Annotated in this window: 96 protein-coding genes, 2 pseudogenes and 1 CRISPR repeat array (2 of these 99 running past the window's edge); of the genes and pseudogenes, 54 read left to right on the top strand and 44 right to left on the bottom strand. The window is 71.5% G+C overall.

Annotated features, from left to right (window positions below; all coding sequences use genetic code 11):
• Window positions 1-297, top strand: partial view of an enoyl-CoA hydratase/isomerase family protein gene (locus tag ACYVOO_RS23565; RefSeq protein WP_461018103.1) — the 3' end only. Its footprint begins 432 nt before the window's first position; the window shows 297 of its 729 coding nt (coding positions 433-729); its start codon lies off the left edge, out of view; its stop codon occupies window positions 295-297.
• A 16-nt stretch (window positions 298-313) separates the two neighbouring features.
• A complete protein-coding gene (locus tag ACYVOO_RS23560; RefSeq protein WP_461017675.1) occupies window positions 314-1,171 on the top strand; it encodes an alpha/beta fold hydrolase in 858 nt (285 codons plus the stop codon).
• An 83-nt stretch (window positions 1,172-1,254) separates the two neighbouring features.
• On the opposite strand, the gene ACYVOO_RS23555 is transcribed toward ACYVOO_RS23560, so the two are convergent.
• Window positions 1,255-1,839 carry a MarR family winged helix-turn-helix transcriptional regulator gene (locus tag ACYVOO_RS23555; RefSeq protein ID WP_461017674.1) on the bottom strand — a complete coding sequence of 195 codons (585 nt, stop codon included), beginning with the start codon at window positions 1,837-1,839 and terminating at the stop codon, window positions 1,255-1,257.
• A gap of 158 nt (window positions 1,840-1,997) precedes the next feature.
• Here ACYVOO_RS23555 and ACYVOO_RS23550 point away from each other — a divergent pair, with 158 nt between their 5' ends.
• Window positions 1,998-3,197 (top strand): FAD-dependent monooxygenase, encoded by a 1,200-nt coding sequence (locus ACYVOO_RS23550; RefSeq protein WP_461017673.1) that lies wholly within the window; start codon window positions 1,998-2,000, stop codon window positions 3,195-3,197.
• A gap of 61 nt (window positions 3,198-3,258) precedes the next feature.
• On the opposite strand, the gene ACYVOO_RS23545 is transcribed toward ACYVOO_RS23550, so the two are convergent.
• Window positions 3,259-4,014, bottom strand: coding sequence for a helix-turn-helix domain-containing protein (locus tag ACYVOO_RS23545; protein WP_461017672.1), 756 nt, complete (start codon window positions 4,012-4,014; stop codon window positions 3,259-3,261).
• 154 nt (window positions 4,015-4,168) lie between these two features.
• On the opposite strand from ACYVOO_RS23545, the gene ACYVOO_RS23540 reads away from it, so the two are divergent.
• Together ACYVOO_RS23540 and ACYVOO_RS23535 are read left to right on the top strand one after the other, a co-directional pair.
• Complete coding sequence (locus ACYVOO_RS23540; protein ID WP_461017671.1) at window positions 4,169-4,747, top strand: TetR/AcrR family transcriptional regulator; 579 nt, start codon at window positions 4,169-4,171, stop codon at window positions 4,745-4,747.
• Window positions 4,748-4,829: 82 nt separating this feature from the next.
• A complete protein-coding gene (locus ACYVOO_RS23535) occupies window positions 4,830-5,711 on the top strand; it encodes an alpha/beta fold hydrolase (RefSeq protein WP_461017670.1) in 882 nt (293 codons plus the stop codon).
• 96 nt (window positions 5,712-5,807) lie between these two features.
• On the opposite strand, the gene ACYVOO_RS23530 is transcribed toward ACYVOO_RS23535, so the two are convergent.
• Complete coding sequence (locus ACYVOO_RS23530; protein WP_461017669.1) at window positions 5,808-7,061, bottom strand: SLC13 family permease; 1,254 nt, start codon at window positions 7,059-7,061, stop codon at window positions 5,808-5,810.
• A gap of 164 nt (window positions 7,062-7,225) precedes the next feature.
• Window positions 7,226-8,407, bottom strand: coding sequence for a PrpF domain-containing protein (locus ACYVOO_RS23525; protein WP_461017668.1), 1,182 nt, complete (start codon window positions 8,405-8,407; stop codon window positions 7,226-7,228).
• Window positions 8,408-8,563: 156 nt separating this feature from the next.
• Here ACYVOO_RS23525 and ACYVOO_RS23520 point away from each other — a divergent pair, with 156 nt between their 5' ends.
• Window positions 8,564-9,532, top strand: a complete 969-nt coding sequence (locus tag ACYVOO_RS23520; protein ID WP_461017667.1) for a LysR family transcriptional regulator — start codon at window positions 8,564-8,566, stop codon at window positions 9,530-9,532.
• Window positions 9,533-9,694: 162 nt separating this feature from the next.
• Window positions 9,695-10,279 (top strand): hypothetical protein, encoded by a 585-nt coding sequence (locus ACYVOO_RS23515; RefSeq protein ID WP_461017666.1) that lies wholly within the window; start codon window positions 9,695-9,697, stop codon window positions 10,277-10,279.
• A 105-nt stretch (window positions 10,280-10,384) separates the two neighbouring features.
• Here ACYVOO_RS23515 and ACYVOO_RS23510 read toward each other — a convergent pair whose 3' ends face one another.
• Both ACYVOO_RS23510 and ACYVOO_RS23505 read right to left on the bottom strand, forming a co-directional pair.
• On the bottom strand, window positions 10,385-11,221 hold the full coding sequence (locus ACYVOO_RS23510) for an SDR family oxidoreductase (protein ID WP_461017665.1): 837 nt from the start codon (window positions 11,219-11,221) through the stop codon (window positions 10,385-10,387).
• A 74-nt stretch (window positions 11,222-11,295) separates the two neighbouring features.
• On the bottom strand, window positions 11,296-11,754 hold the full coding sequence (locus ACYVOO_RS23505; RefSeq protein WP_453348028.1) for a MarR family winged helix-turn-helix transcriptional regulator: 459 nt from the start codon (window positions 11,752-11,754) through the stop codon (window positions 11,296-11,298).
• Between the two features lie 118 nt (window positions 11,755-11,872).
• On the opposite strand from ACYVOO_RS23505, the gene ACYVOO_RS23500 reads away from it, so the two are divergent.
• The 3 genes from ACYVOO_RS23500 to ACYVOO_RS23490 all read left to right on the top strand — a co-directional run bounded on the left by ACYVOO_RS23500 (window position 11,873) and on the right by ACYVOO_RS23490 (window position 15,061).
• Window positions 11,873-13,345 carry an MFS transporter gene (locus ACYVOO_RS23500; RefSeq protein ID WP_461017664.1) on the top strand — a complete coding sequence of 491 codons (1,473 nt, stop codon included), beginning with the start codon at window positions 11,873-11,875 and terminating at the stop codon, window positions 13,343-13,345.
• A 161-nt stretch (window positions 13,346-13,506) separates the two neighbouring features.
• Window positions 13,507-14,721: a cytochrome P450 gene (locus ACYVOO_RS23495; protein ID WP_461017663.1), complete on the top strand. Its 1,215-nt coding sequence runs from the start codon at window positions 13,507-13,509 to the stop codon at window positions 14,719-14,721.
• A gap of 139 nt (window positions 14,722-14,860) precedes the next feature.
• The gene (locus ACYVOO_RS23490) at window positions 14,861-15,061 is read left to right on the top strand and encodes a ferredoxin (RefSeq protein WP_453348025.1); all 201 of its coding nucleotides are present in this window, start codon (window positions 14,861-14,863) and stop codon (window positions 15,059-15,061) included.
• Between the two features lie 109 nt (window positions 15,062-15,170).
• Here ACYVOO_RS23490 and bla read toward each other — a convergent pair whose 3' ends face one another.
• Entirely contained in the window at window positions 15,171-16,130 is a 960-nt protein-coding gene (gene bla, locus ACYVOO_RS23485; protein ID WP_461018102.1) for a class A beta-lactamase, read from the bottom strand.
• A 189-nt stretch (window positions 16,131-16,319) separates the two neighbouring features.
• On the opposite strand from bla, the gene ACYVOO_RS23480 reads away from it, so the two are divergent.
• Complete coding sequence (locus tag ACYVOO_RS23480) at window positions 16,320-17,258, top strand: LysR family transcriptional regulator (RefSeq protein ID WP_461017662.1); 939 nt, start codon at window positions 16,320-16,322, stop codon at window positions 17,256-17,258.
• A complete protein-coding gene (locus tag ACYVOO_RS23475) occupies window positions 17,255-18,157 on the top strand; it encodes a serine hydrolase (protein ID WP_461017661.1) in 903 nt (300 codons plus the stop codon). The genes ACYVOO_RS23480 and ACYVOO_RS23475 overlap by 4 nt, the downstream gene beginning before the upstream one ends.
• Here ACYVOO_RS23475 and ACYVOO_RS23470 read toward each other — a convergent pair.
• Together ACYVOO_RS23470 and ACYVOO_RS23465 are read right to left on the bottom strand one after the other, a co-directional pair.
• Entirely contained in the window at window positions 18,154-18,717 is a 564-nt protein-coding gene (locus ACYVOO_RS23470; RefSeq protein ID WP_461017660.1) for a hypothetical protein, read from the bottom strand. The two genes, ACYVOO_RS23475 and ACYVOO_RS23470, sit on opposite strands and share 4 nt — an antisense overlap.
• Window positions 18,718-18,811: 94 nt before the next feature.
• Window positions 18,812-19,180 (bottom strand): DoxX family protein, encoded by a 369-nt coding sequence (locus ACYVOO_RS23465; RefSeq protein ID WP_461017659.1) that lies wholly within the window; start codon window positions 19,178-19,180, stop codon window positions 18,812-18,814.
• 140 nt (window positions 19,181-19,320) lie between these two features.
• Here ACYVOO_RS23465 and ACYVOO_RS23460 point away from each other — a divergent pair, with 140 nt between their 5' ends.
• Window positions 19,321-20,196: an LLM class flavin-dependent oxidoreductase gene (locus ACYVOO_RS23460; protein ID WP_461017658.1), complete on the top strand. Its 876-nt coding sequence runs from the start codon at window positions 19,321-19,323 to the stop codon at window positions 20,194-20,196.
• 56 nt (window positions 20,197-20,252) lie between these two features.
• Here the strand turns inward: ACYVOO_RS23460 and ACYVOO_RS23455 are convergent, their stop codons facing one another.
• The gene (locus ACYVOO_RS23455; protein WP_461017657.1) at window positions 20,253-20,732 is read right to left on the bottom strand and encodes a MarR family winged helix-turn-helix transcriptional regulator; all 480 of its coding nucleotides are present in this window, start codon (window positions 20,730-20,732) and stop codon (window positions 20,253-20,255) included.
• 175 nt (window positions 20,733-20,907) lie between these two features.
• Between ACYVOO_RS23455 and ACYVOO_RS23450 the strand changes: the two genes are divergently transcribed.
• The 5 genes from ACYVOO_RS23450 to ACYVOO_RS23430 all read left to right on the top strand — a co-directional run bounded on the left by ACYVOO_RS23450 (window position 20,908) and on the right by ACYVOO_RS23430 (window position 26,042).
• Window positions 20,908-21,819 (top strand): SDR family oxidoreductase, encoded by a 912-nt coding sequence (locus ACYVOO_RS23450; RefSeq protein ID WP_461017656.1) that lies wholly within the window; start codon window positions 20,908-20,910, stop codon window positions 21,817-21,819.
• Between the two features lies 1 nt (window position 21,820).
• A complete protein-coding gene (locus ACYVOO_RS23445; protein ID WP_461017655.1) occupies window positions 21,821-22,756 on the top strand; it encodes an amidohydrolase family protein in 936 nt (311 codons plus the stop codon).
• 10 nt (window positions 22,757-22,766) lie between these two features.
• A complete protein-coding gene (locus ACYVOO_RS23440; RefSeq protein ID WP_461017654.1) occupies window positions 22,767-24,353 on the top strand; it encodes an acyl-CoA synthetase in 1,587 nt (528 codons plus the stop codon).
• A 40-nt stretch (window positions 24,354-24,393) separates the two neighbouring features.
• Window positions 24,394-24,852, top strand: coding sequence for a MaoC family dehydratase (locus ACYVOO_RS23435; protein WP_461017653.1), 459 nt, complete (start codon window positions 24,394-24,396; stop codon window positions 24,850-24,852).
• Window positions 24,853-25,046: 194 nt separating this feature from the next.
• Entirely contained in the window at window positions 25,047-26,042 is a 996-nt protein-coding gene (locus ACYVOO_RS23430; RefSeq protein WP_461017652.1) for an SDR family NAD(P)-dependent oxidoreductase, read from the top strand.
• 28 nt (window positions 26,043-26,070) lie between these two features.
• Here the strand turns inward: ACYVOO_RS23430 and ACYVOO_RS23425 are convergent, their stop codons facing one another.
• Window positions 26,071-26,559 carry a MarR family winged helix-turn-helix transcriptional regulator gene (locus ACYVOO_RS23425; protein ID WP_461017651.1) on the bottom strand — a complete coding sequence of 163 codons (489 nt, stop codon included), beginning with the start codon at window positions 26,557-26,559 and terminating at the stop codon, window positions 26,071-26,073.
• A gap of 257 nt (window positions 26,560-26,816) precedes the next feature.
• Here ACYVOO_RS23425 and ACYVOO_RS23420 point away from each other — a divergent pair, with 257 nt between their 5' ends.
• The 4 genes from ACYVOO_RS23420 to ACYVOO_RS23405 all read left to right on the top strand — a co-directional run bounded on the left by ACYVOO_RS23420 (window position 26,817) and on the right by ACYVOO_RS23405 (window position 30,631).
• Window positions 26,817-27,071, top strand: coding sequence for a cytochrome P450 (locus tag ACYVOO_RS23420; RefSeq protein WP_461017650.1), 255 nt, complete (start codon window positions 26,817-26,819; stop codon window positions 27,069-27,071).
• A gap of 141 nt (window positions 27,072-27,212) precedes the next feature.
• Entirely contained in the window at window positions 27,213-28,691 is a 1,479-nt protein-coding gene (locus tag ACYVOO_RS23415) for a lipase family protein (protein ID WP_461017649.1), read from the top strand.
• A gap of 219 nt (window positions 28,692-28,910) precedes the next feature.
• The gene (locus ACYVOO_RS23410; protein WP_461017648.1) at window positions 28,911-29,807 is read left to right on the top strand and encodes a helix-turn-helix domain-containing protein; all 897 of its coding nucleotides are present in this window, start codon (window positions 28,911-28,913) and stop codon (window positions 29,805-29,807) included.
• A gap of 572 nt (window positions 29,808-30,379) precedes the next feature.
• Complete coding sequence (locus tag ACYVOO_RS23405) at window positions 30,380-30,631, top strand: hypothetical protein (protein WP_461017647.1); 252 nt, start codon at window positions 30,380-30,382, stop codon at window positions 30,629-30,631.
• A 76-nt stretch (window positions 30,632-30,707) separates the two neighbouring features.
• Here the strand turns inward: ACYVOO_RS23405 and ACYVOO_RS23400 are convergent, their stop codons facing one another.
• On the bottom strand, window positions 30,708-30,914 hold the full coding sequence (locus ACYVOO_RS23400) for a DUF397 domain-containing protein (protein WP_461017646.1): 207 nt from the start codon (window positions 30,912-30,914) through the stop codon (window positions 30,708-30,710).
• 235 nt (window positions 30,915-31,149) lie between these two features.
• Here ACYVOO_RS23400 and ACYVOO_RS23395 point away from each other — a divergent pair, with 235 nt between their 5' ends.
• Together ACYVOO_RS23395 and ACYVOO_RS23390 are read left to right on the top strand one after the other, a co-directional pair.
• Window positions 31,150-31,800 (top strand): DUF2461 family protein, encoded by a 651-nt coding sequence (locus ACYVOO_RS23395; protein WP_461017645.1) that lies wholly within the window; start codon window positions 31,150-31,152, stop codon window positions 31,798-31,800.
• A gap of 121 nt (window positions 31,801-31,921) precedes the next feature.
• On the top strand, window positions 31,922-33,286 hold the full coding sequence (locus tag ACYVOO_RS23390) for an FAD-dependent oxidoreductase (RefSeq protein ID WP_461017644.1): 1,365 nt from the start codon (window positions 31,922-31,924) through the stop codon (window positions 33,284-33,286).
• 78 nt (window positions 33,287-33,364) lie between these two features.
• On the opposite strand, the gene ACYVOO_RS23385 is transcribed toward ACYVOO_RS23390, so the two are convergent.
• The 5 genes from ACYVOO_RS23385 to ACYVOO_RS23365 form a co-directional block, all read right to left on the bottom strand.
• Window positions 33,365-36,889 (bottom strand): SAV_2336 N-terminal domain-related protein, encoded by a 3,525-nt coding sequence (locus ACYVOO_RS23385; RefSeq protein WP_461017643.1) that lies wholly within the window; start codon window positions 36,887-36,889, stop codon window positions 33,365-33,367.
• A gap of 4 nt (window positions 36,890-36,893) precedes the next feature.
• Complete coding sequence (locus ACYVOO_RS23380) at window positions 36,894-37,853, bottom strand: AAA family ATPase (protein ID WP_461017642.1); 960 nt, start codon at window positions 37,851-37,853, stop codon at window positions 36,894-36,896.
• Window positions 37,850-40,069, bottom strand: coding sequence for a VMAP-C domain-containing protein (locus ACYVOO_RS23375; RefSeq protein ID WP_461017641.1), 2,220 nt, complete (start codon window positions 40,067-40,069; stop codon window positions 37,850-37,852). The genes ACYVOO_RS23380 and ACYVOO_RS23375 overlap by 4 nt, the downstream gene beginning before the upstream one ends.
• A 2-nt stretch (window positions 40,070-40,071) precedes the next feature.
• Complete coding sequence (locus ACYVOO_RS23370) at window positions 40,072-40,485, bottom strand: CU044_2847 family protein (RefSeq protein WP_461017640.1); 414 nt, start codon at window positions 40,483-40,485, stop codon at window positions 40,072-40,074.
• Between the two features lie 153 nt (window positions 40,486-40,638).
• A complete protein-coding gene (locus ACYVOO_RS23365; RefSeq protein WP_461017639.1) occupies window positions 40,639-41,487 on the bottom strand; it encodes an alpha/beta fold hydrolase in 849 nt (282 codons plus the stop codon).
• A 37-nt stretch (window positions 41,488-41,524) separates the two neighbouring features.
• On the opposite strand from ACYVOO_RS23365, the gene ACYVOO_RS23360 reads away from it, so the two are divergent.
• Both ACYVOO_RS23360 and ACYVOO_RS23355 read left to right on the top strand, forming a co-directional pair.
• On the top strand, window positions 41,525-42,145 hold the full coding sequence (locus ACYVOO_RS23360; RefSeq protein ID WP_461017638.1) for a TetR/AcrR family transcriptional regulator: 621 nt from the start codon (window positions 41,525-41,527) through the stop codon (window positions 42,143-42,145).
• Between the two features lie 61 nt (window positions 42,146-42,206).
• The gene (locus ACYVOO_RS23355; RefSeq protein ID WP_461017637.1) at window positions 42,207-42,548 is read left to right on the top strand and encodes a hypothetical protein; all 342 of its coding nucleotides are present in this window, start codon (window positions 42,207-42,209) and stop codon (window positions 42,546-42,548) included.
• A gap of 19 nt (window positions 42,549-42,567) precedes the next feature.
• On the opposite strand, the gene ACYVOO_RS23350 is transcribed toward ACYVOO_RS23355, so the two are convergent.
• Complete coding sequence (locus ACYVOO_RS23350) at window positions 42,568-43,707, bottom strand: terpene synthase family protein (RefSeq protein WP_461017636.1); 1,140 nt, start codon at window positions 43,705-43,707, stop codon at window positions 42,568-42,570.
• A 596-nt stretch (window positions 43,708-44,303) separates the two neighbouring features.
• Here ACYVOO_RS23350 and ACYVOO_RS23345 point away from each other — a divergent pair.
• Window positions 44,304-45,893 carry an MFS transporter gene (locus ACYVOO_RS23345; protein WP_461017635.1) on the top strand — a complete coding sequence of 530 codons (1,590 nt, stop codon included), beginning with the start codon at window positions 44,304-44,306 and terminating at the stop codon, window positions 45,891-45,893.
• Between the two features lie 264 nt (window positions 45,894-46,157).
• Window positions 46,158-46,552: a CRISPR direct-repeat array (repeat unit 29 nt; unit sequence CTGCTCCCCGCGCCCGCGGGGATGGACCC).
• A gap of 279 nt (window positions 46,553-46,831) precedes the next feature.
• Here ACYVOO_RS23345 and ACYVOO_RS23340 read toward each other — a convergent pair.
• The 4 genes from ACYVOO_RS23340 to ACYVOO_RS23325 form a co-directional block, all read right to left on the bottom strand.
• Window positions 46,832-47,056 (bottom strand): helix-turn-helix domain-containing protein, encoded by a 225-nt coding sequence (locus ACYVOO_RS23340; protein WP_461017634.1) that lies wholly within the window; start codon window positions 47,054-47,056, stop codon window positions 46,832-46,834.
• Window positions 47,056-47,553, bottom strand: a complete 498-nt coding sequence (locus tag ACYVOO_RS23335; protein WP_461017633.1) for a DUF2975 domain-containing protein — start codon at window positions 47,551-47,553, stop codon at window positions 47,056-47,058. Before ACYVOO_RS23335 ends, ACYVOO_RS23340 begins: the two co-directional genes overlap by 1 nt.
• A 46-nt stretch (window positions 47,554-47,599) precedes the next feature.
• Window positions 47,600-48,514, bottom strand: coding sequence for a sulfotransferase domain-containing protein (locus ACYVOO_RS23330; protein ID WP_461017632.1), 915 nt, complete (start codon window positions 48,512-48,514; stop codon window positions 47,600-47,602).
• An 80-nt stretch (window positions 48,515-48,594) separates the two neighbouring features.
• Window positions 48,595-49,314, bottom strand: a complete 720-nt coding sequence (locus tag ACYVOO_RS23325) for a TetR/AcrR family transcriptional regulator (protein WP_461017631.1) — start codon at window positions 49,312-49,314, stop codon at window positions 48,595-48,597.
• Window positions 49,315-49,562: 248 nt separating this feature from the next.
• Here ACYVOO_RS23325 and ACYVOO_RS23320 point away from each other — a divergent pair, with 248 nt between their 5' ends.
• The 4 genes from ACYVOO_RS23320 to ACYVOO_RS23305 all read left to right on the top strand — a co-directional run bounded on the left by ACYVOO_RS23320 (window position 49,563) and on the right by ACYVOO_RS23305 (window position 55,015).
• Complete coding sequence (locus tag ACYVOO_RS23320) at window positions 49,563-50,786, top strand: oxygenase MpaB family protein (protein ID WP_461017630.1); 1,224 nt, start codon at window positions 49,563-49,565, stop codon at window positions 50,784-50,786.
• Window positions 50,787-50,925: 139 nt separating this feature from the next.
• The gene (locus ACYVOO_RS23315) at window positions 50,926-52,158 is read left to right on the top strand and encodes an oxygenase MpaB family protein (RefSeq protein ID WP_461017629.1); all 1,233 of its coding nucleotides are present in this window, start codon (window positions 50,926-50,928) and stop codon (window positions 52,156-52,158) included.
• A complete protein-coding gene (locus ACYVOO_RS23310; protein ID WP_461017628.1) occupies window positions 52,155-54,506 on the top strand; it encodes a molybdopterin cofactor-binding domain-containing protein in 2,352 nt (783 codons plus the stop codon). Before ACYVOO_RS23315 ends, ACYVOO_RS23310 begins: the two co-directional genes overlap by 4 nt.
• A 32-nt stretch (window positions 54,507-54,538) precedes the next feature.
• A complete protein-coding gene (locus ACYVOO_RS23305; protein ID WP_461017627.1) occupies window positions 54,539-55,015 on the top strand; it encodes a (2Fe-2S)-binding protein in 477 nt (158 codons plus the stop codon).
• A 140-nt stretch (window positions 55,016-55,155) separates the two neighbouring features.
• On the opposite strand, the gene ACYVOO_RS23300 is transcribed toward ACYVOO_RS23305, so the two are convergent.
• From ACYVOO_RS23300 to ACYVOO_RS23275, 6 genes are all read right to left on the bottom strand, one after another.
• The gene (locus tag ACYVOO_RS23300) at window positions 55,156-57,423 is read right to left on the bottom strand and encodes a M20/M25/M40 family metallo-hydrolase (RefSeq protein ID WP_461017626.1); all 2,268 of its coding nucleotides are present in this window, start codon (window positions 57,421-57,423) and stop codon (window positions 55,156-55,158) included.
• A 177-nt stretch (window positions 57,424-57,600) separates the two neighbouring features.
• On the bottom strand, window positions 57,601-58,452 hold the full coding sequence (locus ACYVOO_RS23295; protein ID WP_461017625.1) for an SDR family NAD(P)-dependent oxidoreductase: 852 nt from the start codon (window positions 58,450-58,452) through the stop codon (window positions 57,601-57,603).
• A complete protein-coding gene (locus tag ACYVOO_RS23290; RefSeq protein WP_453347290.1) occupies window positions 58,452-59,786 on the bottom strand; it encodes an MFS transporter in 1,335 nt (444 codons plus the stop codon). Before ACYVOO_RS23290 ends, ACYVOO_RS23295 begins: the two co-directional genes overlap by 1 nt.
• On the bottom strand, window positions 59,783-60,775 hold the full coding sequence (locus ACYVOO_RS23285; protein WP_461017624.1) for a polysaccharide deacetylase family protein: 993 nt from the start codon (window positions 60,773-60,775) through the stop codon (window positions 59,783-59,785). The genes ACYVOO_RS23290 and ACYVOO_RS23285 overlap by 4 nt, the downstream gene beginning before the upstream one ends.
• Before the next feature lie 94 nt (window positions 60,776-60,869).
• On the bottom strand, window positions 60,870-61,850 hold the full coding sequence (locus ACYVOO_RS23280) for an Lrp/AsnC family transcriptional regulator (protein ID WP_461018101.1): 981 nt from the start codon (window positions 61,848-61,850) through the stop codon (window positions 60,870-60,872).
• 190 nt (window positions 61,851-62,040) lie between these two features.
• Window positions 62,041-64,422 (bottom strand): ATP-binding cassette domain-containing protein, encoded by a 2,382-nt coding sequence (locus ACYVOO_RS23275; protein ID WP_461017623.1) that lies wholly within the window; start codon window positions 64,420-64,422, stop codon window positions 62,041-62,043.
• A 62-nt stretch (window positions 64,423-64,484) separates the two neighbouring features.
• On the opposite strand from ACYVOO_RS23275, the gene ACYVOO_RS23270 reads away from it, so the two are divergent.
• On the top strand, window positions 64,485-65,507 hold the full coding sequence (locus ACYVOO_RS23270; protein ID WP_461017622.1) for a helix-turn-helix transcriptional regulator: 1,023 nt from the start codon (window positions 64,485-64,487) through the stop codon (window positions 65,505-65,507).
• Window positions 65,507-67,573 (top strand): prolyl oligopeptidase family serine peptidase, encoded by a 2,067-nt coding sequence (locus tag ACYVOO_RS23265; protein WP_461017621.1) that lies wholly within the window; start codon window positions 65,507-65,509, stop codon window positions 67,571-67,573. Before ACYVOO_RS23270 ends, ACYVOO_RS23265 begins: the two co-directional genes overlap by 1 nt.
• Before the next feature lie 103 nt (window positions 67,574-67,676).
• On the opposite strand, the gene ACYVOO_RS23260 is transcribed toward ACYVOO_RS23265, so the two are convergent.
• The gene (locus ACYVOO_RS23260; protein WP_461017620.1) at window positions 67,677-68,411 is read right to left on the bottom strand and encodes an SDR family oxidoreductase; all 735 of its coding nucleotides are present in this window, start codon (window positions 68,409-68,411) and stop codon (window positions 67,677-67,679) included.
• 90 nt (window positions 68,412-68,501) lie between these two features.
• Here ACYVOO_RS23260 and ACYVOO_RS23255 point away from each other — a divergent pair, with 90 nt between their 5' ends.
• Window positions 68,502-69,410 carry a LysR family transcriptional regulator gene (locus ACYVOO_RS23255; protein ID WP_461017619.1) on the top strand — a complete coding sequence of 303 codons (909 nt, stop codon included), beginning with the start codon at window positions 68,502-68,504 and terminating at the stop codon, window positions 69,408-69,410.
• 12 nt (window positions 69,411-69,422) lie between these two features.
• Here the strand turns inward: ACYVOO_RS23255 and ACYVOO_RS23250 are convergent, their stop codons facing one another.
• A complete protein-coding gene (locus ACYVOO_RS23250) occupies window positions 69,423-70,376 on the bottom strand; it encodes a helix-turn-helix transcriptional regulator (protein ID WP_461017618.1) in 954 nt (317 codons plus the stop codon).
• 267 nt (window positions 70,377-70,643) lie between these two features.
• On the opposite strand from ACYVOO_RS23250, the gene ACYVOO_RS23245 reads away from it, so the two are divergent.
• The gene (locus ACYVOO_RS23245) at window positions 70,644-71,660 is read left to right on the top strand and encodes a zinc-dependent alcohol dehydrogenase family protein (protein WP_461017617.1); all 1,017 of its coding nucleotides are present in this window, start codon (window positions 70,644-70,646) and stop codon (window positions 71,658-71,660) included.
• A gap of 85 nt (window positions 71,661-71,745) precedes the next feature.
• Window positions 71,746-72,156, top strand: coding sequence for a (R)-mandelonitrile lyase (locus tag ACYVOO_RS23240; protein ID WP_461017616.1), 411 nt, complete (start codon window positions 71,746-71,748; stop codon window positions 72,154-72,156).
• 32 nt (window positions 72,157-72,188) lie between these two features.
• Here the strand turns inward: ACYVOO_RS23240 and ACYVOO_RS23235 are convergent, their stop codons facing one another.
• Complete coding sequence (locus ACYVOO_RS23235; protein ID WP_461017615.1) at window positions 72,189-72,632, bottom strand: nuclear transport factor 2 family protein; 444 nt, start codon at window positions 72,630-72,632, stop codon at window positions 72,189-72,191.
• Window positions 72,633-72,700: 68 nt separating this feature from the next.
• Window positions 72,701-74,527 (bottom strand): acyl-CoA dehydrogenase, encoded by a 1,827-nt coding sequence (locus tag ACYVOO_RS23230; protein WP_461017614.1) that lies wholly within the window; start codon window positions 74,525-74,527, stop codon window positions 72,701-72,703.
• 264 nt (window positions 74,528-74,791) lie between these two features.
• Between ACYVOO_RS23230 and ACYVOO_RS23225 the strand changes: the two genes are divergently transcribed.
• Genes ACYVOO_RS23225 through ACYVOO_RS23195 form a run of 7 tightly spaced genes read left to right on the top strand, consistent with a single transcriptional unit; the run spans window position 74,792 to window position 83,111 of the window.
• Window positions 74,792-77,218, top strand: coding sequence for a beta-ketoacyl synthase N-terminal-like domain-containing protein (locus tag ACYVOO_RS23225; RefSeq protein ID WP_461017613.1), 2,427 nt, complete (start codon window positions 74,792-74,794; stop codon window positions 77,216-77,218).
• Window positions 77,219-77,254: 36 nt separating this feature from the next.
• On the top strand, window positions 77,255-77,518 hold the full coding sequence (locus ACYVOO_RS23220; RefSeq protein WP_453347303.1) for an acyl carrier protein: 264 nt from the start codon (window positions 77,255-77,257) through the stop codon (window positions 77,516-77,518).
• Window positions 77,515-78,357: a hypothetical protein gene (locus tag ACYVOO_RS23215; protein WP_461017612.1), complete on the top strand. Its 843-nt coding sequence runs from the start codon at window positions 77,515-77,517 to the stop codon at window positions 78,355-78,357. Before ACYVOO_RS23220 ends, ACYVOO_RS23215 begins: the two co-directional genes overlap by 4 nt.
• 22 nt (window positions 78,358-78,379) lie before the next feature.
• Window positions 78,380-78,874, top strand: coding sequence for a MaoC family dehydratase (locus ACYVOO_RS23210; protein ID WP_461017611.1), 495 nt, complete (start codon window positions 78,380-78,382; stop codon window positions 78,872-78,874).
• A complete protein-coding gene (locus ACYVOO_RS23205; RefSeq protein ID WP_461017610.1) occupies window positions 78,871-80,016 on the top strand; it encodes a zinc-binding alcohol dehydrogenase family protein in 1,146 nt (381 codons plus the stop codon). The genes ACYVOO_RS23210 and ACYVOO_RS23205 overlap by 4 nt, the downstream gene beginning before the upstream one ends.
• A 37-nt stretch (window positions 80,017-80,053) precedes the next feature.
• The gene (locus ACYVOO_RS23200) at window positions 80,054-82,348 is read left to right on the top strand and encodes a beta-ketoacyl [acyl carrier protein] synthase domain-containing protein (RefSeq protein ID WP_461017609.1); all 2,295 of its coding nucleotides are present in this window, start codon (window positions 80,054-80,056) and stop codon (window positions 82,346-82,348) included.
• A gap of 13 nt (window positions 82,349-82,361) precedes the next feature.
• A complete protein-coding gene (locus ACYVOO_RS23195) occupies window positions 82,362-83,111 on the top strand; it encodes an SDR family oxidoreductase (RefSeq protein ID WP_461017608.1) in 750 nt (249 codons plus the stop codon).
• A 64-nt stretch (window positions 83,112-83,175) separates the two neighbouring features.
• On the opposite strand, the gene ACYVOO_RS23190 is transcribed toward ACYVOO_RS23195, so the two are convergent.
• The gene (locus ACYVOO_RS23190; RefSeq protein ID WP_461017607.1) at window positions 83,176-83,880 is read right to left on the bottom strand and encodes an AfsR/SARP family transcriptional regulator; all 705 of its coding nucleotides are present in this window, start codon (window positions 83,878-83,880) and stop codon (window positions 83,176-83,178) included.
• Window positions 83,881-84,377: 497 nt separating this feature from the next.
• Here ACYVOO_RS23190 and ACYVOO_RS23185 point away from each other — a divergent pair, with 497 nt between their 5' ends.
• Window positions 84,378-85,805 carry a hypothetical protein gene (locus ACYVOO_RS23185; RefSeq protein ID WP_461017606.1) on the top strand — a complete coding sequence of 476 codons (1,428 nt, stop codon included), beginning with the start codon at window positions 84,378-84,380 and terminating at the stop codon, window positions 85,803-85,805.
• Window positions 85,806-85,810: 5 nt separating this feature from the next.
• Here ACYVOO_RS23185 and ACYVOO_RS23180 read toward each other — a convergent pair whose 3' ends face one another.
• Window positions 85,811-86,710, bottom strand: coding sequence for a LysR family transcriptional regulator (locus ACYVOO_RS23180; protein ID WP_461017605.1), 900 nt, complete (start codon window positions 86,708-86,710; stop codon window positions 85,811-85,813).
• Window positions 86,711-86,884: 174 nt separating this feature from the next.
• Here ACYVOO_RS23180 and ACYVOO_RS23175 point away from each other — a divergent pair, with 174 nt between their 5' ends.
• From ACYVOO_RS23175 to ACYVOO_RS23160, 4 genes are all read left to right on the top strand, one after another.
• Complete coding sequence (locus tag ACYVOO_RS23175; protein WP_461017604.1) at window positions 86,885-87,799, top strand: NAD-dependent epimerase/dehydratase family protein; 915 nt, start codon at window positions 86,885-86,887, stop codon at window positions 87,797-87,799.
• 183 nt (window positions 87,800-87,982) lie between these two features.
• Entirely contained in the window at window positions 87,983-88,945 is a 963-nt protein-coding gene (locus tag ACYVOO_RS23170) for a DMT family transporter (protein ID WP_461017603.1), read from the top strand.
• 45 nt (window positions 88,946-88,990) lie between these two features.
• Window positions 88,991-90,361, top strand: coding sequence for an amidohydrolase family protein (locus tag ACYVOO_RS23165; protein WP_461017602.1), 1,371 nt, complete (start codon window positions 88,991-88,993; stop codon window positions 90,359-90,361).
• A gap of 213 nt (window positions 90,362-90,574) precedes the next feature.
• Window positions 90,575-91,228, top strand: coding sequence for a hypothetical protein (locus ACYVOO_RS23160; protein ID WP_461017601.1), 654 nt, complete (start codon window positions 90,575-90,577; stop codon window positions 91,226-91,228).
• Between the two features lie 90 nt (window positions 91,229-91,318).
• Here the strand turns inward: ACYVOO_RS23160 and ACYVOO_RS23155 are convergent, their stop codons facing one another.
• The gene (locus ACYVOO_RS23155; protein WP_461017600.1) at window positions 91,319-91,891 is read right to left on the bottom strand and encodes a TetR/AcrR family transcriptional regulator; all 573 of its coding nucleotides are present in this window, start codon (window positions 91,889-91,891) and stop codon (window positions 91,319-91,321) included.
• A 23-nt stretch (window positions 91,892-91,914) separates the two neighbouring features.
• On the opposite strand from ACYVOO_RS23155, the gene ACYVOO_RS23150 reads away from it, so the two are divergent.
• Both ACYVOO_RS23150 and ACYVOO_RS23145 read left to right on the top strand, forming a co-directional pair.
• A complete protein-coding gene (locus tag ACYVOO_RS23150) occupies window positions 91,915-93,204 on the top strand; it encodes a metal-dependent hydrolase family protein (RefSeq protein WP_461017599.1) in 1,290 nt (429 codons plus the stop codon).
• On the top strand, window positions 93,201-94,055 hold the full coding sequence (locus ACYVOO_RS23145) for an alpha/beta hydrolase (RefSeq protein WP_461017598.1): 855 nt from the start codon (window positions 93,201-93,203) through the stop codon (window positions 94,053-94,055). Before ACYVOO_RS23150 ends, ACYVOO_RS23145 begins: the two co-directional genes overlap by 4 nt.
• 201 nt (window positions 94,056-94,256) lie before the next feature.
• Here ACYVOO_RS23145 and ACYVOO_RS23140 read toward each other — a convergent pair whose 3' ends face one another.
• Window positions 94,257-94,937, bottom strand: a complete 681-nt coding sequence (locus tag ACYVOO_RS23140; RefSeq protein ID WP_461017597.1) for a universal stress protein — start codon at window positions 94,935-94,937, stop codon at window positions 94,257-94,259.
• A gap of 212 nt (window positions 94,938-95,149) precedes the next feature.
• A pseudogene (locus ACYVOO_RS23135) lies at window positions 95,150-96,028 on the bottom strand (phosphoketolase family protein); the annotation flags it as partial.
• 433 nt (window positions 96,029-96,461) lie between these two features.
• On the opposite strand from ACYVOO_RS23135, the gene ACYVOO_RS23130 reads away from it, so the two are divergent.
• Together ACYVOO_RS23130 and ACYVOO_RS23125 are read left to right on the top strand one after the other, a co-directional pair.
• The gene (locus tag ACYVOO_RS23130) at window positions 96,462-97,097 is read left to right on the top strand and encodes a hypothetical protein (protein ID WP_461017596.1); all 636 of its coding nucleotides are present in this window, start codon (window positions 96,462-96,464) and stop codon (window positions 97,095-97,097) included.
• A gap of 188 nt (window positions 97,098-97,285) precedes the next feature.
• Window positions 97,286-98,203 carry a universal stress protein gene (locus ACYVOO_RS23125; RefSeq protein ID WP_461017595.1) on the top strand — a complete coding sequence of 306 codons (918 nt, stop codon included), beginning with the start codon at window positions 97,286-97,288 and terminating at the stop codon, window positions 98,201-98,203.
• A gap of 94 nt (window positions 98,204-98,297) precedes the next feature.
• On the opposite strand, the gene ACYVOO_RS23120 is transcribed toward ACYVOO_RS23125, so the two are convergent.
• Window positions 98,298-99,293: an Acg family FMN-binding oxidoreductase gene (locus ACYVOO_RS23120; protein WP_461017594.1), complete on the bottom strand. Its 996-nt coding sequence runs from the start codon at window positions 99,291-99,293 to the stop codon at window positions 98,298-98,300.
• Between the two features lie 159 nt (window positions 99,294-99,452).
• Window positions 99,453-99,962 (bottom strand): flavodoxin domain-containing protein, encoded by a 510-nt coding sequence (locus ACYVOO_RS23115; RefSeq protein WP_461017593.1) that lies wholly within the window; start codon window positions 99,960-99,962, stop codon window positions 99,453-99,455.
• Between the two features lie 291 nt (window positions 99,963-100,253).
• Here ACYVOO_RS23115 and ACYVOO_RS23110 point away from each other — a divergent pair.
• Window positions 100,254-101,309, top strand: a pseudogene (locus ACYVOO_RS23110) (GAF domain-containing protein); the annotation flags it as partial.
• Here the strand turns inward: ACYVOO_RS23110 and ACYVOO_RS23105 are convergent.
• From ACYVOO_RS23105 to ACYVOO_RS23085, 5 genes are all read right to left on the bottom strand, one after another.
• The gene (locus ACYVOO_RS23105) at window positions 101,298-101,639 is read right to left on the bottom strand and encodes a universal stress protein (RefSeq protein ID WP_461018100.1); all 342 of its coding nucleotides are present in this window, start codon (window positions 101,637-101,639) and stop codon (window positions 101,298-101,300) included. The pseudogene ACYVOO_RS23110 and the gene ACYVOO_RS23105 overlap by 12 nt on opposite strands.
• Window positions 101,640-102,314: 675 nt before the next feature.
• Window positions 102,315-102,440 carry a hypothetical protein gene (locus ACYVOO_RS23100; protein ID WP_461017592.1) on the bottom strand — a complete coding sequence of 42 codons (126 nt, stop codon included), beginning with the start codon at window positions 102,438-102,440 and terminating at the stop codon, window positions 102,315-102,317.
• Window positions 102,437-103,804 (bottom strand): MBL fold metallo-hydrolase, encoded by a 1,368-nt coding sequence (locus ACYVOO_RS23095; protein WP_461017591.1) that lies wholly within the window; start codon window positions 103,802-103,804, stop codon window positions 102,437-102,439. The genes ACYVOO_RS23100 and ACYVOO_RS23095 overlap by 4 nt, the downstream gene beginning before the upstream one ends.
• Before the next feature lie 188 nt (window positions 103,805-103,992).
• Entirely contained in the window at window positions 103,993-104,685 is a 693-nt protein-coding gene (locus ACYVOO_RS23090; protein ID WP_461017590.1) for an antibiotic biosynthesis monooxygenase family protein, read from the bottom strand.
• Between the two features lie 257 nt (window positions 104,686-104,942).
• Window positions 104,943-105,167 (bottom strand): MbtH family protein, encoded by a 225-nt coding sequence (locus ACYVOO_RS23085; protein WP_461017589.1) that lies wholly within the window; start codon window positions 105,165-105,167, stop codon window positions 104,943-104,945.
• Between the two features lie 397 nt (window positions 105,168-105,564).
• Between ACYVOO_RS23085 and ACYVOO_RS23080 the strand changes: the two genes are divergently transcribed.
• Window positions 105,565-114,558 carry the 5' portion of an amino acid adenylation domain-containing protein gene (locus tag ACYVOO_RS23080; protein WP_461017588.1) on the top strand. It continues 2,613 nt past the right edge of the window, so only the first 8,994 of its 11,607 coding nucleotides appear in the window; it begins with the start codon at window positions 105,565-105,567; its stop codon lies beyond the right edge, outside the window.

Here is a 114,558-nt window from a genome sequence, read left to right as displayed (position 1 = left end):
GCACTGGACACGATGGTGCTCGGCGCCGGCCGGCTGGCGCCCCGCCCGGCCGCCGCGATCGGCCTGGTACACGAGGTCGTCGGGCCCGGCGAACTGCTCGCGACGGCACTGCGCCGCGCCGACGGGCTGTGCGCCGTCCCGCCCGAGGTGTACGCCTTCTCCAAGCGGCAGCTCCACCGGCCGGCCCGCGAACGCATCGACGCCGCCCGGCCGTCGGAAGACCCCCGCGTGCTGGAGATCTGGAGTTCCGAACAAACCCACCGCGCCCTTCGCGACTACCTGACATCCTTGCGCTGAGGGAAAGGGTGGTGCCATGCCGGAGGTCGAGCTCTCCGCAGGACCGATCAGCTATCAGGACACCGGCGGTGACGGGCCGGTGCTGGTGTTCGGCCACGGTATGCCGATGAACGAGACACAGTGGCGCAAGGTGGTCCCCCTGCTGGACGGGTACCGCTGCGTGCTGCCCACATTGCCCCTGGGCGGCCACCGTCGGCCGATGCACCCGGACGCCGACCTCTCCCAGCGCGGTGTCGCGCTGCTCCTGGGCGAGTTCATCGAGCACCTGGGCCTGCGGGACGTGACCCTCGTCCTCAACGACTGGGGCGGCGGCCAGTTCCTGGTGTCGGAAGGGAAGGCCCAGCGGGTCGCCCGGCTGGTGCTGGTGGCCTGCGAGGCGTTCGACAATTTCCCCCCGGGACCGGCGAAGGCGATGGCCCTGATATGCAGGGTTCCCGGCGCCGTCCGGCTGCTGACGGGGCTCATGCGTGTCCCGTGGTTCCGGAACAACCGCAACGGATACGGCGGGATGAGCCTGCGCGGGATCCCCGACGAGATCATGGACGACTGGTTCGCTCCCGCGAGCCGCAGCAAGGCCATTCGCCGGGACTTCGCCAAGTTCGCCGTCTCCGCGCCCGACCGCCGCACCCTGCTGGCCTGGAGCGAGCGGCTGCGCGAGTTCGACCGTCCGGTGCTCGTCGTCTGGGCCACCGAGGACAGGCTGATGCCCCGGGAGCACGGGCCCCGGCTGGCCGAGCTGTACCCACAGGGCCGGCTGGTCGAGATCAGCGACTCGTCCACCCTCGTCCCCGAGGACCAGCCCGAACGCCTCGCGGAAGTGCTCACCGAGTTCCTGACCCGGACCGGAGCGGAGCCGGTCCGGCGCGTCGGCTGACGGGCAGGGGCCAGGCTCGGCCGTAGGGACGGCAGGGACCGCAGGGGCCGGAAGGACGGCAGGGGCCGGAGCTGGCCGGGCTCTCAGCCGGAGGCCGACTGCTCGTCGAGGGCCGCGAGGTGTGCCGTGAGGTCGTCGGCGAAGCGGCCGAGGAGGCGGCCGAAGTCCTGGCGGTCCTGCTGGGGCCAGTCCGCGAGGGCGTCGGTGAACCATCCGATGACGGTGCTCATGTAGCGGCCGGCCGCCGCCGCGCCCTCCGGGGTCGCCTCGATGAGACGGGCCCGCTGGTCGTGCGGATCGGTGACCCGTACGACCAGGCCACGCCGCTCCAGCTCGTTGACCTGGCGGGTGATGTGCGGGCCCACGACATTCATCCGCTCGGCGATCTCGCCGACCCGCAGCGGCCCGTCCGCCATGTGCAGCGAGAGGAGCACCGACATCGCCGGACGGTCCACGTGGATCGCGGCGGTCTCCATGGCGCGTTCGAGCAGCCGGCCGCGGTTGAGCACGTTGCTGACCTGCGTCAGCCGGGGGAGCACGGCCATGACATCCGCCTTGCCCCCTCCCTCGTCCCCGCTCTCGCGCTCTTCGCGCGCGGCGTCCCGTGCGTGGTCCCCTGCGTGGTCCTGTGCGGCGGCGGCCGTGTCGTCCGGCTGCTGCGAATCCATCTCGCTCCTCGTTGGATACCTAAGTTAGGTATATAGTTGTTCTCGTCGCGTGCGGGCGTCCATGCTCCATAACGCCTGGGTCCGTCACGCCCGCAACAAAGATACCTAAATTACGTATCTGGTTGGGGCTCACCGCCCTGACCAGGGGAGGAGCGGTCATGAGTATCAAGCGAGGACGCACCGTCCTGATCTCCGGCGCCAGCATCGCCGGACCCGCGCTCGCCTACTGGCTCCACCGGTACGGCTTCGAGGTCACCGTCGTGGAGAAGGCCGACGCGGTACGCGCGGGCGGCTATCCTATCGACATCCGCGGCACCGCGCTGGACGTGGTCACGCGCATGGGCCTGCTGCCCCGGCTCCAGGACGCGCACGTCGACAGCCGCAAGATCACCTTCCTCGGGCCTGACGGCGGCCCGGTGGCCTCCGTCAAGCCCGAGGACATCACCGGTGGCGTCGAGGGGCGGGACATCGAAGTGCGCCGCGGGGATCTCGCCGACGCGCTCTACGGAGCCGTACGCCATGACGTCGAGTTCCTCTTCGGCGATTCCATCGACACTCTCCAGGACCACGAGGCCGGTGTGGACGTGACGTTCCAGGGCGGTGACCGCCGCACCTTCGACCTGGTCATCGGTGCCGACGGGCTGCACTCCCGCACCAGGGGCCTGGTCTTCGGCCCCGAGGAGCGGTACCACCGCTACCTCGGCAGCTGCTTCGCCGGGTTCACCATGCCCAATCACTTCGGGCTCGCGCACGAGGCCCTGGTGTGGAACGTCCCCGGCAGGGCCGCGATCCTCTACGCCGTCGGCGAGAGCGACGAGGTGCACGCCTTTCTCGACTTCGCCCGCACTGAGGCGCCTCTCGACGCCTTCCGCGACCCCGCGGCGCAGCGGGACCTCGTCGCGTCGGTCTTCGCCGAGGACGCGTGGGAGATCCCGCGCATGGTGGCCGCCATGCGTGCTGCCGATGACCTGTTCTTCGACGTCGTCAGCCAGATACGCATGCCCGGCTGGTCCGCTGGGCGCGTCGCGCTCGTCGGTGACGCGGCGCACGCCCCGTCGTTCCTCTCGGGGCAGGGGTCGAGCCTCGCGCTGGTCGGTGCCTATGTCCTCGCCGGTGAACTGGCCTCCCATGACGGTCACCCGGCGGCCTTCGCGGCCTACGAGGAGCGGACGCGGGGGTTCGTGGAGCTGAACCAGGCGCTCGCCACCGACGGGGGCGCCCACCTCCTGCCCTCCACCGCCGAGGAACTGGCTCTGCGCGACGAGACCCTGCGGAATCCCTCCGGCCTGTTGGACGACGACCACCGGCGGGCGGCCACCACCGCACTCGGCCTCCCCGAGTACGCGGGCGCCCGCTGATCCGGCGGTACGGGGGCGTGGGGGGACGGCCGCCTGTTCGGGCTCCGGACGTTGCGTGTGGCTATTCGCGCTCCGGGCGTGGCGTAGCCGTGTCGTCCGAGGCCGGTTCGGGCCGCGTGGAGAAGATCTCGCGGGCCTCCTCGGCGGCGCGGGCGATGCTCTCGCCTATGAAGTCGACGAAGCGGGCGATGTTCTCCAGGCGGAGGCCGGCGGGAGTGTCGGGGCCGAGGACGACGACACCCTGCCGGGCGGTCTCGGAGATCTTGGCGTTGTCCCGGACGGTGGCGACCATCGACTGGTACCAGATGTCGTCGTCCACGAGATAGCGCTCGCGGCGGCGTTCGTCGCGTTCCCTGCGGATGAGGCCCTGGCCTTCGAGGAACGCCACCGCTTTGGAGATGGACGCCGGGCTGACCTGGAGGCGCTGGACGAGTTCGGACGCGGTGAGGCTGCCGGCGTCGGTGGTGGACAGGCAGGTCAGCACCCGGGCCGTCATCCTGGGCAGGCCCTGTTGCACCAGGACGGAGGTGAACATCTCCTCGTACTCGCGCACGGCCTCGATGTCGCGCCCGTGGGCCTGCTCGGGTGCTTGCGGGCTGCGGGGAGTGGCCTGCCTGCGCCGGTGGGCGCGGCGTTCGGTGGCGCGGTGGGCGAGGTCGGCGCGGTAGGCGGTCGGGCCGCCGTTGCGCATCACCTCGCGCGTGACCGTCGAAGTGGGGCGGTTCAGGCGCCTGGCGATCTCCGCGTAGGCGAGTCCGTCGGCCACCCCCAGTGCGATCTGCTGACGTTCGTGCTGGGTGAGTCTGCCTCCGGGCACCGCGGTCTCCTCTCGCGCCTCCTTGGTGCCCGCAGCGTAGCGTTCGCGATTTCGGAAACAGCAAGTTCGGAAACACCAAGCGTGGACATGAGGAGGGCGCGCACAAGGGCACCTCTTTCTTGATCGTACGTTCCAGATAGTCTACGGTGAGCGCATGGCGAGGACGCGTGAGTTTGACACCGAGGCGGCGGTGAGCCGCGCCATGGAGCTGTTCTGGACGCGTGGCTACGAGGCGACCTCGGTGCGCGATCTGACCCAGTGTCTGGGGATCGGGCAGGGCTCCCTGTATGCCGCGTTCGGCGGCAAGGACGGCCTGTACCGGGCCGCGCTGGAGCGCTACCGCACCACTCTCGCGGCATCAGCGCTGCGCGGTCTGGAGGAGGGGGCGGACGCCCGCTCGGCGATCCGTACGCTGCTGACGGAGCGGATCCGCATCGCCGTCGAGCGCGGCGGTCAGGGCTGCCTGGCGGTCAACGCCGTCTGCGAGCGGCTGCCCGAGGATGCGGCGACCCTGCGTACCGTGCGCGACATGCAGGACGCCACCAGGGAGGCGTTGACCGAGGTGCTGTGGGCCGCGATGGACCGGGGCGAGATCGCGGCGCGGCACGACCCGCACACGGTCGCCGCGTTCCTGGTCACCTTCCTCAACGGGCTGCTGGTCTCCGCCAAGGTCACACCGGACCTGCCGGCTCTCGAACCCCTCGTGGAGGTCGCGTTGGCCGCTCTCGACTGAGGGGTCCTCGCGGTCCTGAGTCGACCGGTGTTTCTCATGCCCCGAATCTGTAACGTTCGATAAAGAAATGGAGTGCCCCGTCATGATGTACGACCACACCGCAACGCCCCTGCGCACGGGCCGTGTCGCTGTCAACGGAACGAGCCTGCACTACCGGACGGGCGGGTCAGGGCCCGCGGTGGTGCTGCTGCACGGCGTGCCCAAGACCGGCTACCACTGGCGCCACCTCGTCCCGAAGCTGACGCCCCACTACACCGTCGTCGTGCCGGACCTGCGCGGTCTCGGCGACTCCGCCCGTCCCGCGGACGGCTACGACTCCGCGACGATGAGCGACGACATCGCCGAGCTGATGACCCGCCTCGGGCACGAGACCTACGCCGTGATCGGCGAGGACTGGGGCGCGGTGATCGGCTACCAGCTCGCCGCCCGCCACCGCGACCACGCCACCTCCCTGGTCTTCACCGAAGCCCTGTTCCCCGGCTTCGGCTTCGAGGACCACACCGCCCTCACCCCCGAGAACGTCTCCAGCGGAATGCACCTGTGGCACCTGGGCTTCTACTTCCAGCCCGACGTCCCGGAGATGCTGATCGCCGGGCACGAACGCGAACTGATCACCTACATGATCAAGAACGAGCGCAGCCGCCCCGACACCGCCACCCCCGACGCCATCGAGGAGTACGTGCGCTGCTACTCCATGCCCGGCGGCATCCGCGCGATGCTCGCCGTCTACCGGGCGATGCTCACCGACGCCGAACAGAACCGGCAGGCCGCCCGCAAGAAGCTGGACATCCCCGTCTTGGCGCTCGGCGGTTCGGCCTTCATCGGTGAACGCAACGCGGAGCAGGCGCGGCTCGTGGCCCACGACGTCACAGGACACGTCTTCGACGCGGGCCACGACCTCGCGGAGGAGGTGCCCGACGAGATGGCCGACGTGGTCCTGCCGTTCCTGGCCGCGCACCGGTAGCCGATGGTCCGCCTGCCCGAAGCGCCCTCGCGGCAGGCGGACGCGAGCAAGATTGATCTCAGCGGCACTTTCTGTGCCTCGACCACTCGGGCCCGGTCATGACCAGGGGAGCACCAGCGCGCCCCAGGCCACGATCGGGCCGAGGGTGACGATGCCGCCCGTATAGCTGATGACCTGCCGGTAGAAGCGGCGGCTGTCGACACCGCGGGCGTTGCTCAGGACGAGGGCTCCGTTGGTGGAGAACGGGGAGGTGTCCACGATCGTCGCGCACACCGCCAGCGCGGCGACGAGTCCAGCGGCGCTGAGGTTGCTGGAGATGAGCAGGGGCACCGCGATCGGGATGATGGCGGTGAGGATCGCGGTGGACGAGGCGAACGCCGAGGTGACCGCCACGGTGAAGCAGAGCAGCAGGGCCACCACTACGGGGACCCCGATCCTGGCCGCGTGCTCCGAGATCTCCTCGATCACCCCGGCCTTCTCCAGCATCGCGATGTACGTCATCATGCCCGCGACCAGCAGCATCGTGGACCAGCTGATGCCCTCGACGGCCTTCTCCTGGCGCTTCATGTCGACGAGGGTGAGCAGCGCACCGGCGCCGAGCGCGAGGAACCCGATCTCCAACTGGAACACGAGCGCGCCGACGACGAGGGCCACGAGGCAGGCGAGGGTGAGCCACTGGCGCCAGTCGGGGGCGCCGGTGGGCTCGGGGGCACTCGCTTCGGACTGCTCGTCGGACGCCTCGGCGAGGGGCGCGGGCCGGTTGCGCAGCAGCAGGAACGTCAGCAGCGACAGCGCGAAGTTGATCACGAAGCTGGCGGCGAAGAGGGTCACGGGTGCCACGTGGAGCTGGGAGTCGTCGACCATGCCGAGGACGAGCGCGCCCGAGACGGCGATGGGGGAGAACGCGCCCGCGTGGGCCCCGCTGATCACCATCATCCCGGTCACGAGCGGGTTGATGCCGTAGCGGTGGGCGAAGTTCATGCCGATCGGCACGAGGATCGCCACGGCGGCCGGGGTGAAGGTGCCGAAGGCCGTCAGCAGGGCCGCGACGAGGAACAGCACCCAGGGGAGCAGCGCGATCCTGCCGCCCACCAGCCGGACCCCCGCCGCGACGAGCAGATCGATGGTGCCGTTGCGCCGCGCGATGGAGAACAGATACGTGACGCCGACGATGGTGACGAAGAGGTCGGCGGGGAAACCCTCGAAGATCTCGTCCTCGGTGAGGCCCAGGGAGGCGGTACCGACGGCGAAGGTGGCGACGAACGCGAGGATGCCGAGGTTGATCGGCAACACGGTGCCGACGACGAACATCACGAGCAGTGCGCCTATGGAGATCACTTCAGCAGACATCATTGTCCTCGGAGCGGAAGGGGGCGGGCGGGGGTGCCTCGTCGGCACAGGGTCGGGACGGGGTCAGGACGGGGTCAGTAGTCCGGAGGCCGAGCCCCACCCTGTTGGCCTGTAAATCGAAGGCGGATCGGGCTTCTCGACCTTGGACGCGATCTATTTACGAATCAGGCGGCGGTGACCGCTCCGTGCTCGGGTACGTAGATGCGGGCGTCGGCGAGGATGCGTGCCGCGCGCTGGACGGTGACCCGCTCGGGGTGGTGCGGGGTGCCGCCCGTGCAGCGGACCGCGACGACACCTGCGGGGGTGCCGATGCGCAGCCATTCGCCACCGTGCTCGTCGTCGTGCTCGCCACCGTGTGCGGTGGCGGCGTCGGCGACCACGGAACCGTCGATACGGGCCGCGGCGGCCACGGCGACGGCGGAGGTGAGACCGATGACAGGATGCGGGGAGTTCATCGAGAGCATGCGCACCGAGAGGTCGTAGTCCCGCGCGCTTACGTGTTCCCCGAGCGTGGTGACGTAGGGGGCTGGAGGGCCCACCAGGCCGACCTTCGGGACCGCGTCACCCGGCTCCCCGCCCGGCGCGACGAGACCCATCAGGGGTGCGGCGGTGTGCCGCACGGCGCGCAGCCACGGCACGTCATCGCGCACCTGCTCAAGGGTCTCGGCCCCGGTGCGCCCGGCCCGTTCGGCGTCGACGAGGACGACGGGTGCGCCCGCGTCGACCATGCTGACCCGTGGGGCGGTGGTGGCGCCCATGGTGGCACTCGTGGTGGCGCCCGCGATGCCGTCCACCGTCAGGTACTGGGCCGCCGAGCCGGTGGGCAGGAGGGCGCCCGTCGAGCGTCCGGCAGGGCGCAGGAAGGTGAGGCCGACCGCGACGCCACCGGCCCGGGTGCCGGGCACCGTCTGTTCGCCGAACTCCCTGACCCGGCCGCCGGTGGTGTCCACGATGCCTTCGAGCACGGCGCCGGTGTTGGTGTTGCGCATGACGACACGTGTCCGGTCGCCGGCGAGGGGCACCAGCCCCTTGGCGACCGCGTACAGGGCGACACCCGTCGCGCAGTTGCCGCAGTTGCTGCCCCACTCCACGGTGCCGGTGCCGATGCCGACCTGCGCGAAGAGGTAGTCGACGTCGATCCCGTCAGCGGGGGACACGGAGACGACCGCCGCCTTGGAGGTGGTCGGGGTGGCTCCGCCCACACCGTCCAGTTCGACCGGGTCGGCGGAACCGTAGGCGCCCACCAGGATCTGTTCCAGGGCGGTGCGGTCGGTGGGGACGTGAACCTGGCTGAACAGCCAGCACTTGCTGGTGCCGCCACGTACCAGAGTCGCGGGAGTGTGCACGTGTGCAGAGTTCTTCCTGTGCTGCGCGGTGAGCGCGGGTTACGCGGGTGTGTCGCCCGGGTGAAGTGCCGGACGGTGCGACGACCCTCGCAGAGGCACGGGTTGGGCACAATGGCTGCTTTCTTCAGGTGGGTTTAGGTCAGCTAAACTCGCGGTGTGCTGAACGTGCGTCGACTGCTGCTGCTGACGGAGGCCGCCGAGCGCGGCTCGCTGACCGCTGCCGCCGAGGCGATGGGCATGACGACGTCCGCCGCCTCGCAGCAGATGTCCCTCTTCGAGCGCGAGTCGGGGCAGCCGCTGATCGAACGGTTGCCGCGCGGTGTGCGGACGACGGCGGCGGGTGAGGCACTGGCCGAGCGCGGCCGGGTCATCCGGCGCGAACTGCGCGCCGCCGAGGGCGACTTGGACGCCTTCGCACACGTCGAACGGGGCACACTGCGGCTGGGTTCCTTCCCCACGGCGAGTGCTTCGCTGCTGCCTCCGGCGCTGACCCGGTTCCGGCGGCGCCACCCCGGTGTGCGGACCGTCGTACGGGCCGGGGTCCTGGCCAGGTTGCAGGAGATGCTGCACACGGGCGAGGTGGAGACGGCCCTGCTGTGGCAGTACGAGTGGAACCGGATCGACGACGACGCGCTCGCCCTCACCCACCTTCTCGACGACCCCACCGTGCTCGTCGTGCCCGCCGACTCACCCCTGCTCGGACACCCGCGGGTCGCTCTCGAAGAGCTGGCCGAGGCGGAGTGGATCATCAGGGCCGACAACCACCCCGTCGCCGACGTCCTGCGCCGCAGTTGCCACCAGGCCGGGTTCGAGCCGCGCATCGCCTACGAGTCGCACGACTACCAGGAGGCACAGGCCATGGTCGCCGCCGGGCTCGGCATCGCCCTGGCCCCGCGCCTTGCGCTCACCAGCCGCCGCAGCGACGTGCGGCTGCTGCCACTGGGCGGCGACACACCGGCTCCCGTACGCCGCGTGCTGCTGGCCCGCGCCAGGTCACGTGCCGTGACTCCCACGGCGCAGGCCATGGGAGGTGTCCTGCGCGCCGTGGCCCGGAAGTTCGCGGACAGCGGGCTCGACGGACCGCGCATCGGGTCGGTACGCCGCGCCGGGGGCAACCGGTCCTGAACGCCGTGTCACGGCAGGGCCGCGGCACCCGTGCCCGGCCGTGCGATCGGCGTACCGCCATACCGCGTGCCCCGTACCGGGACAGGAGTGGAAGAGGGGGACGGGGGAATGCTCGCCACCGGACAGTGCACGGACAGAGGCACGCCGGACCCGGGGAGCAGCATGGCCGCGACGACATCGGCACGCGGAGGGTGTGAGACGCGCGGAGCGCGTACGCGTCGGCTGGGAGCGGGCGCGGTGCTGGTGGTGCTGACCGCCGTGACGGCGCTCGGCTGTGGTGGCTCCGGGCAGTCAGACGGGGCACCCTCGGACGAGGGGCGTGGATCGGAGTCCGGTCCGGCCCGCTCCTCGGAGAGCCCGTCGGCGGAGCGCACCGCCTCGCCGAAGCCCTCGGTCTCGGCGGCGGACGGACGGGACACCGGCGCCTGCGCGGACGGCGACTGCGAGGTGGCGGTGTCCGATCCGGTGAAGATCCCCTTCAAGGGGCCTGACGGCCCGGCGACGCTGAACGTGACCGAGGTCGGCCCGAACAAGGTCGAGTACACGGTGAAGTCGGGCAGCGGCCGTTCCGAGGGCGGGGCCAGCGGCAAGGGACAGGGCTGCATCACCGTCCTCCGCGAGAACGGCTCCGGCAACTCGTGCGGCGGAGTGGGGGACGACCCGCCGAGCGCGCAGCCCGACGCCGTGGTGCTCCAGATGGCAGGCGGCGAGGACGGCACGGCGCTCCTCCACATGGTGTCGGACTGAGCGGCGCCGGGCTGGGCGCGTCGATCCGGGGTGCGTCGATCCGACGTGCGTCGGCCCGGCTCCGTCGCGTCCCCTCAGCGTGCGACGAAGCCGGACGTGCCGTGGTCAGGTGAAGGCGATGTGGCCCGCCTGGGTGGCGGCGGTGACTCCTCCGTCGACGAGGAGATCGGTGCCGGAGATGAACCCGGCGGCGGGGCCGAGGAGGAAGTCGACGGCGTGGGCGATGTCCTCGGGAGTGCCGAGGCGGCCCGCGTTGGACCCTTCCAGCGCTGCCCGCATGTACCGGCCCGAGCTGCTGTTGTCGAGTTCCGCCTGTCCCATGGGAGTCGCGATGATGCCCGGGCTGACGGAGTTGATACGGGCACCCCTGGCACCCCAGGTGACGCTGGCGTGCCGCATGCGCAGCTGGTTGGCGCGCTTGGCGAAGGAGTAGGCGGCGCCGCTGTGCGCGAAAGTGTCCTCGGCGGCGAAGGGCAGCCCCAGCAGCTCGTCGGCCGGGGTGGTGGCGAGTGCGGTCTCCTGCTCGGGGGAGAGCGCGGCGGTGTAGTTGTACCCGGCCATGCTGGCGATCACGACACCGGCCCCGCCGGGCTGGACGACCTCCGTGAACTCCTCCACCACCAGGGCCACCCCGAGCAGATCGACGGCGAGCACGGCCCTGACGTCGGCCTGGACGGGGGAGAGGCCCGCGGTGTGCACGAGGCGGGTGACGGGGCCCAGCGCGGCGGCCCGCTCGGCGAGGGCGTGTACCGCCTCGCGCGAGGAGACGTCGACGGGCTGGGTGGCCACCTCGTACCCCTCAGCGCGCAGCCGCTCGGCCGCAGCGTCGAGCGCGACGGTGTCGTGGTCGGCCAGCAGGAGCCGGTGCCTCGAGCCGATGCGCCGCGCCACCGCCTGTCCCATGCCTCCGGCACCGATGACGACGAGGGTGCTCCGTGACATTGCGGGGCCTTTCACCGACGGGTGCGGAGTAAAGGGGGCTGGACGTGGCCGTACATCTATGTGTGCCGGAGGGCTCAGCGCGGCCAGGGGCGGCCGGTGAGGCGTTCGATGTCGGTGTTGAACTGCTGGAGGTCGGCGATGAAGTTGGCCAGGCGCTCGGGCGGCCACTCGCTGATCACCTTGGTCATCCCGGTCACGATCTCGTCGCGCTCCGAGGCGAGGCGCTCCATGCCCTTGCGTGTGACGCGGAACTTGCGGGCCACCCCGCCCTCCGGGTCGAGCATCCGCTCCACGAGCCCGGCGCGCAGCAGCGCGTTGGTCTGCCGGGTGAAGGTGGAGGCGGCCAGCCCGAAGGCGTCGACGAAGTCCGCGATCGACATGGGCCCCTGGACCTCCAGCCTGCTGAGCAGCACATAGGCGCTGCGGTCCAGGGCATCGCCCCCGCGGGTGCGGCGCGGTGAGGTCATCTCGCGATGCCGCATCAGGATCAGCATCTCCCGCTCGATGTGCTCACTCGCCTGCTTCGCATCCATGCCGATCGCCTCCGGTCACGCGGCTGTACCCCTGCACAGTACGTCAAAGTGCAGAATGCTCAAGGAGAGCATCCTGCACTCTTTGTGCATGGTGCACTTTCTCTGTAGCGTGCACTTCATGACAGCTTCCGCGCCCCCGGCGCGTTCCGGAGCGATAGTGGCCGTGCTGGCCGGAGCCGGCATCGTGGCCTCTCTGATGCAGACCCTCGTGGTCCCGCTGATCGGCGAACTGCCCCGACTGCTGCACACGTCGAGCGCCAACGCCTCCTGGGTGATCACCGCGACCCTCCTCACCGGAGCCGTCGCCACCCCCGTCATCGGACGCCTGGGCGATCTGCACGGCAAACGGCGCCTGCTGCTGATCTGCGTCGGCCTGCTCGTCGCCGGTTCCCTGGTGTGTGCCGTGTCCGACACGCTGGTCCCGATGGTGATCGGCCGGGCCCTCCAGGGGATCGGCATGGGCATCGTCCCGCTCGGCATCAGCACCATGCGGGACGTCGTCGCGCCCGAACGCATGGGCACGTCCGTGGCGTTGATGAGTTCGTCGCTGGGGATCGGCGGCGCCCTCGGGCTGCCGCTCTCGGCCGCCATCGCGCAGAACACCGACTGGCACGTGCTCTTCTGGGGCTCGGCCGGTGTCAGCGCGCTGGCCGGCCTCGCCGTCGCCCTCCGCGTCCCGCATGTGCCCCCGGTCGCACGGGGCCGCTTCGACGTGCCGGGTGCCGTGGGCCTCGCCGCCGGTCTGGTCTGCCTGCTGCTGGCGGTCTCCAAGGGGGCCGAATGGGGCTGGGGCAGCGGCACCACCCTCGGTCTCTTCGGCGCCTCGGCCGTCGTGCTCCTCGGCTGGGGCTGGTTCGAGCTGCGCACCGACGACCCGCTGGTCGACCTGCGCACCACAGCGCGCCGTCCGGTCCTGCTCACCAACACCGCCTCCGTCGTCGTCGGATTCGCGATGTACGCGCAGTCCCTGATCGCCCCTCAGCTCCTCCAGCTTCCCGAGGCACTCGGTTACGGGCTGGGCCAGTCCATGCTCGCGGCGGGGCTGTGGATGGCGCCCGCCGGACTCGTGATGATGGCCTTCTCGCCGCTCGGCGCGAAGCTCTCGGCACACTCCGGGCCCCGTGCCTCGCTGCTGACCGGAGCCCTGATCATCGCCCTCGGCTACGCGCTGGCGCTGCCCCTGATGGACAGTGCCCCCGGCATCCTGGTCTTCTGCTGCGTCATCAGCGTCGGTGTCGCCTTCGCCTACGGAGCGATGCCCGCGATCATCATGGCGGCCGTGCCACGCTCCGAGACCGCGGCGGCCAACGGCTTCAACTCCCTCACGCGGTCCGTGGGGATCTCGGTCTCCAGCGCCATCGTCGGCGTCGTCCTCGCCCAGATGAGCACGACCGTCGGCGGCTACACCGTGCCCACTCAGGACGGTTTCCGGGTCGCCTTCGTCATCAGCGCGGCCGTCGCCGTGCTGGCGGCCCTCCTCACGCTGGCGATCCCGCGCCGCACAGCGCTACTCCCGGCCGCGCCGAGCGACGCCGACACCGGCACCGGTACCGGCACCGCGGCCGAGACCGCCCCCTCACCGGCCGGATGAGGGGCACCCGGCGGCACGGGCCGCACCTTCGTCCACAGACCACACCTTCGTCCACGGGCTGCACCCTGGCCGACGGGCCCGGGCCGCCGCATCCGCACCAGTCAGGCGTCTACGGGGGGCGCCTTCCGTCCAGCGAAAACACCACCCCAGGGAGATGTCACATGAGTCAGAACCAGCAGACCGTGCGCTACCCGCTGCCCTACGAAGGCCCGTTGGACCCCCCGGCCGAATGGGAACGGCTGCGGCAGCAGTGCCCCGTGGCCACCGTCGAACTGCCCAGCGGTGACCATGCCACGCTGCTGACCCGGCACGAGCACGTCAGGAGCATGCTGGCCGACCCCCGCTTCTCCCGCCCCGCCGTCAACGACGACGCGGCACGTGTCGCCCCCGAGGGCGCCGGTTCCGTCGCCGCCAATGGCTCGTCGCTGACCGTGCCCGACAAGGGCGAGCCCCACCAGCGGTGGCGCCGCGCGGTGGGGAAGTGGTTCACCGCCAAGCGCATGGCCGCGCTGCGCCCCTCGATGACCGCGATCGCCGAACAGCTCATCGACGACATGGTCGAGCAGGGCGCGCCCGGAGACCTCAAGGCCAGTGTGGGCTTCCCGCTGCCCGTGTACGTCATCTGCGACATGCTGGGTGTGCCCGCCGCCGACCGTGACCGCTTCTCGCACTGGTCCGACGCGTTCCTCAACCTCACCCGCTTCACCAAGGAGGAGACGGACGCGGCGCAGATCGAGTTCATCCAGTACATGTCCGGGCACATCGCCGACAAGCGTGCCGACCCCGCAGAGGACGTCCTCAGCACCCTGATCAAGGAGAGCGAGGGCGAGGGCCAGGGACTGTCCGACGAGGAACTGCTGGCCACCGGGATGGCGCTGCTCGTCGCCGGGCACGAGACCACCGCCAACATGATCGGCAAGATGGTCTCCATGCTGCTGGCCGACCGCACCCGGTGGGAGCGGCTGCTGGCCGACCCGTCGCTGGTGCGCAACGCGGTGGAGGAGTCCCTGCGGTTTGACGCCAACCTCGGGTTCGGGCTGCGGCGCTATCTGACGGAGGACGTCGAGGTCGGCGGGGAAGTGCTGCCGCAGGGCACCACCGTGATCTGTAGCATGCCCGCCGCAAACCGTGACGAGGACGTGTTCGACGGCGCCGACGAGATGGACCTGGGTCGCACCCCCAACCCCCACCTCACCTTCGGGGCCGGACCGCACTCGTGTCTGGGGCAGGCGCTCGCCCGCACCGAGCTCCAGGTCGTCCTGGAGACGCTGCTGCGCAGGCTCCCCACGCTCGAACTGGCCGCGCCCATCGAGGAGTTGGAGCGCGTGGAGGGGCTGCTCGTCGGCGGCCTGCGCAAGGTGCCCGTGCGGTGGTGACGGTGTGGTGACCGGTGTCCATGCGGTGGTCGTCTCCCCGCTGCGGAGCCGGTTGCGCGCCGGACGTTTTCTCTCCCACTTCCATCCCCATCCCCACCCCGAGACCCCGAGACCCCGAGACCCCGAGAAAGGAGACCGTATGAAGGTCACCGTGGACGAGGGCAAGTGCTGCGGCGCCGGCCAGTGTGTGCTGATCGCCCCCGAGGTGTTCGACCAGCGTGACGACGACGGCATCGTCGTCCTGCTGGAGCCCGAACCCGCCTCGGACCAGCACGACACGGTCCGTGAGGCCGCGGCCGTCTGCCCCGCGGCCGCCATCGAGGTCAGCGACGAGACGTGAGAGAGGTGTGCCCGTCCCCCTTCGCCGAGTGGCAGGGGGCGGGCACACCGCCCGTAGCGGGTCCTGATCCCGCGTGGTGACCTCGCGCGCCGACCGCGCGTGTGCCACGTCACGAGAGCGAGTCGGTGACCACGGTCGCCGCTTCCGCGATGAGCTTGTTGTCGAACCCGTCGCTCTCCTTGTCGCGGTTCGACATCACCGCCATGACGATCGGCGCCGAGTCCTCGGGCCACACCACGGCGATGTCGTTGCGGGCCCCGTAGCCGCTGCCGCTGCCGGTCTTGTCGCCGACCACCCAGCCCTTCGGCACCCCGGCCCTGATGAGTTCGTCCCCGGTGGTGTTGGTGCGCAGCCACTTCGTGAGCTGCGCGCGGTCGCCCTTGTCCAGGACGTCGCCGAGGACGAACGTGCGCAGGTTCTCGGCCATCGCGCGCGGCGTGCTCGTGTCCTTCGTCGAGCCCGGCGTCCAGCGGCTCAGGTCGGGCTCGGGGCGCTCCATGCGCGTGACGTCGTCGCCGAGTTCCTCGAGGACGGCGTCCAGGCCCTTGGGCCCGCCGAGCGCGTCGAAGAGCAGATTGGCGGCGGCGTTGTCGCTGTAGCGGACGGCGGCGTCGCACAGCTCGCGCAGGGTCATCCCGCTCTCGACGTGCTTCTCGGTGATGGGGGAGTTGGCGATCAGGTCGTCCTTGGAGTACGTGACGACCTTCTCCATCTCCTCGTCCGAGTGCTCGCGCAGCACGGCGCCCGCGGCCAGCGCCTTGAACGTGGAGGCGAAGGGGAACCGCTCACCGTCGTTGTAGGCCACCTCGCGCCCGGTGCCCGTGTCGACGGCGTAGACGCCGAGCCGCGCGTCGAAGGTGCCCTCCAGCTTCTTGAACTTGCCTCTGAACGGCTTCACGGCCGAGTCCGACCCCTTCGACGCGAAAGCGGACGAGGACGCGGACGACGAGGCGGATTCCGAGCCCGGACCCGATTCCGAGGTGTCGCCCTGGCCGCAGGCCACGAGCGGGACGAGGGCGAGCGTGGCCAGCGCGCCGAGAACGGAGCGCCGGAAACGGGCGTGCCGCACGGTCCTGTACTGCATGGTCCAAACCTCCAGGGCGGTCCCGCACACGGGCAGGACGCATCGGGGACGGAGCGGCACCGCACCGTCCCGGGCGGGTGGTCGTGAGTGCCGGGATCACTCTCGCCCCCGCCCGTCATGCGGTCCAATACGCTCATGCGCGGTTCCATGCGGATTCGTCATAGGCTTCCGGTCATGGATCTGGTGGGAGCGAGTCGCGCGTTCGTCAGCGTGAGCGAGCGGGGCAGTTTCACCGTCGGCGCCGCCGCTGTGCGGATGTCGCAGCCGGTGGCCAGCCGTCGCGTCGCCGCGCTGGAGGAGCACTTCGGTGAGCAGCTGTTCGAGCGCACCTCGCGACGGGCCGTCCTCACCCCCTTCGGCCGGGACATGCTGCCCGCCGCGAGGCAGCTCGTGCAGGCGGCCGATGTGCTGCTGCACGAGGCGGACGCGGCCAAGCGCAAACCGTGGCGGCTCGCGGTCCCCGGCATCTGCTCGACGGCCGGCCGCGCCCGCCTCGTCGCCGAGGCGCGGGGCCACGGGGTCACGCTCGACCTCCGCGCCGCGTCCCCGGCGCAGCGCATGGAGCTGGTCCACACGCAGCAGGTGCGTGCCGCGCTGCTCGCGGTGCCCGCGGACGACGCGACGTGGTCCGTGCCGCTGGGGCTCGCCGGTTCCCGGGAGCCGGGCGTGCGGCGGGTCTATCTGGAGACGCTGCGGGTGGGCCGCGCATCCAGCGGTCCCGCCCGCCGCATCTGGATCCAGCCGGAGGACGATGTGCCGCACATCCGGGACCCGCTGACGCGGCTGCGCGACGCGTTGGGCCTCCGGCCCGCGCAACTGGGTGCCGCGGCCGATCTGACGACCGCCGCTGCCGAGGTCCTGTGCGGCGGCGACCTGCTGCTGTGCTCGCCCGCGCAGGCCGGTGAACTCGGCCTGCACTGGCGGCCCGTCGGCGAACTCGCACTCAGCCGCGGGTTCGCCCTCGCCACCGCGGCGGAGGGCAACCCGCAGCACATCGAAGGGCGCCTGGGCGACGCCATCGCGCGCTGCCTCGGCGCGGACGACGACACGACGGCAGCCGCGGGCACCGGCACCGGCACCGGCATCGGCACCGGGGGAGGGGCCGCGGTATGAACACCGGGACACTGCTGCACGACATACGCGGACAACTGCGCGACGGCGGTCTGCGCGGCTGCCTGCTCGTGCGGGATCTGCACACGGGGGAGGAACTGGGCATCGAGCCGGACACCCAGCTACCGTCCGCCTCCCTGGTCAAGGTCCCGCTCGCGCTGGCGACGGTGGAGCGCATCCGGCGGGGTGAGCTGGACGGAGCCACCGCGCTCGACGTGCGGCCCGGCCGGATCACCACACCGGGGCCCACCGGGCTGAGCAGGTTCCGCCACCCCGCCCGGATCGCGATCGACGACCTGCTCTACCTGAGCACCTGCGTGAGCGACGGAACGGCCTCCGACGCGCTCTTCGGCCTCACCCCGCCCTCGCAGGTCGCCGGCATCATGGCCGAGCTGGGGCTGCGCGGCATCACCGTACGGCACAGCATGCGCGAGCTGTCCGACACCCCGGTGGAACGCTTCGACGCGGGACAGGCACATCTCGCCCACTCGCTCGCCATCGACGCGGGCACCAGCGGGCGCGGTCACCGGGTGCCGCAGCTCGACACCACCCGGGCCAACACCGGCAGCGCACGGGCCTTCGTCGAACTGCTTCAGGCGCTGTGGACACCGTCGAAGATCCCCGCGGAGGTGGCCGAGCGCGTACGCGACCTCATGCGCAACAACATGGTGCGGCACCGGCTCGCCCCGGACTTCAGCTCCGACGCCACCACCTGGTCGTCCAAGACTGGCACCCTTCTGAACCTCCGCCACGAGATCGGCACCGTCGAGCACTCCGACGGCCAGACCTTCGGCATCGCCGTGCTCACCGAGTCACTGGTCCCGGCCGGCGTCCAGCCCGGCGCTGACGCCCTCATGTCACATGTGGCCCGCACGCTGCGGGACCATCTGCGCCAGCTCTAGCGGGTGGGCGGTTCGCCGATTTCCGGGTGCGGGCCGGGGCCTGCCGTGTGCAGACGCAGGTGCCAGTGTTCGAGGCCCGTGGGCGGTTCGGAGTCGGCGTCGTCGTCCTCCGCGGCGAGCCAGGTGTGGAAGGCTTCCCGGGCGGCGGCGCGACCGCGACAGCGGGCTTCGAGGGTGTAGGCGCCGGCCGGGACGGGGAGCACGCACTCCGTTCCGAGTGCGGACACCCCGGAGACCAGGGCGACGTCAGGACCCGTCACCTCGACGACGTGCGAGACCCGTACCTCCCACGGGCCCTCCGGCTCCGGTGCCGGACCAGCCCACAGTTCGAGGACGGCCCACACGTCCGCATCCTCAAGAGCACTGAGGAAGAGGGCGAGGTCGGGGCCCGAGCCGGTGGTGACGGGGGTGTCCTCGGTGGGGTCGGGCGCAGGCCGCAGAGGACCTGCCTGCGGGTCGCTGAGCCGGAAGAGACCTTTCTCGACGAGGACGAGTCCCGAGGCGGCGGCCACAGGGGTGTGTGCTCCGGGCGCGGACGCGTCGTCGCGGGAAGTCGTCATAGGAGGGCTCCTGAAGGTGGGGACGTGTGGCGGCGGGACAGCCACGGTCGCCGTTATGCCGTGACGTGGTCAAGGCCCCTGCCGGGCCCCGCGTTCACAATGCCAGGCCGCCGGGGCCGTACGTGGCCAGGTTCAGGGTCAGGGCGGCCAGCGCCAGCGCCGCGCACACACCCCATCCGCCCAACTGCCGGTCACCGACCCGCAGATGGGCACCGAGCGCACCGGCGAAGTAGAGGACGAGACCGACGGCGGCGAGCGTGCCGAGCACCGGCACCACGAGCCCGGCCAGCAGCCCCACCGCACCGGCCCCCAGCAGCGCACCCAGCGGCGCCACCCACGACCGGGGCACGCGCATCGTGTCCGCCTGGCGCAGGGGATAGGCGTGACCGGTGAGGTTGGCGACGGCGGCCGAGCCGTAGACGGCCGACGCGAGCAGGGTGACGGCGAGGTGGACGGCGTACATGCGACTCTCCCTACGGAAACAGTGGCGGGTGTTCACTGTTACGACGAGTCGGCGCCGCCGAATGTGACACGCCCCGACGGCGCGCGGCCGGGGCGCGACGACCGGTTGCCGGTCCCGTCGGCGTGCAGCAGGATGCGGAGATGCGCTACTCCGTCAACATTCCGAACTTCGGCGACTTCGCCGACCCCAGGACCGTGGCGAAGGTGGCCGTCGCGGCGGAGCAAGCGGGGTGGGACGGGCTGTTCGTCTGGGACCACGTGCTGCACCGCAAGTACGCGGGCAAGCCGTTCGGCGACCCCTGGATGCTGCTGACCGCCGCCGCGCTGGCCACCTCCCGGATCAGGCTGGGCACCCTGGTCACCCCGGTCGCCCGCCGCCGCCCGCAGCAGCTCGCCCGCCAGGTGGCGACACTCGACGTCCTGAGCGGCGGCCGGGTCACCTTCGGCGCCGGGCTGGGCGGGCCCGTCGAGGACGAGTACGCGAGTTTTGGCGACACCACCGACCCGAAGGCGCTGGCCGGGCGGCTGGACGAGGGCCTGGACCTGCTGGCGCGCTACTGGTCGGGCGAGCCGGTGAACCACGAGGGACCGCACTACCAGGCGCGCGACGTGACACTGCTGCCCGCCACGGCGCAGCGCCCCCGGCCGCCGGTGTGGGTCGCGGGCTTCTGGCCGAACCGTCCGCCGATGCGCCGGGCCGCCCGCTGGGACGGCGCCGTCCCCCTCTTCGCCGACGCCAAGCACGGCCATGTGCCGCCCGTCGGGCAGGTCCGCGAGCTGGTCGCCTATGTGCGGGAGCAGGGCGAGCGGCGCGCGGACGGGTCCGGCACCCCCTTCGACATCGTCCTCGGCGGCGCCACGCCCGGCGACGACCCCGCCAGGACCCGCGATCTCGTCGGCCCGCTGGCGGAGGCGGGAGCCACCTGGTGGGACGAGCGGCAGTTCCAGACCGGGGAAGCCCTCGACCGGCTCACCCCCGTGCTGCGCCGCGTCGAGCAGGGCCCGCCGAACCTGTAGCGCGTCGGGACAGCGTCCGCGTCAGGACGGTTGCCGGTGCCAGGACGGCAGCCGCGTCAGGACAGCGCGCGCCATGTGCGGTGCAGCGTGTCGCGGAACCGGGTGACCTCCTCGGGGCTGAGGTCCCGGACCATGTCCTCTTCGAGCTGCCGGGCGGGTCCGGCGTACTCGGCCAGCAACCGCCGCCCGGTGTCGGTGAGCAGGATGAGCCGCTCCCGGCGGTTGCGGGGGTTGGGTTCGCGGCGGATCAGCTCGCGGTTCTCCAGCGTGTGCACCATGTCGCCCATGGACTGGGCCGTGACGAACGAGTCCCTGGCGAGCTGCGCCGCCGACACCCCGTCGTGGCGTTCCAGCACGGTGAGCGCCGTGTACTGGAGCGCCGTGATGCCCGCGGGCTTGAGCAGCTCCTCCAAGCGTGCCCGTACGACCAGTTCGGTCCGCTTGACCAGATACAGCAGTGAGGTGCTCACACCCGCCCCCTCGTCGTCCTCGCCGCCGCCACGGACCGCGCGGATGCCGCCATGGCACGTCTCCATTCCCTGGGATGCCGGCCGGGAGCCGACGGTGCTCAGCCTAGGGCATTGACAGGATTCCTTAGTGTTGGCCACACTCGCCATTATCAGGATTCCTGTTAATCGTCGTGTGGTGCCCGCCTGCCCTTCGGCAATCCGGGCGGCATCCCGGGCCCAACGGAACACGAGAGGCGCGGACATGGATCTGCACGGGAAAGCCGCCGTCGTCACCGGCAGCGGACGCGGTCTCGGCCTGGGATACGCCCGGGCACTCGCCGCCGCCGGAGCCGCGGTCGTGGTGAACGACGTCGACCAGGAAGCGGTCGACGCGGCGGTCGCGGCCGTCACCTCCGCCGGAGGCAAGGCCACCGGCGTGGTGGCCGCCGTCGGCGACAGCGAGACGGCGGAGCGGCTGGTCGGCACGGCGGTCCGGGAGTTCGGGCGCCTGGACGTGCTCGTCACCAACGCGGGCATCCTGCGCGACCGCGTGCTGTGGAAGATGACCGACGAGGACTTCGACGACGTCGTCCGCGTCCACCTGCGCGGCACCTTCACCTGCGCCCGCGCCGCCGCCGTACGGATGCGGCAGCAGGGGACGGGCGGAAGGCTCGTGCTGATCTCCTCACCTGCCGGGCAGCGGGGCAACTTCGGGCAGACCAACTACGCCGCGGCGAAGGCGGGCATCGTCGCCATGGCCCGCACCTGGGCCCTGGAGCTGGCCAGGGCGGACATCACCGTCAACGCCGTCGTGCCCGTCGCGGCCACCGAGATGACCCGCACCATCCCGGCCTTCGCACCCCTCATCGAGGAGTCCGAGCGCACGGGTGAGCCCCTGCCGGACTGGCTGCGCAGGGACGAGGGCCTGGGCACGGTCGAGGACGTCGCCGGACTGATCACCTTCCTCGCCTCCGACGCGGCCCAGGACATCACCGGACAGGCCATCGGCGTCGGCGGCGACCGGCTCGCCCTGTGGGCACACCCCCAGGAGAAGGCGGTCGCCTTCGCCGACGGCGGCTGGAGCGCCGACGCGCTCGCCGCGCGGTGGCGCAGCGGCGTGGGCGCCGAACCCGAGTCCTACGGCATCCCGGCACCCACGGCACCGGAGGCATGAGATGAGCGACCCCGCGAAGCAGGAACGCGACCCCTCCTCACCCGCACTCGCACCCGCACCCGCCCTCGATGTCGACGCGCTGACCGCCATCGACGTCCACACCCACGCGGAGATCTCCAAGGACGGCCACGGCGCCCTCAGCCCCGAACTGTTCGGCGCCTCCGCCGCGTACTTCAAGACCGAGGGGCACCGGCAGCCGACCATCGAGGAGATGGCCCGCTACTACCGCGAACGCCGCATGGCCGCCGTGGTGTTCACCGTGGACGCGGAGCACGCGACCGGCCACCCCCGCATCGCCAACGAGGAGATCGCCGAGAGCTGCGCTGCCCACCCCGACGTGCTCATCCCGTTCGCCAGCATCGACCCCCACAAGGGCCGGGCCGGGGTGCGCGAGGCTCGTCGGCTGGTGAGGGAACACGGGGTGCGCGGCTTCAAGTTCCACCCCAGCATCCAGGCTTTCGCGCCCGACGACACCCTCGCCTACCCCCTCTACGAGGCCATCGAGGAACTCGGCGTACCCGCGCTGTTCCACACCGGGCAGACCGGCATCGGCGCGGGTGTGCCCGGGGGAGGGGGCATCCGGCTGAAGTATTCCAATCCGATGCTGGTCGACGATGTCGCCGTCGACTTCCCGCACCTGCGCATCATCCTGGCCCACCCGTCCTTCCCCTGGCAGGACGAGGCACTGGCCGTGGCCACCCACAAGCCCTACGTCCACATCGATCTTTCCGGCTGGTCCCCGAAGTACTTCCCGCCACAACTGGTGCGCTACGCCAACAGCCTGCTCAAGGACAAGGTCCTCTTCGGCTCCGACTACCCCGTCATCACCCCCGACAGGTGGCTCGCCGACTTCGAGCGGCTCGACATCAAACCGGAGGTCCGTCCCAAGATCCTCAAGGAGAACGCAGCCCGTCTGCTGGGCCTGCTCAAGGACTGAAGGAGGCACGGTGTTGAACCAGGGCATCGGCTCCTGGCCGAAGCGCAGGGCACGCAGGACCCCGGACCGCATCGCCGTCGTCCACGAGGAACGGACCTGGACCTACCGGGAACTCCACGAGCGCGTGCTGCGCCTGGCCCACGCCCTGCGCGCGCTGGGCACGGGGCACGGCGACCGTGTCGCGTATCTGGGCCCCAACCATCCCGCCTTCCTCGAAACACTCTTCGCCACGGGTGCCATCGGCGCCGTCTTCGTCCCGCTCAACGCCCGGCTCGCGGCGCCCGAACTCGCCTACAACCTCTCCGACTCCGGCAGCACGGTGCTCGTCCACGCGCCGGAGCAGGCCGAGGCCGCCCGCACGGCGGCGGAGCGGTCGGGGGTACGGGAGCGTGTCGTCCTCGAAGGCGACGGGCCACCGGATGCCGTGGGGCAGGCACGGGACGGGGCTCTCCGCTACGAGGACCTGCTCGCCCGAGGCGGCACCGGGCCGCTGGACGAGGCCGTCCGCCCGGACGACCCGTGCATGATCATGTATACCTCCGGGACCACGGGCCGCCCCAAGGGCGCCGTCCTCTCCCACGCCAACATCATCTGGAACAGCGTCAACGTCCTCGTCGACACGGACCTCTCCGGCGACGAGGTCACACTCATCAGCGCCCCGCTGTTCCACACCGCCGGTCTCAACATGACCTGTCTGCCCACCCTCCTCAAGGGAGGACGTGTGGTGCTGCTGGGCGCCTTCGACCCGGACCACGTGCTCCGGGTCATCGAGAGCCGACGGGTGACCTACATGTTCGCGGTGCCCACCATGTACGACGCCATGGCCGCCGCGCCGCGCTGGGCGGACACCGACCTGTCCAGCCTGCGGTCACTCGTCTGCGGCGGCGCCCCGGTGCCCGCACGCACCATCGACACCTACCTCGCCCGCGGCCTGGCCTTCAGCCAGGGATACGGCATGACCGAGGCATCACCCGGTGTGCTCTACCTGGACCGCGAACAGGCCGCGGCCAAGGCCGGTTCCGCAGGGGTGCCGCACTTCTTCACCGACGCGCGCGTGGTGCTGCCCGACGGCGGCGACGCGACACCGGGCCAGAGCGGCGAGGTCCTCGTCCACGGCCCGAACGTGATGACGGGCTACTGGGGACGGCCACGGGACACCGAGGCGGCCTTCACCGGGGACAACTGGCTGCGCACGGGCGATGTGGCCCGGACGGACACCGACGGATTCGCCTACATCGTCGACCGCGTGAAGGACATGTTCGTCTCGGGCGGGGAGAACGTCTACCCGGCCGAGGTGGAGAACGCGCTCCTCGGCCATCCGGCCGTCGCCGAGTGCGCGGTCGTCGGTGTGGCCGACGCGGTGTGGGGCGAGGTCGGCCACGCGGTCGTCGTCCTGAAACCCGGTGCCGCCGCCGACGAGGCGGGGATCCTCGCCCATGTGCGGGGCGCGCTCGCCAAGTACAAGGTCCCGAAGTCGGTCGCCTTCGCGGAGTCCCTTCCCCGTACGGCATCCGGCAAGGTCGCCAAGCCGTCGCTGCGCGCCGCCTACGCCCACTCGGGCGCCCGCCCAGGCGCCCGCCCCGCCACCCACTCGTGACCGCGCCCCTCGGGGCACCCCCTCATCGAAAGGTACGCGCATGCCCACCACCGCCCACGGCCTCGACGCGCTCACAGCCCTCAGCGGAGCCGATCTCGGCCGCACGGAGTGGCGCGAGATCACCCAGGAACGGGTGAACACCTTCGCCGACGCCACCGACGACCACCAGTGGATCCACACCGACCCGGAACGGGCGGCGCAGGGCCCCTTCGGCGGACCCATAGCGCACGGATATCTGACCCTCTCCCTGGTCATCCCGCTCTTCACCGAGCTGCTGGAGATCACGGGCACCTCCCTGAGCGTCAACTACGGCCTGGACAAGGTCCGTTTCCCCCGCCCCGTACCCGTCGGCGCGAAGATCCGCCTGCACGGCACCGTCGGCCCGGTGGAGGAGGTGAAGGGTGACGGAGTGCAGATGAGGATGACGTTCACGGTGGAGGTCGAGGGCAGCGACAAGCCCGCATGTGTGGCCGAGGCGCTCTACCGCCACTACGCCTGACCCGGGACACATGTGCTGAACCGTGGCGGGCCGGGCGCTGTCGGTGTGTTGTCGGTGAGGTGTCGGCGGGCGCGGGGACATTGGGGGAGTGGAGGCGGGGCGGGAGTACGGTGACCGGCCAAGGTGTGAGCGCCGTGCGCCGTCGCCGCCCTCCCACCCCGTCGCCGTCCCCCTCTCGACGTCAAGGAGTCCTCGTGCCTTCCGCACCCCCGGCCCGTCCCGTGTCCCGGCACCAGCGGTGGAACGTCCACCGGCTGCCGCGCGCCGATGGCAGAACCTTCCTGGTCACCGGCGGCAACGCGGGCATCGGCTACTTCGTCGCCGAGCAGCTCGCGGGGACGGGGGCCACGGTTGTCCTGGGCAGCCGGGACCCCGCGAAGGGCGAGGCGGCCATGGCCACCCTCCGCTCCCGGGTGCCCGGCGCGCGGGTGCGGCACCTCCGACTGGACCTGGCCGACCTGGCGTCGCTGAAGACGGCCGTGGACACCGCCGTGGACACACTGGGGCTGGACCGCCTCGACGCGGTGGTCCACAACGCGGGTGTCGCACTCGACGACCCGCCCCGGCGTGAGACGGCGGACGGCAACGAGGTCATGTTCGGCACCAACCACCTGGGCCACTTCGCGCTGACCGGGTGGCTGGCGCCGCTGCTTCGCGCCGCGGAGGCGGGCAGGGTCGTGACGGTCGGCAGCTTCGCCGCGAAGTCCGAGCGGCTGGACCTGAACGACCTCCAGTCCCGCCACGACTACCGTCCCAAGCGCACCTACGGGAGGTCGAAGCTGGCGCAGATGTACTTCGCCGCCGAACTCGACCGCCGCCTGCGTGCCGCCGACAGCACGGTGCGCAGTGTGATGGCACACCCCGGTGGCGCACTGGACTCGCTCACCCCCTCGCGTCCGCCCGTCCATGTGCGGAGCCTCGGCACACGGCTGCGCGGCCTGCCCGCGGGGCTCGTCGTCCAGGGCAAGGACGCGGGCGCGTGGCCCGTGGTGCGGGCCGTCCTGGACCCGGAGGCGGCGGGCGGGCAACTGTGGGGACCACGGGTCTTCGGCCTGCGCGGCAGGCCACGGCCCGAGCCGGTCGCGGCCTATCTGACGGATCCGGAAGCGGACGCCGGTACCGTCGCCGCGCACCTGTGGGACGCGAGCTGCGAACGGACCGGAGCCGACCCGGGCCTCGGGCTCACCTGACGAGGACGCCGGCGGCCAGGACCGCTCCTCATCCCTCCCCGTCCGGTGGCGGGGGATGCTCGTCCAGGGCAGCGGACAGCTCGGCGATCAGGGTTTTGAACCGCGAGAGCAATTCGGGGGAGTAGCGGGACAGGACAGCGTCCTGACGTGCGTTGGCGGGGCGGAAGAACTCCTCGGCGAGTTCCCTGACGTGTGGGCTGCTGTGCAGGGTCACGGTCCGACGGTCCGAGTGACCCCGGATACGGGTGACATACCCGGCCTCTTCGAGCCGGTTCAGCAGCGCGGCCATGGCGCCCGAGGACAACTGGATGCGCCTGCTCAGCACGGCCGGGGACAGCGGGACCTCGTTGCTCTCGGCCGAAGTGATCTCCAGGAGAGCGAAAGCGTCGGTGGAGTGCACGCCCAGTCGTGCGGCGAAGCGCCTGCCCAGCTCCGTGAAGCCCGCGCCGTAGCCCCGCAGTTCCGCGGCCAGTTGTTCGCGCTGGGCCGCTACGCCCTCGGACGCCGCTTCCTCCATGGGCCCCGTCCCCCTCTCGTGCCGCCAGGGCCCGTGCCGCTGGGAGGCGTTGACAACGTGTCACCGGACAATATAGCTTCCCGGCGAAGTCACTTCATGGTGGAGTTACCTCCTGGTGGAGTTACCTTGCGTGGAAGAGCGCCGACGAGCTGGCCCGTAGGACGCTTCGACGGCACCCTCCCGCGCCCTTCACCCTCTGGCGTTTCACCACCACCCGTCTCGGACTGGCCGGTCAGTGGCTCCCCGCCCGGGTACCCGTGCTCGTCGACATCCAGGGGATCAACACCGACCCGGCCCGCCCGCCCGGGCCCGGCCTGGCCTTCGGCGCCGGTCCGCACTTCTGCGTCGGTGCTCAGCTCGCTCAGCTCGAACTGCGCGCGGTGGCCGAGGTGTTGCGCGCCGACTTCCCCCACGCCCGCCTCACCGTTCCCTTCGACCGGCTTCAGCAGGCCACCATCGGCGGTCTGCAAGGAAGCCGCCTGACCAGCCTCCGCTTGACGCTGCGCGGCTGACGGTTCCACGGTCCCGTGCGGTGGCAACGTGGTTGCCCGAAGCAATAGTTACCGCAACGTAACTTACCGACGAGTTACCCTCGGTAAGCTCTCGCTGCTAGCTTGCGCTCACCTGCACCGGAGCAGAGCGAGGAGTGAGCCGTGAGCCGCACGAGTACCCGTTCGCGTTCCAGCTTCAGCGAGCCCGACGAGCAGTCGGCGTCGCCGGGATCCGTGCCGGGGGCCACGCCCGGCCGTCGGCGCAGACCGCGTGCCATGCGGGCGCTGGCCACCACCGTGGCCGCCGCGGCCTGCGTCGGCGTGTCCGTCGCACCGGCCTCCGCCACCGCACCCGCGTCCGCGCCCACCGCGCCCACCGCGGCCTCGGCCGCCGACGGATCCGAGCCGGTGGTCTCGCGCGGGGTGCCCATCCCCGCCTTCTACAACCCGCCCGCCGCACTGCCCTCCGACGACGGCACCCTGATCCGCGAGGAACCGCTGCCCCTCGGGCTGAGCCTGCCAGGGCTGGACGGACGCCCGATGCCGGGCACCGCGACCCGGCTGATGTACAAGTCCACGGACTCCAATGGCAAGCCCGTCGCCGTCACGGGCGCCTACATAGAACCGTCGGCCGAGTGGAAGGGCGACGGGCCCCGCCCGCTCGTGGCGGTGGCCTCCGGCACCATGGGCCAGGGAGACCAGTGCGCGCCCTCGCTGGCGCTCCAGAACCCGCTGACCCTGGGCCGCGAGACCGTCTCCGTCGCCTACGAGGACCTGGCGATCTACCGTCTGCTGTCGACCGGAGCGGCCGTGGTCGTCACCGACTACGTCGGCCTCGGTGCCACCGACCGGTTGCACACCTACGTCAACCGTCTCGACCAGGGCCACGCCCTGCTGGACGCGGCACGCGCGGCGCGCTCCGTCCCGGGTGCCTCCGTCACCGCCGAATCCCGGGTGGGTGTGTACGGCTACAGCCAGGGCGGCGGCGCCAGCGCTTCCGCCGCCGAGCTGCAACCCTCCTACGCGCCCGACGTCAAGCTCGTCGGCGCCTACTCGGGCGCGCCTCCCGCTGATCTGACGGCGGTCATGAAGGGCATCGACGGGAGCGCGCTGGCCGGTGCGCTGGGCTGGTCCATCAACGGCTTCGCGCAGTCCGACCCCGACCTGAAGGCGATCGTCGACGCACATGTCAACGAGACCGGCAGGGAGGCGCTGAAGGACACGTCCACCATGTGTGTCGGCGACGCCATCTTCGGCTACGGCTTCACCAAGAGCACCAAGTGGACCAACAGCGGTGACTCCCTCGGCGACATCATCGCCGCCGACCCCCGCGCACAGGCCGCGCTCGACAAGCAGCGCATCGGCACCCTCAAGCCCGCGGTGCCGGTACGTGTGGCCACCGGCGTCGAGGACGACATCGTGCCCCACGAGCAGGCGCGTCAACTGGCCGTCGACTGGTGCGGCAAGGGCGGCAACGTCACCTACGAAGGGCTCAAGCTGCCCAACCTCGGGGACAAGATTCTCACCAACCACCTGGTCCCTCTCATCACCGACCAGGGCGACGCGATCTCCTGGCTGACCGACCGCCTCTCGGGCAGGACCGCCACGTCCAACTGCGGGACGCTGCCCCTCAAGCGCTGATCCGCCCACCACGCCGACCCCTGATCCGAGGGCCCGCTGATCCGACGGCCCGTCGCGCCACCGCACCGGTGGGGCGACGGGCCGTCGTGGTGCTCCGCGCGGTTTCGAGGCCGCGCGCGAGAACTGTCGCAGGGCAGTGGAGTTTGTGCGTGATTGTGGTCTGCTGCTCTGCAGTTGGTGGTGCCACAATCGGCTGTGTAGCAGATTGGGGGATGCCGCATGGTGGTGCCGTTGAAGGGGAGTGCGGCGGTGCAGCGCCTGCGGCTGCGCACCGAACTCCGTGAGGCGAGGCTGACCGCCGGGCTCACACAGAAGAGTGTCGCCCAGCACATGGAGTGGTCGCCGAGCAAACTGTTGCGCATCGAGGCGGGCGAGGTGGGCGTTTCCACCAACGACCTGCGGCAGTTGCTCGCTCTGTACCGGATAACGGAGAGCGAGCGGGTGGAGCTGCTTCTGGAAATGGCGCGGGCGAGCCGGAAGATGCCCTTCACCGAGTACCGGGACATTTTCGACAAGGAATTCCTCGAGTTCCTGGCCATGGAATCCTCTGCCACGGTGTCCCGGAGCTTCCAGCCGCTCGCGGTACCCGGTCTGCTGCAAACGGAGGAGTACGCCGCGTCCATCATGCGCACGTACACGCCGGAGCGCCTGGCCTCCGACATGCAGCGCATGGTCGAGGCCCGCATGATCCGTCAGGAAGTGCTCGAACAGGAGGACGCGGAGTTTTTCTTCATCCTGGACGAGTCCGTCGTCAGACGGCGTGTGGGCGGCGACGGCGTGATGCGTGCCCAACTCCGCCGCCTCGCCGAGCTGGCGGCGAGACCGCAGATCAGCGTGATGGTCTACCCGTTCAGGGAGGGCGCCCACCCGGCGTCGGCACACTCCTTCACTCTCTTCGAGTTCACCGAGGAGATGCCCTCGCTGGTCTACATCGAGAACCTGAGCGAGGCCGCCATCAGCACGACTCCCGGGGACGCCGCGCGCTATCTCGATTACTTCTGGGACCTTGAGGCGAGATCCGTCAAGGACGAGGCGGCGCTGGACATGTTCCTGCGTCTCGCCGACGGGACGGGGCACGACGAGCCGCCGGTCCCGCCGGGCGAACCGACGTCATGATCCGTTCGCCGGGAGTTCCGCCGCGCGCCGCCGGGCCGTACGGCGGCTCACCGGGGAGCGCACGGAAGCACAGGCAGGGCGTAGGGGCAGGGCTGGAAGGTGCACAGGACTGTGGCTCCGCGCGAGCGAAGCCACAGAGGGCGCACTCGCTGCAACGAGTTCGCCCTGATGCCGAACCGCCCGGGCCACCGGAGGTCGGCGTCCAAGGAGAGGGCCTCCGTCTGCCGGGCGGCGGAAAATCCTCCCTGTTCAGGGCGGCCTTTCCGGGGCAGACTCCGTTGCCGTCTCGTGCACTGTTCTTTTCCCTGCGCGAGGATGTTAAACGCCAATCTGCTAGGTAGCGTGTCGCCGGATCGCAAATGGGCGATCTCCTTAATGAGAGTGCCGACACTGCGACCTGCTCCCGTCGGAGAGCGGACGACGCGCATGATCACGTATCAGAGCGTGTTTCATTCCCCAAGACTGACGGGTGATCACATAGGTGCTTGGGCACGTCCTTGTTGGGGTCGGTCGTCTGCAAGCGGCCGGTCCCTGAATGGCACCACAAAAGTCCCGGGCCATCAGGAGTACGCATGTCCTCATCCAGTGAAGAATCAGTGCCGCAAGCAGGAGTGCCACAAGAACCAGCGCCGCACGGAAAGCCGCAGCAGATTCCCCGGCTTCCGCGGGTCAACGCGCTCACCGCCGTCACCATCGCCGTCGCCTCGCTCGCGGCGGCGGTCGCCGTCCTCGTTCTCGTACCGGACGACATCGGCCGGGCGGCTGCGGGAGCCATCGCCACGGCGGGACTGACGCTGGCGGGGCGGATGGGAACCCCACGATAAGCCGGTCGCACACGGACCGGTCACGAACGGGCCGGTCGCAGTGACGGTGCGGTCCGCTCACCCGAGGCGGACCGCATCACCTCTCAGCGGAGAAGGTGTCGTCCTGTTGCGAGGGGGCGGCGAGGAAACGCTGCCAGGAGGCCGGGGCGAAGCTGAGCGGAGCGCGATCGGGCTCCTTGGAATCGCGTACGAGTACGGCTCGACCCGTCCACGCCACTTCTACGCACTGATTGCCGGAGGTGTCACTGGCAGACGCCTTCCGCCACGTCCAGGAGCCGTTCACGCCGATCCTTCCAAGCACGGAAGCCCCATCGCCGACCGGTCACGGACAAGGCTCCCGCGATCCGATTCGGAGCCGAGAATGGCTGCACCTTAGCAGCGTCCACGCAGCCCGAAGGACCGCACTGCCACCCCGTCGGGTGACGCTGCTTTCCTGGCACCTCGCCCGGCGCGGGGCCCTTCCGCGACCGTCGTCCCGAAGGCCTCCGCAGGGCGCGCGGCTCGGCTAGTGTGCGCGTATGTGCGCACTGTTCACCGGCTGGCCGGAACGGGCCGTGGAGGTGCTGCTCCACCTGGAGGGCGAGCCGTCGCACGCGGTGCGCGAGCGGTACCGGGGTGAGCGGGAGCAGCTCGTCAGGCAGCCCATGATCGCGCTGCTGAGCGATGTGGCGGACGCCGATCCCCGCTACGAGGACTTCTCCGTCTGGCACTACCGCACCAACTCCTGGTGGTGGCAGCACCAGGTCGGGGTGATCAGGCTCGGCCGCAAGGTCGAGATCGGCCTGCGCTTCGATCTCGACGGGCTGCGGGTCCAGGGTGCCTGGTGGTATCCCGATCCGGGTCAGGTCGACAGCTTCCGCGCGGCCGTCGCCGCCGAGGGGAGCGGCCGTGAGCTGGCCGCCGTCGTCGGGGAGCTGGCGGCGAAGGGGTACGAGATCTCCGGGGACGTGATGAAGCGGGCCCCGCGTGGCTATGTGTGCGACCCGTCACGCGCGGTCCTGCTGCGCCACCGGTCGCTGATCGCGGCGCGTCACCTCGGGAGCGACGGCTCGCTGCACACCTCCGGGGCCGTCGACGAGGTCCTCGCGACGGCGCACGGGCTGGACGCGCTCATGGCGTGGCTGGTCCGCCATGTGAACGGTTCCGCGTCCGGCCGTGCGGGGAGGTAGGCTCCCCGAATCTCGGCATAAGCTCGCCTTATGGGGTCATAAAGAGGACCCGGCTACCGACTTAGGTTTGCCTAAGTTTAGGATTTGATCAAGCCTGTCCTCGCTCGAAGGGAACCTGACCATGCCCCGCCCCCTGCGGGTAGCCATCGTCGGATCCGGCCCCGCCGGGATCTACGCCGCCGACGCGTTGCTCAAGTCCGACGTGGCCGCCGAGCCCGGTGTGTCCATCGACATCTTCGAGCGCATGCCCGCACCGTTCGGCCTGATCCGCTACGGGGTCGCCCCCGACCACCCCCGGATCAAGGGCATCGTCAAGGCCCTCCATCAGGTGCTCGACAAGCCGCAGATCCGGCTCTTCGGCAACGTCGACTACCCGACCGACATCAGCGTCGACGACCTGCGCGCCTTCTACGACGCCGTGATCTTCGCCACCGGCGCGACGGCCGACCGCGAGCTGCCCCTCCCCGGCATCGAGCTGGACGGCTCCTACGGCGCCGCGGACTTCGTCTCCTGGTACGACGGGCACCCGGACGTGCCCAGGACCTGGCCGCTCACGGCGGAGAAGGTCGCCGTCCTCGGCGTCGGCAATGTCGCCCTGGACGTGGCCCGCGTGCTGGCCAAGACCGCCGACGAGCTGCTGCCGACCGAGATACCGCCGAACGTCCACGAGGGCCTCCAGGCCAACAGGGCCAAGGAGATCCACGTCTTCGGCCGCCGCGGCCCGGCGCAGGCCAAGTTCAGCCCGATGGAGCTGCGGGAGCTGGACCACTCCCCGAACATCGAGGTCATCGTCGACCCCGAGGACATCGACTACGACGAGGGCTCGATCGCGACCCGGCGCGCCAACAAGCAGGCCGACATGGTCGCCAAGACGCTGGAGAACTGGGCGATCCGCGACGTCGGCGACCGGCCGCACAAGCTGTTCCTGCACTTCTTCGAGTCACCGGCCGAGATCCTCGGCGAGGACGGCAAGGTCGTCGGCCTGCGCACCGAGCGCACGGCGCTCGACGGCACCGGCAACGTCAAGGGCACCGGCACCTTCAAGGAGTGGGACGTCACCGGCGTCTACCGCGCCGTGGGCTACCTCTCCGACAAGCTGCCGAAGCTGCCCTGGGACATCGAGTCGGGCACGGTGCCGGACGAGGGCGGCCGGGTCATCCAGGAGTCCGGCGAGCACCTCCAGTCCACGTACGTCACCGGCTGGATCCGGCGCGGCCCCGTGGGCCTGATCGGCCACACCAAGGGCGACGCCAATGAAACGGTCGCCAACCTGCTGGACGACCACGCCAACGGCCGCCTCCACACGCCCGCCTCGCCGGCGCCCGAGGCCGTGGAGGCGTTCCTCACCGAGCGGAACGTCCGCTTCACCACGTGGGACGGCTGGTACCGCCTGGACGCGGCGGAGCGGGCCCTGGGCGAACCGCAGGGCCGCGAGCGTGTGAAGATCGTCGAGCGCGCTGACATGATCGAGGCGAGTGGCGAGTAGGACGGTTCCGCGCCGCCCGGACCCCGGGTTCCGGGCGGCGCGGCCTGCCGCCGGTCAGGCCGGTCAGGCCGGGCCATGTCAGCTCAGCAGCAGCGCGCCGAGCTGGAGGAAGGCGTCGTAGGTGGCGGGTTCGAGCCAGTCGAGTTCGACGACGCTGCCCACGGACAGATGCCGGTCGTAGGGGATGGTGACCGTGCCACGGCAGCGGCCCGCCAGCGGCCGGGCGTGCTCGGTGTCGCCGTCGTCGCTGGCCGCCCGGTTCAGCACGACGACGGTCCGCTCCGCGAGCGACCCGCGGCCCAGCTCCCGCAGCCGGTCCAGGGCCCGCGCCGCGTCCCGCAGGCCGATCCAGTCGGCCTTCACCACGATGACCGCCGCGTCCGCGATGTCCACCGTGTCCGTCAGCAGATGCTGGGGGTCGGTGTCGGTGAGGACGATGCGGTAGTGGGCAGCGGCGAGTTCGACGATGCGGCGGTAGTCGTCGCCCCGCACCGGCGCCGGCCGCCTGGCGAGGTGCTCGTCGTCGTTGGCCAGCACCGCGAGACCCGAGCGCTGCTCGGAGACGAACAGCCGCAGGTCCTCGTATTCGCGCACGCTGTCCAGCGAGGTCACGAGGTCCCCGAACACCGCCGAGGTGTTGCGGTATACCCTCCGGCTCAGATGGATCTGCGCGCCAGAGTAGGCGGCGGTGTCGATGGCGAGCACCCGGTCCCGGCGCTCCTGCGCGAGCACGGCACCGAGCGTGGCGGCCACCGTCGTCGAGCCCATCTGGTCCTTGGGGCTCAGCACCGTGATCCGTTTCGCCGACGGGAGCGGGGCACGCACGGCCGCCAGCAGGCGCTGACGCCGCTCTCCGTGGCCGTTCGTCCCGGGCTCCTCGGGCCCTGGCGGTGGCGGCACATGGCCGTCGCGGTGCTCACGCGCGGGCCCGTACTCGTCGGGCAGCGGTTCGGGCAGGTGCGCCTCGAAGACCTCGGCCACCTCGTGCGCCGAGGGCCGCGCGGCAGGGTCCGTCCTGATGCAGTCCGCCAGCGTTTCGCGCAGCGCGGCGGGCAGCCGGCGGAACTGGGCCGAGAGCAGGAGGCTGTCGCGCTGGAAGTGCCGCCAGGTGCGGCCCGTCGTCGCGGCCACGAGGATCGTGCCCAGGGCGTACACGTCGCCGGCGGGCGTCTTGGAATCGGGCCAGTACGAGACCTCCGGCGCCCGGTACGGGGTGTCGAGCGGAACGGCCTGGGGCAGGGCGCTGGAGACCCCGTCGACGCACGCCGAGCTCCAGTTGACGATGGTCACCCCGTCCTCGGTGACCAGCACGTCCTGCGGCGTCAGCGAACCGTGCACGAGTCCGCGCGCGTGGCACGTCCTGACCGCGCGGGCCAGGAAGAGGCCGAGCCGCAGGAACAGCACCGAGTCGAGGAGCGGCCCCGCCGCCTGGGTCACCGCGCGGAGCGTGGCCGCCGGGTCCTCGGCCGCCGTCGTCGGGAGGGCGAGCGCGAGCCAGGGCGGGCTGGCCCGCAGATCGCTGTCGAGGAGCGCGGGCGCGTAGCTGCCGTCCATCCGCTGGAGCGCCTCGCGCTCCACGGAGAGCAGTTCCCGCGCCGTGGGCCAGTCCGAACTGCGCGAGACCCGGATCAGCGCCCGCGAGGCCGTGTCGTCCTCGCCGATGTAGGCCACGGCCTTGCCCGCAGCGTCGCTGCGCATGCGCAGCGTGTACGGACCGGCCGACTGGAAGTCCTGCGGGCGCAGCGCGGGCCAGGAGGCGAGCGGGTCGAGTTCCGGGGGCAGCGGCAGCGCGTACGGGGAGCGCGCCGGCGCTGGAGCAGGGGCGGGGGCCACGGGCCCGGCGCCCAGGTGAGCCAGCAGCCGGTCGTCGAGCCAGGCGAAGGGCCGCGCGCCCGGCTGGATCGCGCTCGTGCCGCCCGGGTGCGCGAGCCAGGCGGGGAAGTCGGGCGAGGCGCCCACCAGGTGCCGCAGCCGCTCGGCGACCGTGCGGCTGGTGCGCAGCAGCTCGATCGGCGGCGCCGTGTCCAGCAGGATCTCCGGGGCTCCCTCGATGAAGTCGAAGGTCTGGTGGGGCAGCGGCAGCGCGCTGTCGGCCGTGCCCGTGTGCCGCATCAGCCCGCCGAGGAACACCTCGGCCAGGTGCGCCGTGCCGACCCTCCCCGGCACGGCGGACCGCACCAGACGCATCACCGGGACGGACAGGGGAGCGACGGCCGCCAGATGTGCCGCCAGCCGGTACGCCTCGGGGGAGGCCGCGTCGCGGAACCTGAGCACGGCCTCCGCGGCCCGCACGGACCCGTCGGCCCGCGCACCCCGGCCGGGGGCGGAGCCGGCACCGGCACCGTGCCCCAGGTGTGAACCGGTGTCCGTTCCGGCTCCCGTCCCTGGGACGACGGGGCCGCCGCGAGCCCCAGGCGCCTCCTCCGGGGTCCACAGCGGCAGCGGTCTGCTCGCCCCCGGTGAGGAGAGCTGCCTCGCCCAGGCGCTCAGTGCCTCGGGCTCCGGTTCGAGCACGGGCACGGGAACCCCGTCGAACGCGGCCAGCTCAGCGGGCAGATAGAGGTCCGACACCTGCCACGTGGTGTTCGCCGCGCCCCGCCGTGGTGTGGCCACCTGCCAGACGCCCGTGCGGATGCCGGAGCTGTCCCACATGTGCGGCGGCAGCGCGTGCAGGATCGCGGTGGGGCAGTGCTGCGCCCACCTCGCGAGTACCCCGTACATCCGCCCGTCGCGCCACGCGCCCCCGATGCCGTCGCTGACGACCAGCACGAGGGTGCGGCCCGACGGGTCGGCGACCGACGCGGTGGACAGCGTGGCGGGCGCGGGGGAGAAGGGGCGGGACCGCAGCCGGGGCGGACCCTCGCGGCGGCTGTCGAGGCCGTACACCCTGATGTCGCGGAAGGCGCCCAGCTGTTGCAGGAGCACCCGCAGTTCGGTGGCGAGCCGTCGCCACAGCAGCATCGAGACCCCGTCGTCGACGAGGAGCGCGAGGTCGAGCCAGCGTTCGCGTGCGGGGCGCTCCACCGTGTCTGGGATGCCGGTCTCGGCCATGACGGCGGCCGTGGCGTCCTCGTCGAGTTCCAGTTCCCCGCGATGGCCCGTGGGGTGACGCTGTTTCAGGGAGCGCAGCGCACGGCTGATGATGAGACCGTCCCCGCCCAGCGCCTTGTCCTCCGGCACCCGTACGGGAAGCGCCGGTCTGGCGGGTGCGGGGGCCGGGCGGCTCGGCCGCCCCTCGCGCCGGCCTGGGCCCGCCGTCGCGTGCAGGGCACCGGCCTGCCGCGGGGCGCCGCCAACGGCACGGTGCGGGCCCGCGCTGCCCAGGGGCGGCGCGGAGGGGGCGGGCTTGCGCGCTGGCGCCTCGTCGGCGTGCGTCTCGCGGGGCGTGGCTTCGGCCGGGTCTGTACCCCCGGCGGTCCCGGTGTCCGCGCCGTCCCCGTCGCCCTCCTGGCCGTCCCCCGGTACCGGAATGCCCAGGGAGCGCGCCAGCGGCGCCCGCGCGCCGGAGGGCAGCCGGGACGCCAGCCACAGCACGTCGAGCAGTTCCTCGGCGGACAGCGGAACACCGGCCTCCGCGAACACCCGCAGCGCGCGCCCCGGCACCGCGCTACACCGTTCCGCCGAGCCGGTGCAGTACGGCCTCCAGCAGTCCTTCCGCGTCCAGGTCCACTCCGCCCATGCGGAGGAAGACCGCGTTGAGGAGCTGATCGGTTGCCAGCTCGCCCGGCGCGCGGCGGTTGAGGAAGGTCTGGAGCAGGTCCTCCACCCCGTCCAGCGCCTCCTCGCCCAGATGCGCCGCGAGGATGCCGCGCAGCCGCTCCTCGTCAGGATCGGGCAGGTCAAGACGTACGCACCGGCGCAGGAAGGCCGGGGGGAAGTCCCGTTCCGCGTTGCTCGTGATGACGACCACGGGGAACTCACCGCAGCGGATCCGCCCCCGCACCACCGGCACCTGGGCGTCGTCCGGATCGTGCGTCATCACCCGCACCTCGGACTGCTCCTCGGGCAGCCTGGCCAGTTCCGGGATCTCGAACTCGCCCTCCTCGAAGACGGTCAGCAGGTCGTTGGGCAGGTCCACGTCGCCCTTGTCCAGCTCGTCGACGAGCAGCACCCGGGGCCGCTCCCGTGGCACCAGCGCTGTGCCCAGCGGGCCCAGGCGCACGAAGGTGCCGATGTCGGGCTCGGGCCCGCCGCGCTCCCGGCGCAGATGGGTCTCGCGCAGCCGCCCGATCGCGTCGTAGCCGTAGAGCGCGTCCTTGAGCACCGACCTGCTGTTGACCGGCCACTTCAGCACCGAGCCCAGCATGAGTTCGTGCGCGATGGCGTGCGCGAGGGACGACTTGCCGGTGCCCGGGTGGCCCGTCACCAGCAGGGGCCGCCGCAGATGCAGCGCCGCGTTGACGACATCGGACTCCGCGCGGCCGATCAGATAGGCGCGCTCGCGCGGATGGCCCGCCTCCGCTCCGGCGCCCGGCGGGAAGCGCCGCCACGGAGGCGCCTGCGGGAAGTCGACCCGGCGCGCCGTGCGGTCGCCGCGGAAGAGCCGCCAGTCCCCGTTCTCGCTCATCCCGTCTCCGTCCTCTCCCAGGGGTCGGTCAGCCGCAGTTCCTCGGGCAACGGCACCTCCGCGTCCTCCCACACCAGCGCGGGGCGGCCCGACAGCGCCTCGTCCGGAGCGCCGAACGCCTCCACGCGGAAACAGCGGACCCGTTCCGGCAGCTCCTCCAGCGCGTCCTCTGGCCCCGTCGCGTCGAGGCGGCGCCGGTCCCCGAACCCCTCGGCCCTGCGGTCCCACAGCACCACCGGCACGCCCATCGCCAGACACAGGTCCAGCATCCGGGCACGCAGCCGGGGCGGGCCGTGCACCACGACACGGGCGCAGTCGCGGTGGCTGGTCTTGAGCAGCCGGATCACCTCCCGCTCCGTGCCGAACCTGTCGTCGACGGTGAGGTGCTGCCCGCACATCCGGCTCGCCCAGCGGCGCCGCCACTCGCTGGTGCCCGCGCGGGAGCGGCGGCGCGGCTCAGGACAGCGGAGCACGACGTGGAAATCCTCACCGAGCGCCGCGGGCACGATCTCCGCCGGACCGGCGCCGTCCCACTCGTCCACGGGCAGGTGCAACTGCTCCCGGCCGACGACGACCTCCACCATCGGCACGGCCTGGCCCGGCTGTTCGCCGCTGGCCACCTCCCGCACGAGGCGGGCGATCTCCTCGCCGGTCCGCGGCCGGTCGTCGCCCGTCGAGGCGCGGGCCGTCGTGCCGTCGGGCCGCGTCCGCCACAGCACACAGCGCCACCGGTCGACGGGGTCCTCCCGGTGCCGCGTCAGCGCCACCAGCACGCGCGCCCGCCGCCGCTCCTGGCCGCCCGCCCATACGGCGGCGTCCCGGCGGCGTTCGGCGAGGGCCGCCTCGTGGATGCCCAGCCGTCCCGCCACCCACATGCCCCACCCCTGCAACGCGTCCGTCTCCCGGCCGCCGCAGCCCGCCGCCACGTACTCGACGACGCGCAGCAGCGCGGGCACCCCCGGCGTGCCGTCGGGCACCGGCTCGCTGTCGCCGAACCCCTCCAGCGCCCGCACGGCGGCGTCCAGCCCGGTGTCCGGGATACGGGCGGCGCGCAGCGGTTCAGGGAGGTCCACGTACGGCACCGCGGCGCGCGCGGCGCGGGGCAGCAGCGCTGGATCGCGGGCGGCGACGGGGCGGAGCTTGCCCAGCAGATGACGGTGTTCGGAGAGGGACAGCAGACGGCTGGAGGGCGCGAGGCGCCCGTAGGAGAGGAGGCGTTCCAGTTCCTTGCGCTGCTGCGGCGAGGAGATCCCGGCGGCCACCGACTCGGCGAGCGTCGGCAGGGCGCGCTCCCGTGAGACGAGCAGCGCCGCGAGTTCCTCGACGGACGGTGCCGAGCCGTCGGCGGGGTGCCCGAGCCCGAACTGCGCGGCCAGCGCCCTGCTGTGCGAGGCGCGTGCCTGGGGGTCGCCGAGCAGCGTCAGCAGGGGGACCAGCAGCAGGTCGCGGACGGTGTCCCCGTCGTCCGTCAGGGGGTCAGCCAGAATGTCCGCGCCGGGCTCCTCCGCCGGCCCGGCGGCCCCGGCCCGCTCCAGCTCGACGGCGATGGTCTGCCGGGTGAAGCCCCAGCTACGGCGCACCACGTGCCGCGCGGTGAGCGCCCCTGGCGGCGGGGTGACCTGTCCGGCGACCAGTCCGACGACGGCGTTGTCCTGGACCGACCACAGGGGTCCGCCGCTGTAGCCGGGGCCGATGGCCGCGCCCGACAACTGTCCGTCGAGATAGCCGATGCGCCCGTCGCAGGCGCCGACGCGGACATCGGCGTAGCTGAACTCCTGCCCGCCGCCGTACCAGCTCCGCACCTCCTGTCCCGCCGTCATCTCCTGCCAGCGCACGGGCGGCAGGGCGAGCGGCGGCTCTTCGGCCAGTTCCAGCACGGCCAGGTCACCGGCCCACTCGTGCGCGCCGGGTGCGACGGGTCCGCCCGCGCCGCCCGTCGCGCGGGGCGGGATCCAGGTGGTCAGCCGCGCCTCGTAGGAGTGGTCGGGGCCGAACGCGGGGAAGACGGCCTCCAGGGTGACCTGGCCCGGGTGGCGGTGCTCGAAGAAGTCCAGGCCCAGCGCGTCGTTCACCACGTGCGCGCAGGTCAGCAGGCGCCGTCCTGGCAGGCAGACACCGGCCCCCGAGGTCTTGCGGGTGCCGTCGGCGAGCAGCCCCACCAGCGCCCGGCGTGCGCCGTCGGCCGCCTCGGCAGCGGGAATCCGGAACCAGCCCAAGGTCAGGTCCGCCCCGCACGGTGCCAGGAGGCGCTGACGTTCATGCTGGCCTGCCCGTTCACGCCGACGACGCCGAGGCGCAGATCGTGGCCCAGTTGCAGGCCGAACGACACGCTGACCTCGTCGGGCGGGTCCGGGGCCGCCATCAGACTGTCGTGGACGCGTTGGAGGAGGGGGCCGAGCGGCCGCAGCGCGGTCTCCAGCGTGTCGGGGGAGAGGAGGGGAGGCGTACGGCCGCGTCCGACGGGGGTGACGCCGCCGAATCCGTCGGGCATGTCGTCGTCCGCGTGCGCCGCGGCGTCGCTGTCCTGATCCCCCCTCTCGCCCGTGCCCTCTCCGGCCGAGCCGTTCACAGGGGCGACCTCCAGCCGGAGGAAGAGCCCGTCGTCCAACGCCAGTTCCACGAAGTCCGGCACAGCATCATTGTGCCGACCTTGGTGCGGGAAGGGCAGGTGATTGCCGTGTTTTCCTCTCCGCGCGGTGCTCGGGCCGCCGGAGATCACCCGTAGAACCGGTTTGTCGGGCGGGCGGGCGGGCGCGGGGCGGATGCGGGGCGTGCGCCTCGGACCTTACGGGGCGTCCCTCCGGGGCGCGCCGTCGCCCGGCGGGGAGGACGGTTGACCGGAGACGGCGAGGCTGTTGATCAGGTGGCCCAGCTCCGTCGGCGCCTGGAGGTGCGCCATGTGGCCCTGCCCGTGAAGTTCGTGGACCCCGGCGCGCGGGACGCGCTCCCTGACGTCGTCGAACGACGTTCCGTAGGGGGCCGTTCCGTGGTTGAGGCGGCCGACGATCAGATCGACGCGGTCGGCGCGTCGCGCCATCGCGTCCGGTGGCGGCGTCGCGTTCAGCGCGGCGAGTTCGGCGTGCGCCGGCCTGCTCAGGGCGCACAGGGCGGCCCAGGTCTGGGGGTCGGCACGCAGGGCGTCGACATGTGCCGCGTCGAGTCCGGATATCCGCTGGATCACGATGCTGACGACGCTGTCCCAGTCCGCCGTCTCCTCGGCGCTCTTCAGATCCGGCAGCGCGTGGGAGCCGAACGGGGCCATCACCGGTTCGTAGGCGATCACCTGGCGCAGCGGGCGCTCGTCGGCCGCGAGCAGGGCGATCAGGCCGCCGTAGCTCCAGCCGAAGAGCGCCTTCGCGCGGTGGAACTCGTCGAGGACCACGCCGAGGTCCTCGACCTCGGTCCGCAGTGAATATGTGCTGGTCAGCGGCCCTGAGGGGGCGCGGCCCCGGCGGTTGACGACCGCCACCGAGGGCCAGGCGTCGATGGCCGTCGCGACACGGCGCCACGCGTGCGCGTCGCTCATCGCGCCAGGGACGACGACGAGGCCCGGCGCCTCCGGTTCCCCGTACACGTCGACCGTGACCCAACTGTCCTCGCCGACCGGCAGCTTTTTCTGAATCGTCTGCTCCATAAAGCCATTATGGAGCAGACGCTCTACAATGCAAACCGTGCCCCAGCGAACCCGTGGACGACCACGCGCCTTCGACCGCGACCGCGCGGTCCTCGACGCAGCGCGCCTCTTCTGGCGACGCGGCTACTCCGGCACGTCGACCCGCGCGCTCACCGCGGCACTCGGACTCTCCACCTCCAGCCTCTACGCCACCTTCGGCAGCAAGGCCGGGCTGTTCGAGGAGGCGGTGCGCACCTACGCCGGGCGGTACGGGGAGATCTACGAGCGGGCCGTCGCCGAGAAGGGCATCGAGGCCGTCATCGTCCGCGTCCTCACCGACTCGGTCCACGAGTTCACCCAGCCACGTGACACACACCCCGGGTGCCTCAGCAGCAGCGCCGTGATGACCGACAGCACGAGCACGCTCGACGCCGGTGCGTACTTCGCGGAACTCCAGGACGCGAACGAGGGGATACTCCTCGCACGCGTCGAGCGGGCGGTCCGGGACGGCGAACTCGCCGCCGGGACCGACGCGACGGCCCTGACCGGGCTCGTGCAGTCCCTCTGGCACGGGCTGTCGGTGCGCTCCAGTCTCGGCGCGCGGCGCGAGGACCTGCTCGCGACGGTGGGGCTCACCCAGGAGCTGATCCGCCGTCAACTCGCGTCGGCGGCGGACTGATCCGCACTCTCGGCGGACTGACGCGCACTACCCTGGCCCGGGGACGGAGGTGTGGACACGGATGAGCGAGGGCGATCCGCACATTCACGTGGAGCGGAAGGTGGTGCGGGCGGGCCCCGATGTGCGCAACCTGATCGGCTCGACGCTGGGCCGCGTGCCTGACGCACCGAGCGTCGTCACCACGGGGTGCGGGCGCCAGGTGCCCTACGCGATGACCTCGGCGCTGCCGGAGAGCGTCACGTGTCTCGCCTGCCGGGAACACGCACACCGGGAGTACCTGCGCTTCGCCGACCAGGTCGAGCGCCTGAGCCGGCTGCCCGGCACCCCCCTCACCGGCACCGACGCGGCCACGGCCGTGACCCGCCTGCGCGACCTCGCGCACAGGTTCTCCGCCTCCGGGTGAGGGGCCGATGGCCGTGTGCCTACCGGACGCACACACCGCGCGTGAGCGTCCGGGGACGGTCGGGCCGCAACTGGTGCCACCACCATGCGATCGCCGGAAGGGGGAGCGGTTCACCGGAGAAGTCCGGTGCGTCGTCCGTCCACTCGTGGCGGATCGAAACGGCGTCGGGGGAACGTCCGTCGGGGTTGCGGTACCGGCCGGCGCTCGTGCCCCAGTCGGCGTTTGCGCGGATGTAGTGGCCGAGGTCGGTGACGTAGCGCGTGAGCGCCGGCCCGGCGTGGCGGAGTGCCCGGTCGCGCAGGGCCAGGAACAGGCACATGAGCTGGTTCCGCATGGCGGCGACTTCGAGGAGGGCCTTCTCGTGGGTGCAGCCCAGTTCATGGGCTGTGACGCCGACGAAGTTGAGCAACGGCGTGCCGTCATGCCGTTGGTGCCACAGGTCTTTGCCGTAGGAGTAGAGGTCCTCGTCCATTCCGACGATCAGCCCTGCGGACTCGGCCAGCGCGCGGACCAGGGGGGAGTCCATTTCGTGGTCGGGGGCCTCGGTGCCGTTGAGGATCTCGATCCAGGACGAGGTCGCGGTTCCGCCGACGGTGCCCATCCGCAGGACGATGTAGTCGTTGAGGCCGAGGAGGTGGGCCCGGGGCTTGCAGGCGATTTCCCAGGCGACGCACGAGAGCCACAGGCGTTGGGCCTCGACCATGCGGCGCAGCTGTACCGGGGTGGCGATCCGGTGGGTGCGTCGTGCGAGATCGCGCAGTGGGGCGGTGAAGGGGCTGTCGTCGGGCATCAGCGACGCTTCGGGTGCCTCGAAGGTGCGCATCACCTTGACCGCGGTCCCGGTGAAGTCGCACAGTGCCGTGCTCGCTGACGCGTCGGGCAGCGCATCGTAGAGATCGTCGAAGAGGAGCGACAGATGCGCCCAGTCGGCGAACACCTGCATGCGCTCCCGGTCCCCTGCCGGTGTCATGCGGGCGACGAACTCGGCGCCGTTGATCGAGGCTGTGCGCACTCGGCAGGGTTCGTCGGAGCAAAAACCGTACCGCGTCATCCATTCCATGGACCGGTGCTGCATGTCGGCGTGCTGGGGATGGATTGCCGGAGGGATGGGGCAGTACAGCGGCGGGATGCGCACCTGGATGGGTTCGCCGGTGCTCATGTCGTCCTCACAGAGGCTCGGTGGGCGAGTTGGCGCAGGACGGCGGTCACGGGCGCGGGGGCCGGAGCGTTCCCGAGGGCCTGCCGGGCCCGCTCCAGCCGTCCCTGGACGAGTTGCTCGACCTGTTGCCAGGCGCCGGTGGAGGTCAGCACACCCCGACCGCCCGAAGGGCGGTCCGCCGCAGGGGTGCGCGTCCAGCACACCGTGACGGGGAGGACGGCGACAACCCGCACCGGCAGCCCACCGCGTGAACGTGGTGAACGTCGGCATCTACGGCCTGAACGCGGCCCAACCGGCCGTCTGTCCATGGCGGTTCGTCGTTGCCCCAGCCCGCACGACCCGTACCGGGCCTCGCCCCGGACCCGCCTCGTGCCCTTTCACTCCGTGCACGCTGCCCGCGCCCCGGCGTCCCTTGCGACCCCGCCCGCCGGGCGGGACGTTGCCCGGAGCGAGGCGATGTGTGTGGGGAGGAGGAGCTCCCGCGGCGTCGCTCGTCGCACATCCAGGTGCCATCAGGGGAACATCTGCTGCGAGGAGGCGGCGTGGGACGAACCGGCCCCGCGATCACGGGAGGCCCCGCCGTCCCGGGACGACCCGTGAGAGGGCACGCGCACCCGCGCGCACCGGCGCCGGAGCAGGACGACGGCCCCGGGCACGGGCGGCTCGTCGCGGCGGCCTCCGTGCTGTGCGCCACCTTGGCGCTGATCATGGCGTCCGTTTCGGCGCTGTACGCGGCGCTGCCCGCCCTCGCCGGGGCCATCGGCGCGGGACAGGCGCAGCAGACGTGGATCGTGGACGCCTACACGCTGGTCCTGGCCGCCCTGGTCCTGCCCGGCGGAGCCCTGGGCGACCGGTTCGGCCGCAGGCGCGTCCTGCTGGCGGGCCTGGCGCTGCTGGCCGCGGGCGCGGGCGCGGCGCCCTGGTCGCCGGGCCCCGAGGCGCTGATCGCGGCGCGCGCCGTGATGGGGCTGGGGGCGGCGCTCGCGATGCCGCCGACGCTGTCGATCCTGACGGTGCTCTTCTCCGGCCGCTCCCGGGAGACGGCGGTCGGGGTATGGGTGGGGACCTGCTCGGCAGGCGGGGCGGCCGGTCTGATGCTGGCGGGACCGCTCGTGCAGGGCTACGGGTGGGAAGCCGTGTTCGGACTCACCGCGGCCCTCTCCGTCGCGCTGTTACTGCTGGCCGCCGCCGTGGTACCCCCGGGCGGGCAACCCGCAAGGGCCGCCCTGGACCTCATCGGCGCCGCGCTGGGAGCGGTGGCGGTGGGCGGAGTCGTCTACGGCATCATCGAGGGCTCGGAGCGGGGCTGGACGGACGCGCTCGTCCTCTCGTCCTTCGCGTGCGGCGCGCTGGCCACGGCCGCCTTCGCCCTCCGGGAGACACGCCACCCGCGGCCCCTGCTGGACGTGCGGGTCTTCGCCCGGCCCGCCTTCGCCTTCGCCGCGCTGTCCTTGACCGTCCAGTTCTCCACCGCGTTCGCCTTCCTGTTCCTGGGCACGCAGTACCTCCAGTACGTCCTGGGCTGGAGCGCCGCCGGCGCGGGTGCCGGGTTGCTTCCGCTGGCGGCGGGCGTGCTGCTCACGGCACCGGCAGCCGCCAAGGCCGCCGCGCGCTGGGGGCCCCACCTGACCACGGGCGCGGGTACGGCGGCCATGGCGGTCGGCTGCCTGGGCCTGGCGGCTCTCCGTACGGACTCTCCCTTCGGCGAGTTCGGCTGCTGGGCCGCGCTCTACGGAGCCGGTATCGGCCTCGCCGCCGTTCCCGCCACGGCGCAGGTACTGGAGGGCCTGCCCGCGGCCGAACGGAACGTCGCCTCTGCCGTCAACGACACCACACGGGAACTGGGCGCCGCGCTGGGCATAGCCTTGTCCGGCACCCAACTCGCCGAGGGCTACCGCGACCACATGGCCCCGGCCACCACGCATCTGCCACCCGGGGCGGCCACCGTCGCCGAGGACTCGATCAGCGGGGCCCTCAAGATCGCCGGACGTCTCGGGCCTCAGGGACGGGCGTTGTCCGACGCCGCGCGGGAGTCCTTCCTCCACGGCATGGCGTGGGCCATGACCACCGCCGCCGTCCTCCTCACCCTCGGCGCCTTCGCGGCCGTGGCCGCTCACGTCCGCGCGCACCGGCGGGCACCGCGCCGATCCTCTCCCGGCCGACGGCGACCCGCTCGCCGACCTTGACGCGCTGAAGGCCGTCCAGGCCGGGTGATGAAGAGGCCCCGAGGCAAGTCAACAGGGGGCACGAGTTGGCATCCTGAACCGGTGCACTGCGGGCTTCTGCGCGGGGTCGTGTTGTGGGGCATCACGCTGACGGATTCCCTGTACGTATCCTGCGTCTAGCGGGATGCACGAGGGTGTTCGTTCAGTGGGGTGGTGGAAATGTCCGAATCTCTGCTTGTTGCTGAGAAGGGCTTCGTCTCCAGCTAAACGCCCAGGTCAACGAGCCTGCTCCCCGCGCCCGCGGGGATGGACCCGGAGAAAGCCAGTGACCGAGTCCTACTCGTTCCTGCTCCCCGCGCCCGCGGGGATGGACCCATACCAGCGCGAGACGGGTCAGTGGGTATCGGCTGCTCCCCGCGCCCGCGGGGATGGACCCTTCGACAGGGGGTCGGGTATCGGGCTGTAGTGCTGCTCCCCGCGCCCGCGGGGATGGACCCTCCCCGTCGACGGCGCCGACCCCACCGCCCCCCTGCTCCCCGCGCCCGCGGGGATGGACCCGACGGGCCGCGATGGTCGCTGACGGACGTGTTCTGCTCCCCGCGCCCGCGGGGATGGACCCCGCTGGGGCGGCTTCCCGGTGTGGATGTTCGCCTGCTCCCCGCGCCCGCGGGGATGGACCCGAGGGCAACCCGATCACACTCGCCCAGTTCGACTGCTCCCCGCGCCCGCGGCGGGGATGGACCCCACGTCCTCACCGAGTTGCCGAACTGTGCCACAAGAACGACACCGTGATCGACCGCTGCACCCACGGCAGCGCCGCGCCCGGTGGTACGCGCTGGCTCGGTGCTCGCCAGTCGCGAGCATCTCTGTACCGGGTGCCCCAGATGCTCCGATGTGTCCGGGAGACCCACGCACCCGCGCGGCGTCGTCGCACCGAGAAGACGCCGCCTCGGAACGCCTCAGCCGACCTCCGGCTCCTCGTCAGGCACCCAGCGCAGCACGTCACCCGGCTGGCAGTCGAGGACGCGGCAGATCGCGTCGAGCGTCGTGAACCGGACCGCCTTCGCGCGGCCGTTCTTGAGGACCGCGATGTTGGCCGGGGTGATGCCGACGGCGGTGGCGAACTCGCCGACCGACATGTGGTGCTTGGCGAGCTGGAGGTCGAGGTCGACGATGATCGCCATCACACGACCTCGGCCATCTCCGTTTGCAGGTCCGTCGCCTTGCGCAGCAGGCCGCGCATGATGACGACGAGCATCGCGAACGCCGCCCCCACGGCCACGCACGCCGTCGCGGCCGCCAGTGCGCTCATGACGTCCATGCCGTCGTCGGGGGAGGGGATGGTGGCCACGGCCAGATGCCCTGTGACCCCGAGTGCCAGCAGTGTGGCCACCGTCGAGGAGCCGATGATGACGTCGACCCAGCGGAAGGCCGTCGGGGTGAAGATGGCCTCGCGTTCGACCATGGAGAGCAGCATCCACACCGCGACCAGCGCGACCTGCACGCAGGCGACGCCGAGGATCGCCACCGTCACATAGGGTGCGGCGAACGGGGCGTAGGGCGGGAAACGGTCCACCTCGTCGGCCGCCACCGTCGGTATGACGACGATCTGGCCGAAGAAGCCGACGAGGACCGATGCGGCGATACCGGCCCGGAGCACGGCGATGAAGAGTCGATGCATGCATCGACTATCGATGGGTATCGATCGAAAGTCAATCGATTCCGTGTCAGGGGCTGCGCGTCAGCCAGGCGCGCAGGTCGTCGGGCAGACGTGCCTCCGCCGCGCGGAACAGCGTCAGTTCCTCCGGTGCGAACACCTCGTGCCACTGGCCGTTCCTGCCCTCGTGGAAGAAGTCGAACTTCGAGAGCATCTGGTTCATCTCAGCGCCGAAGAGCCCTACCTTCTGCGACTTCATGTCGGAGAACAGGCACGCCTTCACCAGCCCCGGCCAGATGCTCTCGTCGACGGGAATGCCCAGGAAGTCGCTGACGCGCCGCATCTCGCGGTCCAGGTCGGCGAGCATGTCCTCGTAGTGGAGGAAGAGGACGTTCTCCCTGTCGCGGTGTGCCCACCACGAACTCAGGTGGTGCGTTGGCGAGTTGTACGGCCAGCCGTCCGACTCCCAGGGGAAGGCGCTGCGGGTGAAGTAGTCGCGCCAGAACGGGTGGATGTCCGCGGGCACCGTCGGCTGGTGCGGGGTGTGCGCCTCCTCGTCCTCGTCGACCCACAGGGGCTGCGTCAGCACTCCGTTGAGTCCGAACGCGTGGTTGTGTGTCGAGACGGCCGCGTCGCGCAGGTCGCGGCCCACCACCAGGTAGGAGACCTGAGGGTGGAAGGGCATGCCGTCAGCGGGCAGGTGGCTCTTCAGGAAGCGCCGGTGCCGCTGCTGCTCCAGGCCCGCCTGTATCGCCTCGAAGGGCACGAACGCGCATTCCAGCCAGGGGCTCGCCTCCAGGAGCGTGCCCGGCAGTGCGGTGTCCTGGAAGACCAGCACGGAGGTGATGCGCTGCGTCCATGTGGTGCCGACCTTGGGAGGTGTGGTGATGACGATGTCGTCGTCACGTGGCACGTACCGGTCCCAGCGGGTGCTGTCGGAGAAGTAGCTCTTGTATGTCCGTTTCGGCGGTATCGGTGACGGCATGCCGGAAGTGTGCTGGGCCCGCGCGGCGGGTTCAATGGTGTGCGTCAGCGAGGAGGGGGTTCCGGCCATCGCCGTGGCGCTCACCGGTCTGGCGAGGGTGCTGTCCCGGGGCGGGTGGTGCCGGTCTTCGGCGGTTCCAGCATGGGGACGAGGAACTGCCGGGCCACCGTCGCCAGATGCGCCTCGTCGTCGAGGTCGACGAGGTGGCTGGGGATGGCCAGGAACGAGGCGGAGACGCGGACCATCATCTCGGCCACGAGGTCGCTGTCCACATCGCGCGACACGTTGCCCGCCTGCTGCTCGCGGCGCAACTGCCCCGCGAGGAACTGCCGCACGGTGGCGAGGGTCTGTCCGCCGTCGCTGATGATGGACGTGACGAGCAGATCGGGTTCCACGGCCATCAGGCCGCCGATCAGCGGGTTGCCCCGGATGGCGCGCAGTGAGCTGACGAAGCCGAGCACCACCCGGTCGGCGACGGTCTCGGCCTGCTGGATGTCGATGAGGAACTGGTCGAAGTAGCGGCGGAACTCCCGGCGCACCACCTGCTCGACCAGTGTGTCCTTCGTGGTGAACCGCCGGTAGACCGTGATCCGCGAGACCCCGGCCCGCCGGGCCACGTCCTCCATGGTGGAGCGCCGGATGCCTATCAGGCTGAACTGTTCGTAGGCCGCGTCGAGCACACGGGCGCGGGACTCGTCCACGTCGTCGGCCTGCTCGACGGCGTCGATGTACGCGCGTTCGAGCAGCGACGGCGAGTCCGGGTCCGAGCCCGCCATGAGGCCGGATGGTGCAGGTTCCATGTTCTCCTCCCGAGGCGACTGATTCTGCCTCAACCGGTGCCGCCAACAGCCGTTGCTGTCACAGGTCTTGTGACGTTCAGGGCCGTGTGCTCTTATCGATGATACGAAGAAGCAGGTTGCGTATCACTGTACACATCAGGGAAGTCCGCGCGGTCACCAGCAGGCACCAGGTACCAGGAAGCACCCAAGGCACCAGCAGGCACCAGCAGCGACGAGAAGGCATCAAAGCCAGACGAAGGGGCGAGGACATGGCCGAAGTCAGCAGGCGCAACGTGTTGATGGCGGGCGGCGCTCTGGGCGCGCTCGGCGCACTGGGCGCCGCCGCACCCGCGCACGCGAAGACACCGTGGACGTGGTCGCCCGAGGGCTCGGTCGCGGGCGCGGGTGCGGGCGCCGACCCGAGGTGGGTGTGGGACGCCGAGGCCGACCCGCTGGTCGCCGACCTGCTCGACCGGGGCGACGTGCCCAGGGTCAACGAACTGCTGCGGACCTGGAAGAAGAACGGCCAGCCGCTCCCCGGCGGACTCCCCGCCGACCTGCGGGACTTCATGGAGAGCGCCCGCCGCCTGCCCCCGTGGGCCGAGGCGGGCAAGCTCGCCACCGCCGTCGACTTCAACGAGAAGCGGGGCCTCTACCTCGGCGTCCTGTACGGGCTCGCCAGCGGCATGATGAGCACCGTCATCCCCAAGGAGGCCCGCGCCGTCTACTACTCGCAGGGCGGCGCGGACATGAAGGACCGCATCTCCAAGACCGCCAAGCTCGGGTACGACATCGGATCGCGGAACGCCTACCTGGACGACGGCGAAATGATCGTGACCTGCGTCAAGACCCGCCTGGTGCACGCGGCAGTGCGCCACCTGCTGCCGCAGTCACCGCACTGGACGGGCGCCGCCGACGAGGACATACCCATCAGCCAGCGCGACATGATGGTGACGTGGCACAGCCTGCCCACCACCGTCATGCGCAAGCTGAAGGACTGGAAGGTGCCGATCCCCGCCGCCGAGTCCACGGCGTTCCTGCACTCGTGGCAGGTGAGTGCCCACATGCTCGGCATCCAGGACGAGTACATCCCCGCGACGTGGGACGAGGCGGACTCCCAGGCCGAGCAGGTCCTCGACCCCGTGCTCGCCGCGACACCCGAGGGCGTCAAGCTGGCCGACATCCTCCTCAACCTCGGCTCCTCCGTCGACGGCGGCATCCTCAGCAAGCCCATCCTGGGCGCGTTCACCCGCTTCATGCTCGGCGACCGGATCGCGGGCTGGCTGAAGATCCCCAGGGAGCCCATCTGGGACCCGCTGCTGCGGACGGCCTGGGGCCCCTTCGTCGCCGTACGCGAGGGACTGCTCCCCTTCCCCGGGGCACCGGAGGCGTACTGGACCTTCGACGAGTTCCTCCGCAAGGCGGCGCTGCTGTTCCTGTCCGAGGCGAAGCCGATCAGCATCGAGATCCCGGACACCAACCGCCCGTCCTGACCGGCGCCGCCCGGGCCCGGGCCGCCCGCGTCGTCGGTGTCGTTGGCGCCGCCCCGACGTCACACCCCTGACACCCGTGACGCCCCGACACCACACACGCGATGCCCCGACACCACATGTGCCAAGAAGGAGTTCAGGAATGACGCACGTCAGCAGGCGCAAGATGCTGGCCTCGGGCGGGGCCCTGGGCGCGCTGGGCGCGCTCGGCATGGCCGCCCCCGCCCACGCCCGCACCCTCCTGAACTGGACGTGGGCGCCAAGCGGTTCGGTCGCGGGCAAGGGCGCGGGCGCCGACCCGAGGTGGGTGTGGGACGACGAGACGGACCCGCTGGTCGCCGACCTGCTCGACCGGGGCGACGTGCCCAGGGTCAACGAACTGCTGTGGAACTGGGAGCGCAACGACCAGCCGCTGCCGTCGGGACTGCCGCGGGACCTCAAGACGTACATCGACGAGGCACGCGAACTGCCCTCGTGGGCGGACCGGGACAAGCTGGAGACCGCCGCCGAGTTCAACAAGTCCCGCGGGATCTACCTCAATCTGCTCAACGGCGTGGGCGGCGGCATGCTCAGCACCGCCATCCCCGCCGAGGCCCGCTCGGTCTACTACTCCAAGGGCGGCGCGGACATGGAGGACCGCGTCGCCAAGACCAGCATCCTGGGGTTCGCAGTCGGGGCGCTCGACGCGTACAGGCCCGAGGGCACCTGCATGGTCAACTCCGTGAAGACCCGTCTGGTGCACGCGGCGGTGCGGCATCTGCTCCAGCGGTCACCGCACTGGGGCGACACCATTCCCATCAGCCAGAACGACATGCTCGTCACCTGGCACACCCTGCCGACCTACGCCATGCGCAAGATGCGCGAGTGGAAGGTCCCGATCGGCGACGACGAGGCCGAGGCGTATCTGCACGTGTGGCAGGTGACCGCGCACATGCTGGGCATCAGGGACGAGTACATCCCCGCCACATGGGACGCGGCCGACTCCCAGTCGGGCCAGGTGCTGCCACCGGCCATGGGGCCGACCCGCGAGGGTGTTGAACTCACCGACATCCTGCTGGGCCAGCTCGCCGAGCAGACCAGCCCGGGCAGCATCAGCCGCCCGCTGTGCAACGCGCTCGCCCGGTACCTCGTCGACAAGCAGGTGGCCGACTGGGACGAGATCCCGCGTGAGCCGGTGTGGGAGCGGGCCATCGCCACCGCGTGGCCGCTGCTGGTGAAGTTCCGCGAGGGCCTGATCCCGCTGCCGCTGGTACCCGAGGTCGCCTGGACCATCGACGAGGCGGCCCGCCGGTACATACTCTTCTTCCTCACCAAGGGCAAGGAAACGAAGATCGAGATCCCCACTGTCAACCGTCCCGAGGAAACCTCACGATGACGCAGTCACACGGCAGCGACGCAGGCGCGGACCCAGGCGCGGGTACGGGCACGCGCATCGGCCGGCGGCGCTTCCTCGGGTTCGTCGTCGCGGCCCCCACCCTGGTGGCCGCCGCCGAACTCACCCCGGCGACGGCAGCCGCGGCCCCGGCCCCGGCCCGGATATCCGGCGACGGCAGCGGACTGCCGTCGCCGGAGATCACCGAGATCCTGGACCTGAACGACCTGATGACCGTGGCGGCGCTGCCGACCTCGAACCTGATCAGGGTCGAGGTGAACGCGGACGGCACGGTGTCGTTCGCGCTGCCCCGGGCCGAGGTCGGGCAGGGCATCACCACCTCAACGGCCATGCTCATCGCCGAGGAACTGGACGTGCCGCTGGAGCGGGTACGGGTCACGCTGGCCGACGCACGCGCCGAGCTGCTGTTCAACCAGCTCACCGGCGGCTCCAACACGACCATCGCGACCTACACCCCCATCCGGGTCGCAGCCGCCGTCGCCCGGCACCGGCTGCTGGAGGCAGCGGCGGCCGAACTCGGCTCCGCCGCCAGCACGTTGACGCTGAAGAACGGGATCGTCACAGCCCCCTCGGGCAAGCACGTCGGCATCGGCGCCCTCGCCGAGAAGGCCGCGAGCACGACGACCCGCCAGGTGCCCGTGGAACTCTCCTCGCGCGAGGAGTTCACCGTCATCGGCAAGCCGCACAACCGCCTCGACGCGCTGGCCGCCGTGACCGGACGCAAGAAGTTCGCGATGGACCTCGACGTCCCGGACGCGAAACCGGCGATGGTGTGCCGCCCACCGACCATCAACGGCAAGCCGGGCCCCGTGGCCAACCTCGCCGAGGTCCGCGCCATGACGGGTGTCACGGACGTCGTGGAGATCTCCACCGGGGTGGCGGTGCGCGCCGAGACCTTCGGCCAGTGCATCGACGCCGTACGTGCGCTGAAGGTGTCCTGGAGACCGGGCACGGCAGAGGGCAAGTCCGACGAGACCGTGCTCGGAGAACTGAAGGCGGCGGAGCTGCCGATGGGCCCCAAGCCGCCGTTCCACACCGTCGAGGAGAAATTCACCTTCCACTTCCGCGGCAACAGTGCGCTGGAACCCAACTGCGCGGTCGCCGACGTACGGGAGAAGAGCGCCGAGATCTGGGCCTCGCTGAAGTCGCCGATCGTCGCCCAGCAGACCATCGCGGCCAAGCTGCGGCTGCCGCAGAGCGCGGTCACCGTGCATGTCACCGAGGGCGGCGGCTCCTTCGGGCGCAAGCTGTTCTTCGACGCGGCACTGGAGGCCGCCGAGATCTCCCAGCGCCTCCGCAAGCCCGTCAAGCTCATGTGGCACCGCGCCGACGACGCCCGCCAGGGCCGCACCCACCCCATGGCCACCTCCCGGGTACGTGTCGCCTACGCGGGCGACACCGTGCTGAGCTACAAGCAGCGGCACACCAGCGTCTCCACGGACCTCGGCCATGGGCTCGGCGAGATCATCACCGCGCTGGCAGCGAAGCTGCCCGTCGGCGACATCGGCTTCTCCGAGACGTTCTTCCAGCTCAGCCAGACCATGTCCTACGACTTCGGCGTGAACTCCCGGCTGCTCAACGAGACCGACAAGGGCTTCAACACCGGCAGCATGCGCAACGTCTACTCCCCGGACGTCACCTGCGCCAGGGAACTGATCGTCGATCAGCTCGCAGCCCGCATGGACAAGGACCCCTACGCCTTCCGGCGCGACTTCCTGCGCGACGACCGCTCCCGCGCCGTGCTGGAGAAGGTCGCCGAAGTGGGTGACTGGGGCCGCACGATGCCCGACGGCACCGCGCAGGGCATCGCCTTCCACGCCGAGTACAAGGCCGTCAGCGCGGCGCTGGTGGAGATCGACTGCCGCCCCGGGACCGTCAACCGGCCCATCCGCGACGGTGTGACGGGGCCCCGTGTCACCAAGGCCGTCTTCGCCGTGGACGTCGGCCTCGCCGTCAACCCGCGCGGCCTGGAGGCGCAGATGATGGGCGGCATCATGGACGGCATCGCGCTGGCACTCACCTCCAGCCTGCACCTGCGCGACGGGTACTTTCTTGAGGCGAGCTGGGACAACTACTTCTACACCCGGCAGTGGAACACTCCGCCCGAACTGCGGATCATCGTCATGCCGAGCACCTCGGAGGAACCCGGCGGAGCGGGCGAGCTGGGTGTCGCCGCTTCGATGGCCGCGGTCGCCTGCGCCTACGGGCGCGCGACCGGCACCATGCCCACCACCTTCCCCGTCAACCACGGCACGCTCGCCTTTGAACCCAAACCCACCGTCCCGCCCGTCCCGCCGTCCCCGACCGACGGCCTGGACCACGCGCGCTGAGCGTTCCCGCGCGCCGAGAGCCTGGAGAACCCGTGCCCGAGCACACCTTCCGCGTCAACGGTGAGCAGGTCACCGTCGACGTCGCCGACGACGTGCGCCTGCTGTGGGTGCTGCGTGACATCCTCGGCATCACAGGACCGAAGTACGGCTGCGGCATCAACGTCTGCAAGGCGTGCACCAGCCACGTCAACGGCAAGGCGGTCAACCCCTGCGCGATCCCCGTCAAGGATCTCGGCCCCACCGACGAGGTCACCACCATCGAGGGGCTCGCCGACACCGTGGGCCGGGATCTGCACCCCATGCAGCAGGCGTGGCTCGACCACGACGTCGTCCAGTGCGGATACTGCCAGCCCGGCCAGATCATGGCCGCCGTGGCACTGGTCCGCAGCGTCGCCGCCGAGGGCCGTGAGATCACCGACGACGACCTCGACGGCCTCCGCAACATCTGCCGCTGCGGCACCTACGTCCGCATCCGCGAGGCCATCAGGGCGGGGGCGGAGAAGATGTGAGCGGGCGCGTGCGGGTCCGGAAGCGACGGCCGGCGGGCGCCGGAGCCGGGTGTTCGTGGGACATGGCGTGTGTCGCCTTCCGCTTCCTCGGCCCCCGCCGCCCGGCCGGGGACCGTCCGGCCGGGCGGCGGGGGCCGCGCTCAGACGGTGAACGAGGCCAGGAGTGCCGCCGCCAGCGACGCGCGGGTGGTCATGCCCGAGACGGTCGCGTGCTCGGAGCGGGCGTGCGCTCCGCCGCCGACGGCGCCGAGCCCGTCGAGCACCGGTGTGCCCGCCGACTGCACGAAGTTGCCGTCGCTGGCCCCGCCCACCGAGGTCTCGCGCAGGTCGAGCCCCAGCGGCGCGGCGCAGTCGCGGGCCAGGCCGTAGAGCGCGGCCACCTCGGGGGTGCGTTCCAGGACCGGGCGGTTCCAGTCGCCGGTCACCCGTACCGTGGTGCCCGGGTGTGCGGGCTCGCGTGCGGCGAGCGCCGCCGCGATGCGCCGCTGCTCGGCCGCGTCGGCGACCCGCACATCGAGGTCGGCCACCGCCTGCCCTGCGGTGACGTTGCTGCGGGTGCCGCCGTGCACGACGCCGACGTTGACGCTGGTGCCCGCCGCGTGGTCGGCCAGCGCGGCGAGCCCGAGGATCTGGTGCGCCACCTCGTGGACGGCGCTGGCTCCCGCCGTGGGATCGAGACCGGCGTGCGCCTCCTGCCCCTGAACGGCGAGCTGGAAGAGGCCGACACCCTTGCGGGCCGTCTTCACCGCGCCGTCGGCGCTCGCCTCGAAGACGAACGCGGCGCGCGAGGCACGGGCTTCGGCGACGATGGCCTCGCTGGAGGCGAGGCTGCCGGTCTCCTCGTCGCCGTTGAGCATCAGGGTGCAGGCGGGGCGCGGCAGCCCGAGCGCGTCCAGGGCCCGCAGCGCCCAGACGGCCTGCACGAGCCCGGCCTTCATGTCGAAGACCCCGGGCCCGGTGAGGACGTCACCGTCGCGCCGGAAGGGCCACTCGGCCAGGGTCCCGGCGGGCCACACGGTGTCGTAGTGGCACAGGAGCAGCAGGGGACCGCGTGACGGGTCGGTGTCGGAGGAGCCGGTGTCCGACAGGCCGGAAGACGCGGGGTAGCGGCGCACCATGATGTCCCCCGCGTTCTCGCGGGGGAGCAGTTCCTCGGACTCGGGCTCGCCGAGGGCCTCGTCGAGCCACTCCCGTACCCAGCGCAGACACGCGTCCAGCGCGGCGGGGTCGTCGCTGGGGCTCTCCAGCTGGGTGTAGACGGACAGGTCGGCGACCATGTCCTCCTGGTGCTCCAGCAGCCACGCGTGCACCGCGCGGGTCTGTTCCCCGGTCAGGGCCGGGTGTGCGGGGAGCGGCGCGGACAGCGGGGGTGCGGCCAGTGCGTCCAGTGCCTCCAGCCGTGCCTCGGACATCAGCTCCGGGGCACCCTCCAGTTCCCTCAGCCCGCGCATCACCTCGCGCAGCACGGGCGTGGCGATCCCGGCCCGGTCCGCGTGTGCGAAGACGGTCTCGTAGTGGGTGGTGACCTCGACGGGACGGTGGCGCACGGCGAGGTCGCGCCAGATGCCGCTGCGGTTCTTGGGCTGGGTGCGCAGCCAGGCGGTGAGCCGTGCCGTGGCCGCCGTGCGGGTGGCGGGGTCGGCGGAGCGGCGGAAGGCGGGTGCGTCGAAGGCGTCGAAGGGTTCGAGGCGGACGCCGAGCGCGTCGGCCACGTCGTAGACCTCGCGTGCGACGGTGTGCATGGCGGCGGGGTGCCGGTCGATGAGGTCGGCCATCGCGTCGTCGGCGAGCGCCGTGGCCGCCAGCATCGCCCCGAACCCGGCCTTGGCCCACAGATAGCCCTCGACGTTGTCGCAGGCCACGGCGCCGGTGTCGGGGTGCAGATCGGCGACGAGGGCGCGTACCCGGTCGCTGACGGAGGTGTCGTCGGGGGCGCCGTCGGGGTTGCCGATGACCAGCGCGCCGGGGCCGCCGTCCCGGATGACGCCGGGCCCCTCGACGTCGGCGAAGATGTTGACGAAGGCGGGGACGGTGCGTCCGGCGCCGATGTGCTCGGCGATGAGCGGTTCGTTGAACCCGTTCTGCACGGAGACGACGAAGCCGTCGTCGGCCAGTCTGGGTGCGATCCAGCGGACGGCGGACTCGGTGGCCTGCGCCTTCACGGCCAGCAGCACCTCGTGCAGTGGTCCTTCGAACTCCTCGGGTGTGTACGCGTCGACGTGCGCGGTGTCGGTCTTCCCGTCGCGGCGCACCGCGCGGAGTCCGTGTTCCCGGATGGCGGCGACGTGGGCGTGGTCGGTGTCGACGAGGGTGACGGGGTGTCCGGCGCGTGCGAGCGCGAACGCGAGGGTGCCGCCGATGGCGCCACCGCCGACCACGGTGCGGGCCCGGGTGGGCTCGACGGTCATGGGGTGTCCCTTCCTGATGCGGTGTGTCCGCTCTGGTGAGGTGTGTTGGACGGAGCGGTGTGCCCCGCTCCGGTGCGGGGTGCGGGGTGCGGGGTGCGGTGCTGCGTGTGCGGTGCCGCGTGTCCCGGCGCGACGGTGTGACGGGCGCGCCGGGCGCGGGTGCGAGGGGCGGTGCCCTCAGCCGGCCGACGAGGGTGACGAGGCCGACGTGGGCGACGCGGGCCAGAGACGCGGCAGGTGTGCCGCTCCCGTGCTGGAGCCGCCGTCCACCCGCAGCACCTCGCCGGTTATCCACTCGGCCTCGGGCCCGGCGATCCAGCGCACCGCGCGGGCGATGTCGGCGGGTGTGCCGGGGCGCCCGAGCGGGTTGCCCGAGACGGCCGCCGCGTACTCGGGCGTGACGGGGTTGACGTCACTGCCGACGGGCACGAAGCCCGGGCTGACCGCGTTCACGCGGATGCCGTGCGGGCCGAGTTCGAGCGCGGCGGCCCGGGTGGCCATCTCCAGCGCCGCCTTCGTCGCCGCGTACGGGCCACCGCCGGGCCTGGCACGCAGCGCGGCGCCGGAGGAGATGTGCACGACGGACGCGGGCAGCCCCGCCGCCACCGCACGGCGGCCCAGCTCCGCCGTCGAGAGCACCGGGGCGCGGGTGTTGAGCGCGAACAGCCGGTCCCAGCCGGCCACCGTCACCTCCAGCATGTCGATGGAGGGGTAGGCGCCCGCCGCGTTGACGAGGACGTCGAGCGGGCCTGTGGTCTCCCAGGCCCGTGCCACTGCGGCGGCCGGTGCGTCGTCCCCCGTCAGGTCCACGGCGTCGGTCACCACGTGTGCGCCGTAGCGCTCCCGCAGTGTCCGCGCCGTCTCGGCCAGCCGTTCGCCGTCCCTGTCCACGAGGGTCAGCGTGCCCACGTCGGGCCCGTCCAGTCCGCTCCAGACGCGCGCGTACTCCTCGGCGACGGCCCCGCCGATGCCGCGCGCCGCGCCGGTGACCAGGACGTGCGCCGGGCGTGGTGTCGTCTCCCCGGTCATCAGTCGAACTCCTTGTCCTTGGTCTCCGGCATCGTCAGATACACGACGAGGGAGATGAGCGAGGCGGCGGCGACGTAAAGCCACAGCCAGTCGCGGTGTCCGGCCTCGTTGAGCCACGTGGTCACGTAGGGCGCCGTACCGCCGAAGAGGGCGACGGCCAGCGCGTAGGGCAGGGCGATGCCCGTGGCACGCACTTCGGGCGGGAACTGCTCGGCCATGATGACCGCGCAGTTCGCCGAGTACCCCAGGATCAGCAGCATCCCGGCGAGCTGCACCAGGAAGACGCTGAGGAAGCTGTCGCCCATCAGGTGCAGCAGCGGCCAGGCCAGGACGACGAACCCGGCGGCGAAGACGGAGAGCGTCGGCTTGCGCCCGAAGCGGTCGGAGAGCAGCCCGGCGAAGGGCAGCAGCACGACGAAGACGACCAGGCACAGGGTCTGCGACAGCAGCGCCTGGTTGAGGGGGATGCCGGTGCTCAGATTCGCGTACGTGGGCAGGTAGTTGACCCAGATGTAGTAGGTGAGTGTGCCCGCGATGGTGATGCCCGCGACGCGCAGCGCGGCGGCCGGGTGCTCGACGAACATGGCCTTGAGCGGGTTCACCCTGGCCCGTCCCGCCTCGCGCGCGTTGGTGAAGGACTCGGTGTCCTCGACGGAGACGCGCAGCCACAGGCCGAGCAGCCCCAGCAGCCCGCCGACGATGAATGCGGCCCGCCAGCCCCACGAGTGCAGGGCCTCGTCGCTGAGCAGCGAGGTGACGAGGGTGCCCAGCAGCGAGGCGATGAGCACGCCACCGGCGACGGAGACCTGCTGCCAGGACCCGGCGAAGGCCCGTCGTCCCCGCGCGGCCGACTCGACGAGGAAGGCCGAGGAGGAGCCGAACTCCCCGCCCGCGGAGAAGCCCTGCACGAGCCGGGCCAGCAGCAGCACGAGGGGTGCGGCGACGCCCATGGTCGCGTAGCCGGGGGTGAGCGCGATGACGAAGGAGGCCCCGGCCATCAGCGCGATGGTGAGGGTGAGGCCCTTCTTGCGGCCGTGCCGGTCGGCGTAAGCGCCGAGGAAGGCGGCGCCCACCGGGCGCATCACGAAGCCGACGGCGAAGACCGCGAGGGTGGCCAGCAGGGCGACGGCACCCTCGGACTTCGCGAAGAACACATCGGCGATGATCTTCGCGAAGATCGAGTACAGGGCCCAGTCGACCCACTCCACCGTGTTGCCGATGGTTCCGGCGACGATGGCCTTGCGCTGGGCGCGGGTCAGCTTCCGCGAGGGCGCGGGGGAGGGGGAGGAAGGGGAGGAGGAGGCGGGCGTGGCCGCCGACGCGTCGGCTCTCATCGGTCGCTCTCCTGACGGGTCGGGGCGCTGGTGGTGGCGGCGGTGGCGGTGGCCGCGGTGGTGGTGGCGAGCTGGGCGCGGGCCGCTTCGGCGAGCTGCGCGTGCGTGGCGAACCAGACACCTTCGTGTGCGCCGATGTGGTCCAGCAGTTCGCGCAGGATCACCAGGCGCGAACGGTGGCCGATGACATGCGGGTGCAGGGTGAGCTGGAAGACACCGCCCTCGCGGTAGGCCGCGTCGAACTCGTCCCGCCAGATCTCCAGCACATCGCGCGGCCGGGTGTAGGGCCGCACCGAGCCGTAGCGGTCCATGGTGAAGTACGGCGCGTCGTCGCGGATCCAGTCCACGGGGATCTCGACGAGGCCGGTGGCGCGGCCCTCGGCCAGCACCTCGTACGGCTCGTCGTCGGCCATGAGGGAGGAGTCGTAGGCGAAGCCCAGGTCGAGGATCGTGGCCAGCGTGGAGTCCGAGAAGTCCCAGGAGGGGGTGCGGATGCCCGTGGGCCGGGAGCCGGTGAGGTCGGTGAGAGTGTCCAGCGAGCGGCGTATCAGGGTGCGTTCGTCCTCGGCCGCCAGCAGGGTGTTGCGCTCGTGTATCCACCCGTGCACGGCGATCTCGTGGCCGTCCCCGGCGTAGCGGCGTGCCTCGTCGGGGTGCAGCAGCGCGGACACGGCGGGCATGAAGAACGTCGCGGGCACACCCCGTCGGCTCAGCAGTTCCAGCACGCGGACGGCGCCGACCCGGGCACCGTACTCGCCCTGGGCGAGCCGCCCCGGGCTGGTCTCGCCGTCGCGCAGGGGGATCGTCTCGTGGTCGGAGTCGAAGGACAGCGCGACGGCCACGCGTGCCCCGTCGGGCCAGCGTTCCGGGGTGAGCGGGCGCCCGGCGCGGACGGCCTCGACGTGCCCGCGCCACACGGACTCGGGCCACTGCCAGGAGGGGACCGGCGCGGAGCCGGTGGCGGGCGTGCCGGATGCGGATGTCGACATGGTGCCTCTCCGGTAGAGGGGAAACGGAGGAGAAGAGAGGAGGAGGGGGAGGGGGAGGGAGGAGGAGAGCGGGCCCGGACGACCGGGGGCGGACTCAGACGAACTGGTCCATGCGGGTCCACGCGCCCTTGAGGGTGACCAGATGAAGGGTGATGTCGGAGGCGTCGAGACCGGGAAGCGCCCCGATGACCTCGTCGGTGTAACGGAACAGGTCGGTACGGCGCGGTAGCACCATGTGCCCGACCAGGTTGAACCTGCCCGTCGCGGCGGCCAGGAACTTGGTGCCCGGATGCTGCGCGAGCTGTCGCCCGGCCGCCTCCAGATGTCCGGGGCCGATCGACAGCCAGAGCATGAACTCCGCCTCGTACCCCAGCAGCGCGGGCTCCACCAGGGTGCGGAAGTGCAGGCTGCCGCGCTCGACCAGCCGGTCCAGCGCCCTGGCCACGCTCGACTCGCTGCGGCCGAGCGTGCGGGCGAGCGCGCTGACGGGCAGCCGCCCGTCCAGGGCCAGCTCCCCGACGACGGCGCTCTCCAGCGCTGACAGCGGCTGCGGCGCCTGGTCCCACCCCGCCCGCTCGTACGGCAAAGTGCGTGCGGGCCGCAGATCGGCCACGGCCTCGGGCGGCAGCAGGCCGGTGTCCCACAGCGCCGCCGAGGTGAAGGTACGGATCACCGCGACATGTTCCGTGCTGGTGATCAGATCCGCGCCCGGCAGATCGGTGTAGAGCAGGCGCAGCAGTTCCTCGTTGTCCCGCGCGACGAAGTCGACGATCAGATCGGCCGCGCCCGTGACGAGCGCGAGGAACCGCACCTCCGGGCGTTCGGCCAGCAGCTCGGCCAGCTCCAGCCCCTTGCCGGGCCTGGCCTGGGCCCGTACGAGCATGGAGGAGCCCGAGCCCGTCCGGTCCAGCTCGACGGCGCCCACCACGTGCAGCAGCCGCCGCTCGCGCAGTGAGTTGAACCGCCGCTGCGCCGTCGACTCGCTCGTGCCCGCCCAGCGGGCGATGCTGCTCCACGGCGCACGGCCGCTGAGCTGGAGCGCGGCGATGATGCGCCGGTCCAGCTCGTCGATCATGTCGGCGCTCGCTCGCGGAGTCATGGCCGAGACGGTAAACAGCGGGAAGGGGACCGTCAACGCTGGAATCCCGCATCATGGTGCTTTGCAAGCGGGAAATCAGCCGCTCACGTGCGTTGAATGAGGGATTCCCCCAAGTCGGAGACGGGAGGTGGAGGTGCGGGGCCGTGCGGGATCCCGTCGCCGTGGATCACCGCGGATTTCGGAAGCCCCCCGTTCCCGTTCCCGTCGCCGGCCCGCTCCGCCCCAGGGCGTGACACGTAGGAGTCCGCCGCCCCGTGTAGTCGGCGACGTGGCCTTCGAAGAGGACCGTCCCGCCGTGCCTGCCGGGCCCCGGGCCGAGGTCGATCAGCCAGTCCGCCTGCCGCACGACGTCGAGGTCGTGCTCGATGACGACGACGGTGTGCCCTTGCGCGACGAGCCCGTCGAGTACGTCCAGGAGCGTGCCGACGTCGTTCATGTGCAGCCCGGTCGTCGGCTCGTCGAGCACATACGTGGTGGGCCGTTCCGCCAGGCGCAGCTCCTTGGCGGTCTTGACGCGCTGGCACTCCCCTCCGGACAGCGTGCTCAGGGACTGCCCAAGACGCAGGTATCCCAGGCCGACGGCGGCGAGCTGCCGCAGGGCGCGCGCGATGCCCTCGTCGGGCAGCCGGGCGAGGGCCTGCTCGACGGTGAGGTCGTCGACGTCGGCGATCGACAGCCCGTCCACGGTGTGTGCGAGGACCCGCTGGGTGAAGCGGCGGCCGTGGCAGGTCTCGCAGACGACCTCCTGGCCGTCCATGAACGCGAGGTCGGTGTGGATGACGCCGAGCCCGTCGCAGTCGGGGCACGCGCCGTCGGAGTTGGCGCTGAAGAGTCCGGCGGCGACACCGTTGTGCCGAGCGAACAGCTTGCGGATCGCGGGAGCGATGCCCGTGTAGGTGACCGGGGTGGAGCGGCGGTTGGTGCTGACCGGCTTCTGGTCGATCACCGTCGCACCGTGCTGTGCCACCAGCTCGTCGGCGAGGCTGGACTTGCCGGAACCGGCGACCCCGGTGAGGACGGTGAGCACGCCCGTGGGGAAGCCCACGGTGAGGCGGCGCAGGTTGTTGCGGTCGGCGTCGGCGACGCGGAGCCAGCCCGTGGCGGGACGCGGCGCGGGCTTGAGCGGGCGCGGCGCTGCCAGGGCCAGGCCGGTCGGTGTGCCCGCGTCCCGCAGCTTGGCGAACCCGCCCTGGAACACGAGCCGTCCACCGTCCGCGCCCGCGCCGGGCCCGATCTCGATGACCTGGTCCGCGTGGGCCATGACGGCGGGGTCGTGCTCGACGACGAGGACGTTGTTGCCGTCGTCGCGCAGCCGTTCCAGGAGCGCGACCATGGAGTCCACGTCGGTGGGATGCAGCCCCACGGTCGGCTCGTCCACGACGTACGTCATCCCGGTGAGGCTCGACCCGAGGTGCTTGACCGTCTTGATCCGCTGCGACTCCCCGCCGGAGAGGGTCGTGGTCGGACGGGAGAGGGTGAGATAGCCGAGCCCGATCGTCACCATCGCCTCCAGCCGTGCGGTCAGTGCCGCGACGACGGGCGCGACCCGCGCGGATGTGACCGTGCGGACGACGTCGGCGAGTTCGGTGATCTCCATGCGGCCCATCTCGCCGATGGTGTGCCCGAGCACGGTGGCCGTGCGCGCTGCCTTGCCGAGCCGGTCCCCGGCGCACTCCGGGCAGCCCTCGGCCCGGGTGAACCTGCGGATGGTCTCCTGCTTGCGCTCCGAGACACTGTCGGAGGTGTGCAGGTGGATCCGCTCGAACCGCTCGACGACACCCTCGTACCCCTTGGGCAGCGCACGGCCCATGCCGAGGCCGGGTTCCGTCGCCCGGCCGCCGTACAGCAGCGCCGCACGTTCCGCCGGGCTCCACTCCCGCAGCGGGGTGCCGACGTCGAAGACGCCGATGTCGGCGTACTGCGAGTACCAGTAGCCGCCCTTGCCGAAGCCGGGCAGCAGTACGGCGCCGTCGGCCAGGGACCTGTCCAGGTCCAGGAAGCGGTCCACCGCGCTGACCACCACCTCACCGAGCCCCGAGCAGGCCGGGCACATGCCCGCGGGCTCGTTGAAGGAGAAGTGGCTCGCCTCGCCCACGTACGGGCGGCTGAGCCGGGAGAACAGCAGCCGCAGATACGTCCAGGCGTCGGTGACCGTGCCGACGGTCGAGCGGACGTTGCCACCGATCCGCCGCTGGTCGACGACGACCACCGGGGTCAGACCCCGGATGTGCTCCGCGTCCGGCCGGGCCCACTTCGGCAGCCGGTTCCTCGCGAACGGCGGGAACGTCTCGTTGAGCTGGTAGCCCGCCTCCGCGGCGATCGTCCCGAACACCAGCGACGATTTGCCCGACCCCGACACGCCGACGAAGGTGACCAGCCGGTTGCGCGGGATGTCGACGTCCACACCGGCCAGGTTGTTCGTGCGGACCCCGCGAAGGACGATGGCGCGCTCTGGCGTGGTGGGCTCCGCTGCGGTGGGTTCTGCTGCGGTGCGCTCTGTCGTGGTGCGGTCCGTGATGGTGTGTTCTGCGATGTTCCGTTCCGCCATGCCCGCGACGCTACGAGCGGATGCGGCCACATCCTGACCGCGACCGGTGCGAGGATCGTCCCATGGCGGACGTCACCGAACGCATGCTGGCCCTGCTGTCGACGTTGCAGACGGGCCGCCCGTTCAGCGGAGAGGAACTGACCAGGCGGCTGGGCGTCAGCCCGCGGACCCTGCGCCGGGACGTCGACCGGCTGCGGGGGTACGGCTACCCCGTCGAGACCCGGCCGGGCCCCGGCGGCCACTACCGGCTCGCCGCCGGCCGGACCATGCCGCCGCTCGTCCTGGACGACGACGAGGCGGTGGCCACCCTGCTGGCGCTCGCCTCGCTCGCCGCCGTCGGCGCGTCCACGGAGGGCGGCATCGACGACGCCGCGACGCGGGCCTACGGCAAGCTGGACCAGTTCCTGCCCGCCCGGCTGCGGCCCCGGGTGACCGCCATCCGCGCCAGCCTGGAGGCCAGCCCCCAACCGGCCCCGAACGTCACCGCGCACCAGCTCGGCGTCGTCGCGGAGGCCATCGCGCACCGGGAGACGGTGACGTTCACCTACACCGACGCCCGCGGGGAGCGGACCGAGCGGCGGGTGGAGCCGTACCGTCAGGTACTCCACCATCTGCGCTGGTACCTGCTGGGCTGGGACACCGCACGCGAGGACTGGCGCGTGTTCCGCTTCGACCGGATCGCCGACCCGCTGCGTACCGGTGAACACCACGAGCCCAGGACACTGCCCGCCGAGTCCGCAGCGCAGTACCTGCGCCAGGGGTTCAGCAGGAACAGGGAGCCCGTCAGCCTCCTCGTCGACGCCCCGGCGGCCGACGTCGTCGACGCGCTGAAGCACGAGGACGCCGAGATCCGCTCCACGGACGACGGACGCACCCGTGTCACCCTCGCCCCGGACTCCTGGGAGTGGCTGCTCCTCAGCCTCGCCTTCCTCGACGCGGACTTCCACATCGGCGAGGGCACCCGATTCACCGCGTCCTGCCGCGAGTTCGGGCACCGGCTCCTGGCCGCGACATCCGGTCCCGCCGGCCCTGACCCACCCCTTTCGCCACCCGGGCGGGAGACGGCCAGGCACAATGAAGTGTGATGAGCGACGACCCGTATGTGTGGCTGGAAGAGACCGAGAGCGACGCCGCACTGGCCTGGGTGGGCGAGCGGAACGCGGAGACGGTCGCGGAGCTGACGTCCGACCCCCGGTTCGAGGCACTGGAGAAGGCGGCGCGGGAGGTGCTGGCCGACCCCGACCGCATCCCCTACGTGGCCCGGCGCGGCCCGTATCTCTACAACTTCTGGCGCGACGCCGACCGGCTCCGCGGCGTATGGCGGCGGACCACCCCGGAGGAGTACCGCAAGCCCGACCCCCGATGGGAGCCGGTGCTGGACGTGGACGCGCTGGCCGAGACCGAGGACGTGCCCTGGGTGTGGGCGGGCGCCACGGTGCGGCGGCCCGACCGCAAGCGTGCGCTGGTGGAACTGTCCCGCGACGGAGGGGACGCCACCGTCGTGCGCGAGTTCGACATGGAGGGGCGCACGTTCGTCGAGGACGGCTTCCGACTGCCGGAGGCCAAGAGTTCCGTCGGCTGGATCGACGAGGACCACATCTACGTCGGCACCGACACGGGCCCCGGCGCACTCACCGCCTCCGGCTACCCCCGCACCGTGCGCCGCTGGCGCCGTGGCACCCCGCTGGCCGAGGCACCCGTCGTCTTCGAGGGCGAGCACGAGGACGTGTCCGTCCATGTGTGGCACGACCCCACACCCGGGTTCGAGCGCGATCTGGCCGTCCGCAGCCGGGACTTCTGGCACCGCGAACGCTTCCTGCTCAGGCCGGACGCCGAACCGCTCCGCATCGAGGTGCCCGACGACGCCATGTGCCATGTCCACCGGGAGTGGCTCCTCGTCACCCTGCGCTCACCCTGGCTGGACCGCCCCGCCGGAGCGCTGCTCGCCTTCGGCTTCGACGCCTTCCTGCGGGGCGAGCGGACACACGAGGTGCTCTTCGAGCCCGAGGAGGGCACCGTCCTGGAGGGCCACGCCACCACTCGCGGCCACGTGGTGCTGGAGACCCTCACCGACGTGTCCTCCCGCCTCGACGTGCTCACCCCGGGAACCGGTGGAGGCCCGTGGACGCGCACACCCCTGGGCGAGGTGCCGCCGCTGTCCACGGCCGTGGTGCGGGCGACCTCGCCCGACGAGGAAGGGGAGACCGGCGAGGAGATCCTGTTCGACGTCAGCGGCTTCCTCCAGCCCGCCACCCTCTACCGAGCCGTGGCCGGAGTGCCAGGTGTGGAGACACTGAAGCGGGCACCGGCCCGCTTCACCACCGACGGCCTCTGCGTACGCCAGCACTTCGCGGACTCGGCCGACGGCACCCGGGTGCCGTACTTCGTCGTCGGCCCGCGGGAGCAGGAGGGTCCTGTGCCCACCCTGCTGTACGGGTACGGCGGCTTCGAGGTGTCGCTCACACCCTTCCACTCCGCGGTGACCGGCAGGGGGTGGCTGGAGCGGGGCGGCGCCTATGTGGTGGCGAACATCCGCGGCGGCGGCGAGTACGGGCCCGCCTGGCACCGGGCTGCGCTCGGCGCGGAGCGGGACCGGGCCTTCGAGGACTTCGCCGCCGTCGCCCGGGACCTGAGCGCGCGGGGCATCACGGCGCCCGAGCGGCTCGGCATCTCCGGGGGCAGCAACGGCGGCCTGCTGATGGGCGTCATGCTCACCCGCTACCCCGAGCTGTTCGGCGCGGTCGTGGCCGAGGTGCCGCTGCTGGACATGCTGCGCTACCACCGCCTCCTCGCGGGCGCCTCCTGGATGGCCGAGTACGGCGACCCCGACGACCCCGCAGAGCGCGCACACCTGTTCCGCTGGTCCCCGTACCACAACCTGGACGCCGACCGTGCGTACCCACCCCTGCTGCTGACGACCTCCACCCGCGACGACCGCGTCCACCCGGGCCACGCCCGCAAGATGGCCGCGCGGATGCGTGAACTCGGGCTCCCCGTGCGGTACTTCGAGAACATGGGCGGCGGACACGCCGGAGCCTCCGACCACGAGCAGGCCGCGTACATGCGGGCGCTGGTCCACAGCTTCCTGTGGCGGACGCTGAGCGAGGAGGGGCGCGTGCCGGACGGTGCCGCCCGGCCCGGCGCGGACTGACGAATCGGGCCGGGGGAGGGCGCGGCGCATATCCGTCAGGCGACCGTGTCCGGCGGGTTCCCGCCGGGACGGCACCGGTCACCGTCCCGGCGGGAGGGCGGCGTCACAGCTGGGTGCCGCCACCGTCCACCGCGAGTTCGGCGCCGGTGGTGTAGGTCGCGTCGAAGGCGAGGAAGACGGCGGCGCGCGCGACCTCCTCCGGATTCCCTGTCCGCCCCATCGGAATCTGGGCGGCGAAACTCGCGAACATCTCCTCCACCACCTCAGCGGGCAGGGTCTTGTACAGAATGCCCGTGTCGATCGGCCCCGGGCTCACCGCGTTGACACGTATGCCGCGCGGCAGCAGTTCGCGGGCCCAGGTCCGCGCCATCGACCGGAGGGCCGCCTTGGTGGCCGCGTAGACACTGTGGTCCTGCTGCCCCAGCACATTCGAGATCGAGGTGGTCAGCACCACGCCGCTGCCCTCGGCGAGCAGCGGCAGCAGCCGCTGCAAGGTGAAGTAGGGCCCCTTGGTGTTGGCAGCGAAGATGGCGTCGTACGTCTCCTCGGTCATCGCCTCGAAGGACACCGAGTCGGTGATGCCCGCGTTCAGGAACACCGCGTCCAGTTGACCGAACACCTCCCCGGCCTTCGCTGCCAGGGCGTCGATGTCGGCTCGTGAAGTGGCGTCGCTGCGCACCGCGACCAGACCCTCTTTGCCCGCCGCTTCGAGCGCGTCTTCCTTGCGCCCCGTGACCATAACCTGAGCGCCCTCGGCCGCCAGCAGACGTGCGATAGACAGGCCGATTCCGCTGCTGCCACCGATGACGAGGGCGCGCTTTCCGTTGTACTTTTCCATGCCCTCGATTCAAATCCCGGACCGGTGACGGCGTCCAAGACCTGATCCGCAACCCGTCATGCACACGGTGCATGTTGGTACGCTCAAGGTGTGAGCGTTCCCGGATCGGACCTTGACCTGCGGCTTGTCGGCTATTTCACGGTTGTCGCGGAGCAGGCCAACTTCAGCCGTGCCGCCGCGGTGCTGCACGTCGCGCAGCCGTCACTGAGCCGCCAGATCCAGCGCCTCGAGGAACATCTGGGTGTGCGCCTCTTCGACCGCACCCCGCAGGGCAGCCTGCTCACGGAAGCCGGTCGTGCCTTTCTGCCGGAGGCCAAGGCGCTGCTCCAGGCAGCCCATCAGGCGGAGCTGACCGCCCGCGACGGTGCCACCCCGAGCGAGTTCACCATCGGGTACGTCGAGGACCTGGTCATCACCCACGCCGTACGTTGGCTGCGGCACCGGCACCCCACGGCCCGCATCCGCACCCGCCACCTGGCGTGGAACGACGCCCACGCCCTCGCCGACCGCCGCGTGGACGCCCTCGTCGCCCGCGCCCCGCTGCCCTTCCCCGCCGACCGCCTGCGCCTCACCGAACTGTGGACCGAGCCACGGGTCCTCGTCGTCTCCGAGGACCACCGCCTGGCAGGGAAGGAGTCGGTGACCGTCGATGACATCAGCGCGGAAGTCCTGCCGCAGTGCCCCAGCGCGGTTCCGGAGTGGAGCGATTTCGCCCGCCTGGAGCCGCGCCCGGACGGCGTTCCGGCTCCCAGCGCCCCGATCGACTACGAATCGTTCGAGGACAAGCTCGACCTCGTGGCCGAGGAGCGGACGGTACTGATCCTGGCCGCGGGCGACCGGCGGCCCCAACTGCGCCCCGGCCTGACCACCGTGCCCATCGAGGGCATCGACCCGGTCCGCGTCGTCCTGGCGACCCGCTCGGCCGAGGCCCACCCCCTGATCGACGATTTCCGCGACGCCTGGTCGTCATCCGGCACACCCGCTTCTCCGCAACGCTGAGCAGCAGGGCATTCAGCCAGTGGCGGGCCGCGCGGTGCGGCTGCCGGTCCCGTGGGTGCCGGTCTGGTGGCTGCCGGTTCCGTGTGTGTCGGCCGCGTGGGTGCCGGTCTCGTGCGTGGCGGCCCAGGAGGCGAGCAGGCGGAGTCCCTCCTCGTTGGGGGAGCCGGGCTCGGCGGTGTAGATCGTCATGCTGAGCCCGGGTTCGGCGGCCAGCTCCAGGGCCTCGTAGGCGAGGGTGAGGTCGCCGACCACGGAGTGGTGGAACCGTTTGGTGCCCGTCCCGTGGCGGCGGACGTTGTGGGCACCCCAGCGGGAGCGGAATTCCGCGCTGCGGGTGGACAGCTCCCCGATGAGGTCGTGCAGGTCCTTGTCGTGGGGGTCCCGGCCCGCCTCGCGGCGCAGTATGGCCACCGCCATGTCGCCGAACAGCTCCCAGTCGGGGTAGAACCGGCGGGAGGCCGCGTCGAGGAAGTTGAACCGGGCCAGGTTGCGCTGGTTGTCGGGCTCGGCGAAGAGGTCGGTGTAGAAGGCGCGGGCGAGCGGGTTGGCGGCGAGGATGTCCATCCGGCCGTTGCACACGACCGCGGGCCCCGCCGTGATCGCGTCCAGGGTCCATTGCAGGCTGCGGTGCGGGGTCCACTGCGGCGCGGTGGTGCGGCGCCGGGGCCGGGTGAGCGCTTCGGTGCCGTCGGCGGCCTGCGCCAGGTGGAGGAGGTGGGCGCGCTCGGCCTCGTCGAGCTGGAGCGCACGGGCGACGGCTTCGAGGACGGCCGGGGAGACACCGGCGAGGTGACCGCGCTCCAGCTTGGCGTAGTACTCGACGCTGACGTCCGCCAGGGCCGCGACCTCACTGCGGCGCAGTCCGGGCACACGCCGCCGGGGCCCGGCGGGCAGCCCGGCCTGCTGCGGGGTGATCTTGACTCGCCGCGAGGTGAGGAACTCGCGGACCTCTTCACGGTTGTCCACACCTCGACGGTACGTCCCGTCCGCCGGGGGAGGGGTGTACTGCCAGTACACCCCTCATCGGTGACTCGCTGCGCGCGCGGAACGGGGTTTTCCTGGAGGGCGTGGCGCTCTTCGTCCGGCCGTGCACGCGGTGGGGCGAGGGTCCGCCCCCGGAGGCGGGCCGCGGCTTCGCCGCCCGCCTCCGGGACGCGACAGCACGCGGCGCCCGTCGCCGGTTCACCCGTTTGCCGGACGCCGGACGCCCCCGTACGTAAGGAACTCTCTCTCATGCGCGGAGCAGTGATTCACGCCCCCGGCGATGTGCGCTTCGAGACCGTGGCGGACGCGAAGATACTCAAGCCCACGGATGCGGTCATCCGCACGGCTGTGACCTGCGTGTGCGGCTCGGACCTGTGGCCCTACCGGGGTGCGGAGCCGACCGACGAGGCGCACCCGATGGGCCACGAGTACGTCGGCTTCGTGGAGGAGGTCGGCTCCGAGGTCACGAACGTCGAGCCGGGCCAGTTCGTCGTCGGCTCCTTCGCCACCTCGGATAACGCCTGCGCGAACTGCCGCAACGGCTTCCAGTCGAACTGCCTGAACGTCGAGTTCATGAGCACCTGCCAGGCCGAGTACGTGCGCATCCCCCACGCGCAGGGCACTCTCGTGGCCACCGACGGGGTGCCGGGCGAGGAGCTGTGGCCCGGCCTGCTGGCCGTCTCCGATGTGCTGGGCACCGGCTGGTGGGCGGCCGAGGCGGCCCAGGTCGCACCGGGTTCCACCGCCGTGATCGTCGGTGACGGTGCGGTCGGCCTGTGCGGGGTGATCGCGGCGAAGGAGTTCGGCGCGGAGCGGATCATCGCCATGTCGCGGCACGAGTCCAGGCAGCAGCTCGCCCTGGAGTTCGGCGCCACCGACATCGTCACCGAGCGTGGCGAGGATGGTGCGGAGCGGATCAAGGAGATGACGGGCGGTGTCGGCGCCGACAGCGTGCTGGAGTGCGTGGGAACCGCGCAGGCCATGCGGCAGGCACTGCGCTCCACCCGTCCCGGCGGCAGCGTCGGCTTCGTCGGTGTTCCGCACGAGGTGGCCGTCGACGGACAGGAGCTGTTCTTCTCCCACGTCGGCCTGCGCGGCGGTCCGGCGCCCGTGCGCCGCTACCTGCCCGACCTGATCGACCGCGTCCTGACCGGCCGGATCGACCCCGGCAAGGTCTTCGACCTCACGCTGCCGCTGGAGCGGGTCGCCGAGGGCTACCAGGCCATGGACGAGCGCCGCGCCATCAAGACGCTCCTCAAGCCCTGACCCCGGCAGGGGGTGCCCGGGGGTGCCGGGGCCCGGCGGGGTGCCCCCCGGGGGGCCCGTGACGCTTCACAGACAAGGAACGACCATGCAGATCACCCGAAGTTCGATCGACACCGTCAAGGGCCCCGCCGACTGGTTCACCGGCGACGTCTACATCGACGCCGTCGCCTCGGCCCCCGCCCCGTCCCGGGTCAGCGCCGGCCTGGTGCACTTCATGCCCGGCGCGCGTACCCACTGGCACCGCCACCCGCTGGGGCAGACCGTCTTCGTCACCGAGGGCATCGGCCTGTGCCAGCGCAGGGGCGGGCCGGTCGAGGTCATCAGGCCCGGTGACCGCGTGCTCTTCGAGGCCGACGAGGAGCACTGGCACGGCGCCGCGCCCAACCGGCTCATGGTGCACGTGGCCATCAACGAGGGCGACGCCGACCACGACGTCGTCCACTGGCTGACCCCCGTCACCGACGAGGAGTACGCCGCCGCCCCGGCCCTGGGCTGAAGGGCGCCCGAGGGGAAGCGGTACGGCCGGAGTCAGCTCAGCAGCGGAGTGGGATTCCAGTATTCGCGCTGGGCTGACAGAAGGCCCTGGGCGTCGTACTCGAAGACCGTGCTACCGCGGACACTGAAGCGAATGCCCCCCGCTTTCCTCTCCCCGTCGAGAGTGGCCTTCGCAGTACCGCTCATCGTCCACTCCATGAACGAGCTGCGGCCCGAAGCCCATTCGCCGTGCACATCGACACGCATGTCGGGCACGTTGCTCAGCCATCCCGAGAGGAAGTCGCCGAGTTCCCGCTTTCCGGAGCAGGTGGTCACGCCCCCGAACTCTTCGTACTGGATGTCCTCGGAGACCGAGGCGAGGAACGGGGCGAGGTCGTGGCGGTGCAGTGCTTCGACGATGACGTGGTGGATGTGCTGCCACGGCACGTGTTCGCTCATGGGATCTGTCGTTCCGGGGTCGAGATCGTCTGTGGTCATGAGGCCACTCCTTCCGTGTGCGGGCCAATGGGAAAGGCGTGCCCGCTCGTGCGTGAGCGGGCGGGGGTTCATCCGGAGGACCGCGTGAGCGCGTCCACGTAGTCCGGTTCGGTCATGGGCGCGGCCAGGAGATCGCGAGGGATCCGGAACGCCCGGACGAGTCGCTCCACATGGGGCAGGACGGCGTCGTACAGCGACCGGCGGACGCTGGACAGGTCCCGCAGGTCCGCTGCCCCGATCAGGCCGTGGGCGGTATAGGAGGCGGCATGGTCTTCGAGGTCGTTCAGGCAGTGGAGTGCGCCGAGCTGCCGGAGCAGCCGCCGAGCTGACGGGTCGTCGATGCCGCGGAGCCTGTGGTGGAACACTTCCAGCAGGACACGGTGGACATGTGCGTCCACCAGTTGTTCCCCGTCCAGGATCAGGTTGTTCTCGTGGGCGAACCGTTCCTCGTCCGTCGGGCGACCGCCCGGCGGACCGGACCGAGGAGCCAGCGCGGAGCGCAGACGCTCTTCACGGGCGTGGGCCAGTGCGAGCCAGCCGGAGATGTCGATGGGATTCGCGGGTGGGCGGGGCATGGTCCCAGGGCCGGGAGGTGTGGGGCTCCGCCGCGACAGCACGCGGCCGATGTCGAGGCGCAGCAGGCCGCTGTCCCCGGTGCCGGGGTGCAGGACGTGCAGCAGGTCCGCGTACTCGGTGAGCCGGTTGGCGGGGAAGAGGGCGAAGAGGCCGCACGACCGGCGGCACGAGGCGACGATGTGCTCGGCCTCGGCGCAGACCGCGACTTTCGCCACCGCCAGAAGGTGGGGTCCTTGCGGGTCTTCCGGGCCTGGTGCGGGAGGCGTACCGGTCAGCTCGGCGGTACAGGTCTCCTGCGCGTGGTGGGCCAGTGCGCTGATGAGGTAGGCCGTGGCGAGGGAATCCAGCAGCGCACGCTGCTGGTTGCGGTGCGCCAGGGCGGGCTTTCCTGGGGCCGGGCAGCCCGAGGTACGCCGCTGCCGCGCGAAGGCGAGGGCGATGTCCACGGCGGCCCGTGCGACGGACGCGGCGGCGGAGGCCGCAGCTGTCCATGTGCTCGGGGAGATGCTGTTGGGGGGACCCAGCCCGCTGTCAGGGCGGGTGCTGGAGCGGACGAGGACGCCGTCGTCGCGCGCCGCGAGATCTTCGGAGAGCAGGGCGCCGACGGGCAGTTCCGCACCGTCGAATGTGATCAGGGAGTAGTCGAGCGGGATGCCCGCCACGTCCGGCAGCGCGGTGACGTGGACTCCGGCGCGTAGCCCGTCGGCGTCGCGCAAAGGCAGGAGGAAGGCATGGACGCCGTGGTCGGTGCCCTCGGAACGCACGCGGGCGAGGACCACCGCGGTCTTGTCCACGCCGTCGAGGGCGGCACCCGGCATGATCTTCCGCGCTGACGCGTCCGGGGTGTGCAGTGTGAAGCGCCCCGTCCCGGGGTCGTGGCGCGCCTCGGTGCGGGGGGCACCGGGGCTGTTGCTGCTGCCGTGCCCCGCCTCCGTACCCAGGACCAGGCCGATGGCCCGCATCGTGTCCAGCCGCGCCAGCTCCGCCCGGGTCTCCGGACCGCCGTAGCGCATGACCGAGCCGAGTGCGAAACAGTGGTGGATCAGCAGCGGGCCGACGAGGGCGGGATCGGCCACCGCCACCCATTCCTCCAGCGCGAAGAACCGCCGCGGATTCCGCATCAGCGCGCTCCCGGTGCCCAGCGCGGCGTTGAGCCCGCGCATCCTGCGGTACAGCTCCCGGTGACGCCCCGGTCCGCCGGCGGCGCGGGGACGGGGGAGAAGTACCGAGGCCACGGCCCGGTGCAGTTCCGGATCGCGGGAGGCGGGGTCGTTCCCCGTGAGAAACGCGCGCAGTTGCTGGTCGGTAGCGTCGTCCATCGGTCTCCTCCGGCCGTCTGCCTCGATGGGCCGGGAGCAGCGTGCCGGGAGCCGCTGACCGCTCCGCTGACATCCAGGGGTCAGCTCACCGGTCAGCGGCCCCGTAAGCCGCCGCGCGAAGACTGCTGCGAACCGGGTGCGACCGGTGCGCCACGGGCGGACACCCCTGACGCGTCGTGCCGCCGAGCCGAGCCGCATAGCCGCATAGCCGCATCGAGCTGAGCCGCGCCGAACCAACGCGATACGCGGAGGGAGCACTTCTGTATGAAGTCGTCGAACCATACGAATGGCCAGGGGGACAGGCAGGGCGACGGACAGGCGATCGCCGTCGTCGGAATGGGGGTGGCGCTGCCCGGAGCGAGCAGCCCGGAGGAGATGTGGCACCTGCTGAACGAACCGGTGGTCACCTTCACCGAACCCGGCGGCCGGTACCGGAACGAATCGTTCTGGAACGGCGATCCCAGTGCTGAGGACAGCACCTATGTGCGCACCAGCGGGTTCATCGGAGAACGCGCGTTCCGGCCCCATCCGCGCGTCGCCGAGGAACTGCGGTCCGGACGTCTGCGACCGGGGCAGCACAGTCTGATCTGGCTGCGGCACTGCCTGGCACAGGCGACCTCGGAGGTGCGTCTGCGGGACGACGACCGCTGCGCCTTCTACCTGGGCAGTGCCGGAGCGGGCAGCCAGCAGGACGAGGAGACCGCCCTGGTGGAGGCCGTGGCCCACGGCGTCGCGGCGGCCCAGGCGAACGGAACCAGCACCGCATCCGGCGAACCTCGCGGAGCACAGGACCGCCGGGAACAGGTGCGCCGCAGGCTGCGGGCACACTACGTGAGCGCGGCCACACGTCCAGCCGACATCCTGCCGGACCGGCTCGCCCAGCACGTCGCCGCTGATCTGCTGCCGGGCGTGCACGAATTCGCGTCCGTCGACGCCGCCTGCGCCTCGGCCCTCCAAGCCATCGACCTCGGTGTGCACAGCCTGCTGTCGGGCGACACGAGTGTGGCCTGCTGCGGTTCCTTCTTCTCGGTCGGCCCCCGGTTCAACGTCCTCTTCTCGAAGCTCAGCGGTCTGTCGCCGACGGGCGACGTCCAGGTCTTTGACGCCAGCGCGAACGGAACCCTGTTCAGCGACGGCGCCACGATGGTCGTACTGAAACGGCTGGACCGCGCACGGGCCGACAAGGACCCTGTCCTGGGCATCGTCGCCGGTTCCGGTTCCTCCTCGGACGGAGCGGGCAAGGCCATCTACGCCCCGAACCCGCGCGGTCAGCGGCTCTGCCTGGAGAGGGCTCGCCGTGCCTCCGCCCTGGGGCCGGAGGACATCGACTGGGTGATCGCGCACGGGACCGGGACGGTCAACGGAGACCTGACCGAACTCTCGGTCCTGGAGGAGAACGCGCCCGAGAACGGCTACCTCGCCACCTCGGGGAAGTCGGTCGTAGGCCATGCGGCGTGGGCCTCCGGCGGAGTGTCCTTCATCCACGCACTCCTGGCGCTGAAGCACGGCCGCATCCCGGCACAACACCGCTTCACCGTCCCGTCGGAGACGGCCGGAGAGAGCACACACGTCAGGATCCCCAGGGCGAGTGTGCCGTTCCGGCGCCGCTCCGGACGCCCCCGTACCGTCGGTGTCTCAGCGATCGGCTTCGGCGGCATCAACTCCCACATGATCCTCCAGGGCGCCGAGGCACAGCCCCGGACGCCGCACGATGGGAACACGGGCCGGCATCAGCCGCTGGCCGTCGTGGCGTGGACAGCCCTGCTGCCCGGAGAGCCGGATCCCGACGGCATCCGCTCCGTTCTGGCCCACGGGCCCGAGGAACGCCACCGGCGCTTCCCCGACCCGCTCACGCCGCCCAGCTTCGCCGAGTCGCGGCTTCCCCCTTACGCGCTGCGGAACATCGACCGCGGTCAGCAGCTCCTGCTGAGGACAGCGGCGAAGTTCGTGGCCGAGCACGGCGAACTCTGGGGCCCCGTACGGGACACGACCGGTGTCATCACCGCCCAGACGGGACCTTCGCGTCTGTTCATGGACAGTGCTGTCCGGTGCTACGCCCGTGACCTCGCCCTGCACGGCGACCCCGCTGACGCGGAAGCCATGCGCCTTTTCCTCGACCGCGTACGTCACTCCGCACCGGCCAGCGCGGCTGGCACCTTGACGGGCATCCAGCCGAACGTCCTCGGAGCACGGATCGCCAGCCGCTACGACCTTCACGGCCTGACGTCGAATGTCGACGCCGCCGACGGCGCGGGGGACATGGCGCTGCACGTGGCATCACGTCATCTGTGCGGTGGCCGCCTGGACATGGCGCTGGTCGCCGGACTGAACGCCAACTCAGGACCCGACTTCGCGGCGGCCGTGGAGCGGTCACCGCACCACATCGCCGAAGGCTGCTTCCTCGTCGCCCTCGCCCGGGAGCCGGTCGCCGAGGAACACGGCTGGCCCGTCATCGGCCGCCTCACGGTCGGTACGGACGGCCTACGGGACACCTCGGACGAGGCGTCGCCCCCGCGGCTGCCGGAGCCCGACGGCTGGCCCACCTATCTGGGCGGAGACGGGATCGCCCGGGTGATCGAAGCACTGGAACTGGCCGGGGAGCCGCCCACCCGCACTCCGCCGTCGCGGTTCACACCCCGGGTACGGATCGAACCGGCCGGGATCTCCGAGCCGGTCTCACTGACGCACTGATGCACTGACGCACTGACCTGTCGAAGGAGTCGGAACATGCACGTTCCTCCCAAGGAAAAGCTGATCGAAGAACTGCGTGAGTTCTACGCGTCGGAGCTGGAATACCCCGTGGACGTCGTCACCGCCGACAGCGAGTTCGAGGCGGAACTCGGGGTGGACTCGCTCCACCAGATCACGCTCCTGGGCTGGGCCCTGGAGCGCTACGGGTTCAGCGATGTCATCGACGGTCTGCGGGCTCCCGAGTACGCGACGGTGACGGCCGTGGCGGACCTGGTTCTCAGCCTGGCAGAGGACCGGTGAGGAACAAGGAGTCCCCGGTACCGTCCGCCGTCCGGCCGGAGGCGGGAACCGGGGACCCCACCTCAGCCGCCCTGTCAGATGAACGGCGATCGGCGGACCGCGAACGGTTCTCGCGGCAGGACAGGGCGCTGTGCGTCGCCTACGGCGGTGGACGGCGGCCGAGGGTGCCGCCCACCCTGCTCGTGGAGTACGGCGTGGAGGCGGCGCACGCGCTGCTGCCGGGCACCTGGTGGCTCGCTTCGCTGACCGGCGTCGAGGTCGGACCGGCTACCGGTACCTTCACCGGACCGGGCGCCCGAGCGGAGAAGCCGCCCGTGCGCGAGGGCGCTCGCGCGGCCGTCCCCGTGACGGTCGCCCTCTCTCCAGAGGCGACGGGTGAACCGGCCGCCGACCGGTCGCTGCGGCTCAAGGCGACAGTCCACCTCCGCCGGGAGATCCGGGTGGACCGTCCAGATGACGCGGTACGGACGGGCCGCCGTGCCGGGGAGTACGTGGGGCGGTTCCGGCCCCGGACGGCGGGACAGCCACCGGAGGCACCACAGGCTGTCCCGAGCGGGTACCGTACCCCGCTCCTCGCCCTGAACAGCCTGTGGTGCCTCGCGTCCACGACGGAGCGGACGCGCGACAGGGACGGAGTGGAACCGGCCCCCTCCTTCTCCTGCGAGCGCGTCGACTTCTTCACCAGTTGCGACGACAGAGAGCTGATGTGTCTCTTCGGGCAGCTTGCGCTGATGCGCGTACCCGCGGGGTCGCACGGTGGCCCGTTCTGCGCGGCCGTGGCCCCGGACGGACGCACCCTCATCACCTGCACGAACGCCGTGCACATTACGACGGCCTGACCGCCCCGGAGGAGAGAGCGACATGAGGACCGGACTGCGTCCCCGGCAGCGATTCACCGTCCGGCGGACGGTGTCTCCGCACATCATCAGAATGTTCGGGGAGCTGACCGGCGACGTGAACAGCCGGCACATGAGCGGGGAAACCGACCGGCCGCCCCTCGCGCACGGCCTCTATCTGCTGGCCACGCTCATTCCGATGTTCACCGACGGGCTGGACATGGTGGGTCACCGCCTCGACATCGACGTACGGGGTCCGGCATACGCGGGGGACGAGGTGACGGCCACCATCACGGTGCGCTCCGTGCGCCCGGCGGGCGCGTTCGGCGACACGGCCACGCTCACCTTCGACCTGCGGAACCAGCGGGAGAAGGTACTGGCGACAGGGAGCCTGGACATCCTGGCAACCCCTCGCCCGGACATCGCGGGAAGCCGCACGGAGCACCGGCCGCCACGGGCAGCGGCTGCCCGCGGCACGCCTGAGCCGACCCCGTCAGCCGCCCCCGAGGAGGTCCCGTGAACCGCGTCGACGCCTGGGTACTGCGCCCCGGCAAAGCAGGAGCGCCCGCACAGCCGGGGCGACTGGAGCGGACCCGGCTGACACTGCGGGCGGCACAGGACGACGAGGCGCTGGTCGAGCCGCTGCTGGGGTCATGGGAAGCGAACATGACGCACGCGGTGAACCGGTCACCCGTCGACGTGTGCCGCCAGCGCAACGACCCGTACCTCATCCTGGGCAACACCGGTGTGGTGCGGGTGCTGCGGCCTGCCAGGGAAGGACCGACCGCTGCCGAGGGGGACATCTGCCTGGTGCTGCCGTTCGGCAGGCGTGATCCGGACGGCTACGCCGAACTCATCCACGCCTACGACGCACCCGGAACGCACGGTGTGCTCGCGACCCGTACCCTCATGCCCGGCGACGGCCTCCTCCCGGTGGACCCCGACAGCCGATACCCCCTGTCCCGCTGGGTCCACTACAGCCGGTACTTCACCGCCTGGGACAACTGGTCCGTCGCCCACGCATGCTGGCGCAGCCAGATGCCCACGGCCGACCCCTCCTCGCATCTGGTCTTCGCCTGGGGCGGTGGAGTGGCCCTCGCCGAGGTGGACCTGGCCCGGCGGAACGGCTTCCGCACGGCCATGACGGCGAGCAGCGACGAGCGGCTGGCACTCATCGGCGCACTGGGCATCACTCCGGTGGACCGGCGGAACTACCCCGGCCTCGGCAGCGAGGGGGAGAGCAGCGCCGCTATCCGCCGGTCGCGGCTGTCGGAACGAGCACTGCTGCGGCTGCTCCACGAACTGAGCGACGGCCGGGGCTGCTCGGTCATCATCGACAACATCGGTGGCCCGCTGCATCCCACGACACTCCGCGCGCTCGGCAGGCAGGGCGTCGTCTCCACGTGCGGCTGGAAGGCCGGCATGCGACTGTCGGTGGGACGAGCCACCGAGTGCCAACGTCGGCATGTGCACGTACACACGCACAGTTGGCGGTACGAGGACTCGCCCGCCATCCGCTCCTTCTCCGAGGCAACCGGCTGGCTCGCCCCGTCGGAGGCGATCGACACCTACTCCTTCGACGACGTGCCCCGGCTCGCCCAGGAGTACGCCGACGCGAAGGTGCACTCCTACTTCCAGCAGTTTCGGGTCAACGACGTGTGAGCGTGGCCGACGGGATCCGAAGTGGAGGACCTGAAGGATGAAAGAACCGCTGCACCCCACGGAACCACTGGCCGCTGTCGTCGGGATGGGCATCATCGTCCCCGGCGCTTCCTCGCCCGAGGAGTACTGGAATGTGCTGATGGACGGCCACGTCCCCTTCAGCGAACCGAGCGCCTTCGACATCGGCGACTTCTACTCGGAGGACCACCGCGAGGCGGACAAGGTGCGCGGCCGCGTCTCCGCCTATCTGCACTCGGACGCGCCGCGGACGGACACTCCCGGCGGGCCGGCGGACGGAGAGGCCAGCCGGGTGGAGACCTGGCTGCGGCACTGCCTCGCACAAGCGCTCCAGGACGTCCGTGTGCCGTCGGCGGAACCGGTGCTGTGCTCCATGGCCGTCCAGCCCTTCGGCATCCTGGAACTGGAGGAAGCCCTTGCCCGTAAGGGGCTGTTCCGGCTGCTCGTCGAGGTACCGGACGAGCACGGGGCGGGGCCTTCCCCTGAGCCGGGGGAGTCCCCCGTACCCGCACGGTGGCTGCCCCGCGAACTGGTCCGCTGTGCGGCCCGTGGCCTCCTGCCCCGTGACACGGACGTACTCGCTGTCGACTCGGCGTGCTCCTCCGGAATGGCCGCGATCGACGCGGGGCTCAGGGCGGTCTGGTCGAGCACACACGGCATCGCGGTGTGCGGCGGCTCCTTCGCCCTCACCCCCGCGGTACTGATCGGTACGACGCAGACCGACGGCCAGAGTTCCCACGGCGCCCTGGCCCCCTTCGACGAGGAAGCGAACGGGACCCTGTTCGGCGACGGGGCGGCCGTCGTCGTCCTCAAGCGTCTCGACCTGGCCCGCCGGGACAACGACACCGTGCACGCCGTGGTCGTCGGCAGCGGAATGTCCCACGACGGACGCGGCAAGGGAATCAACGCCCCCGACGTCCGAGGACAGAGCATCGCGTTGACCAGGGCCCTGGAATCGTGCGACCTGGATCCGGAAGCCGTGCGCTGGGTGGTGTCCCACGGCACCAGCACACCGCTCGGGGACGCGACGGAGACCATGTCGGTCAACAGGGCCTACCCCCCGACGGGCGACGACGGCCCCCGCTACCTCACCTCCAACAAGAACCTGATCGGGCACGGCTCCGCGGCGGCGGGGCCCGCTTCCCTGATCCACGCGGTGCTCGGGCTCCGGCACCGGACCGTACCCGCCCAGCGCGACCACCGAGCCCCCTCGGCACGTTGCGACCTGGGCGAGGACCTCCAGGTCCCGGTGTCGCACACCCCGCTCGACGGAAACGGCAGTGAGCCCCCCTTCGTGGGCGTGAACGGATTCGGGCTGGGCGGCACGAACATCCACACCCTTGTCGCCCCGGATCCGGAGTCCGCGCGTGAACACACGTCGAGCCCGGCAGCCGAGGACGGAGACACCGGGGCGATCGCTCTCGTCGGATGTGCGGCGGACGTGCCCGGAGGCGCGACGGCCGAGGAGCTGCGCGCCTGGCTGCTCGGCGAGGCGGAGGCATCTCCGCCCGCGAGGTTCGCCGGGGGCTACCCCCAACCGGCGGCCGGGGAGTTCCTGATCCCAGGCCCCCAACTGCACGCGCTCGACGAGAGCCATGTCTCCGCGCTGCGGCTCTTCTCGGAGCTGACCTCGGGGCGGGAGGAGGAACTGTCCGCCCTGCGCCCCACCACGGGTGTGTTCGCGGCGCACTTCGGCCCCACCGAGGCCCATCTGCGACTGGTTCTGCGCTGCCATGCCGATGCTGTCCGCCGCTCCCCGGCGGGCCGCGCGGCCGACCCGAGCGGTGAGCGGTGGGAGAAGGTCCTTTCGGAACTACGGGCGGCGCACGGGATCAGCCGCTACTCCCTCGCCGGATCCCTCATCAACCTGACGGCCGCGCAGGTGTCGAAGCACTACGGACTGATGGGGCCGGCGTTCGCGCTCGAAGGGGAGAACTCGGGGGCCGACGCCCTACGGGTGGCCAGGACCTATCTCATCACCGGCGCCATCGACCTCGCGTACGTGGTCGCCTTCAACGGCATGGGACGCGAACGGGCCCATTTCGTACAGGGCCAGGCCATGTCGTTCTCCGGGGAGCACCACATCGCCGAGGGCGGCTTCGGGGTGCTGCTCGCACGGGCCGGTACCCGGCGCGCTCTGGGGCTCCCGGACCTCGGAGAGCTTTCCCCCGCCCTGGTGGAGCGGTCCGCCGCGCCGGTCCGGACCACCGGCTGTCCGGGGCGTACCTACCTCTGCGCGGACGGTCTGCTCACCTTCCTGGCCGAGCGGTTCCGCACCATTTCCGACGCCGACCACAGGCGATCCGCCGTGTGAACAGGAGCGAAGCATGCGTTCTCCATCCGAGGACAGGGCCGGGGCGAAGCAGCCGGGCCCCCGCCGTTCCGTACTGGTGACGGGCGGGAACCGGGGCATCGGCCTCGCGACAGCACTCCGGCTGAGGGAGAGCGGCCACAAGGTGGCCGTGACCTACCGGCGTGGCGCTCCCCCCGATGGCTTCTTCGCGGTCCGGTGCGACATACGGGACAACGAGGAGCTGACGCACGCGGTGAAGCACGTGAAGGAGTCACAAGGCGCTCCGGAAATCATCGTGGCGAACGCGGGAATGCTGCACGAGAGCGCCATGAACGCCACCTCCGACGCGGATTTCGACGACCTCATCGAGACGAACACCAAATCGGCCCTGCGTCTGGCCCGGCTGGGCATCGGCGGAATGCTGAGGGCACGCTGGGGCCGGTTGATCTACATTTCCTCGATGGCCGCCTTCAGCGGTGCCCCCGGGGTGACCGCATATGCGGCGTCGAAGGCGGCGCTCCTGGGGATGACCCGGACGCTCGCCTGGGAGCTGGGACGTCATGGGATCACGGTCAATGTGGTCGTTCCGGGGCTCATCGACACCGAAATGACGCAGCACCTCAACGAGGATCAGCGGGACTGGTATCTACGGGGGACTCCGCTGGCGCGGACGGGCACCGCTGACGAGGTGGCGGCGGCGGTCGGGTTCCTCGCGGACGAGTCGGCCTCCTTCATCACCGGAGCCACCGTGCCCGTCAGCGGTGGCCTGGGAGTCGGCCTCTGAACGGATGAGGGCATGTGTGTTCCCCGGCACTTAAGCGCCGGGGAACACACATGCCGGGAGGATTTCAGGCGGATTCCCGGAGGAGGTCGGTCAAGGCCGAACGGAACTCATGAGACGGCCGTACGCCGAGTTCGCGCATCAGCCTGGCCCCGAACTCCCGATGCACGTGCAGCCCATGAGCCTGTCGTCCCGAACGGAAGAGCGCGACGGAAAGCTGTCTGTGGAACGTCTCGTTGAGAGGGTTCCGTTCGCACAGCTCCAGCAGTTCCGGCACGGCGAAATCGAAGTCACCGATACTCAGAGCGCATTCGAGGCGTTTCCTCTCCACCGACAGTCTCAGCTCCTCCCACTGACTGCGCAGGATGCGGGTTTCCATGCCGAGTTCCCAGCCCGCCATCGGAGTCCCCCGCCAGAGGGAGAGCGCCCTGGCCGCCCGGCGCATGACGCTACGCTGATCCCCTCCTGCGCCAGCTGACCGGATCACCTCTGTCGCCTGGTGTTCGAACGCCAGGAAATCGACGATTCCCTGGTCGACCGCCAGCACGTATCCGGGGGAACAACTGGCCAGGGACACGTCCTGAGGAAGGAATCCCCAGGACCGGAGGTCCCTGCGCAGCCTGGATATCTGCGCCTGAAGCGCGTTGCGTGAGTCGGCGGGGGGATGCTCCGGCCAAGCCTCGTCGACCAGGCGCTGATACTCGACCCGCTTTCCGTCGGCCGCCAGAAGCGTGACGAGAAGGTTGAAGCGTCGCGCCCGGGGCAGTGCCATGCTCCCGCGTTTCCCATGAACGACCGGGGGGCCAAGGAAGTGCAGGGACTGTCTCGGGTGTGTTACCGAACACGATGAGAATACATCGGCTGAATCTTTTTCCCGCTGGCGCAGTAAATCTGAGCCAGTCACTTTCTCCATGATCACCCTCCAAGGGGCATTGCCGTGTTTCGCCGTTCCGTCGGCATCACCCCTTTTCTTCCGTATGGCCTGCGGCGGGGCCGCAGGCAGCACGTACTTCTCACGGAAACATGAAACATTCCCTTGCGGTAGGGTGATGACACATGAAGGCGTGAACACGTTGAACACCACGGATTCGAGCAGAAACGGCCCCTCTGGAGTGCGCAGATACCCCTTACGGCATCACGCGCCCCTGCGATCCCGCGCGCACATCATTCTGTTTTCTCCTGGTTGCCGTTCCGGTGCCGGACTCTCTAGGCTGACGTGCCGGGTGAAAGTGTTCTCCCAGGAAGAACAATTGCCACCTAGGAGCTTGTATGCCGCGCCGCCGCGTGCCCAACAAGCGTCTGCCCCGTCTGCTCGCCGAGGCGGAATGGTCGGGTCGTTCTCTCGCCCAGGAGGTCAACGCACGGGGGCACGCACAGGGCCTTCCGCTGCGCTACGACAGAACCTCGGTGGCTCACTGGGCGGCGGGCTCCCGGCCCCGGAGCCCTGTGCCCGCCCTCGTCGCGCAGGCGCTGACCGCGCGCACCGGGCGCCTGGTGACCGAGGCGGAGACGGGACTTCTCCCGGCGAAGCGCTCGGCCGAGCAAGCGGTCACCGACCTGGTCTCGGACAGCGACCCGGTCCGGCGGCTGGCGTCCATGAGCCGAGCCGATACCGACCCCCGGCAGCGACAGTCGCTGCGCCGTCTGGTGTACGAACCGTCGCTCACCTGCGTACCGCCCCAGCACGCGCCCGGTGAAGCACCGGCGTCGCGGGACGAGGGCCCGCGGGCCGTCGCGGACGGAGCCCTGGTCGCGGACGGTGCTCTGACGGACATGGTCACGGTCTTCTGGCAGCAGATGGAGTTGTACGGCGGTCTCCATGCCCGCACGGCGCTGGCAACCTACCTGGCGGACGACGGAGTATCAGCGCTGAACGGCGTGCGGGACGAGGCGCGACAGCGGAGGCTGCTGGCCGACGTCGCCCTCGGCGCGCACGTCCTGGGGATGATGAGCGCGGACAGCAACCTGCACGGGCTCGGACAGCGTTACTACCGCACAGCGGCCGAGATCGCGGCGCACGCAGGCGCCGCCACCCTCGAGGCCACCGTGCTGCGGGCGATGAGCACCCAGGCGTCCCGGCTGGGATTCCACGAGCGGGCCCTGGCACTCTCGGTCAGAGCCATGGAGGTGACACGGCGCTGCGACTCTCCCATGGTGCGGGCCTTCGTCCTGGCCCAGCGTGCCGCCGCATACGCCGGGACCATGCAGCGGCGTGCGGCACTGGACGACCTGACCTCGGCGGAGCGTGCTCTGAGCGACTCGTCGCCGGCCTCCGCCCCCCAGCTCGTCTCCTACCCGCTGGCTGCCCTGCGCTTCCAAGAGGGCCAGGCACTGCTGGCCCTCGGCGAGACGAAGGCCGCCATCAGGGCGTTGGAGACATCGCTGGACCACCGCCTTCCCGACCAGCGCCGGGCCCGGGTACTGACGCGGGCCCGGCTGGCACAGGTCCGGCTGGGGGCGGGAAACCTCGACGCGGGCTGCCACGACTGCGCCCTGTTCCTCGACGAGGTCTCGCACCTCTCCTCCCCTCGGGCCATTTCGGCCATCAGCACCTTGCAGTCCGCGCTGCGCCCCTTCCACCGCTACCGGCCGGCTCATGCGCTGCTGAGCCGTTCCCGCCATGTGCAGGCACAGGCCACGCGGGGCACGGCACCACCCAGGAGTGTCTTCGGCGCGGCCCCTTCCAGGGGGCGGTGAGGACCTCAGAACACCCGGTCCCGCCTGATGTGATGGGGGATCAGGTCCAGGAAGGCGTGCAACGTGCGCGTCGGGGGGCGGGTGGCCGACGTCACCACGCTGAGGGTCCAGGAGAGTTGGGCGTCCGCGAGCGGCACGGTTCGTACGGCCGCACCCGCCGACTCCGCGAACTCGGGGGACAGAAAGGCGATGCCGAGTCCGTGGGCCACGTATTGCGGGATCGTGGTGATGTCGGACACCTCGATGAGGACGCGTCTGGCGAGTTCGGCCCGGCTGAAGGCGTGGTCCACCGTCTCCCGTTGACCGAAGCCGATCGGCATGTCGACGAAGGTCTCACCCGCGATGTCGGCCAGCCGGGCGGCCGACCGGCCTGCCAGTGGGTGGTCCGCGGGCACGAGCAGTTGCAGGTCGTACTTCTTGATCGCCTTGGCCACCAGGTGCTTGTCGCGGACCTCGGTGCCGACGAAGGCGGCATCGACATGGCTTTCCCTGATTCTCTCGATCAAGCCGGCGGTGCCTCGCTGTGACGTCTCCATCCGCAGCCGCACGTCCGGATGGCGCCGGTGGAAGTCGCCCGCCAGTGCGGGGACGTCGATGACCGTCAGACCGCTGAGGACGCCCACCGACAGGCTGCCGCGCAGACCGGCCGACCGGGGCTCGACGGCCGCCCGGGCCCGGTCGAGGGCCTCCAGGGCCGCGCGCGCCTCGGGCAGGAAGGCCGCTCCGGCCTCGGTCAGCCGGACGGAGCGCGTCGACCGCAGGACGAGTTCGGCCTTCAGGCCGCTCTCCAGCGCTTTGACGCCCGCGGACAGCGTCGACTGTGTGACGTGGAGGCGCTGAGCCGCCCGCGTGAAGTTCAGCTCTTCCGCGACGGCGACGAAGTACTCCAGTCTCCTCTGATCCACACGCCCTCATTAATCGGTTCTATCGATTACGGCATCGCAATCTTTCGTTGGACACGATATCTGACCGACGTGACCATGGTGTGCGGACCGGCGCCGAGCCCCGAATCGGCTGGCGCTGCGAGGTCCGCTCCTCCCTCCGTTCAGCGGACGAAAGACGAAAGAGGCGGCATCAGCATGCGCGTACTGCTCACCGGGGGCACCGGCTACATCGGCGGCTCCGTACTCGACCGGCTCGTCGCCACGGGGCACCGGGTCACCGCCCTCGTGCGCAACCCCGACAAGGCGGAGGGCGTCCGGGCCAAGGGCGCTGAGGTGGTGATCACCGACCTGGCCGACGCCGACGCCGACGCCGACGCCGACGCCGAGACCGTGCACCGGCTCGTCTCGGACAGCGACGGCGTCGTCCATCTGGCATCGCCCGGCGACGAGACCAGCGCGGCCGTCGAAGAGACCGCGGTCACCACCATGCTGCGAGCACTGGGAAACACCGGCAAGCCGTTCGTGCACACCACGGGTGTCTGGGTGCACGGCAGCGGCAGTGCCATCACCGAGTCGACGCCGATGATCCCCCTGGAACTGGCCGCGTGGCGCGTGCCCATGGCGGGGCGCGTCCGCAACGCGCCCGGCGTCCGTTCCTCCGTCGTGGCCCCGGCCGTGGTCCACGGCCATGGCGGCGGGCTGCTGAACCTGGTAGCCGCCGGTCCCAGGAGCGCCGGGGACGCGGCTGCCCTGACGATGGTCGGTCCCGGTGACCAGCACTGGAGCACCGTTCACGTGGACGACCTCGCCGAGTTGTACGTGCTGGCGCTGGAACAGGCCCCGGCGGGCTCGTACTTCCTCGGCGCGAGCGGCGTGAATCCCACCGTGCGTGAGATCACCGAAGCCGTCTCCCGCTCCCTGGGCCTGTCCGGCCGGGTACAGCCCGAGCCCGTGGTTCAGACGCTGGACCGGCTCGGACCGCTCGGCGCGGCGCTGCTGCTGGACCAGCAGGCGTCGGGCGACACGGCCCGACGTGTCCTGGGCTGGGCGCCGTCACGGCCGACGATTCTGGAGGACATCGCCGCGATGTCCGCCGGGCCGGCTCTCTGACCGCCGTTCGGCATTCGTCGCCCCGACCGCGCCGGGGGTCGCGTATGTACGTACGCGGCCCCCGGGCCCGCCGACGGTACACGGCCCGCTCTCTCACTGAGGAAGACAGGATGACCACACACACCGCAGCACCGGGCTCCGGCCCGTCTCCTGTGGGCACACAGCCGCAGGCGTCCGGCAGCGGTGGCGGCGGCGGCGGCCGCCGCGGCCGGCCTGGTGATCCCGGTGCAGGCACGGCTGAACGGCGAGCTGAGCCACCGTCTCGACGACGGCATCGCGGCTGCCGCGCTCAGCTTCTGCGGCGGGCTGTCCCTCATGACCGTCCTGGCCCTCTTCTCCCCGCGGCTGCGCCGTGCCCTGCGTGCCCTCGGCGCCGCCGCACGGGACGGGCGGCTGCCCCGGCGGTATCTGCTCGCCGGGGTGCTCGGCGGCACCTTCGCGCTGGCTCAGTCCACGACCGTGCTGGTGACGGGCGTCGCCGTGTTCACCGTGTCGGCGATCGCGGGCCAGACGCTGGGAGGACTGATCGTCGACGCCAAGGGCATCGGCGGCGGCACCAGGCAACGGCCTGGAGCGCGTCGGCCGGCCGGTGCCGCCGTCATCCTCGTCGCCGCCCTCCTCTCGGCTCTGCCGAGGTTCGCCGATACGCCGGCTCCCGCGGCTGTCCTCCTGCCCGCGCTGGGCGCCCTGGCCGCCGGATTCGCGCTCGGACTGCAACAGGCCATGAACGGTGCGGCCGGTGCGGCCTCGGGCTCCCCGCTCGCCGCCACGTGGCTCAACTTCTGCGTCGGAGCGGTCTTCCTCGGTCTCGTCTGGGCTGTGAGGGCGCTTGTCCGCGGAACGTCCGGCCACCCGCTTCCCACCGACTGGTGGATGTATCTCGGCGGACTGTGCGGTGTGGTCTTCATCGGGGCGTCCGCCTTTCTCGTCCACCGCATCGGGGTGCTGCTGCTCGGCATGGCCTCGATCGCCGGCCAGTTGACCGGCTCCATCGCGCTGGATCTCTTCGTTCCGTCGGGCAGTGGCTCCCCCTCGGCCCTCACCGTCCTCGGAGCCGTCCTCACGTTCGCAGCCGTCCGGATCGCTTCTCCGCGCCTGCGCGGCGCACCGGCCGACGGCCCCGCTCACGGACCACGGTCCGCCTGAGCCCTCCCCCCCAAGACAAGGCTCCCCGCCATGAAAGGACCACACATGTCGTACGACACGCCTCTGGACGACGACCGCATCCTGATCAAGGGCGCGTATCTGCTGACCCAGGACACCGCGCTCGGCAACTTCGTGGGCGACGTCCTCGTCGCCGATGGAAAGATCAAGGAAATCGGCCGGAAGGTCGAAGACGACCGGGCCCGCGTCATCGACGGCACCGGCACCGCCGTACTCCCCGGTTTCATCGACACGCACCGCCACAACTGGCAGGGCGCGCTGCGCAATCTCGGGCCCGCGTGGACCTACGAGGAGTACCGCAGCCAGGTCCAGATCGGCCTCGGACAGCACTTCGAGCCGAGAGATGTCCACGTCGGAAATCTGACGGCTGACCTGATGTCCCTCGAAGCCGGCGTGACCACGGTGCGCGACGAGTCGCACATCAGCAACAGCCCCGAGCACTCCGACGCGGCGATCGCCGCCCACTGGGAATCAGGTATCCGCGCTGTCTTCGACCACGGCTGGCCGTCCACGGAGGCCGAGCAGTGGCAGTTCGGCAGCGCCCGCAGGCACCCCGACGACATCAGGCGCATCCGCAACGAGGTGCTGCCGGACGACTCCGCCCGGGTCACGCTCAACGCGATGCTGCGCGGCCCGGAGCTGTCCACACCTGATGTGGCGGAGCAGGACATCCGTCTCGCCCGCGAGCTGGACCTGCGCATCAGCATGCACGTGGGCCTCGGCGAATGGGGAGCCCGGCAGCAGGCCATCCGCCGACTCGCCGAAGCGGGCCTCCTGAAGGAGGACATGACGTTCATCCACTGCTGCACGTCGACCGACGACGAGTTGCGGATGCTGGCCGCACACGGAGCCACCGCATCCGTCGCCTCCGCGCTGGAGGTCTTCATGCCGGGCCTCGGCCAGCCCGCCACCAATCGTCTTCTGGCAGCCGGGGTACGCCCCAGCCTGAGCGTCGACACCGAGACCATCGTCAGCGGCGACATGTTCGGCGTGATGCGTGCCGCGCTCGCGTACCAGCAGTTGATCGTCGCGGGAGCCGCGGGCCCCATGGACCGTGTCCCGGACCTGCCCACCTTCGATGCCGCCGACCTCCTCGCCTTCGCGACCATCGAGGGCGCGCGCGCCTGCGGAATCGACGACCGCACCGGCAGTCTGACTCCCGGCAAGGAAGCCGACCTGATCATGATCCGCCTGGACCATGCCAACCTCCTGCCGGCCACCGACGTCGCGGCCTCGATCGTCGCGGGCGGCCATGCGGGCAACGTCGACCTGGTCGTCGTCGCCGGGCGGGTGCTCAAGTCCGACGGCGTACTCAAGGGCGGCAACGCTCACTTCGAACAGGCCGGGGCCTCCCGGGACCGGTTGTTCCGAGCAGCCGGAATCGCTCTTCCTGCGTGACCTCGGCGACAGTGGCGGTGAATACCATGACACGAAGAAGTGGCGGATTTTCCGCATAAAGAGATGACAGACCACTGTGGGGCGGTACAGCGAATATTGAACTGTGCTCCGCGTTCTTTTCCGGAATTCCGGAGCGAGTAGGGTGCCCCCGGCTTGTTGTCCGTGGGTGTTTACGATGGGCGACGAGAACCGAACGATGAGGAGCAGAAAGTCATGGCACGACCAGAGCCCGGCAAGAGGGCCATGGGCTGGGCCGCCGCGGCCACGTTGCTGGCGGCGGCGCCGCTGATGGCAGCGTGCTCGGGCGGCGGCTCGGACACCTCTTCCGCCTCGCACAGCAGCAGCCCCTCTCCTTCGGGCAGCACTTCGGAGAGCCCCGAGGCCCCGTCGGGCGACGGCTCCAGCGCACAGGCGGGCGGCCGGTCCACCGTGCCCTCCGCGGTCAGCGCCTGGGTCACCGCGGTCATCGAGAAGGACGCGAAGCAGGCGTGCCTGCTTTCCGTGGCGCCGGACAGCGGCTCGTCCCCGAAGGCCGCCACTCCCCAGATGTGTGACGCGTCGACGACGCAGAAGCTGGCCCCCGGCCTGAAGTCCATGAGCAAGGCGTTCTCGCCGCAGAATGCCTCCGGAAAGCCGACGGTGAAGGTCGACGCGCCCACCCCCGAGGGCGAAAAGGCAGTCGTCCCGACGTCGAAGATCACCGTCGACGGAAAGCCCCTGCGGGCCATCATGCTGTCCCGCTCGCACGGTATAGACCCGAAGTCCTTCACGGCCAAGGTGAATACCGACAAGATCGACGGAAAGTGGTATATCGGCGACTTCGACATGGACAGCGGTCATCAGACGCTTCGGCCTCAAGAGCAGTAGCTGAGGCATGAAGTGACCTCCCGGTCGTCCGGGAACTGTGCCCGTGGACGGGGCCGGCCGGCATCGGCGGCCTTGCCCACGGCCGGCGCGTCATTTCCGACTCATGCGCAGGATCAAGGTGACCGCGTCCTCCGAGCGGGTCCCGGGAGTGAGGACTTCCTGCAGGAGGAGGCCGCGAATCGCGGCAACGGTGACGGCGGCCACATCCCGCGCTTCCTTCGTGCCGAGCCCTTCGCGTTCCGCGAGTGAGGCCAGCATCTCGGTCAGGTCGCCGATCGACTCCACGAACTCACGGAAGCCCTCGGGGCCGTACGCGGCCAGTCCGACGACGTAGAAGAAGCCGCGGGCACGCGACAACTGCTCCGGCCGGGTGTAAGTGCGCCAGATCGCCTCGACGAAATCGTCGAAGGTGCCCTGCTGGGCGGCCTCCAGGAGTGACTCGTTGTCACGGGACCGCTGCGCCTTGAGCATGGCGGCCAAGACGCCCGGGAGCGCCCCGAAGTGGTATCGCAGCAGGGCGTGGCTGGTTTCGATCCGGGCGGCGATCTCACGGAGCGACATCTCCGGCGGGGGAAGGGTGTCGCCGAAGGTGTCGAGAAGCCGTGCCAGGAGTCGCTCGCGCGCGCTGCCCTTGCGTTCCGAGGTTGACAGGATCACTCCCACAGTTTATCCATTGGAAAAGATGGATGAGCGGTTCCGTGTTGCTTCGCACATGGTCGCAGTCAGCTCGCAACGACGGAGGATCGACCTTGGGACCTGCTCATGTAGTCGGCGCGACGGTCATCGACGGATCGGGGTGCGATCCCAGCAACCTCGACATCACCATCGAGAACGGCCGCATCACCCAGCTCGGTGCCTCCAGCGCGCACGGCGAGCGTCTCGATGCCGAGGGGCTGACGATGACGCCCGGCCTCATCGACGCTCACGTCCACCTGGGCCTGTCGAGCCCGATCCAGCCGCACTTCTCGTTTCGGATAAGCGCCGCCGAGATCGCGGCGGACATCTTCGCCACGGCCGGCGCGACGCTCGACGCCGGCTTCACCACCGTTCGTGACACCGGCGGGATCGACGGCGGTGTCGTCACCGCGATCGCGAAGGGCAAGGTCAGAGGGCCGCGCGTTCTGTCGTGCGGACCTGTTCAGTGCCAGATCGGCGGGCACGGCTACTACGGTGCCGAATGGGAACCCACCGAGCTGTGGAGCAGCCACCACATCCCGGGCCTGTGCGCCCTCTCCATGATGGCGGGCAACGCGGACGAGCTGCGGCACAACGTCCGCGAAGCCTTCCGTCGCGGAGCCTCCTTCCTGAAGCTCTGCGTGACCGGCGGCGTGGTAGGCGCACATGACCGGCTGACCGACACCCAGTTCACCGTCGAAGAGATCGCTGTCGCGGTTCAAGAGGCTGCGGCACGGAACACCTATGTGACGGTTCACGCCCACAACAACGAGGGCATACGCAACGCGGTCGAGGCCGGGGTGCGCTGCGTCGAGCACGGCACCGGCCTCGACGAATCCACGGCGGCCCTGATGGCCGCTCGCGACGTTGCCCTCGTGCCCACGTTCGCCGTCGTCGAGCAACTGCTGCACGACATCGCCGGAGCCGGACTCGACGAGTCGACCCGCGACCGTGCCAAGGGCACACGCGAGCGGATGACGAAGGCGCTCGCTGCCGCCAAGCACGCGGGAGTACGGATCGGGCTGGGTTCCGATCTCATCGGTCCGGCCCAGGACCGTCGCGGCAGAGAACTCAGCCTGCGCGCGGCCCTCGAGACGCCGATGGAAGCTCTCGTGGCGGCGACCAGGACCAACGCCGAGATCCTCGGCCTGTCCGGCCAGGTGGGTGTCATCGCTCCCGGCGCGCAGGCAGACCTCGTGCTCTGGAACGGCAACCCGCTCAAAGAACCGGAACTGTTCTCCGACCCCACCAACGCCGTCCTCGTGATCCAGGCCGGCCGCATCGTAAAGGACCTCAGATGAGCGCCATGTGGCAGGGCTGCCTCGCCCACACCGACTACTTCGAGATGCGCTCCAGCGGCGGGCACGACTACGGCGTCTGGGTCACCACGCCACCGCGCTACGACCCTGCCGCGGCGCAAGCACCTGTCGTGTACGTGCTCGACGGCAACTGGGCCGTGGGCATGACCGCCCCGCTCATCGTCACGCAACTGGACCCCATGCAGTCGATTCAGCCCTACGTGCAAGTCAGCGTGGGTTACGCGGGCGAGGAAGCGGAGCACTGGGAGCGGTTGCGCAACCGCGACCTCGTGCCCCCCGGCGAACCCATCGCGAAGGAGTACATCGACGCGGTGGAGATGGGGGTCGAAACGGGCACGATGACTCGCGAGCAGGCCGACGCCTACCTCGCTGAATTGAGCGACAGCCGCGGGGACATGTTCCTGAACTTCCTTACCGACGACCTGCACCCGCGGATCGAACGCGACTACGGCACAGCCCGCAGCGGTCACGGCCTCTTCGGCTACTCCTACGGCGGACTCTTCAGCCTCTACGCCTGGCTCACCAACAGCACCTTCTTCGACAGCATCGGCGCGGGCAGTCCCGGAATCGTCAACGCGGACAGTCAGGTCTTCGCACGTCTTCAAGCGATGGGTGACACCCTGCCTGCCACCAAGCTTCACGTGACCTTCAACGACCGCGAGATCCTCGGAGACCTGGCGGTCTACCAGAATCTCGCGAAGAACGCGGCCACGTTCCTGCACCGCCTCACCTCACGCGGCGGATCCGTCACCAGCGCGCTCATGCACGAGACGCACGTGACCGGGTTGCAGGCGTCGTTCCTCAGCTACCTCAGGACCTGCCGTGCCCAGTGACAACGGCTGACGCGCTGGCCTGGAACGCGGAGAGGGCCCCGGTGCCGGCCGGGGTGCTCTCCGCGTCCGCGGGCGGCCTGCTCGCAGCAGTCGCATCCGGGCGGGTAGGTGCCGAACGCGTCCGCCCTGGCGTCGGCAGAGGGAACCGGCGGTGATGGCGACGACCGCCTCGATGACGTTGCGCGATGGAGATGGCGCCCGTCAGCAGGGCGAAGGCGATGTACGCGAGGAGACCGGGACGCCCCAGCGCAGCGCTGTCTTCTGAGCGGTGAAGAGGGGGACGACCGCGCCCCAGGTGCCGGGAGCGATCGAGAGGGCCGCGTCCGCCATCGCCTTGATCATGCCCGCGTCCGTCATGATGCCGGTGAAGATCCCCGCCGCGAGGACGAGCATCATCACCGGGACGGGGTTGGCGGCCTGGCGCTTGATGAGTTCCTGCTGGTCGTCGATGGCGCGGATGTTGACGAGCAGGGCCACGGCGAACGCCGCCATGAACAGCACGACGAGATCCGCGACTTCGAGGATGAGCAGGACCATCAGCAGCAGGGTGGGGGCGGCGTTGAACCACATGCGCCAGTCGGCCCGCACGGTGAGGACGGCGAAGAGGAGCAGGGCCGCGGTCGAGGCCACCGTGTCCAGGCCGTTCATGATCATGTCGCCGAGCTTCAGGCCGGGATGGCGTGCCGAGAGCAGCGCACGGGAGCGGTCGAGCAACTCCTCGGCGCGTTCCCTGGGCACGGTCAGTGCTCCGGTGGGGAGCGTCTCGTCGGCGTACACCAGCCAGAGCGGAAGGCCACGGCGTACCGCCTCCCGCGCGGCCCACCCGGCGGCGGCGAGGCTTTCGGGCGAGCCGTCCACCCCGGCGGCGACGGGGCGGGGCATGACACACCTCGGATCGTCTCGGGCGGTGGGCGCTCCGGGCGCGGACGCGCTCTGAGCGCGGGCCGCGGGCGCGGCCTGCTCCACGGCACCTGTGTGTTCCAGGTTCGCCGTTCGCCGCGGCCGTGCTCAGGGGCCGTAGGTCCCTCGCCGAGGGCTGCACGGTACCGCCCTCGACGTCCCGGAACCTGTTGCGGCGCATGTGCGTGTGGCGCTCAGTCGGCCCAGGTCCAGTCGGCGACCTCGGGCAGGTCGGTGCCGTGCGCGCGGATCCAGGCGTGGTGGCGGGTGCGGGTGTCCTCCATGGTCTGACGTACGGCGGCGGCCCGCACCGCCAGGTCAGGCACCCGGTCGATGACGTCCATCACCAGCCGGTAGCGGTCCAGGTCGTTGCGGACGACCATGTCGAAGGGCGTGGTGGTGGTGCCCGCCTCCTTGTACCCGCGCACGTGCAGATGCGGGTGGACGGTGCGGCGGTAGGCGAGCCGGTGCACGAGCCAGGGGTAGCCGTGGTAGGCGAAGACGACGGGCCTGTCGCGGGTGAACAGGGCGTCGAACTCGGCCTCGGTCATGCCGTGCGGGTGTTCTTCGTGCGGCAGCAGCCGGGTCATGTCGACGACGTTGACGACGCGCACCGCGAGCCGGGGCAGGTGCTGCCGCAGCAGTCGCGCGGCGGCCAGGGTCTCCTGGGTGGGGACGTCCCCGGCGCAGGCGAGGACCACATCCGGTTCGCGGCCGCCGTCCTCGTTCCCGGCCCACGGCCAGATCCCGGCGCCGCGCGCGCAGTGGGCGCGGGCCTCGGCCATGCTCAGCCAGTCGAAGCAGGGCTGCTTGCCCGCGACGATGACGTTGACGTAGTCCCGGCTGCGCAGCGCGTGATCGGCCACCGACAGCAGGGTGTTGGCGTCCGGCGGCAGATAGACCCGCACCACCTCGGGGCTCTTGTTGAGGACGTGGTCGACGAAGCCGGGGTCCTGGTGGGAGAAGCCGTTGTGGTCCTGCCGCCACACATGCGAGGTGAGCAGGTAGTTCAGCGAGGGGACGGGGCGGCGCCAGGGCAGTGTGCGGGAGACCTTCAGCCACTTGATGTGCTGGGGGTCGCGGGCACGGGGGCCTCCATGCGGTGGCGGATGGGCGGAGAGGGGCACAGTCCTCCGGAGTCGCGTCGGCACGGAGCCGCGTCGGCCACGGAGGCATCGGCACCGCCATGCTCGGGGCGAGGCCGCGACGGCGGAAGGGACCGAGGGGGCCGGCCAGGGGGGCCGGGCGGCCCTGCGGAGAGGGCACGGCACGGGGGCGGGCCGGTCTGCCGACGGCGGGAACCGGCCGGGGCGGAGCCGCCCGGACCCGCCCATCGGCCCGGCGAACCGTACCCGGACGACCCGCCGGAGTGGCCTGTGCGGCCCCGGCGCGGCGGGCGCGGCACGCGGCACCGTGGGAGCGGAACAGGACGTACCGATCCGTGAAGCGCGAAGCGTGGTGGAAGAAGCGCCGAACGCGGAACTGAGACGAAAGGGGTGGAGAGCCATGGCAGTGCACGAGCCCGCACACCACCGGCACGGTTTCCGGCCGGTCCGGCGGAAGGCCGGTACAGCGAGGGCCGCGAGGCCGGGGGAGGAAACGGCCGCCGTCGCGGCGACGGCGACGGTGTCGGCGTCCCGCGTCGTCGCCTCGGTCCGCGTCGTCACCGGGTTCGTCTTCCTCTGGGCGTTCCTCGACAAGACCTTCGGCTGGCACTACGCCACACCCCCGGGCAAGGGCTGGATCGACGGTGGCTCGCCCACGGAGGGGTTCCTCGGCGGCGTCGCCGTCGGCCCCCTGGAGACCCCGTTCCACAACTGGGCCGGGGACGCCTGGGCCGACTGGCTGTTCATGCTCGGCCTGCTGGGGATCGGTGTCGCGCTGCTCGCCGGGGTCGTGCTGCGGCTCGCCGCGCTGGCCGGGACGGTCATGATGGCGCTGATGTGGGCGGCGGAATGGCCCCTCGCACAGCACCTGTCCGACGGTTCGCCCAGCATGTCCACGAACCCGCTCATCGACTACCACGTGGTGTACGCCGCCGCGTTGATCGTCCTCGCGGCGCTGTCGGCCGGTGACACCTGGGGACTGGGCAGGACATGGTCCCGGCTGCCGTACGTACGCGACCACCGCTGGCTGCGCTGACCTCGCTACGCCCGACGGCCGACGCTTCGCCTGACACCCGGTCCGTTCGTCCCAGGGCCTCGATAAGCCACGGGGCAGGGCCGGGTGGACCGCTCCCCAGGGCCTTGTGGCCCCTCTTCTCCGCGAACACCCGCCAAGACGCTGGAAACAGGAACTCGCCCCGCCCGCCTCACCGGAAGGTGTCTGCCATGACCCGTACCGTCACCGTCGGCGTCGACGGCTCCCCCGAAAGCCGCGCGGCCGCCGACTGGGCGGCCCGCGAAGCGCTGCTGCGGAAGCTGCCCCTGCGCATCGTGCACGTCTGGAACTGGGCGCCCTACACCTTTGCTCCTGGCGCTCTCTCCGCCGAGGCCGAACGGCACTGGGCCGAGCGCATACCCCGCGAGGTCGGCACCGACATCAGCGGGCGCCATCCGGGGCTGGAGGTCAGCGCCGAACGCTTCGAGGGGGAGACCGCCACCACTCTGCTCGCCGCTTCCAAGGACGCGGAGGTGCTGGCGCTCGGCTCCCGGGGACTCGGCGCGATGGTGGGCTTCCTCGTCGGTTCGGTCGCCATGGCGACGGTGGCGAGGGCCGAACGCCCCGTCGTGCTCGTCCGCGCCGGCGAACGTGCCCAGGACGAGTACCGGGCCGGCACCGGGGCCGGCACCGGGGACGAGCCGGCCGTCGGCACCGCTTACCGCAACGTGGTGCTCGGCCTCGATCTGGCCAGGCCCGACGACGACGTCATCGGCCACGCCTTCGAGGCGGCGGCCCGGCGCGAGACCGGCCTGCGCGTCGTCCACACCTGGTCCCCGCCGACCGTCTACGACTTCGACCCCGGACTGGTCGGCGAGGAGGTCATGGCGGAACTCGCCTCCCGCGCGACCACAGCGCTCGCCGAGGTTCTGCGCTCGTGGCGGGGCAAGTACCCCCAAGTCCCGGTCTTCGAGCAGGTGCTGACGGGCCGGCCCGGCGAACGCCTCGTCGCCGCGTCCGCCGACGCCTCCCTGGTGGTCGTCGGCCGCCGCGTCCGCAGCTCTCCGCTGGGCGCCCACACCGGCTCGGTGGCCCATGCCGTCATCCACCACGCCACGGCCCCCGTCGCCGTCGTGCCGCACGAGTGACAGCCAGGACCGGCCCGGAGCCGTCACCGCGACGGCTCCGGGCCGGAATCCGGGCTCGGGCCGGAACCCGTCGATGGGCCCCGCCGTCGCCGTCTCACCGGACGGCGCGGGCCCCGCTCTCGTACACCGCCTCCAGCGGCAGCCGGGGACTGTCCGGTCCCGGCGGGCCGTAGCCGAGACGGATCAGCATCTGGACATGGCGAGCGGGCAGTTCCGCACGCCCCAGGGCCCAGCACAGGTCGGGCCATTCGAGGGCCTGGTGCAGCAGGGAGGCGCGGAGGCGGTGGGCGGTGGCCAGCAGGAGCACGTGCTCCAGCGCCTGCCCGGCACGCAGCCAGTCGACCCGCCGGTTGTGCTGCGTGGACAGCACCGCGACGGTGGGACGGGGCTCGAAGGACAGGCTGGGCAGTGCGTCGGGCCGACTGGCACCGGTGAAGTCCCGTACGGGCACGTGTCCTTGCGCGTCCTGGGGCCCGAGCGTGGCGGGAGCCAGGCCCAGCCCTCCGCCGTCGGGACCGGCGAGCCAGCGGCGCGTCTCGGCGCGGCGGCCGGCGTCCTCCGCGTCGCGGCGTTCGCCCTCCGCGGTGAGGGCCAGCAGCCGGGAAACCTCCTGAGCGGCGGGGAAGCGGAGCGTGGCGCCCTCGCCGTGCGCGGCCTCCGTCAGCTCGGCCCGCACTTCATCGGGGACGGGATGCCCGGTGAAGGGGAACCGGCTGCTGTGCCGGTGCCAGAGCGCCTCGTACAGCTCCGGGCGGTGGGGCGTACCCGCACGGGCCGTCCCGGCGAGCCGCACGGTCGCCAGCAGCGAGGGGTCGTCGGGGGAGGGCAGCAGGCGGACGACGGGGTGCCAGCCGTGCCGGGAGACGGCGATCCGCAGGTTGAACACGGCGGCGCCGACGGACACATGCAACGCCCTGCCCGCCGGGTCGGTACGCGGGAGTCCCCGCTCGGCGGCGGCGCGCACGGCGAGCGTCAGGGCCTCGGGATCGAGCCGGTAGCGCCAGGGCTGCGTGTTGTGGATCGAGGGTGCTGCCACCGCGGCGGAGATCAGGTTCTCCAGGGTGGCCGCGTCGAGGGGCACGGTACGCATGGCCGGTTCCTCCTCCGGTCCGATGCTCGGCTGTCGGTGCCACCCTTTCGCCGCGACGGAGAGGGGGTGAAGGGCCGGACAGCCTCGGGAGCACCGGCGAACGGCCCTTAGCGACAGCCAGGGCCCGGGACCCGGGGCCCTCCGGCGCGCGGCCGGTGCTCACGAGGTGAGGGAGGTGCGGCGCAGCTCCCGCGCGATGCCGGTCGCCCAGGACGCGACGCTGTCGGGGTCGCGGTGGTCGCCGCCCTGCCCGGCGGCGACGATGCGGCGCGCCATCCATCCCTCGGCGTCCGCGTCCAGCTTGCCGCCGAAGGTGATGTGCCCCCGCGCGCCGAGCCGTTCGGCCATGCGCCGCACCTGCCGGACGGGCGGGATCTCCCGCTCGGAGGCGCTGCTGTCGAGCGGGCCGCTGCTGAAGAGCCAGACGGGTCTGTCGCGCAGGACGGGCGTGTGACGGCGCGCGAAGCGCGCGGTGTCGCGGTGCCAGCAGCCCGCGTAGAGGGCGCCGCCCAGGACGACGGCGTCGTAGGGCGCGGGCGTGCGGACGTCGGCCGCGGGTTCGGCCACGGCCTCGCATCCGGCCGAGTTCAGGGCGTCGACGATCCAACCCGCGATCTCCCGCGTCGAACCGTTCTTGCTGCCGTAGGCGACGAGTATATGGCTGGGCATGTGCGCTCCTCTCTTGTCGTCCTGCGTAGGGCCTGGTGTCCGGGAGGGGACCGCACATCGCCCCTCCCGTACGAGAACCGTGCGACGGCCCGGCGCGGAGGGACAGGGACCGAACGGGCCACTTCTCGGCCGCCGGGCCGGAAGGGGGCGCGCTCCCGGTGGCTCCCGGTGGCCGGTTTCCCGCGTGCCGGGAACCGAGGTCCGGATTGTGGGGCTGCCCATGTGGCGGCCCGGGCCTGAGCCGTTACGTTGAGTCCTCCGGGCCAGGACGCGAGTGCCGTAGGGGTGACGATGGACAGCGGTGGTGCGGGGAGCATTCCACGGTTGCGTCTCGATGAGCTGCTGGAGGAGCTGGAGCGGCGGATCAGCACGGTGCGCGGGACGCAGGACCGGCTGCACGGGCTGCTGGAGGCGGTGCTGTCGGTCGGGCGGGGGCTGGAAGTGTCCCAGGTGCTGCGGCAGATCGTCGAGGCGGCTGTGGTGCTGGTGGATGCCGAGTACGGTGCGCTGGGTGTGGTGGGGGAGGGGCAGGAGCTGGCGCAGTTCCTGCCTGTGGGGATGGCCGACGAGCAGGTCGCGGAGATCGGCGACCTGCCCAGGGGACACGGCCTGCTGGGCCAGCTCATCCGGCATCCGGAGCCGCTGAGGCTGGCCGAGCTGTCGGACCATCCGGCCTCGTACGGTTTTCCCGACCGGCATCCGCCGATGCGCTCGTTCCTCGGGGTGCCCATCCGGGTCAGGGACGAGGTGTTCGGCAACTTCTACCTCACCGAGAAGCGCGGGGCCGAGGAGTTCGACGCCGAGGACGAGGCCGTTCTCGCCACCCTCGCCGTCGCCGCGGGCGTCGCCATCGAGAACGCCCAGCTCTACGAGGAGGCACAGCGCCGTGAGCGGTGGGCGGCGGCGAGTGGCGAGATCACGGGGGCGCTGCTGTCGGGCGCGGCACGCGGGGAGGTACTGGAACTGGTCGTCAGCCGGGCGCGGGAGATCATTTCGGCGGACCTGGGCGTGGTCGCGGTGCCGCTGGAGGGCGCGGAGGGACTGCGGACGAGCTTCGCTGTCGGGGAGGGCGCCCAGGCGCACAGGGGAGTCGTCCTGCCGCACGAGGACGGGTTCATGGGCGCCGCCTTCCACACGCGGGAGCCCGCCACGAGCGCCGACATCCAGCACGATCCCCGGGTGGAGAAGGCCCCGGGACCCTGGGCGGGTTTCGGGCCCGCGCTCGCGCTGCCGCTGGACACGGGCAAGGGCGTGCGGGGCGTGCTGGTCGTGGCCCGGCGGGCGGGCCGGGAACCGTTCGCGGAGAACGAGACCACACCCGCCGTCGGCTTCGCGTTACAGGTGGCGCCCGAGCAGCAGCCCGGGGAAACCACCAGCGCCCCGCGCGCCCACCACCAGCAGACCGGCGCCGTCACCGGCCGCGGCCAGGGCGGAGCCGGGGTCCCCGGAGAGCGTCTTCCCGCTCCATCTGAGACCGGGACGCCGCGCGGCGAGAGCGGTACCGAGGCGGTCCAGCATCCGTCCGGCCCCGTCGCCGCCCCACGGCGAGGTCCCGACGCGCGGCTTCGCGACGTGCACGAGTCGCAACGCGCGAGCGGCCGTGTCCGCCGCGCACCCGGCCCACTCCGCCGCCGCGAAGCTGCCAGCGGACCCGTCGACGCCCACCACGACCTCCATGACGTCCATGACGCGCTCCCCTTCTCGCTTCCCGCACCGGCGAACGCCGGGACCACGCGCCTTCTGACGCCGCTTCAGGCGCCGCTCGTCGTCGTCCGCGGCGATCCGGTGCGCGGCACGGCCGCGCCCCGCGTGGTGGTGCTGGCCGGTACGGGGGCCGGTGACGCGGACGCCGCCTGCTACGCCTTCGCCGAGGCGGCACGCCGTCGGCTGCGCGTGCGCCCGGTGCCGCTGGAGCCGAGGGCCGGTGACGGCGTTCCCCCGTCACAGCGCCAGGGCGAGGACCGGACCGTGGCCGCCACGCCCGTCTCCCCCGTGGAGCGGGGAACCGCAGGGGGCGGTGCGGCCGAGCCGGTGTCCAGCGCTCATCACCTGGACACCGGGGAGGGGCATCGGACCGGACGGTCCCGTACACATCGACGGCGGCCCGGCGCTGGGCACTCGTCGCGGCGACGAGGGCGCGGACACGGTAGTGGTCGCGCGGCGTCGTGGGCGCCGCCCCGCATCGCCGTACGGGGCCAGGAGCGGCCGTAAGACCCTGGACGTGCTGCTGCGGATCTCGCACTGCCCGGTCACCGTCGTCCCTGTCTTCGAAGGGCCCGCCGGTGACAGCGCGGGCGCCGGCTGAGCGGCCGTCGGCGGTATGTGTCTCAGGGACCTGTGGGCCATGGGAAGTCAGTGACTGTGGATGTTCCGGACGGCCTTCGGTAGCGAACGGAACTCCTTGAGCCCGGAGCCGACGGCTCCGGCGGCGGCTCCGGCGGCGGCTCCCGTGGGCAGGGCCGGGAGCGGGGCGGTCACGGCCGGATGACGTTCAGGCCCGCTTCGGCGGCGGCCTCGAAACCGTCGTCGACGGCGACGACCTCCCGTCCGGTCGCGTCCAAGAGGGACGCGGCGATCGCCGCGCGCATCCCGCCGGCGCAGTGCACCCACACCGTGCCGTCCGGCACCTCGTCGGCCCGGCTGCGCAGCTCGTGGAGCGGAATGTGCACCGAGCCCTCGATGAAGCACTCTCCGCGCTCGGAATCCCGTCGCACGTCCAGCACCACCACGCCCGTAGGACCGGCGAGACCCGCGAGGTCGGCGAAGCGGGCGCGGGGGAAGGAGGCGAGCCGTTCCCCCTGACGGACCCAGGCGGCCGGGTCTCCGGTGGTGGCGGCGGCCGGGCGGTCGATGCCGACCCGGGCCAGCTCCCGCTGCGCGTCGGCGACGCGCGCAGGGGTGTCGGCGAGCAGGGTGACCGGCTTGCCCCACGGGATGAGCCAGGCCAGATAGGTGGCCGGCTTGCCGGTGCCCTCGAAGTTGAACGATCCGGCCACATGGCCCTCGGCGAAGGCGACCCGGCTGCGCAGGTCCACCACCCACTCGCCCGCCGCCAGCCGTTCGGCGATCTGTGCGGCGTCGGCGGGCTCGGGCGGGGTCAGGTCGACGGGCGCGGGCCCGGCGGCGTTGGCCGGGCCCATGTGCGCGTAGTAGGCGGGCACGTCTTCCAGCCCGGCCAGGATCTGCTGCACGAAGGTGTCCACGTCCAGGGTGAACGCGTCGTTGCCGGCGCGTTCCTGGCCGATCGTGGTCGTCGTGCCCCCGGCCCCGGCAGGGGAGGAGGAGCAGAAGCTGCCGAAGCCGTGCGTGGGCAGCACCGGCACCTCGTCGTCGAACGCCGCCGCCAGCCGGTGGGCGGAGGCGTGCTGCGCGCGGGCCAGATGCTCCGTCAGCCGCGGGTCCACCAGGTCCGGTCGCCCCACGGTGCCGATCAGCAGTGAGCCGCCGGTGAAGACCGCTGTCGCGCGGCCGTCCTCCTCCAGCGCGTAGGCGGTGTGGTGCGGGGTGTGGCCCGGGGTGGCGATCGCGCGGAGTGTCAGGTGCTCGTCCACCTCGTAGGTGTCGCCGTCCGCGACGGGAGTGCGGGCGAAGGCGACGATGGCGCCGGCCGGGACCAGATAGCGGGCGCCGGTGAGGCGGGCCAGTTCCAGCCCGCCGGTGACGTAGTCGTTGTGCACGTGCGTCTCCGCCACATAGGCGATGCGCGCTCCTCGCCGGGCGGCGGTGGCGATCACCTGATCGACGTCCCGCGGCGGATCGACCACGACCGCTGTTCTCGGACCTCCGGCCAGATAACTGCGGTTGCCGAGACCCTCGAACTCCAGGGTGTCGACGAAAAACACGGTGTGGCTCCTTTCAAGAATGCGGCGCCCGGGAGACTTCCGGGACGGGCCCTCCCGGGCAGGGCACGAGCGCCACGAATGCGGAGCACTCGCGCCACTCCGAGCCGCTCGTGATACGCGCGGCTCTCGCGGTCGGCCCACCTCGTGCCGGGGTGTGTGCGGCGGTTCTTCCGCCCGCGCTGTTTTCGTCAGCCCTGTGCCGCGGCTTCGGCGTGGCCTCCGTCGTCCGCCGCGTCCTCGCGGCCGGGGACGACGACCGGCAGCCCTGCCGCCTCCCACGCCTCAAGCCCGCCCGCCACGGTGTGGACGGAGGCCCGGCCCGCACGGATCGCTCGCGCGGCGGCCTGCGCGCTGCGTGTGCCCGTGCGGCATACGAAGGCCAGCGGCCCGTCGGGCAGATCGGGCAGCGCGCCCGGCAAGGTGCCGAGCGCGGCGTGGACGGCACCGGCCGGGCGACGCGCCGCCCACTCGTCGTCCTCGCGGACATCGACCAGCGTGAGCTGCCCGTCCACGGCGCGGCGACGGCCCTCGGCGGGAGACAGCTCGGCGGGGGCGCGGCCGTCGCCGGAACCCGGGCTCTGCGCCGCGGCGGGCAGAACCGTCCGGATCGCCTCGTAGTTCGAGGCGTGGGCGACGGCGATCTGCTGCCCCATCATCGGGCAGACGTTCATCGCCTCCTCCCAGTGGGAGGTGGACTCCCATTCCGCCACATTGACGAGGGAGAACCTGCTCCCCGGGACGATGGTGCGGAACATGTACGTCCGGATGAACCCGGGCTGAGCGGCCATCACTTCCGCGGCACCCTGCCAGGCGTCGAGATACGCGCTTTCCCGCTCCTCGTCGATCTCGATCGGAATGATCACGACATGGCGATTTTCCATCTGCTGCCTCCTCCGTTCCGCAAGGGAATGGTGTTCCGCGAGGGAACTGCGACTTCCGGCGTGCCGATCAGCACTTTCTGGACGCAGCCTGCGCGCACACGTTCATGAGCGGCAAAGGTGTTTGCTGAATCGGCAACACGGCCGGAGCGGTGCGTGATCCTGCCGGCCATGTCACTCACCACAAAGGGCCCGCCAGCAAGCTGACGGGCCCTCATGAGCAATCGGGGCTGATCATCCGCTACTTCCCGCGGCAGGCGTCAGGCCGGGCCGGAGTCCTCCATGGCCTGGGCGAGGGACCTGGGGCGCATGTCGGTCCAGTGGGTGTCGATGTACTCGAGTGCCTCGTCGCGGCCGGTCTCCGCGAGGGCGGTCCGCCAGCCCTCGGGGACGTCGGCGAACGAGGGCCACAGCGAGTGCTGTCCCTCGTCGTTGACCAGGACCTGGTAGGTGCCGTCCGGGTCGTCGAAGGGATTGGTGCTCATCCGGTCACTCCTTCTCAGCGGATTCGTCTTCACCGGGGTGGTGTGACATTCGCAAACGACTCACGGGGAGAGGGGTGGCACAAGCGGGCGCCCCGGCTCCCGTGCGTGGTCGGCCTCCTGGTTGTGGTGTCCGTGCCGGCCACCTGCCGCTCGGTCCGCGCACAGGATCCGGCAGGACGACCCAGGTGAACACTTTACGTTGTGCGCGCTTCCAAACCTCTCCCACCTGCCTCTTTGTTGATCCGCAAGCAAACGTGAGATACAGCATATTGCCGCGTCTTTACTCGCCCATTGCCTGCCGTGTTTCGATGAGTCGGTCCGCTTCTTGATCGCTCCGACCACATCCGACGGCGTCGCCGGCACGGCACCGGCAGGACCGATGGGGATGCTCATTCTCATGCCCGAAAACCGACCTGAACTGCGACTCTCCGACGCTCAACTCGGGGTCTGGCTCGCGGAGCGTGCTGGCTTCAGCCGCCCCGGCGCCTATCAGTGGGCCGAGTACCTCGTCCTGGACGGAGACATCGACGCCGGCCTCCTGGCCGCCTCGGTGACCAGAGCGGCGACCGACTGCGAAGCGGTCAACGTCCGCATCGTCGGGGCAACGGATTCTTCGCCCACGCAACGGCTTCTCCGGGCCCCGGAACACACCGTCGAAGTGGTCGACCTCCGGGAGACTTCCGACCCGGACGCCGCCGCGCGGGAGTGGATGCGGGCCGCTCTGGCCGAGGCCGGAGGCAGCGACGCCGGGCCGCTGTTCCTGGGGGCCGTGCTGCGCGTCACCGACGACCGCACGGTGGTGTTCCACCGGGTCCACCACATCGCCCTCGACGGCGCGGGCATGGCCCTGTTCGCCGAACGTGTCGCCGAGGTCTACCGCTGCCTGTACGACGGGCGCGCCGTTCCGGAGTGCGACTGGAGCGGACTCCGTTCCCTGGTGCACGCCGAGGCCGCCTACCGGGAAGCGGCGGAACACACCGAGGACCGGGACTGGTGGCGGGAACGGCTGGCCGGGAGGCCGGACTTCCTGAGTCTCGGCACCCATCCGGCGCCGGCCGCGGAGCACTCACTGCGGCTGACCAGGGTTCTGCCGGAGGAGGAGTTCGCCAGGCTGCGGGATGGCGCGGGGCGGCTCGGACACCGCTGGACCCGGCTGCTCACCGCGGCGACCGCCGTCTACCTGCACGCGGTGACCGGCAACCGTGACGTCGTACTGAGCCTGCCGGTCGCAGGGCGTCCGCTCGAACTCACCCGGACCGTGCCCGCGATGACGGCCAACGTCCTGCCCCTGCGGCTGCGCGCCGACCCGGCGGCCACCGTCGGCGCCCTGCTCGACCAGGTCGCCGGGGAACTGCGGCTGGTGCGACGTCACCAGCGTTACCGGGGCGAACACCTGCGACGCGAGCTGGGCTACCCCGAGGACGGCAGGAGGTTCTTCGGGCCGGTGCTCAACATCCAGCGGTTCGACCGGCCGCTGCGGTTCGGCCCGGTGACCGCCACAGCGCACAACCTCCAGGCGCCACCGTCGGAGGACCTCTCGATCGTCGCCTACGACCGTGGCGACGGCGTGCTGCGCCTCGACTTCGACGCCAACCCCGACAACTACGGCGAAGACCTGCTGCACGACATCGCCGACCGTTTCCTGCACGTGCTGTGGCAGGTGGCGGACGCCGACCCGGACACACCACTGGCCCGGATCGCACCGACCACCGCGCGGGAGCGCCGGCACAGCGCCGCGCTGGGCACGGGCGACCGCACGACGGCCGCGCCCGCAGGGACGCCCGCGGGGACGGCAGTCGGCCGGTTCGCGGAACAAGTACGCCGCACGCCCGACGCGTTCGCGGTGCGCTCGGCGGAGACCGGTGAGCGGCTGACCTACCGCGAACTGGACGCGCGGAGTTCCGCGCTGGCCGCCGAACTCACCGCGGCCGGTGCGGGCCCGGAGCGGACCGTCGCCCTGCTGCTCGAACGGTCGGCCGACCTGGTCGTCGCGGCACTCGCGGTGGCGCGGACGGGTGCCGCCTACGTCCCGTTGCAGCGGGACGACGCGCTCTCCCGGCAGGAAGCGGTGCTCTCCGACGCGGGAGCGCGGGTGCTGCTCACCGACCGGCACACCGAGGGTGACCCCGTCGTGCCGCTGGCACGCGACCGTGGTGTGCGGCATCTGGACGTACGGGCAAGGACAAGGGGGTTCGGGGCCACGGAGCCGCGGGTCGCACCGGAAGCGCTGGCGTGCGTGATGTTCACCTCCGGCTCGACGGGACGGCCCAAGGGCGTGGCCATCACCCAGGGCAACCTCGCCGGGCTGGCCGCCGACCGGTGGTGGTCCGAAGGCGGAGCCGACCGGGTGCTGCTGCATTCGCCGCACGCCTTCGACGCGTTCAACCTGGAACTGTGGGTGCCGCTGCTGACCGGCGGCGAGGTGGTCGTCGCCGCACCGGGACGGCTGGGCCCGGCCGAACTGTCCCGGCTCACGGCCGGCACCGGGATCACCGGACTGTGGCTGACCGCCGGACTGTTCCACGCCATCGCCACGGAGGACCCCGTGTGCCTGGCCGGAGTGCGCCAGGTGTGGACCGGCGGTGACGTGGTGTCTCCCGCAGCCGTGCGCGCCGTGCGCTCCGCGTTGCCGGAACTCACCGTCGTCAACGGGTACGGCCCCACCGAGACCACGGTGTTCGCCACCAGGGGTGCCGTCGGCGAGAAGGCGCCCGTAGACGCGGGGCCCGTAGGCGCGAGGTCCGAAGACGCGGGGCCGGTCCCCATCGGGACGCCGCTGGACGGCAAGCGGGTGCTGCTGCTCGACGACGCGCTGCGCCAGGTGCCACCCGGCGCGGTGGGCGAGCTGTACCTCGGGGGCGCCGGGGTGGCGCGCGGCTACCTGGGCCGGGCGGCCCTGACCGCCGAGCGCTTCGTGCCCGACCCTTACGGGCCGCCCGGCGCCCGCGTCTACCGCACGGGCGACCTTGCCCGCTGGAACCACGAAGGGCGGCTGGAGTTCGCCGGGCGCACCGACGGGCAGATCAAGCTCCGCGGCTACCGGATCGAACCGGGAGAGATCGACGCCGCACTGCTGGCGGAGCCCGGCGTACGCCAGGCCGCGACGGTTCTGCGCGAGGACCGGCCGGGAGTGCGGCGGCTGGTCTCCTACGTGGTCACCGAGGGCGAGGACGACGCCGCCGCGCTGCGCGACGGTGTGGCGGACCGGCTCCCGCCGTACATGGTGCCCTCGGCCGTGGTCGGGCTGGACCGGCTGCCGCTGACCCGCAACGGCAAGCTCGACCGCTCCGCGCTGCCGGCACCGGAGTCCGCGAGCACGGACACGGGCACGAACGCGAGCACCGGCATCGGCACGGGCACAGACACAGGCACGGGCACAGACACAGGCACGGGCAGGGCTCCTCGCACCGCCGTCGAGCAGCGGCTGGCCGAGCTGTTCGGCGAAGTCCTTGGCCTGTCCGAAGTACCGGTCGACCAGGACTTCTTCCAGCTCGGCGGCGACAGCATCAAGGCGATCCAGCTCGCCGGAGCGGCCCAGCGTGCCGGTCTCGCCGTCGGCACCCCCGACGTGTTCCGCACCCCCACCGTCTCCGGCCTGGCCAGTGGCGTCGGAGCGGAGCAGCCGGAGACGGGGCAGCGGGTCGCGCTGGGCGACGCGGACGATCCCACGGTCCCGCTGACGCCCATCATGCACTGGCTGCGGGAACGCGGCGGCCCGATCGACGGCTTCACGCAGTCCCTGACCGTACGCACCCCGGCTGGCATGACCGGGGAACAGGTGCGCGCGGTGGTGCAGGCGCTGGTCGACCACCACGACATGCTGCGGCTCTCGCTCACCACCACGGCGGGCGGCCTGTGGGCCCTGGAAGTGCTGCCGCGTGCCACCGTCGAGCTGAACCGGCAGGACACTGTGCTCGACCCCGGGCACGGGCGAGTGGTCGACGCGCGCTGGCAGGACCGCGGCCCGGCGGAGGCGGGCGAACTGACCCTCACCGTGCACCACCTCAGCGTCGACGGTGTCTCCTGGCGCATCATCCAGGAAGACCTCCGGGCCGCCTGGGAGGCCGTGAGGGACGGGCGCACACCACGGTTGCAGCCGACGGGCACCTCCTTCCCCCAGTGGGCGAAGGCACTGGTCCAGTACGCGCACCACCCGTCCGTGCTGGAGGAATTCGCCCGGTGGCAGCCGGACCGGCCGGACCGGCCGGGCCTGCCGGAAGCACCGGTCCAGCCGGACCAGCCGCTCCCCGAGGATCCCCCCGTCGCAGCCCGTGCCCTGGACCGCACGGTGGACACCGAGGACACCCGGCTCCGCCACTCCGTCACCCTGTCCGGCGCACTCACCGCACACCTGGTGACCGAAGCCACCGCTGCCTTCGACTGCTCGGTGCACGAGCTGCTGCTCACCGCGTTCGCCCTGGCCGCAGCCGACTGGCGGGAGGGCCCCGAAACGCTGCTGGTGGATCTCGAAGGCCACGGGCGCGAGGAGTTCGCCGCCAACCTGGACCTGTCCCGTACGGTCGGCTGGTTCACCACCCTGTTCCCCGTGGTGCTCGACCCCGGATGCTCCTGGGCGGAAGCCCGCACCGATCCGGCCGCGCTCGACGGCGCGGTGGCCATGGTCAGGGCCTGTGTACGGGATGCCGCGCGCGCCGGACTGAGCCACGGGCTGCTGCGCCACCTCAACCCGCAGAGCGGCCCGGCACTGGCCGCACGCGCGGCGCCGCAGTTCGCGTTCAACTACCTGGGCCGGTTCGACGTCGGCGGCGAAGGCGACTGGGCGGTGGTGGCCGACACCACCGTGCCCGGTCCTGACACCGGCGGCGGGCTGGCGATGGCGCACACCGTCGAACTGGACACGGTGATCGCCGACCACCCGGAAGGGCCCCGCCTGGTGGCGAACTGGTCGTGGGCGGGCGGGCTGCTCACCGAAGCGCGGATCCGCGAACTCGGGGAGCGCTGGTTCGACGTGCTGACGGCGCTGACGCGGCGGGCCCGCACCCGGGCGAAGGGCGAGCTGCCGCTGCCGCCGCTGGCGCAGGGGCTGCTGTTCCACTCGCTCTACGACCATGACGGCGCCGACCCCTACCTCGTCCAGTTCGTCTTCGACATCGGCGGAGCGCTGGACCCCGCCGCGCTGCGCGACGCACTCCACCGCCTGCTGCTGCGCCATCCCCAGCTCTCCGCGGGCGTCCGGAACGGCCCGTCGGGACGCCCCGTCCAGGTGGTCGTCCCGGACTTCGCCGTGGAGTGGCAGGAGATACCCGCGCACGAGGACCTGGAGCGTTTCCTCGACGCCGACCGCAGGCGACGGTTCGACCTGGCCAGCCCCCCGCTGGTCCGCGCCGCGCTGCGGCACCGTGCCGGCGAGGGGCACACCTTCGTACTGACCACGCACCACCTGCTGCTGGACGGCTGGTCCATGCCCGTCCTGATCGAGGAGCTGTTCGCGCTCTACGCCGGCCGCGCGCTGCCGCCCGCGACGCCGTACCGCGACTTCCTCGACTGGCTGTCGACGAGGGACTCCCGCGCGAGCGAGGCCGCCTGGCGCGCGCTGCTCTCCTCCGTCGACGGTCCGACGCTCGTCGGCGGCGCAGGGCGACGCGGTTCGGCCGCGGCCCGGCACCGGCTGACGGCCGAGCTGGACGAGGCCACCAGCGCACGCGTCGACGCCGTGGCGCGGCAGCACGGGCTGACCGCCAACGTGGTCGTGCAACTGGCGTGGGCGGTCCTGCTCGGCGCCCTGACAGGACGTGACGACGTGGTGTTCGGCGCGACGGTCTCCGGCCGCCCCGCGGAACTGCCCGGCTCGGAGCGGATCGTCGGCCTGCTGATCAACACCATCCCCGTACGGGTCCGCCTCGACCCCCGCCTGTCGGTCGCCGAGTCCCTCGCGGAGCTGCGCGCACAGCAACTGTCCATGCTGGACCACCAGCACGCCGACCTGACACGGCTTCAGTCGATCGCCGGGCACGCCGAACTCTTCGACACGGTCGTGGTCTTCGAGAACTACCCGATCGACGAGGACGGGCTGCGCGATCTCGTGCCAGGCCTGGAACTCAGGGACGTCCAGGGCCGGGACGGCACGCACTACCCGCTGACGCTGATCGCCATGCCCGGCGACGGCCGCCTGCGGCTCCGTCTCGACCACAGCACCGACCTGTTCGACGAAGAGGGGGCCCGCCGCCTCCTCGACCGCCTCGGCGCACTCCTCGACCGGATCACCGCCCGTCCGGAGGCACGGCTGGGGCAGCTCGGTCTGCTGCTTCCGGACGAACAGGAAGAGCCCGCGGACCGCGAAGCGGAACCCGTCCCTGGCGCGCTGCCCGCCCGCCCCGCGCTGCCCGCGCTGTTCGAGGAGCAGGCGCGCCGACGGCCGAAGGCCCCGGCCCTCACCTGCGGCGAGACCACCCTGTCCTACGGGGAGCTGAACGCGCGGGCGAACCGTCTCGCGCGGCTCCTCGTCGAGCACGGGGCCGGCCCTGAACGCCTGGTGGCCCTGGTGCTCGGCCGTTCCACGGACCTCGTGGTCGCGGTGCTGGCCGTGCTGAAGTCGGGAGCCGGCTACCTGCCGCTGGACCCGGCACACCCCGAGGAGCGGGTGCGGCAGGTGCTGAGCGACGCCGCACCCGTGCTCGTCGTGACCGGCGAGCCGCTCGCGGTGCCGCATCCGCAGATCGTGCTCGACGGCACCGAGCAGGGCGCCGCCTTCCCCGGGGACGACCTCGGTCTGTCACCGCACCCCGACAGCGTCGCCTACGTGATCTACACGTCGGGCTCCACCGGAGCCCCCAAGGGCGTCGTGGTGTCGCACCAGAACGTCGTGCGGCTGCTCTCCGTGTCCGACGACCGGTTCGGATTCGGCGACGAGGACGTGCACACGCTGTTCCACTCCTACGCCTTCGACGTCTCGGTGTGGGAACTGTGGACGGCGCTGGGCCGCGGCGGCCGCCTGGTGATCGTGCCGGACGACGTCGCGAAGTCGCCCCGGGAGCTGGTGGGGCTGCTCGCCCGGGAGCAGGTGACCGCGCTGAGCCAGACCCCCTCGGCCTTCTACCAGCTCATGCGGGCCGAAGCGGAGGCCGCGCCGGGCGGGCTGCCCGCGCTGCGGACCGTCGTGTTCGCGGGCGAGGCGCTGGAACTCTCCCGCATCCGCTCCTGGCACGGCCCCGGGCGGCCGAAGCTCGTGAACATGTACGGGATCACCGAGACCACCGTGCACGCGACCTACGCCGAGCTGACCGACCCCGACGAGACCGCCGGTGTCATCGGCACCGCGCTGCCCGATCTGCGGCTGCACCTGCTGGACCACGCGCTGCGCCCTGTCCCGCCGGGCTGCACGGGCGAGATCTACGTGGCCGGTCCCGGGGTGACGCGCGGATATCTGGGGCGGCCCGGTCTCACCGCGAGCCGTTACGTCGCCGACCCCTTCGGCGCGCCCGGAGCCCGGATGTACCGTTCCGGTGACCTCGCACTGCGGCGGGCCGACGGCACACTGGAGTACCTGGGCCGCGCTGACCAGCAGGTGAAGATCCGCGGTTACCGGATCGAACCCGGAGAGATCGAGCGGGTCCTCGAACAGCACCCCGCCGTGGAGCGCGCCGTGGTCCTCGCCGACGCGGACCCCGACGGCGGCAGACTGCTCTGCTACGTCGTGACGAAGGGGGAGGCGGCCCCCGCAGCGACCCCCGGTGAACTGCGCGAGTACGCCCGGACGGTCCTGCCCGCGCACATGGTGCCCGCGTTCGTCCTGCCCGTCGACGGGATCCCGCTGACCGGCAACGGCAAGCTGGACCGCCGGGCCCTGCCGCGACCGGAGACCGCGCTGCCGGTGAGCCGCCCGCCGGCGACCGCACGCGAACGGCTCCTGTGCACGCTGTTCGCCGAGACACTGGGGGTCTCCGAAGTCGGCGCGGAGGACAGCTTCTTCGACCTCGGCGGGCATTCACTGCTGGCCACCCGCCTCATCAACCGGGTGCGGGCCGAGACCGGCCACGAGCTGAGCATCCGCGCCCTCTTCGACGCCCCCGTCGTCGCCGACCTCGCGCGGTGCCTCCCGGAGCGGCCGGACGGCGCACCCCGGGCCCGGCCCGCCGCGACAGCGCGCCCGGAGCGGATACCGCTCTCGCCCGCGCAGCGCCGGCTGTGGTTCTTCAGCAAGTTCGCCGGGCCCAACCCGGTCTACAACATGTCCTTCGCGGTCCGGCTGAGCGGCCCCCTGGAGGCGGAACACCTGCACGCGGCCCTCGGCGATGTGCTCGTCCGGCACGAGAGCCTGCGCACCACCGTCACCGAGACCGACGGCGAGCCCTGCCAGCACATCGGCACGGCGGAGGCGCTGCCGTTCGAGAGGGTGACCACGTCGGAGGCCGAACTGCCAGGACTGCTCGCCGAAGCGGCCACCCACGTCTTCGACCTCACCGTCGAACTCCCCGTCCGGGTCCTGCTCTACGAGACCGCACCCGAGCGGTACGTGCTGCTGATCCTGCTGCACCACATCGCCGCCGACGGCTGGTCACTGGGCCCACTCGCCCGCGACCTGTCCACCGCCTACCGGGCCCGCCTCGCCGGTGAGGCCCCGCGATGGGCGAGCGAGCCCGTGCAGTACGCGGACTACGCGCTGTGGCAGCAGGAGCTCGACCTCGACGCCGGGATCTCCTACTGGACCGAGACCCTGCGCGGTGCCCCGGAGGTGCTGCCGCTGCCGTTCGACCACCCCAGGCCGCCGGTGTCCGCGCACCGGGGGGAGACTGTCGCCTTCGCTCTGGACGCCGGTCTGCACGCACGGCTGGAGCGGCTCGCTCGGTCCACCGGCACCAGCCTGTTCATGGTGACGCACGCCGCGATCGCGGTGCTGCTGTCGCGGCTCGGCGCCGGTGAGGACATCCCCGTCGGCACACCGGTGGCCGGGCGGCACGACGAGGCGCTGCACGACACCGTCGGCTGCTTCGTCAACACGGTGGTGTTGCGCACCGACCTCGGCGGCACACCGACGTTCGCCGAACTGCTGGAGCGGGTGCGCGCCACCGACCTCGACGCGTTCGCCCACCAGGAAACGCCGTTCGAGCAGGTGGTCGAGGCGGTCAACCCGCCGCGCTCCCTGTCCGGCCACCCGGTCTTCCAGGTGATGCTGGCCTTCCAGGACACACCGCCCGTGGTGTTCGACCTGCCGGGCCTGCGGGCCGAGCCGGTCGCAGCGCACGGCGGCGCCTCCCGCATGGACCTGCTGTGGAGCCTGCGCGGGCACCACGGCGACGACGGTGCGGCGGCCGGTGTCGAAGGCGAGCTGGAGTACGACATCGAGCTGTTCACCCCGGCCTCGGCGCGGCTGCTGCTCGCGCGCCTGGAAGGAATCCTGCGCGCTGTGGTGGCGGACCCGCACCGCCGCGTC

The sequence above is a fragment of the Streptomyces daliensis genome (assembly GCF_054782395.1).
This window is presented reverse-complemented; position numbering and strand designations above follow the sequence as displayed.

Bases quoted from the DNA above. Each gene is read 5' to 3' on its own strand.
- ACYVOO_RS23115 (WP_461017593.1), bottom strand. From the start codon at position 99,962: ATGCCCAGCCATATACTCGTCGCCTACGGCAGCAAGAACGGTTCGACG.
- ACYVOO_RS23390 (WP_461017644.1), top strand. From the start codon at position 31,922: ATGCCCCGCCCCCTGCGGGTAGCCATCGTCGGATCCGGCCCCGCCGGG.
- ACYVOO_RS23165 (WP_461017602.1), top strand. From the start codon at position 88,991: ATGTCGTACGACACGCCTCTGGACGACGACCGCATCCTGATCAAGGGC.
- ACYVOO_RS23445 (WP_461017655.1), top strand. From the start codon at position 21,821: ATGAGCGACCCCGCGAAGCAGGAACGCGACCCCTCCTCACCCGCACTC.
- ACYVOO_RS23310 (WP_461017628.1), top strand. From the start codon at position 52,155: ATGACGCAGTCACACGGCAGCGACGCAGGCGCGGACCCAGGCGCGGGT.
- ACYVOO_RS23500 (WP_461017664.1), top strand. From the start codon at position 11,873: ATGACAGCTTCCGCGCCCCCGGCGCGTTCCGGAGCGATAGTGGCCGTG.
- ACYVOO_RS23185 (WP_461017606.1), top strand. From the start codon at position 84,378: ATGCCGCGCCGCCGCGTGCCCAACAAGCGTCTGCCCCGTCTGCTCGCC.
- ACYVOO_RS23550 (WP_461017673.1), top strand. From the start codon at position 1,998: ATGAGTATCAAGCGAGGACGCACCGTCCTGATCTCCGGCGCCAGCATC.
- ACYVOO_RS23290 (WP_453347290.1), bottom strand. From the start codon at position 59,786: ATGAGAGCCGACGCGTCGGCGGCCACGCCCGCCTCCTCCTCCCCTTCC.
- ACYVOO_RS23220 (WP_453347303.1), top strand. From the start codon at position 77,255: ATGCACGTTCCTCCCAAGGAAAAGCTGATCGAAGAACTGCGTGAGTTC.
- ACYVOO_RS23260 (WP_461017620.1), bottom strand. From the start codon at position 68,411: ATGGAAAAGTACAACGGAAAGCGCGCCCTCGTCATCGGTGGCAGCAGC.
- ACYVOO_RS23340 (WP_461017634.1), bottom strand. From the start codon at position 47,056: ATGGCGATCATCGTCGACCTCGACCTCCAGCTCGCCAAGCACCACATG.
- ACYVOO_RS23200 (WP_461017609.1), top strand. From the start codon at position 80,054: ATGAAAGAACCGCTGCACCCCACGGAACCACTGGCCGCTGTCGTCGGG.
- ACYVOO_RS23460 (WP_461017658.1), top strand. From the start codon at position 19,321: ATGCGCTACTCCGTCAACATTCCGAACTTCGGCGACTTCGCCGACCCC.
- ACYVOO_RS23465 (WP_461017659.1), bottom strand. From the start codon at position 19,180: ATGTACGCCGTCCACCTCGCCGTCACCCTGCTCGCGTCGGCCGTCTAC.
- ACYVOO_RS23455 (WP_461017657.1), bottom strand. From the start codon at position 20,732: ATGGAGACGTGCCATGGCGGCATCCGCGCGGTCCGTGGCGGCGGCGAG.
- ACYVOO_RS23225 (WP_461017613.1), top strand. From the start codon at position 74,792: ATGAAGTCGTCGAACCATACGAATGGCCAGGGGGACAGGCAGGGCGAC.
- ACYVOO_RS23295 (WP_461017625.1), bottom strand. From the start codon at position 58,452: ATGACCGGGGAGACGACACCACGCCCGGCGCACGTCCTGGTCACCGGC.
- ACYVOO_RS23265 (WP_461017621.1), top strand. From the start codon at position 65,507: ATGAGCGACGACCCGTATGTGTGGCTGGAAGAGACCGAGAGCGACGCC.
- ACYVOO_RS23380 (WP_461017642.1), bottom strand. From the start codon at position 37,853: ATGAGCGAGAACGGGGACTGGCGGCTCTTCCGCGGCGACCGCACGGCG.
- ACYVOO_RS23480 (WP_461017662.1), top strand. From the start codon at position 16,320: ATGGATCTGGTGGGAGCGAGTCGCGCGTTCGTCAGCGTGAGCGAGCGG.
- ACYVOO_RS23175 (WP_461017604.1), top strand. From the start codon at position 86,885: ATGCGCGTACTGCTCACCGGGGGCACCGGCTACATCGGCGGCTCCGTA.
- ACYVOO_RS23505 (WP_453348028.1), bottom strand. From the start codon at position 11,754: ATGGATGCGAAGCAGGCGAGTGAGCACATCGAGCGGGAGATGCTGATC.
- ACYVOO_RS23510 (WP_461017665.1), bottom strand. From the start codon at position 11,221: ATGTCACGGAGCACCCTCGTCGTCATCGGTGCCGGAGGCATGGGACAG.
- ACYVOO_RS23335 (WP_461017633.1), bottom strand. From the start codon at position 47,553: ATGCATCGACTCTTCATCGCCGTGCTCCGGGCCGGTATCGCCGCATCG.
- ACYVOO_RS23145 (WP_461017598.1), top strand. From the start codon at position 93,201: ATGAGCGCCATGTGGCAGGGCTGCCTCGCCCACACCGACTACTTCGAG.
- ACYVOO_RS23470 (WP_461017660.1), bottom strand. From the start codon at position 18,717: ATGACGACTTCCCGCGACGACGCGTCCGCGCCCGGAGCACACACCCCT.
- ACYVOO_RS23120 (WP_461017594.1), bottom strand. From the start codon at position 99,293: ATGCGTACCGTGCCCCTCGACGCGGCCACCCTGGAGAACCTGATCTCC.
- ACYVOO_RS23435 (WP_461017653.1), top strand. From the start codon at position 24,394: ATGCCCACCACCGCCCACGGCCTCGACGCGCTCACAGCCCTCAGCGGA.
- ACYVOO_RS23270 (WP_461017622.1), top strand. From the start codon at position 64,485: ATGGCGGACGTCACCGAACGCATGCTGGCCCTGCTGTCGACGTTGCAG.
- ACYVOO_RS23195 (WP_461017608.1), top strand. From the start codon at position 82,362: ATGCGTTCTCCATCCGAGGACAGGGCCGGGGCGAAGCAGCCGGGCCCC.
- ACYVOO_RS23085 (WP_461017589.1), bottom strand. From the start codon at position 105,167: ATGAGCACCAATCCCTTCGACGACCCGGACGGCACCTACCAGGTCCTG.
- ACYVOO_RS23190 (WP_461017607.1), bottom strand. From the start codon at position 83,880: ATGGCACTGCCCCGGGCGCGACGCTTCAACCTTCTCGTCACGCTTCTG.
- ACYVOO_RS23320 (WP_461017630.1), top strand. From the start codon at position 49,563: ATGGCCGAAGTCAGCAGGCGCAACGTGTTGATGGCGGGCGGCGCTCTG.
- ACYVOO_RS23160 (WP_461017601.1), top strand. From the start codon at position 90,575: ATGGCACGACCAGAGCCCGGCAAGAGGGCCATGGGCTGGGCCGCCGCG.
- ACYVOO_RS23450 (WP_461017656.1), top strand. From the start codon at position 20,908: ATGGATCTGCACGGGAAAGCCGCCGTCGTCACCGGCAGCGGACGCGGT.
- ACYVOO_RS23240 (WP_461017616.1), top strand. From the start codon at position 71,746: ATGCAGATCACCCGAAGTTCGATCGACACCGTCAAGGGCCCCGCCGAC.
- ACYVOO_RS23315 (WP_461017629.1), top strand. From the start codon at position 50,926: ATGACGCACGTCAGCAGGCGCAAGATGCTGGCCTCGGGCGGGGCCCTG.
- ACYVOO_RS23425 (WP_461017651.1), bottom strand. From the start codon at position 26,559: ATGGAGGAAGCGGCGTCCGAGGGCGTAGCGGCCCAGCGCGAACAACTG.
- ACYVOO_RS23210 (WP_461017611.1), top strand. From the start codon at position 78,380: ATGAGGACCGGACTGCGTCCCCGGCAGCGATTCACCGTCCGGCGGACG.
- ACYVOO_RS23535 (WP_461017670.1), top strand. From the start codon at position 4,830: ATGATGTACGACCACACCGCAACGCCCCTGCGCACGGGCCGTGTCGCT.
- ACYVOO_RS23300 (WP_461017626.1), bottom strand. From the start codon at position 57,423: ATGACCGTCGAGCCCACCCGGGCCCGCACCGTGGTCGGCGGTGGCGCC.
- ACYVOO_RS23365 (WP_461017639.1), bottom strand. From the start codon at position 41,487: ATGGAGCAGACGATTCAGAAAAAGCTGCCGGTCGGCGAGGACAGTTGG.
- ACYVOO_RS23560 (WP_461017675.1), top strand. From the start codon at position 314: ATGCCGGAGGTCGAGCTCTCCGCAGGACCGATCAGCTATCAGGACACC.
- ACYVOO_RS23330 (WP_461017632.1), bottom strand. From the start codon at position 48,514: ATGCCGTCACCGATACCGCCGAAACGGACATACAAGAGCTACTTCTCC.
- ACYVOO_RS23140 (WP_461017597.1), bottom strand. From the start codon at position 94,937: ATGCCCCGCCCCGTCGCCGCCGGGGTGGACGGCTCGCCCGAAAGCCTC.
- ACYVOO_RS23090 (WP_461017590.1), bottom strand. From the start codon at position 104,685: ATGGAAAATCGCCATGTCGTGATCATTCCGATCGAGATCGACGAGGAG.
- ACYVOO_RS23285 (WP_461017624.1), bottom strand. From the start codon at position 60,775: ATGTCGACATCCGCATCCGGCACGCCCGCCACCGGCTCCGCGCCGGTC.
- ACYVOO_RS23125 (WP_461017595.1), top strand. From the start codon at position 97,286: ATGACCCGTACCGTCACCGTCGGCGTCGACGGCTCCCCCGAAAGCCGC.
- ACYVOO_RS23245 (WP_461017617.1), top strand. From the start codon at position 70,644: ATGCGCGGAGCAGTGATTCACGCCCCCGGCGATGTGCGCTTCGAGACC.
- ACYVOO_RS23395 (WP_461017645.1), top strand. From the start codon at position 31,150: ATGTGCGCACTGTTCACCGGCTGGCCGGAACGGGCCGTGGAGGTGCTG.
- ACYVOO_RS23495 (WP_461017663.1), top strand. From the start codon at position 13,507: ATGAGTCAGAACCAGCAGACCGTGCGCTACCCGCTGCCCTACGAAGGC.
- ACYVOO_RS23130 (WP_461017596.1), top strand. From the start codon at position 96,462: ATGGCAGTGCACGAGCCCGCACACCACCGGCACGGTTTCCGGCCGGTC.
- ACYVOO_RS23490 (WP_453348025.1), top strand. From the start codon at position 14,861: ATGAAGGTCACCGTGGACGAGGGCAAGTGCTGCGGCGCCGGCCAGTGT.
- ACYVOO_RS23405 (WP_461017647.1), top strand. From the start codon at position 30,380: ATGTCCTCATCCAGTGAAGAATCAGTGCCGCAAGCAGGAGTGCCACAA.
- ACYVOO_RS23275 (WP_461017623.1), bottom strand. From the start codon at position 64,422: ATGGCGGAACGGAACATCGCAGAACACACCATCACGGACCGCACCACG.
- ACYVOO_RS23230 (WP_461017614.1), bottom strand. From the start codon at position 74,527: ATGGACGACGCTACCGACCAGCAACTGCGCGCGTTTCTCACGGGGAAC.
- ACYVOO_RS23475 (WP_461017661.1), top strand. From the start codon at position 17,255: ATGAACACCGGGACACTGCTGCACGACATACGCGGACAACTGCGCGAC.
- ACYVOO_RS23355 (WP_461017637.1), top strand. From the start codon at position 42,207: ATGAGCGAGGGCGATCCGCACATTCACGTGGAGCGGAAGGTGGTGCGG.
- ACYVOO_RS23350 (WP_461017636.1), bottom strand. From the start codon at position 43,707: ATGAGCACCGGCGAACCCATCCAGGTGCGCATCCCGCCGCTGTACTGC.
- ACYVOO_RS23105 (WP_461018100.1), bottom strand. From the start codon at position 101,639: ATGGAGGTCGTGGTGGGCGTCGACGGGTCCGCTGGCAGCTTCGCGGCG.
- ACYVOO_RS23540 (WP_461017671.1), top strand. From the start codon at position 4,169: ATGGCGAGGACGCGTGAGTTTGACACCGAGGCGGCGGTGAGCCGCGCC.
- ACYVOO_RS23410 (WP_461017648.1), top strand. From the start codon at position 28,911: ATGGTGGTGCCGTTGAAGGGGAGTGCGGCGGTGCAGCGCCTGCGGCTG.
- ACYVOO_RS23515 (WP_461017666.1), top strand. From the start codon at position 9,695: ATGGCCGCGACGACATCGGCACGCGGAGGGTGTGAGACGCGCGGAGCG.
- ACYVOO_RS23555 (WP_461017674.1), bottom strand. From the start codon at position 1,839: ATGGATTCGCAGCAGCCGGACGACACGGCCGCCGCCGCACAGGACCAC.
- ACYVOO_RS23530 (WP_461017669.1), bottom strand. From the start codon at position 7,061: ATGTCTGCTGAAGTGATCTCCATAGGCGCACTGCTCGTGATGTTCGTC.
- ACYVOO_RS23150 (WP_461017599.1), top strand. From the start codon at position 91,915: ATGAGCGGTTCCGTGTTGCTTCGCACATGGTCGCAGTCAGCTCGCAAC.
- ACYVOO_RS23325 (WP_461017631.1), bottom strand. From the start codon at position 49,314: ATGGAACCTGCACCATCCGGCCTCATGGCGGGCTCGGACCCGGACTCG.
- ACYVOO_RS23280 (WP_461018101.1), bottom strand. From the start codon at position 61,850: ATGATCGACGAGCTGGACCGGCGCATCATCGCCGCGCTCCAGCTCAGC.
- ACYVOO_RS23235 (WP_461017615.1), bottom strand. From the start codon at position 72,632: ATGACCACAGACGATCTCGACCCCGGAACGACAGATCCCATGAGCGAA.